Below are 111,308 nucleotides of genomic sequence, written 5' to 3' on the forward strand. Positions count from 1 at the left end.
CGGCCGCCAGGTTCGTGGAGCGCCGCGAGGAGCGCCGCGCCCGCGCCGCGGCCCGACAGTAGGCCGCCAGTAGGCCGCGCCGCCGGCAGCGAACCCGCCCCGCCAGTGAGCCCGCCGCCAGTGAGCCCGCCGTCAGTGAGCCCATGCCGCCCGTAGGTTCGCGCGGCCTGTCGTCCTGACATAGCAAGCACCCGGCGCCGCAGCCAGCCCCCCAGCGCCGGTGCTCCCCGTCTCGCTCCGGCGGGCCACCCCTCAACACCGGTGTCCCGTCCCGCCGTGGTGTGACGGGCGTGCATGTCCGGACCAGGTAGGCGGCGTCCCCTTCTGACGGCAATGTCTGTGCGCCTCTTGACCCGCAGATGGTCTTGGACATCCGAGGCATCGGGCAGGTTCCCGGTAACACCGGAACCCCTGGGGAGCAAGGGTGAAAATCATCGGGATCGCCGCCAGTCTCCACGCGGGGTCATTCATCACCAGATTGCTGGACGCGGCGGGCGGCGAGCTGCCGCCGGGCGTCGGCTTCGAGGTGTGGCGGGGACTGGGCGAGATCCCGGCGTACCGTCCCGGGCCGGTCCCGGCCCCGGCCAGAGAGCTGGTCACGCTGGTCGCGGGCGGCGACGCGATCCTGCTGACCGCGCCCGAGCACAGCCTGCTGCCGGTGGAGCTGACGTACGCGCTGGACTGGATGTCGGCGCGGGAGGGCCTGTCGGGCAAGCACGTGGCGGTGATGAGCGCGAGCGCGCGGGCCTGCGGGGCCATGTGGGCGCAGGCTGAGCTGTACAAGCAGCTCCTGGGCGCGGGCGCGGTCGTGATGGGGGCCGAGCTGGTGATCTCGCCCATCTGGCCACACTTCGGCGAGGACGGCCGCCTGGCCGCCCCCGACCTGCGCACCCAGGTGCGCAACGTGATCCGGCAGCTGTGCCCCGCCGAGGTGATGGAGCCCGCGCTCTCCCTCTGATCAGGGGGCTTCCGGGGTCACTCGGTGCCGGGGCTCAGCCGGTCGAGCTTGATGGCCAGGTCCATCACCTCGGACCGGAGGAAGTTGAACTCGTGCTCGATCTCCGACCGGATCACGGCGAACTCGACGGCGATCTCCGTACGCACGTCGCCCTCCTCGCCGTCCTCTTCGGCCCGGAACACGGCGGGCGCCGCGACCGCTCGCCTGACCCCCTCGACCTCGGTGCCGACCGCCGCGACCTCCTCCCCGAGCCCGACCCGGGCCTCGGCGAGATCGGCTCGCAGGGCGGCCATCTCCGCCTGCAGCTTCTTGGACCGGTCGATGACCTCGCGCAGGAGCTCCTCCTGCTCCCGTGACTCCCTGACCCGATCCGTGGTGGTTTCAAGATCCTCGACACGGAGTTTCAGGTCGAGAATCTCCGCCCGTATGTCCACGCACCCCTGCCTTTGCTCACCGTACGGTCTCGCGTCAACACATCGTCGCAGGCCGTCAAGGGCCGATGCGAACAGGAAGAAAGGACGGGGTGTGGTTCTTTCCACCAGGCCCACCGGCGACGAAAGCTCCATCCCTGTTCGGACCACCTGAAAGCGGGCCCGAGCGGGTGGAGAAATCTTCTACCCGCTACCGCCGGTCCTCGATCTCCCACAGATGGTCGATGACGTGCCAGGCGATGCGCCGCAGCGCGTAGCGGGGCGGCCAGCCGGTCGCCGGGGGCGGTTCCCAGGGGCGCGACAGGACCTCCGCGAGCTCCGCCCGCATCGCGTCCCGGTCCTCGGCCGACCTGTACGGCTTGTGCCGCACGCCGGCCTTCCTGGCGAAGGCGCGCTCGGCGTCCGTCACATGGTCGATGATCTTCGTACGGTCCCGGCCGCCGCCGCGCGGGCCCTTGCGCAACTCCTCCGGCGAGCCGGCGGCGACCTCGTCGAACAGCTCCCAGGCCGCGCGCAGCAGGGCGACCGAGCGCTCGGCCTCGGCGCCGGGCAGCGGCTCCAGATCGAGGTCCGGCACCTCGTACGGCACGCCGAAGTCGGTCGTCGACGTCCCCGGCACCCTGGCCACCACCTGGGGCTCGCCGGGCGCGAACGCCAGCCCGGCCCGCTCGGCGATCATGCGGTAGCGGGGCACGTAGTCGGCGAGCCGGTCGAGTGCCGCCTCCTCGTCCTTGCCGATCCGGCACCAGCCGGGCCAGTCGAGCGAGCAGGCGAACACCTTCTTGGGGCCGAGCTCCAGGTAGACGCGGGTCATGGGATCGAGCCTGCCACGCGTACCTGTCAGCGGCCGTCAGGTACGCGCTGCCTCCCTTGAGAAGGGAGGAGTGCGGAGGGGCCGCCGGACGGGACGGGGCGGCGCCGCACGAGCGGGCGTAGAGGTGGGGCGGCGCACGAGCCGCGCCAGAGGCGGGCAGCGCCGCACGAGCCGGTGGGTGCGGTGGGACGCCGCACGAGCCGGCGCGAGAAGCAGGGCGGCGCCGCACGAGCCAGCGGGTGGGCGGTGGGGCGCCGCGGGAGCCGGGGGCGAGCGGTGGGGTGGATAGGTCAGATGAGGTCGATCAGGTCCGCGACCGAGTCGACGACCAGCGAGGGGCGGTAGGGGAAGCGGTCGATCTCGTGGCGCTGGGTGACGCCCGTGAGCACGAGGATCGTGAACAGCCCGGCCTCCATGCCCGAGACGATGTCGGTGTCCATGCGGTCACCGATCATGGCCGTGGTCTCGCTGTGCGCCTCGATCTCGTTGAGCGCGCTGCGCATCATGCGCGGGTTGGGCTTGCCGACGAAGTACGGCTCGACCCCGGTGGCCTTGGTGATCATGGCGGCGACGGCGCCGCAGGCGGGCAGGGAGCCCTCGGTGGAGGGGCCGATCGGGTCGGGGTTGGTGGCGATGAAGCGGGCGCCGCCCTCGATGAGCCGGATCGCGCGGGTGATCTGCGTGAAGCTGTAGGTGCGGGTCTCGCCGAGCACCACGTAGTCGGGGTCGAGGTCGGTCAGCACGTAGCCGACCTCGTGCAGCGCCGTGGTCAGGCCGGCCTCGCCGATCACGTACGCCGAGCCGCCGGAGCGCTGGTCGTCCAGGAACTGGGCGGTGGCCAGGGCGGAGGTCCAGATGGACTCGGGCGGCACGGCGAGGCCCGCGCCCGCCAGGCGGACGGACAGATCGCGCTGGGTGTAGATCGAGTTGTTGGTCAGCACCCGGAACTTCCTGCCGGATTCGCTGAGCCGCTTGATGAATTCGTCCGCACCTGGGACCGGTCGTCCCTCGTGGACGAGGACGCCGTCCATGTCGGACAACCAGGAGTCGATCCGCTTACGCTGAGTCACGCGCCCCATCGTACCGAGCGCGCCTTATCGACTTCCCGCCCGGCACATGAACAATGTTCCTCATGTCGTTCACTGAATCCGCCCAGGACATGCGGGACGAGCTGGTCCGCCTCAGGCACTCGCTGCACACCACTCCAGAGCTGGGGCTCCACCTGCCGCGTACCCAGGAGAAGGTGCTCGCGGCGCTGGAGGGGCTGCCGCTGGAGATCAAGACGGGCACGGCGCTGAGCTCCGTCACCGCCGTGCTGCGGGGCGGCAGGCCGGGCCCCGCGGTGCTGCTGCGGGGCGACATGGACGCCCTGCCCGTGACCGAGAAGAACGATCTGCCCTACGTCTCCCAGCTCCCCGGCCAGATGCACGCCTGCGGCCACGACCTGCACACCGCCATGCTGGCGGGCGCCGCGCACCTGCTGAGCGCGCGGCGCGAGGAGCTGGCCGGCGATGTGATCTTCATGTTCCAGCCGGGCGAGGAGGGCCATCACGGCGCCAGGTACATGATCGACGAGGGGGTGCTGGACGCGGCCGGCGCGCGGCCGGTGGCGGCGTACGGCATGCACGTGGTGTCGGCGATGTTGCCTCCCGGGCTGTTCGCTTCCCGGCCGGGGCCGATCATGGCGGCGGCCGACACGTTCTGCGTGACGGTGAAGGGACGCGGCGGGCACGGTTCGAGCCCGCACCGCTCGCTGGACCCGATCCAGGCGGGCTGCGAGATGGTGACGGCGCTGCAGACGATGGTGACCAGGACGTTCGACGTGTTCGACCCGGTCGTGGTGACGGTGGGCAGCTTCCACGGCGGGTCGGCCGACAACGTGATCCCGGACGAGGCCAGGTTCGACGCGACGGTGCGGACCTTCAGCAAGGACAACCGGGTGCTGGTCAAGCGGCGGCTGGTGGAGGTCGTGCAGGGCATCGCGGCGGCGCACGGGCTGGAGGTGGAGCCGTCGTTCAACAACGGCTACCCGGTGACGGTCAACGACGGGAGCGAGGCGGAGTTCGTCGGCAGGACGGCCGACGAGCTGTTCGGGCCGGGGCGGTACTTCGTCTCGCCGCAGCCGGTGATGGGGTCGGAGGACTTCTCGTACGTGCTGGAGAACGTGCCGGGCGCGTTCGTGTTCCTGGGGGCCTGCCCGTCCGACCGGGATCCGTCCACGGCGCCGTACAACCACTCCCCCGAGGCGATCTTCGACGACGCGGTGCTGCCGGACGGGGCCGCGCTCTACGCGCAGCTCGCGCACGCGCGGCTGTCGGCCTGACATGCGCGCCTGGGTGGTCGGGCGGCCGGGCCCGATGGCGTCCGGGCCTGTCGAACTGACCGGCAGGCCGGTGCCGGAGCCGGGGCCCGGCGAGGTGCTGGTGAAGGTGGAGGCGTGCGGCGTGTGCCGTACGGACCTGCACCTGGCGGAGGGCGACCTGGCGCCGCGCCGCCCCCGCACCTCGCCCGGCCACCAGGTGGTCGGCCGGGTCGAGGGCACCGGCCAGCGGGTGGGCGTGGCGTGGCTGCGCTCCACCTGCGGCACGTGCCGGTACTGCCTGCGGGGCATGGAGAACCTGTGCCCCAGGTCGGCCTACACCGGGTGGGACGCGGACGGCGGGTACGCCGAGTACGTCGTCGCGCCCGCGGACTACGTCTATCCCCTGCCCGGCGACCGGCCGGCCGTGGAGCTGGCGCCGCTGCTGTGCGCCGGGATCATCGGCTACCGGGCGCTGTCCCGGTGCGAGCTGCCGCCGGGCGGGCGGCTGGGGATCTACGGGTTCGGCGCGTCCGCGCACCTGACGGCGCAGGCCGCGATCGCCCAGGGCGCCGTGGTGCACGTGGTCACCAGGTCGGCGGCGTCGCGGGAGCTGGCCCTGGAGCTCGGGGCCGCCAGCGCCACCGGCGAGGCGGCGGGCCGGCCGCCGGAGCCGCTGGACGCGGCCATCCTGTTCGCGCCGGTGGGCGAGCTGGTGCCGGCGGCGCTGGAGGCCCTCGACCGGGGAGGTACGCTCGCGGTGGCGGGCATCCACCTGACCGACATCCCGGTGCTGAACTACGAGCGGCACCTGTTCCAGGAGCGCACGCTGCGCAGCGTGACCGCCAACACCCGGGCCGACGGGCGGGCCTATCTGGAGCTGGCTCTGGCGCATCCGCCGCGCGTGACGACGGTGCCGTACCCGTTCGGGGAGGCCGACCGGGCGCTGGGCGATCTGGCGGCCGATCGGGTGAACGGGGCCGCCGTCCTGATCATGGACTGAACCGGCACTTGATGGAGATAAGCACCAGTCCATACACTCATGAAGGAAAGTTACATTAGCCTCACAACCTCTGGAGATTATTGACGTCGATCGGGCCCGATCGTAATGTCCGGTCAATCCCTAGAGACATCCCCCGGAGCGGCAAATGAAGCGACTGGCAGCGGTAGTGACGTTGCTGGGCCTTGCCACCGCGACTGCGGCGTGCAGCGGTGGTTCGACCAACACATCCGGCTCGGGCGGCGGTGGCGGCGGCGGGCTCTTCACCACGATCGACGTGACCAGGCCGGGCCTCGAAGCGACAGCGCCGGCCAATCCGTACAACCCCAAGGGCAACTCCTTCGTGGGTTACAACGCGATGAGGATCGGCTGGGTCAAGAACCACCTGACCGACCCCAACCAGGCTCTCCCCGGCATCGCGGCGAGCTGGGAGATCGCGCCCGACAATTCGTCGATCACGCTGAAGCTCCAGCCGAACGCCAAGTGGTCCGACGGCAAGCCGGTCACCGCCGAGGACGTCAAGATGTCCATCGGCATCGCCTACACACAAGGCAGCACCGCGTTCTCGATCACGCCCGGCGCGGCCGGCGCGGCGGCCGAGGTCACGGTCGTCGACCCGCAGACCCTCAAGATCACCCAGGACATGGCCAACCCCAGTCCGAAGTTCGCCCGCGGCGTGCTCGACACCAACGTCCTGCCCGCGCACGTGTGGGGCAGCGTGCTGCCTACCGACTTCTGGGACAAGCTCAAGACCGCCCGAGGCGACGGTGCCGACGCCGAGAAGGCGCGCGAGGAGATCACCGCCCTCGGTGAGAAGGTCATCGCCTTCGCGCCGCCGAAGGACGTCAGCGCCGGCCCGTTCGTGCTGGAGCGGGTCAACCCGTCCGAGGCGTTGCTGGTCAAGAACAAGAACTTCTACAACGCCGCGAACGTGGCCCCGGCGCAGGTGAAGTTCCTCAACTACACCGGCAACGAGCAGATCTGGAACTACCTCACGCAGGGCAAGCTCGACCAGGCCGGCTTCACCGCCACCCCGAGCGACGTGATGAACCGCATCAAGCAGGCCCCGGGCAACGAGGTCATCAAGGGTTACTCGCCGGTCGCCGTCGGCATGGCCTTCAACCAGAGCAAGAAGCCGTACGACAACGTCCACGTGCGCCGCGGCCTGGCCTACCTCATCGACCGCGACCAGGTCACCAAGGTCGCCTCGCCCGAGGGCGGCACGCCGGCCACCACGACCAGCGGCATCCACCAGAAGGCCGCGCAGGCCTGGATCCCGGAGACGGTGCCGCAGCTCGAGCCGTACAAGGCGGACGTGGCCAAGGCCGAGGCCGAGTTCGAGCAGGCCGGCCTGACCAAGAAGGACGGCAAGTGGACGCTGGCCGACGGCTCGGCGTGGAAGGTCTCCATGCACGCGCCGTCCGGGTTCACCGACTGGCTGTCGGCTCAGGAGAACATCAAGAGCCAGCTCGTCAAGGCCGGCGTCGACGCCGAGGTCGTCACGACCGCCGACTACCCGCTCTACCTGGAGGAGCTGGCGGCCGGCAAGTACGACGTCGGCTTCTGGCTGATGGCGCTCGGCCCCGCGCCGTACGACATCTTCCAGCGGCTCTACGGCGCCTCCAACGGCTGGACCAACGTCGGCAACAAGGTCTCGCACTCCGCGCCCGGCAAGAACAACAACTGGATGGGCGGCCCCGAGGAGATCGAGGTCGACGGCCAGAAGATCAACCCCGGTGAGCTGACCGCCAAGCTGAACACGGTCGGCGCCGAGGAGGCCAAGCCGATCATGGCCCAGCTCGCCAAGGCCGCCAACCAGGACCTCCCGGTCATCCAGCTCTGGGACTACGTCAACACCCTGTTCGTCAACAACAACCGGTTCACCGGCTGGCCGCACGACGAGGAGATCCTGCGCGGCGGTGGCAGCGTACTGATGTCGGGCGTGTGGATCCAGCAAGGTCTGATCAAGGCGAAGCAGTAGCCTATGACGCTCATCGCACGGCGACTCGCGGGCCACCTGGCCCGCGGGCTCGTCATGATCCTCGTAGTGGCGACGATCACCTTCTTCATCGTCAACAACATCCCGGGCGACCCCATGGCCGCCCGCTACGAGAAGCTGATCGAAGGAGGCATGTCGCCCGAGGCGGCGGCGCAGGCCGTGAAGGTGCTCTACGGGTTCCAGCCCGACGGCACGCTGTGGCAGCAATACACCGAGTACCTGTCCGGCCTGGTGCGCCTCGACCTCGGCGAGTCCGTCACCAGGGCAGGCACCCCCGTGGTGACCGTGCTGGGCGAGGCCGCCAAGTGGACCGTTCTACCGGTGCTGGCGGGCACGCTGCTCAGCTTCCTCGTCGGCGTCATCCTGGGCGTGTTCGCGGCCATCAAGCGCACCGGCAAGCTGGGCGACGCGCTGGCCGTCTCCGGCTCGCTGCTGCACGGCATCCCGCAGTACGTGCTGGCGATGCTGCTGGTGGTGATCTTCGCGACGCTGATCCCGATCCTGCCCGCCGACGGGTCGGTGGACATTCTCTACGAGCCGGGCTTCAACGCCGGCTACATCGGCTCGCTGATCGAGCACGCCATCCTGCCGGTCGTCACCTACGCGCTCTCGGCCTACGGCGGCTGGATCCTGGCCATGAAGTCCAGCGTGGTGACGGTGCTCGGCGACGACTTCATCCTCGCGGCCGAGCTGCGCGGCGTGAAGCGCTCGATCATCTTCCGCTACATCACACGCAACGCGATCCTGCCCCTGTTCACGCTGCTGGCCCTGTCGCTGGGCCTGCTGCTGGGCGGCGCGGTGTTCATCGAGAAGATCTTCAACTATCCCGGGCTCGGCTGGTTGCTCATCACCAGCGTCCAGGACCGTGACTTCGCGGTGATGAGCGGGGCCTTCCTGCTGATCACGGTCGCGACCATCCTGGCCAACATCGTGGCCGACCTGTTCTACACCGTGATCGACCCACGGGTCCGCAGCGGAGAGGAGTCGTCGTGAGCGCCACGCTCATCCCCGAGACCGGCTCGTCGACCGCCTCGGCCATGCGGCGCAACTTCTGGCGCGGCGTGTGGCGGGTCATGCGGCGCAAGCCCAGCCGTATGGCCGGGGTGGTCATCCTCGCCGGATTCATCCTCATGGCCGTGATCGGGCCGATGATCCTGCCCGAGCACCTGCCCACCAACCCGAACGCCCTCACACAGCCACCGAGCTGGGAGCACTGGTTCGGCACGGACCCGCAGGGGCGTGACGTGACCGCGCTGGTCATCAAGGGCTCCCGGTACGTGCTGCTGACCGCCGCGGTCACCGCGCTCATCACGGTCGTGGTCGGCACCGCGATCGGCCTGTACTCCGGCTTCAAGCGGGGCCGCTGGGACACTGTGCTCATGCGGCTCACCGACATGAAGCTCACCATCCCCGGCCTGCCGCTGCTGCTGGTGCTGGCGACGGTGTGGCAGTTCGGCAGCCCGCTCCAGATGGGCCTGGTGCTGGGACTGCTCGGCTGGGGCGGCGTGGCGCGGGCGGTGCGCTCGCAGACGCTGTCGCTGCGCGAGCGGGGCTTCATCGAGGCGGCGCGCGGGCTGGGGCTGTCCACGACGCACATCATCGGCAAGGAGCTGCTGCCGAGTATGGCGCCGTACATCGCGATGAACATGCTCATCTCGGTCACCGGGGCCGTTTACTCGCAAGTGGGACTGTTCTTCCTGGGCGTGCTGCCGTACGAGTCGGACAACTGGGGCGTCATGCTCAACCTGGCCGTCTTCCAGGCCGGCGCCATGATCACGCCGTACGCCCTCGGCTACCTGCTGGCCCCGCTGCTGGCGATCCTGCTGCTGACACTCGGCATCGTGCTCGTGGTGGATGCCATGGACGAGATCTTCAACCCCCGGCTGCGCGAGGAGTAGCACGTGGTTCAGCAAGCGCCGGGAGTGCGCATCGGCGGCCTGACGGTCGTCTACAAGACCCCCGCGGGCGAGCTGCCCGCCGTCCGCGACGTCAGCCTGACGCTGGAGCCCGGGTCGATCACCGGCATCGTCGGCGAGTCCGGCTCCGGCAAGTCCACGCTGGCGCTGTCGCTGCTCAACGCCGTCCAGCCGCCCGGCAGGATCGCGGCGGGCAGCGTCGAGATCGACGGGCTCGGCGACGTGGTGGGCCTGCGGGGCGAGCAGCTCCGCAAGGCCCGCGGCAAGCACATCGGGTACGTCTTCCAGGCCGCCCAGAACTCCCTCAACCCGCTCAAGACGGTCGGCAAGCAGCTCCTCGACCTGGGCCGCTCGCACGGCGTGGAGGACCTGCGCGGCCTGGTGCGCGAGGCCAGGGAGCTGCTGGGCAGGATGGGCCTGGACGGCGCCCGGGTGCTGGACTCGCACCAGCACGAGCTGTCCGGAGGCATGCGCCAGCGCGTCGGCATCATGCTGGCCCTGGTGCTCAACGCCCACCTGGTCGTGCTGGACGAGCCGACCACGGCGCTCGACATGATCACCCAGGCGAACATCCTGAAGATCGTCCGCGAGGTGCACGCGGAGCGCGGCCTGACGACGCTGGTCATCACGCACGACATCGGCGTGGTGGCCGAGGTGGCCGACCGGCTGGCCGTCATGTACGGCGGCCGCCTGGTCGAGCAGGGCCCCACCAGGGAGGTGCTGGGCGCGCCCCGGCACCCCTACACCCGGGGCCTGATCAAGGCCATCCCCCGGCTCGTCGGCGACATCGACGAGGCGCAGGCGCTGCCGGGCCGGCCGCCGACGCTGGCCACCGTGCCGGAACAGGGCTGCGTGTTCAGGGAGCGCTGCCCGCTGCGCATGGACGTGTGCGACACCGTGGACCCGGAGGCGGTGGCCGACGGCCCGAGGACGGTCGCCTGTCACGCCGTAACCGTGCCTGTGCCGGACCCGGGCACCATGGACAGGGAGCATGCATGATCACCGGTACCGGGGTCGTCAAGACCTTCAAGCAGCGGGGCAAGCTGCTCGGGGCCCGCGAGGTGCGGGCGCTGCGGGGCGTGGACTTCGCGATCCCCAAGGGCGGCGCGGCCTCGTTCATCGGCGAGTCCGGCTGCGGCAAGACGACGCTGGGGCGGATCATCGCGGGGCTGGAGTCGTACGACGAGGGGGATCTCGCCATCGACGGCGTCTCCGTGTCGGCGCTGAAGCCCAAGCAGCGCCAGCCGCACTTCCGCAAGATCCAGATGATCCATCAGGACCCGTACTCGGCCCTGAACCCGACCAGGACCATCCACCAGACGCTGCACGCGCCGCTGGCGCTGCGGGCCCGGCAGACCGGGCGGTCGCGGCAGTGGATCGACGAGCGGGCGGCCGAGGTGCTGTCGCTGGTGGGCCTGGACCCGGGCACGGTGCTGTCGCGCTACCCGCACCAGCTATCCGGCGGCATGCGGCAGCGCGTGGTCATCGCCCGCGCGCTGACCGTGGACCCGGAGATGCTGGTCGCCGACGAGGCGGTCTCGATGATCGACGTCTCGCTCCGGCTGGGCATCCTGGCGCTGCTGAAGGACCTGCGCGAGCGGCTGGGCGTGAGCGTGCTGTTCATCACGCACGACGTGGCCACGGCCCGCTACATCGGCGCCGACGGCGAGCTGTACGTCATCTACCGCGGCCAGGTCGTCGAGCGCGGCCCGGTGGACACGATCATCGCCGATCCCGTGCACCCGTACACGCAGTCGCTGCTGTCGGCGATCCCGGTGCTGCACGGGCTGGAGCTGCCGGGCGAGGAGCCCGTGGTGCCGCTGGAGTCGCTGGACGAGAGCCAGTCGGACGAGGGCTGCCTGTTCGCCCGCCGCTGCCCGTTCCGGGGCGAGCGGTGCGCGAGCGAGCGGCCGCTGCTGCAGGTCACCGAGGGTGTGCCGCAGGAGCACGCGTGCTTCTACCCTGAGCGGCGCAGCGTGATCGCCCGCCCGATGAGCGAGGTGTGATGTCCCCTGTCAAGGCGGCGGATCTTGCCGAGGCGGCCAGGATCGCCGAGGCCGCGCTGACGCTCGACGCCGGGGAGGCGGCCGTCCTGGTCGGGCACCTGTCGCGGCCCCCTGCCGGGCGGCGGTGGACGGCGCTGGCCGTGGACGGCGGCGTGGTGCTGGCCTCGATGTCGGAGCAGGACCCGGGCGTCGGGCATGTCGACCTGCTGGCCGTGCACCCCGGCGCCAGGGGCGAGGGGCGCGGCAGGACGCTGGTGCGCGCGGCCGAGGAGTGGCTGCGGGAGCAGGGGGCGCGCCAGGCCCGCTTCGCCGGGAACCCGCCGTGTTACGCCTGGCCGGGCATCGACGTGCGCTACACCGCCGCCGCCTGCCTGGCCGAGAGCCTCGGCTACGAGCGCTACCACGTGGCCTGGAACATGACGGCCGACCTGTCCGCGGACCTGTCCGTGGAGGACGAGCTGGCGCGGCTGGGGAGGGCGGGCGTCACCGTGCACGCCGCCGCCCCCGGGACGGGCGGGGATCGCGAGCGGGTGGCCGCGTTCGTCGAGGAGCACTGGAACGAGCGGTGGGCCTGGGAGGCGGTCACCGGCGCCGGGCTGCACTACGCCGAGCGTGACGGCGAGATCCTGGGCTTCGCCGCCTGGGGCGCGCGGCCCGCCTGGTTCGGCCCGATGGGCACCGCCCCCGGCGCGCGCGGCCTCGGCCTGGGCCGGGTGCTGCTCCGCAGGTGCCTGGCGGAGCAGCGGGCCGCGGGCCAGGACAGCGCCCAGATCGGGTGGGTGGGGCCGTTGCGGTTCTACTCGCGCGCGGTGGGCGCGCGAGCGGAGCGCGTCTTCTGGCTCTACCGGCGCGACCTGGCGTGATGGCCTCAGCGGTAGAGCAGCGATCCCTCGGGGCGGCCCGGTGGCGGGCACAGCTCGCGCGGGTCGGCGCCGGCCTCCAGGCACCTGGTCAGGGTGTCGGACCCCCACAGGTGGTCCATGAACAGCTCGGGCCCCTGCCAGCGCAGGTCCCCGGGGTAGAGGGCGCGGGCCACGTGCAGGATGGACAGGCCCGTCAGCACCGGCCTGAAGGCGTCGCGGTCGTGCACGTGGAGCTGCACCCCCCGGACGGGGACGCCGGCGTGCTTGTGGAACGTGGGCGTGAACCACACCTCCCTGAACCGCACCCCCGGCAGCCCGAGAGCGGCCAGGGCGGGCGCGAACCGCGCGTCGGCGTACGGGGCCCCGATCAGCTCGAACGGCCTGGTCGTGCCGCGCCCCTCGGAGAAGTTCGTGCCCTCGACGAGGCCGGTGCCCGGATAGACCAGCGCGGTGTCCGGGGTCGGCATGTTGACCGAGGGCATCACCCAGGGCAGCCCGGTCGCGGCGTACGTCATGTCGCGCCGCCAGCCCTCCATCGTGACGACCGTCAGGTCCACGCCGAGCCCGAAGAGCCCGGCCAGCTCCCCGGCTGTCCTGCCGTGCCGCAGCGGCAGCGGGAAGCGGCCCACGAAGCTGGCGAACGCCGGGTCGAGCGGCGGCCCCTCCTCGACGGTCCCGCCGAGGGGGTTGGGCCGGTCCAGGACCACGAAGCGCAGGCCGAGCCGGGCGGCCGACTCCATCAGGTCGTACATGGTCCAGACGTAGGTGTAGAAACGGGCGCCCACGTCGGCGATGTCGAAGACCAGCGTGTCCACGCCGGCGGCCGCCACCACGCGGTCCAGTTCCTCCCCGGAGAGCTGGTACGTGTCGTACACCGGCAGCCCGGTCCGCTCGTCCACGGTGTCGCCCTCGGCCCCCGCCGCCTGGGCGGTGCCGCGCATGCCGTGCTCGGGGCCGAACAGCGCGGTCAGCTTCACCCCCGCGGCCAGCAGGGCGTCGGCCGTGGGGGTCAGGTCGGGCAGGACTCCGGTGGGGTTGGTGATCAGGCCGAGGCGGGTGCCTCCCGCGAGGGCGGGGTCCGCGGCCAGCCGTTCTGCTCCGGTTCGTACGTGTGGCATGCAACCCATTGTCTGAAAGATATTTACAAGAGAGAAGTAGAGGGTGGAAATTAGCGACATGATTGATCCGCTGCCCGAGCTGTCCACCGAGCAGAGCGATCCCCGCTACAGCCAGATCGACCGGCTGCCGACCGAGCGGATCGCCCGCCTGATGAACCAGGCCGACGCCGCCGTGCCCGCCGCCGTGGCGGTGGCCATCCCGGCGATCTCGGCGGCCATCGACGCGATCGCCGACAGGATGGCCGCCGGAGGGCGGCTCTTCTACGTCGGCGCCGGCACGTCGGGACGCCTGGCCGTGCTCGACGCCAGCGAGTGCCCGCCCACGTTCGGCACCGATCCGTCGCTGGTGCAGGGCGTGATCGCGGGCGGGCCGGACGCGCTGACCCGGTCCGTCGAGGGTGCGGAGGACGACGCGGAGGCGGGCGCCGGCGCGCTGAGGGACCTGGAGGTGGGACCGCTCGACTCGGTGGTGGGCGTGTCCGCCAGCGGGCGTGCCCCTTTCGTGCTGGGCGCGCTGGCGGAGGCCGCGAGGCGCGGGGCACTCACGGTCGGCCTGTCGTGCAATGACGACGCGCCGCTGTCGGCCGCCGCGGAGCACGCGATCGAGGTGGTCGTGGGGCCCGAGGTGGTGACCGGCTCGACCCGGCTGAAGGCCGGCACGGCGCAGAAGCTCGTGCTGAACATGATCTCCACGATCTCGATGGTCAAGCTGGGCCGCACGTACGGGAACAAGATGATCGAGATGTCGGCCATGAACAGCAAGCTCGCCGGGCGGGCCATGCGCATGGTCGCGGACATCACCGGCGCCGACCGCGAGACCGCGGGAGCGGCGCTGGACGCGGCGGGAGGCCAGGCGAAGGTCGCGGTGCTGATGATCCGGCACGGCCTCGACGCCGACGGCGCCCGCGCGCTGCTGGAGTCGCACGGCGAGCGCCTGAGCGACGCGCTCAGCGGCTGACCGGCGCGCTGAGGAGCGGCTGAGCGGCTGAGCGGCGTGTTGAGGAGCGCTGAGCGGCTGAGCGGCGTGTTGAGGAGCACTGAGCGCCTGAGTGGCGTGTTCAAGGAGCCGGGAGCGGCTGAGCGGGCGGCCCACGGGGGTGAGGGGGACAATGAGCGACAGGCTGGAGGCGATCCTGGCGGACGCGGTGCCGCGCGTCTGCTCGGCCGCGGTCGCGCTGATCGCCGCGGACGGCTCCGTGGTGGCCTCGGCCGCCACCGGCGAGCTCGTACGGTACGCCGACGCCGGCGGGAGCCTGGCGCCGGAGCGCCCGCCCGCGGGCCCCGGCTCGATCTTCGACCTGGCCTCGGTCAGCAAGCTCTTCACCACGGTCGTGCTGCTCTCGCTGGCCGAGGAGGGGCTGCTGGGCCTCGACGAGCCCGTGACCGGCCGGATTCCCGGCGCCGATCCGCGGATCACGCCGCGCCGCCTGCTCACGCACACGGCCGGCCTGCCCCCGATCCGCCGGATCGACCGGGAACTGCCCGGCGCGGACGCCGCGGCGCGGATGGAGGCCATGGTGCGCACGCCGGTCACCCACCCCGTCGGCGGGCCGTACCTCTACAGCGACGTCGGCATGGTGATGGCGGGCCGCCTGGCCGAGCTGGCCGGCGGCGCGCCGCTGGACGCGCTGGTCCGCGCCCGCATCACGGACGTGCTCGGGCTGGCCGGCACGTGCTACCGGCCCGCCCGCGCGGACCGGATCGCGGCCACCGAGTGGAAGGCCGGGCGGCCGGGGCCCGGTTGCGTCCGGGGTGAGGTGCACGACGAGACCGCGTACGCGCTGGGCGGCGTGGCCGGGCACGCCGGGCTGTTCGCCCCCGCCGGGGACCTGCTGGCCTTCGGCGAGATGCTGCGGCGCGGCGGCGGCCCCGTGCTGCGCCCCGGCAGCGTGGCCGAGATGACGCGCGACCAGGGGGTGCACGGCGCGCCGTTCCGGCACGGGCTGGGCGTGCGCATCGGCGACCCCGGCATCGTGGGGCCGCTGGGCGAGGCCTACGGCCACGCGGGCTTCACCGGCACCTCCCTGGTGATCGACCCGGCCCGCCGCCTGACGGTGGTGCTGCTGACGAACGCCGTGCATCCCGTACGGGGCCGCGACGGCATCCGCGAGCTCCGTCACGCGGTGGCCGCGGAGGCGTCGCGCCTCGCGCCCTGAGCGCCGGTGACCGCCGCACCACGAGTGGCTCACGCGGGTGGTGCCGCCCGGACCCGCCTCGGCTGACGTAGCCTGCACCCATGTCCGTCCACTTGAACCACACCATCATGCCGGCCAGGGACAGGGACGCGACGGCCGACTTCCTCGTCGAGCTGCTCGGCCTGGACCCGGCGCCCGAGTACGGCCCGTTCCGGGTGGTCTCGCTCGGCAACGACGTGTCGATCGACGTCGTGCAGGCGGGCGACGAGCTGCCGTCGCAGCACTACGCGTTCCTGGTCAGCGAGGAGGAGTTCGACCAGATCTGGGGCCGGATCAAGGAGCGCGGGCTGACGTACTGGGCCGATCCGTTCCACCGCCAGGAGGGGCGGATCAACACCAACGACGGCGGGCGCGGCCTCTACTGGTCCGACCCCAACGGCCACAACCTGGAGATCATCACGGTGCCGTACGGCGGCGGTTAGGGCGCCAGCGCCTCCAGCGCCTCCTCGGCCCGGCGCATCGCCTCCTTGGCGTCGGACGCGGGTATCTCGCTGTCGAAGTTCAGGTCGTGGAAGACCTCCGTGACGCCGGCGGCGCCCAGGGCTTCGACGTCCCGCCTGATCTTGTCGTAGGTGCCGGTCAGCGGGCGGTCCTCGTCCCGCGCCCGCACCTGCGTGGAGCCGCGGCACACGAGCCGGAACGCGCCCGCGTCCCGCCCCGCCGCGTCCAGCTCCGCCTTGATCAGCCCGATCCGGGCGGTGATGGAGGCCAGGTCCTCCCTGCTGGAGCTGACCCAGCCGTCGGCCAGCCAGGCGGCCCGGCGCAGCGCCACGTCGGCCGTGCCGCCGAGCAGGATCGGCGGCGGGCCCGGCAGCGGCTTGGGGTCGACGTGGGCGGGCGGCACGCGGTAGAACTCGCCCTCGTGCTCCACCACGTCGTCGGTCCACGCCTTGCGCAGCACCTCGACAAACTCCTCGCCCCTGCGACCGCGCCGCGCCATGTCGACGCCGGTCGCCTCGAACTCCTCCGGCAGCCAGCCCAGCCCGATCCCGGCGGTGAGCCTGCCGCCCGAGAGCGTCTGCAGCGTGGCGAGCTGCTTGGCCAGCGGCACGGGCTGCACGTACGCGTTGATCACCGCGACGCCCAGCCGGATGCGGCTGGTCACGGCCGAGACGTGGGCGAGCGTGACGATCGGGTCGTGCACGGCGCGATAGGTGGGCCCCATCGGGTGCCCGACCGGGTACAGCAGCCGCTGGAACGTCCAGAGCTCGTGGTAGCCCAGCTCCTCGGCTCGTACGGCGACGCGGCGCAGGTTCTCGGGTGTGGCCCAGGGCCCTGACACGGGTACGGCGAAACCGACTCTCATGGGACCTAGTCTGTACGAGTGGGTCTTGAAGCTGAGCTGGCGGGTATCGCCACGGCGTACGGCGGCACGGGCAAGCCCGTGTTACATCCGACGCGCACGGACGTCGTGGTGTTACGCATGGGCGAGGTCGTCGTCAAGGCCCATTCGGCGCGCGACGACGCCGAGGCGCTGCGTCCGAGGCTGCGGGTCGCCGCGTCGGCCTCGGTGAGCGGCGTGATGCTGGCCCCGCTGGAGCGCGAGGTGCTGTCGGCGGGCGGGCGCGCGGTGACGGTGTGGCCGGCGGGCCGGCCGGTCTCGCACGACGATCCCGGCTCCGCGCCGTGGGAGGAGGGCGCCAGGCTGCTGGCGCGGCTGCACGCCGTCCCCCTCACGCTGCTGCCCCCGCTGCCGCCCGCCGGAGGGCCCGCCAGGGCCGCCAGGGCGGTGAGCCGGATGACCGGAGACGGGCCGGTGGAGCAGCTCGTCAGGCGGGCGTTCAAGGAGCTGCCCGAGCCGGCGCCGGTGCCCGGCCTGCTCACGCACGGCGACTGGCACCTGGGCCAGCTCGTGCACCGCGACCGGTGGCTGCTCATCGACGTCGACGACCTCGGCGTCGGCGATCCGGCGTGGGACCTGGCCAGACCCGCGGCCTGGTACGCGGCGGGGCTGCTCGAACCGGCCGTGTGGGAGCGGTTCCTGGGGGCGTACCTGGCCTCCGGCGGGCCCGCGCTCGGCCAGGGCGACGACCCGTGGGCGCGGCTCGACCTGCCCGCCCGCGCGCTGACCGTTCAGCTCGCCGCCGTGGCCGTGGTCAACGCCGACGGCGAGGGCCGGGAACTCGACGAGGTCGAGCACTCGTTAATCGAGTCGTGCAACAGAATCGTCCGAGCATGACGGGGGTTGCGCGCGGTAGGTTTCACCCTGAGACCTCGAAGTCAAGGAGAGCGACTTAGATGCAGTGCCCCAAGTGCCGCGGGAACATGCGGACCTATGAGCGCAACGGCGTCCACATCGAGCAGTGCGACAACTGCCGTGGGATCTTCCTCGACTACGGCGAGCTGGAGACGCTGACCCGGATGGAGTCGCAGTACCACGCGGCTCCCCCGCCTCCCCCCGCCTCCCCCCGCCGCCCCCGGCCCGGCCTGGGGCGCCCCTGCCCCGCACCACGGCGGCGGCCACTACGGCCACCACCGTCAGCGCAGCTGGGTGGGCATGCTGTTCTCGACCTGACGAGACCCGGCCCGCCGGGAGCTGACCTGGCGAGAGCTGGTTCGATGAAGGCCGCGCGCCGGCGCGGTGCGCGGCCTTTCCCTCGCGGTCACCCGGGGAAGTCGTCCGGGTCCACGGGCGCGGTGCGGGCGTTGCCGCCGCTGATCGAGTGCAGGGTGATCCGCCAGTCGTGCCAGAGGATCTGCGTGGCGGTGAACGTGGTCTTGAACTTCACCGTCTTCTCGAACCGCTCGAAGCTGCAGTCCCTGGTGAACGCCTTGGTCTTCCCGTCCCAGTCCGCGCCGTGGGTGAAGTAGATCTTGTAGTTGCCGTCCCGCACGCCTCTGATCTTGAACTTCGCCTTCTTCCGCACGTACACGCTGAGCACCTTGCTGCCGCCCTTGAGCACGGTGACCACGGCGTCGAGGCTGCCGCCGTTGTCGATCTCCAGCGAGCTGCGCCCGTTGAGCGTGCTCCTGCGGATGAACGTGCCGTTGCGCAGCCGCCTGGTCTGCCGCTCCCCCGCCTTCACCGACACGACGTCGGCCGGGTAGTCGCCCGCGCTCTGCAGCGCCTTGCCGGCCTGGTCGAGCGCGTTCAGCTTGTCGCCGAGGTCGGCGAGCACGGCGGAGGAGGTGCACAGGTCGCGCGCGCCGACCTTGCCGGACGTGGCGCCCAGCTCGGTGGCGACGTCGCGCAGGCTGGTCACGTACGTCTCGTGCTGACCGCGCACGGCCTCGGGCGGGGTGAGCGCCGACAGCGCGTCCGCGGCGCCGCTCAGCTCCTCCTCGGCGCGTCCCACCCGCTGGTCCAGGGCCTTGACGCCGCGCGCGCCCGCCAGCGCGGTGATCGCGTCGGCCATCGCCTTGTGCCGGCTCTCCAGCTCGCCCTTGTACGCCTCCGGCGTCAGCGCGGCCGGGGTCTGGCCGCCGCCGGTGCCTGCCTGGGGGACGATGCCGTTGCCGCCCGCGACACCCGTGACCTTGGGCTCGCCGCCGGTCGGGGACAGCGTCCCGGAGGAGCACGCGCCGAGGGAGGTGAGCGTCACCAGTGCGAGAAAGCTGGAGATCAACCGGGGTGTAGCCACCTGCCACACTATCGTCCGGTTGATCCCCAACCGTCAATTACGATTCGGTCAGTCCCTCCTCCCGATGCTGCCGCAGCCGGCGGGTGATCCCCAGCGTCTCCAGGAACGGCAGGTCGTGGCTGGCCACGATGAGCGCGCCCCGGTAGGCCGACAGCGCCTGCGCGAGCTGGCGGACGCTGGCCATGTCCAGGTTGTTGGTCGGCTCGTCGAGCAGGAGGAGCTGCGGCGGCGGCTCGGCCGACAGCAGCGCGGCGAGCGTCGCGCGGAAGCGCTCCCCGCCGGAGAGCGTGCCGACGGCCTGGTTGGCCCGTTCCCCGCGGAACAGGAAGCGGGCCAGCCCCGCGCGTACGTCGTTCACCGAGGCGGACGGCGCCAGGGCCCGCACGTTGTCCACCACGCTCAGCCGGTCGTCCAGCAGGTCGAGCCGCTGCGGCAGGTAGCGGACGGGCACCTGGGCGCCGTGCGCGATGATGCGCTTGAGCAGCGTGGTCTTGCCCGAGCCGTTGGGCCCGAGCAGCGCGATCCGTTCCGGCCCGCGCACGACCAGCGTCTCCAGCGCCACCGCGGAGGAGTCCGCGTCCACCCGGCTCGGCGGCTCCAGCGGGAGTGTGAGCACCGTGCGGCCGGCGGGCACCTCGGTGCCCGGGAGCTGGATGCGGATCTCCGCGTCGTCGCGCACGGCCTGCTCGGCCTCGGTGAGCCGCTCGCGGGCCTCCGCCAGCTTCTCCAGGTGGAGGGTCCGCTGCTTGCCGGCCGTCACCTGGGCCTTGCCCTTGAGCGTGTTCGCGACGATCTTCGGCACCTTCTTGTTCTCGAACGCCTTCCTGCCGGTACGCAGGCCGCGGTCGATCCTGGTCCTGGCCTCGATGAGCTCGCGCTGCTGCCGGCGCACCTCGCCCTCGGCGGTGCGCACCGAGCGCTCGGCCGCCTCCTGCTCGGCGGCGACCTGCTCCTCGTAGGCGCCGAGGTTGCCGCCGTACATGCGCACGGCCCCCTCGCGCAGCTCGGCGATCTGGTCCACCAGCTCCAGCAGCGCCCGGTCGTGGCTGACGACCAGGAGCACCCCCTGCCAGGCGGCGACGGCGGCGTAGAGCCGGCTCCGCGCGTCCAGGTCGAGGTTGTTGGTGGGCTCGTCGAGCAGCAGCGCGTCGGGCCGCTTCAGCAACTGGGCGGCCAGCGCGACCATGATGGTCTCGCCGCCGGACAGCGTGCCGACCGTGCGGTCGAGGCCGACGTGGCCGAGCCCGAGCCGGTCGAGCTCGGCCCGGGCGCGCTCCTCGACGTCCCAGTCGTCGCCGACGGCCGTGAAGTGCTCCTCGGCCACGTCGCCGCGCTCGATGGCGTGCAGCGCGGCCCGCGTCCGGCTGATCTCCAGCAGGTCCGACACGGTGCGCCAGGCGCCGAGCGGCACGTTCTGCGGCAGGTACCCGACCACGCCGGAGACGGACACGGACCCGGACCGCGGCGCCAGCTCATTCGCGATGATCTTGAGCAGGGTGGACTTGCCCGACCCGTTGACCCCGATGAGCCCGGTGCGTCCGGCGGGGAAGGCGGCGTCGAGCCGGTCGAGCACGGTGGTCCCGTCGGGCCAGGCGAAGGAGACGTGATCGACGACAATGGAATAAGGCATAAGGCGGCTCCCATCACAAAAATCGAAATTTCGTGACTTGGCGGGAAACACCGCATACACGCGCGACACACGGGAACTCGGAGTCGAAGTCCGCGGCAAGGGGCGAGGATGCCCTCGAGGTCCAGGTGATGCGCGCATGCCCATGACAGGGCCGAACGGCGCGGTGCCCGCGACCTCAGATCCTCACGTCAGCTGCCCCCACGGATCGGCGATAGAACGTCGGGAAGTTTACGCGAGCAACCGATCACGTGGCAAGGCGGCGGGCCCGGTGCGCCGCCACGTTCACCCTGTTGGCGCAGCCCGGCGAGCAGAACCGGCGCCGCCCGTTGCGGGAGGTGTCCACGTAGACGATCGCGCACCCCGGCCTGCCGCACCGTCCCAGCCGGTCGCCGCCGGCGAACGACAGGGCCATGGCGAGCCCGCCCGCGGTGGTGTCCCTCGACCTGGCCACGATGCCGGCGTCGACGGAGAAGAAGTGCAGGTGCGGCTCGCGGCCGTCGTGGGCGCTGACGTACGGCCTGGACGTGGTCAGGTCGAGCAGGTCGTTGACCAGCTTGATCTGCGTCTCCTGGTCCCGCTCCCCGAACACCGGCGCCAGCCTGGCCGCCCACGCCCGCAACTCCTCCGCCTGCCCGGCGGTCACGGTGGCGCGCACCATGCGGTGCTCGGTCAGCATCGCCTCGACCGCCCCGGGGCTGAAGTCGGTCGCGTTGACCAGTGCCGCCGCGAGGGCCGCCCCGTTGCCGCCGTAAGCGTTGAAATGCATAAGGCCATTACATCAGGTTGGAATCATGCACACCAGAGACCTGCACGACCCCCTCTCCATGACCGTCGTGTCCTCCCACCGCACCTCGGAGGGGGTGGTGTCGTACCTGAAGTGCTCCTGCGGCGTCTGGGAGGTGCGCACCGCGCGGCTGGTCGGCGTCGCCACGCCGGGCGCGCGTTCGAAGATGACCATCGACTGAGACGGTGCCGTCGTCCTAGAGTCGGGCCTACACCCCCAGGAGGTCAGGCATGTCCAGCATTCCCTCCCTGTTGCGCGACCGCATCGCGGCGACTCCCGACGCCGAGGCCTACCGTGTGCCCTCGGACGACGGATGGACCTCGTTGACCTGGCGGGAGGTGGGCGAGCGGGTACGCGGCCTGGCCCTGGCGCTGTCGGGCCTGGGCTCGGGGCCCGGCACCCGCGTGTCGATCCTGTGCTCCACCCGCCTCGAATGGATCGTCTGCGATCTGGCGGTGCTGGCGACGGGGGCGGCCACGACCACGATCTACCCGTCGAACACGGCCGCCGAGTCCGCCTTCGTCATCACCGACTCGGGCAGCACGATCGTCATCGCCGAGAACGACGAGCAGGTGACCAAGCTCAGGTCCGTCCAGAAGGAGCTCCCCGACGTCACCCACGTGATCGTCATCGACGGCTCGGCGAGCGACGACGGCTGGGTGATCACCCTCGACTCGCTGAGCGGCGGTGACGGCGACTACGACGCGATGGTGGACGCCATCGCCCAGGACGACCTGGCCACCCTGATCTACACCTCCGGCACCACCGGCCGCCCCAAGGGCGTCGAGCTGACCCACGACAACTGGCTCTACGCGGCCGGCGCGGTGCGCGAGATCGACCTGATCTCCCCGTCCGACCTGCACTTCCTGTGGCTGCCGCTGTCGCACTCGTTCGGCAAGCTGCTGGAGGTGGTGATGATCGACATCGGCGTGCCGACCGCGATCGACGGCCGCCTCGACAAGATCGCCGAGAACCTCGGCGTGGTGAAGCCGACCGTCATGGCCGCCGCGCCGCGCATCTTCGAGAAGATCCACAACACGGTCGTGGCGAACATGCAGCGCGAGGGCGGCCTCAAGCTGCGCATCTTCACCTGGGCACGCAGGACGGGCCGGCGGGTCGTCGGGGCCAGGCAGCGCGGCGCCGCGATTCCGGTGACCACCCGCGCCGAGTACGCCCTGGCCGACCGCCTGGTCTTCGCCAAGCTGCGCGAGCGGTTCGGCGGCCGGATCCGCTTCTTCATCTCCGGCGCGGCCCCGCTCAACCAGGAGGTCGCCGAGTTCTTCGACGCGGCGGGCCTGACGATCCTCGAAGGGTACGGGCTGACGGAGTCGTCGGCGGGCAGCTTCCTCAACCGGCCCGAGTCGGTGCGGTTCGGCACGGTCGGCCTGCCGTTCCCCGGCACCGAGGTGCGCATCGCCGACGACGGCGAGATCCTCATCGGCGGGCGCGGCATCATGCGCGGCTACCACGGCCTGCCCGCGGAGACGGCCGAGGCGCTGGAGGACGGCTGGCTGCGCACGGGCGACATCGGCGAGCTGGACGAGGCCGGCCGGCTGCGCATCACCGACCGCAAGAAGGAGCTGATCAAGACCTCGGGCGGCAAGTACGTCGCGCCCACGTACCTGGAGGGCCGGATCAAGGCGGCCTGCCCGTTCGTGTCGCACGTGTTCGTGCACGGCGACCGGCGCAACTACGTCACGGCGCTGGTCACGCTGGACATGGACGTGGTCAAGCCGTGGGCGCAGGCCGAGTCGCTGCCCGCCGAGCCCGAGGAGCTGCGCGAGCACCCGCGCATGCGCGCCGAGGTCGAAAAGGCGATCAAGCAGGTCAACGCGAGCGAGGCCGGCTACGCCACGGTCAAGAAGTTCGCGATCCTGGCCGAGGACTTCTCCGTGGAGACGGGCGAGCTGACGGCCAGCCTCAAGATCAAGCGCAAGGCGGTGGAGGAGCGGCACGGCGCGACGCTCGACTCCTTCTACGAGTGATCTCCCACCTGCCGGTGCGGCCGCGGCACTGCGACGCGCAGGCCATGATGCACGCGACCCGTTACTACGAGTACTTCGAGGACGCCTTCCTCGACTGGCTCGGCGCCAGGGGCGGCTACGAGCGGCTCCGCGAGGAGGGCGCGGACCTGGTGGTCAAGGTCAGCGGCTGCGAGCATCACGCGCCCGCGCGGCTCGGCGACGTGCTGGCGGTGGAGAGCGCGCCGGCCAGGATCGGCTCCACCTCGATCACGATGACGTTCACGATGCGGCGCGGGGAGGAGCTGGTGGCGGTCGGCACGGTCACGTACGTGTGCGTCCGCGACGGCCGCCCCTCCCCGCTGCCGGGGATGCTCGTTCAGAGCACCCGCTTGGCCCCCGGCAGCGACCGCACCAGGTAGGCCAGCGACCAGCACAGCGGCAGCGCGAGCACCAGCATGGCCGCGAACTTCACGATCGCGATCGTCTCCAGCCGGCGCAGCGCCCAGCCCAGCCCGACCAGCACGACCGGGTGGATGATGTAGACGGTGAAGGCGTGCTCGGCCAGGAAGCGGCCACGCGGCCCCTGCGTGTTGTGCCGCTCCCTGAAGTACACCGTGAAGCCGATGATCATGCTGACCGCGAAGGCGGACTCCCAGGCGGCCATCAGCGCCGCCGACAGCGCGCCCGTGGTGAGGAGCGCCGGCACCAGCAGCAAGGGGGTCGTCACACCTGCGGCGACGAAGCCCAGCCTCGCCGCCCGCGCGGGCAGCGTCTCGAACCAGCCGCGCCGGAAGGCGACGCAGCCGAGCACGAACATGGAGACGTACTGCGGCAGGAAGTACGGGGTCGGCAGCCCGATCACCGGCCACACGGTGGGGCTCGGCACCGGGATGCGCCACAGGAACGTGGCCACCGCCAGCCCCGCCGTGAACAGCACGATCCACTTCATGGCGAGCGGCGCGGGCCGCTGGTCGAGCGGGGCGCGCAGGGCCCGCCAGCCGGTGTAGGCCAGCACGAGGACGATCAGCACCTCGACGAACCACATGGGCCCCGGGTCCCACGTGCGCAGGTAGTACTCCCAGAACGGCGTGTCACCCCGGCCGAGCACCCCGCCGAGGTCGGCCAGCGGCCGCAGCAGCAGGATGTAGACCAGCAGCGGGATGCCCAGCCGCACCAGCCGGTCGCGCACGAACACGCGGGCGCCCTTGCGGTCGTGGGAGCCGGGGGTGAAGAAGCCGGACAGGAGGAAGAAGAACCCCATGAAGAACGCCTGGTTCGTGACGACCAGGATGTCGAGCGCGATCCCCGAGGGGTCCTGGGCGGGCTCGACGTAGTACCACAGGGGGATGTTGCCGTAGGTGACCGCGACGTGATGGGCGACGACGAGCACGGTCAGTAAGATCCGCAGGTTGTCGATCGCGTAGAGCCTGGTGCTGGTCTCCGTCTTCATGCTCGGCATGCCCTTTCCATCAGGTCGGCGAGTTCGGCGGCGTGCGCCTCGAGGTCGTGGCCCGGGTGGGTGATCCAGTAGGCGAACATGTGGTCGATGGCCGCCTGCTGGGTGACGGCCATGACGCGCAGGTCGAACTGCCGGAACTCCCCGGTCGACTGGCCCAGCCGGTAGATCAGCTCCAGCCCCTGGTAGAGCTCCTCGTTGGTGTGCATCCCGAAGCGGTGGTTGCCGTCTGCGGTCCGGAGATTGCTGAAGATCTCGCCCAGGGCCCTGACCTGGGTGCGGTGGCCGAGCATGTGCTCGGCGACGGCCATGATGTGCGTCCTGAGCAGCTCGGTCGCCGCCGTGATGCCGTCCATCCTGGCGAACACGTGCTCGGCGATGGCCCCGTACGTGTGCTCGACGACCTGCTCCATCAGCTCGTCCTTGCCGGCGAAGTGGTAGGAGATGACGCCCTTGCTGATGCCCGCGTGCGCGGCGATCCGCGCCAGCGACGCCTGGGCGAACCCCACCTCGGCGATGACCTCGATGGCGGACGCGATGATCTGCGCCCGCCTGGCCTCCTCGATGAACGAGCGCTCCTTCTGGCCGCTCTTCCCAATTTCTGACCGCATGGCCAAAATCTAGCACGCATGGACGCCGTGTTGGCCGGTCGGCCAGTTTTCAGGCCGGGCGGATCAGAAGGGGAGCCGTACCAGGCGCCGCCGCCGAGGTCCTCGGGCGGCACCGTGAGGCAGGATCAGCTCAGCCGCCCGTGGTAGACGGCCCTGGCCTGCTGGAGCAGCGACATGTGGTCGCCGAACTGGTACGGGCTGGCAAGGCGGCCGTGCTGCCTGATCAGGTTCTCCAGCCCGTCCAGCCACTCCAGGCACCAGCGCACGTCCTCCTGCCTGGCGACCTGCTTGCCGGCCACGTCCACGTACACGGGGCTGGTCAGGGCGTAGCCGGTGGCGGTGAGGGTGCGCGGGTGCGGGTCGCACAGGACCTCGGCCACCACGTACGTGGGCGCGTCCACGCGCAGCTCGGCCGTCACGGTGAGCCGGTCCTCGCCCCTGCCCCCGTGCGCGGCGCTGTGAACGGCACTGTGGACGGCGCTGTACCCGGCGTTGTGATCGGTGCTGTAACCAGCGCTGTAACCGGCGTTGTAACCGGCGTTGTAACCGGCATCGTGGCGGGCGTCGTGGCGGGCGTCGTGGCGGGCGTCGTGGCCGTTGCGGTGGCCGGCGTGGTCGTCGGCGGGCAGCCGCTCGGCTCCCGCCCGCACGCCCTCCGCGGTGCGGATGCGCACGGCGGTCACCTCGGGGCCGATGGCGGTGGCGGTGACGCTGATGCGCTCGCCCTCCCCCGCGTGGAGCACGTGGCCGGGGCCGTGGCCGTTCACCGACAGCTCCAGCCAGGGGCCGGTGGTGGCGAACGTGCGGCCCGCGCGTACGGCCGCCGCGAACGACCGGGCGGTCAGCTCGCCCTCGACGCGCGCGTAGACGCGGGCCCAGCCGGGCGGGTTCGACTGGTTGTCGGAGCGGGTGAAGGAGATCATCGCGTCCGTGCCCGCCGTCACGGCCAGCCGGTTGCCCGCGCCGAGCAGCCGCCGGTAGACCGACGCCGTGGCCGGGATCGAGGCGTGGGTGAGCACGTCGAGGCTGTCCACGAGGCCGAGCGCGGCGTCGGCGACCAGCTCGCGGGCGGCGCAGTTGCGCGGCACCGGCGAGACGATGCCCTTGGGCGGGTCGCCGTCGGCGATGGGCGTGCGGAAGGGGTGGCTGTAGCCGACGAGCGCGCCGAGGCCGCGCAGCTCGCGCAGGCCGTCGGCGTTGGGCGGCCAGTCGGAGTCGCCGTCGAAGCCGGTGTGGTAGCGGCCGGGGGCGGCGCGGGGCGCGAAGGCGTAGATGTGGCCGAGCAGGTCGTTGCGGTACTCCACGCCCATCCTGGCCACGTGCGTGGCGTCGGACCACGGCAGGTCCCGGTCCGTCCAGTGCTCCAGCGCCTCCCTGTCGTACACGCGCCTGCCGGAGACGTTGGCCGCCAGCAGGTTGAGCACGTGCAGGTCCTCGCCGTGCTGGGCGGCGGCCGCGTCGGCGGGCACGGCCACCAGGTCGCCCGCCCAGTTGAGGTGCACGTGCAGGTCGCCGCCGTACCAGCCGCGGGCGGCGGCGTCGTACAGGCGCGCGGGGGTCAGCTCGACCAGGTGCTCGCCGCCGGGGCGCGGGACCAGCCGGGTCCTGGCCTCGTCGTGCTCCATGCCCCGGGCCGCGGTGACGGTCAGCTGCATGCAGGGCACCTCGAGGCGGAGGTCGTCGCCGTGGAAGTACGGGCGGCCGTGGTAGTCGTAGCGGTGCGGGACGTCGGGCGGGAACCAGCCGCTGCCGTCGCCGGCCACGACGCTCCATCGGCAGGGCACGCCGGCCACCAGGCGCAGCGTGGCCGACGGGATGGGCCGCAGCAGGGTGTCCAGGCGGACGCGCACGCCGTCGGCGATGACCATGCTGTCCTCGTCAACCTCGACTAGCCAGGCGCCGCGCGCAGGCAGCAGGCGCTGCGTCTCGTCCACGCTGACCAGGCAGGGCGTGTCCCGCCTGGAGTCGATGAGCAGGGAGATCCGCTCCTCGCCGCGCCCGGTGAGCGGCACGGGCAGCGGCACGGGCAACGGTACGGCGGGGGGCGGCTCGTCCGCCGGGAGCGGCCCGGGCAGCGGCGCCGCGGTCGCGCCGTTGCCCGCCGCCCGCGCGCCGCCCGGCAGCGCCATGAACGGCTTGTCCCTGGCCCAGCGCCTGGCGTGCCGGTCCGCCGGGGGCGGCTCCGAGGGCAGCAGCACCGTGCGCGGCGCCCCTTCGAGCGCGATGTTGTCCGGCTCGATCCGCACGGCGACGAGGTGTCCCGGCAGCTCGCCGTCGAGGGTGTCGCGCAGCACGCGGTCGTAGTCGGGCTCGGCCAGCCGGGCGGCCACCTGGTCCCGCGGCTCGTCGGGATGGCTCTCGGCCACCGCTTCGAGGACGAGCTGCCAGAACCGGTCGAACAACGCGGGCGGCAGCACCCGGCGCCTGGCGAAGAACTTCACGTAATGGATCTCCGGTTCGCCCCAGGTGATCCCGTGCTCGCCCAGCAGACGCCCGTACTCCTCCAGCGCCTGCGTCACCCTGCCGGGCAGCATCGATTCCGCACCCATATGAGCCCTCCCCACTCGGTTGCGCGACATCGTGACATGCATCACGCAACCGCTCGGTTCGGCCGCCTCCCCGGAGAGGGGGTTTTCTCAACCCCGGAGGATGTATCTCCACCCGGGGAGTACCGATGCCGCTCCGGATCCGGGCCCGGCGGGGCTCAAACCCGGGTCAAAGCCGCTTGAACACGGACAGAATTTTTTCTGCCGCGAGGGCCGGCGTCAGCTCTCCCGACAGCACCTCGCGCTCGACCTCGCCGGTGACCGCCGCCACCTCCGGGTCGCCGCGCAGCTCCGCCAGGAGCCGGTCCTGGACGAGCGTCCACGTCCAGCGCACCTGCTGGCGGCGGCGCCTGGCCGGCAGGTCGATCGTGTCCTGGTGGGACAGCACGCGCCGCCACAGCTCGTCCAGCCCGGCGCCGCTGAGCCCGCTGCAGGTCAGCACGGGAGGCGGGGCGGTGTCGGAGCGGAGCAGGCGCAGCGCGCCCGACAGCTCGCGGGCGGCCTTCCTGGCCGGCAGTTCGTACTCGCCGTCGGCCTTGTTGACGGCGATGACGTCGGCGAGCTCCAGCACGCCCTTCTTGATCCCCTGGAGCTGGTCGCCGGTGCGGGCCAGGGTGAGCAGCAGGAACGTGTCCACCATGTCGGCCACCGCGGTCTCCGACTGCCCCACGCCCACGGTCTCCACCAGCACGACGTCGAAGCCGGCCGCCTCCACCACGACCATGGCCTCCCTGGTGGCCTTGGTGACGCCGCCGAGCGTGCCGGAGGTCGGCGAGGGGCGGATGAACGCGGCCGGGTCCGCCGCCAGCCTGGACATGCGGGTCTTGTCACCGAGGATGCTGCCACCCGTCCTGGTCGAGGACGGGTCCACGGCCAGCACGGCCACCCGGTGCCCCGCGGCCGTCAGCCGCGTGCCGAGCGCGTCGATGAACGTGGACTTCCCCACCCCGGGCACGCCCGAGATGCCGACCCTGCGGGCCCGTCCGGACAGCGGGGTGAGCTCGACCAGGAGCCGCTGCGCGAGCGCGTTGTGGTCGGGCCTGGTCGACTCGACCAGCGTGATCGCGCGGGCGATCCAGGTACGGGAGCTCGCCCGCACGCCCCGGGCGTAGTCCTCCAGCGAGTGCACCCCACTTACCCCTTTCTTCGCAGTTGATCAGCCTAACTTCTGACAAGTCTTGACTTTTGCCAGTAGGGTGCTCGATGTTCTTGTCTCAGCCGTCACAGGAGTCACTCCCCTCATGCCCAACGTCGAACCCCTGCGCGAGGGCGACCCGGCAGCGGTGGGGCCCTACCGGCTGGTCGGGCGGCTCGGCGCGGGCGGCCACGGTGTCGTCTACCTCGGCCAGGCACGCAACGGAACCCCGGTCGCCGTCAAGGTGCTGCGCGAGGGGCTGGCCGTGGGCGAACGCCTGGTCAAGGACATCGCCGCCGCACGCAACGTCGAGCCGTTCTGCCTCGCGCAGGTGCTCGACGCCTCGACCAGCGGCAGGCCGTACATCGTGTCCGAGTACGTGGACGGGCCCTCGCTGCAGCAGGCGGGCCGGCGCGGCGGGACGGAGCTGCAGCGGCTCGCCGTGGCGACCGCGACCGCGCTCGACGCGATCCACCAGGCGGGCGTCGTCCACGGCGACCTCACGCCGGCCAACGTCCTGCTCGGGCCCGACGGGGCGCGGGTGGTCGACTTCGGCATCGCGGCGGCGCTGAGCTCGGGCATGAAGGCGACCAGCAACATCGTGGGCACGCCCGCCTACATGGCGCCCGAGCAGCTCGCCGGGCGGCCCGTGGGGGCCGCGGCGGACGTGTTCTCGTGGGCGTCCGTGCTCGTGTTCGCGGCGACGGGCGTGCCGCCGTTCGGGGACGACTCGCTGCCCTCGGTGATCAACCGCATCCTGCGCGAGGAGCCGGTGCTCGGGCAGCTGGGACGGCCGCTGCGCGAGGTCGTGACGGCCTGCCTGGCCAAGGACCCGGCGGCCCGGCCGTCGATGCGCGACGTCCTGCTCCGCCTGACCGCCCCGTCCCGGCAGACCGCCACGCCGTACGCGGCCCCGGCCCCCGAGCCGTCCCGCCTCCCCGACCCGCCCGTGCCACCGGACCCGCGCGACGCCTGGCAGGACACCGTCGACCATCCCGCGGTCCGGCCCCAGGCCGCCGACCCGCGTGACCTCCCGCGCAGGCGCGGCCCCGCCCAGGCGCCCGACCAGACGCACCCGCACGGCCAGGGCCAGGCGCCTGAGCAGCCCCGCACGCGTGACCAGGCTCACGGGCGCGGCCCGGCCCGGCCCCACGACCGGGCACAGGCACCCGGCCAGGCCCAGCCCCACGACCAGGCGTACACGCGTGGCCCGGCCCCGGCGCACGACCAGGCGCGGGCGGACGGCTCGGCCCAGCAGCACGACGTGGAGCAGGCGCACGGCTCGGCTCACCACCACGGCGGGCGGCCCGAGCGTGGCCGCCCGCATGCCGGTCACGCGGCCGCCCACGAGGGGCCCGGCCCGGCGACCTCGCCGCTGCAGGCGCTGTTCGACCTCTCCTCGCCGGTCGGGCAGCCGCCCGCCGCCGGCGCGCCGGCCTCCCACCCGTCCCAGGCGCAGGAGCCGCCCGGCGGCGCGGCGGCGTCCCAGGCGGCGTCCCAGACCGCGTCCCAGGGCACGGCGTCCCAGGGCACGGCGTCCCAGGGCACGGCGTCCCAGGGCACGGCGTCCCAGGCCACGGCGTCGTCCGGAGCCCCGGGCGCCGCCGGCCGGAGGGTGCCGCTCGGCGCTCCGGTGGCGTTCGACGACCCGGCGACGGCACAGTATCCGCCCGCGGGGCCCGCGGGCGAGCCGCACGGGGACGAGCCGCACGGGGGCGGGGCGCCGGCGCCGCGGCCCAAGCGGCCCAGGGGGCGCCGGGTCAAGAAGGTGATCATCGCAGGTGTCTCCGCCGTGTCCGTGTGCGCGCTGGGCGCCGCCATCGTCTGGCTCACCCCCACCACCCCCACTCCCAAGACCAAGAACGTCGCCGTGGCCAGCGGCGCCCCCACCACGTCCGCCGCCACCTCCACCCCGGCCCCCAGGCGCACCCGTACGACCAGGCCGACCCCGCAGACGGACGGCACCCCCAGCACGGTCCCGACCGACGGCCAGGGCGTCTCCGGCACCCCGACGGCCACCGCGGACCGGCTCAGGGTGATGTACGTCCGCCCCGGCGGCACCCTGGCCGGCGAGTGCTGGGCGGGCGGCGAGGTGACGCTCCAGGCGCTGGTACGCCGCACGGGCGCCCCGGTGACGTTCACCTACACCTGGCTCATCGACGGCGCCGCCGCGGGCCGCTCGACGGCGACCATCACCGAGAACGGCCAGCGTTACCTGACTGCGCCGCGCACCCTCACCAGCACCGGCGGCACCCACACCGTCACGTTGCGCATCACCGCTCCCGTCACCGCCAAGCGGACGATCTCCGTCACGATGTGCGACGAGGGAGCGGCCTACTGACGTGACGGGCTGCGGAGCGGCGCTCTCACCGGCGGCCGCGAAGCTGCTCCAGCAGGTCCAGGGCGGCGTCCGCGATCACGGTCCCCGGAGGGAAGATCGCGGCGGCGCCCGCGGCCCGCAGCTCGTCGTGATCGCCGGGCGGGATGACGCCGCCCACCACGATCATGATGTCGGCGGCGTCCAGCTCGGCCAGGGCCGCGCGCAGGGCGGGCACCAGCGTGAGGTGCCCGGCGGCCAGCGACGAGACGCCCACGATGTGCACGTCGGCCTCGACCGCCTGCCTGGCGACCTCCTCGGGCGTCTGGAACAGCGGGCCGACGTCCACGTCGAACCCCAGGTCGGCGAAGGCGGTCGCGATCACCTTCTGGCCGCGGTCGTGACCGTCCTGCCCCATCTTGGCCACCAGGATGCGCGGACGGCGGCCCTCGGCCCGCTCGAAGTCGGCGCAGGCGGCGCGGACCCGTTCGATGTTGCCGGCTGATCCGGACTCGTCCCGGTACACGCCAGTGATCGTACGCACCTGCTCGGCGTGCCGGCCGAACACCCGTTCCAGCGCGTCGGAGATCTCCCCGACCGTGGCCTTGGCGCGGGCGGCGTCCACGGCCAGCTTGAGCAGGTTGTGCTCCAGGCCCGGGGCGGGATGGCCGGCGGCCTTGGTGAGCGCGTCGAGGGCGTGCCGCACGGCGTCGGGGTCGCGCTCGGCGCGCAGGCGGGCGAGCTTGTCGAGCTGCTGGGCGCGTACGGCGCTGTTGTCGACCTTGAGCACCTCGATGTCCTCGTCGGCGCTCGCGCGGTACTTGTTCACCCCGATCACCGGCTGGCGGCCGGAGTCGATGCGGGCCTGCGTGCGCGCGGCGGCCTCCTCGATGCGCAGCTTGGGCAGCCCCGCCTCGATGGCCCTGGCCATGCCGCCGGCCGCCTCGACCTCCTGGATGTGGTCCCAGGCGCGCTCGGCCAGGTCGTGGGTGAGCCGCTCGACGTAGTACGAGCCGCCCCACGGGTCGATCACCTGCGTGGTGCCCGACTCCTGCTGCAGGAGGAGCTGGGTGTTGCGGGCGATGCGCGCGGAGAAGTCGGTCGGCAGGGCGAGCGCCTCGTCCAGGGCGTTGGTGTGCAGCGACTGGGTGTGGCCCTGGGTCGCGGCCATGGCCTCGACGCAGGTGCGGGCGACGTTGTTGAACACGTCCTGCGCGGTCAGCGACCAGCCGGAGGTCTGGCTGTGCGTACGCAGGCTCAGCGACCTGGGGTTCCTGGCACCGAACCCGGAGACGAGCTTGGCCCACAGCAGCCGCGCGGCGCGGAGCTTGGCGACCTCCATGAAGAAGTTCATGCCGATGCACCAGAAGAACGACAGGCGCGGCGCGAACCGGTCGACGTCCATGCCGGCCGCGACCCCGGCCCGCAGGTATTCGACCCCGTCGGCGAGCGTGTAGGCCAGCTCCAGGTCGCAGGTCGCCCCGGCTTCCTGGATGTGGTAGCCGGAAATGCTGATGGAGTTGAACTTCGGCATCTTCTCGCTGGTGTACGCGAAGATGTCCGAGATGATGCGCATCGACGGCGCGGGCGGGTAGATGTAGGTGTTGCGGACCATGAACTCCTTGAGGATGTCGTTCTGGATGGTCCCGGCGAGCTGCTCCGGCGCGACACCCTGCTCCTCGGCCGCCACGATGTACAGCGCGAGGACCGGCAGCACCGCCCCGTTCATGGTCATGGACACCGACATGCGGTCGAGCGGGATGCCGTCGAAGAGCTGCCGCATGTCGTAGATCGAGTCGATCGCCACCCCCGCCATGCCCACGTCGCCGGCCACGCGCGGGTGATCGGAGTCGTAGCCCCGGTGCGTGGCCAGGTCGAACGCCACCGACAGGCCCTTCTGCCCGGCGGCCAGGTTGCGCCGGTAGAAGGCGTTGGAGTCCTCGGCCGTGGAGAATCCCGCGTACTGGCGGACGGTCCAGGGCTGGTTGACGTACATGGTGGGGTACGGGCCGCGCAGGTAGGGCGCGGCGCCGGGGTAGGTGCGCAGGAAGTCGAGGCCCCGCAGGTCGGCGGCGGTGTAGAGGGGCTTGACCGCGATGCCCTCCGGCGTCTGCCACGGCTCGCCCTGCGGCTGCGGGCCCTGCGCCGCCCGCTCCGGCAGGGGGTCCAGCGGGATGCCGGAGAAGTCCGGGATCATCGGGTCACCTCCAGGTCGTCGAACGTCTCGCGGAGCACGGCCAGCGCGTCGCAACCGGCGTGCAGGTTGCCGTCCACGCCCTCGTAGCGTCCCTTCCCCGCCAGCCAGACCTTTCTCGCGCCCGCCCTGCGCAGGGCCGCGGCCACGGCGGTGGCGTGCCGGGCGTACAGCTTGTCGCTGGAGCACAGGCAGGCGACGGTGGCGCCGCTGACGGCGAACGCGGTCGCGATCTGCTCGGGGTCCGTGCCGGGGCCGGCCGTCTCGGTGGCCAGGCCGCCCGCCTGGAACAGGTTCGCGGCGAACGTGGCCCTGGCCGTGTGGTCGGCGAGGGGGCCGATCGTGGCCAGGAACACCGTGGGGCGCTCGGGCCGCGCGTCGGCCAGGTCGCGCAGCCGCTCGAACGGCTCCGCGTACCGCACCTTCGGCAGCTCACCGCCGGATGACCCATCCGCCCCGGCCGTTTCGCCGGCCTGGGAGGGGCCGCCCTCGCGCCGGCGCACGGGCTTCTCCCCGACGTCGGGGTACTCGCTCACCCCCGTGATCGGGAGGCGGCGGTGGGCGATGTCGTCGTCGCGGCGGGCGCGCGTGGCGGCGATCCGCTCGGACACCGGCCCGGCGGCCGCCACGATCCCTCCGGCCGCCTCGATCTCCTGGAAGAAGGCCCACGCGGCCTCCGCGAGGTCGGCGGTGCGGCGCTCGACGTACCAGGAGCCGCCCGCCGGGTCGATCACCCGGCCGAGCCCCGACTCCTCCAGCAGCAGCGACTGCGTGTTGCGGGCGATGCGGCGGGAGAAGGCGTCCGGCAGCCCGAGGCACGCGTCGAACGGCTGCACGGTGACCGCCTCCGCCCCGCCCACCCCGGCGGCGAAGCAGGCGACGGTGGTGCGCAGCATGTTCACCCACGGGTCGCGGGAGGTCATCATGGCCGAGCTGGTGACGGCGTGCTGCCGCTGGCCCCCCGCCTCGGGAGCGCCGCAGACCTCGGCGACCCTGGCCCACAGGCGGCGCGCGGCCCGCAGCTTGGCGATGGTGGCGAACTGGTCGGCGGTGGCGGCGTACCGGAACTCGAGCTGTCCCAGCGCCTGCGCCACGGACAGCCCGCCGCCGGTCAGCGCCCGCAGCTCGGCGACGCCCCTGGCGATCGAGCAGGCCAGCTCCTCCGCGTCGCTGCCGCCCGCGTCGTGGTACGGCGTCGCGTCCACCGTGACGGCCCGCAACCCCGGATGGTCGGCGGCGCAGCGCAGCGCCAGCTCGACCCCGTCGGCCCCGAGCACCGCGGAGGCGCCCAGGTTGCCGCTCAGCACGCTCCCGCCCCCGGCGGAATCACCCCGTCCGCCCGGCACGGCCCCGCGGGCGGCGGGATCACCCGGCGCGGTCCCGCCGGCGGCGGGATCGCCAGGTGCGGCCCCGCGGGCGGCGGCCAGGCTGAACAGGGCCTCGGCCGCCTCGCGGGTCCGCTCCCCCGCCTGCAGCACGATCGGCGCCAGGTCGAGGTAGACGTCCTTCAGCACCGCGCCCAGTTCGCCCACCGGGATGGCGCCGTCGCCGACCACCAGCCACAGCGACGTGACCCCGTTCTCCAGGTCGGCCAGCACGGCCTCCGGGTCGGCCACCGCGTGCCGCTGCCGCACGTCCCAGCCCGCGACGGCACGGGCGCCACGCACGTAGGGGGCGGCGCCGGGCGAGCCGGGGTCGCCCGGCAGGTCGTCCGGGTCGTACAGCGGCGCGACCGTCACCCCGTCATAGGTCCGTCTCGACAGCGCCTCCTCGGGCGAGCCGGCCTCGACCCCGGACTTGCGCAGGACCTCCGCCGCCAGCGCGCGCCAGTCGTCTCGTGAGATGGACGCGAACCCCGCTGCCAGTTCCATGTTTCGGATAGTAGGCGGAACGGCCATGCGCCAGTAACCCCGGGGTCGCCCGCCATGATCCGGACGGGATCACCCCGTGAGCCGCCCGGGAGCCGGGTTCCTCAGCCGGCAGGCGCCTCCCAGGCCAGCCGCCAGGTGACCGGCCCCACGATCCCGTCGTCGGCCACGCCCTGCTCCTGCTGGAACCGTACGCACACGTCGCGCGACCCGGGCCCGTACGCCCCGTCCACGGCCAGCTCGAAGCCGCGCTCGCGCATCCGCCCCTGCCACGTGCGCACGTCCTGCCCCCGCATGACCGGCGGGTAGGTCAGCAGCCGCCCGGGGAACGGCGGCGCGCTCGGCTCCGGGGCGCCGTTGCCGCCGCCGGGACGGGGCGCCCCGCGCCTGACCCAGGCGTAGAGGGGGTCGCCGGGGCAGTCGGTGGCGTAGCCGTCACGGTGTCCCTTGATCTCCTTGCCGGCGCGGCCGTGGTCCCGTGCGTACTGGACGGCGTCGAGGATGCCGTGCAGGATCAGGTCGGGCGGCTGGACGAGACCCGAGTTGCCGACCAGCCCGAGCACGGCGTAGTGCCCCGCGTTGAGCCCGGGCCCGTTGGCGGCGGGCAGGTGGTACAGCCCGCGCCCCTCGAACACCTTCCGGTGGGGGCAGCACACGAACGAGTAGCCGATGTCGACCCAGCCGTTGCCGTCCATGTGGTAGCCCTGGATCGACCGCACCAGGGCGACGCACCGGCTGTGGTCGGAGACGATCGCCGGATCGACCCTGCCGCCCGTGTAGTGGACTTTCACTCCCTTGGTGGAGTCGAGCTGTGTGTAGTCGCCGCGCGGCGCACGCGCGTTCCAGTCACGCCGTAACACCAGGTCGATGGCCACAGTGATCTCCGAGTGTCGCTGCCGGGACCACCGAGCGTAACGCGGGGGACGCGGACCGGTCATGGAGATCCGGGATTTCGCTACGGTCTGATGACCCGCTGCTCCGTCACGATCGCGCTGATCAGATCGTGCGGGGTCACGTCGAACGCCGGGTTCGCCGCCGGCGTGCCCTCCGGGGCGACGCGCACCCCTCCGAAGGTGACGATCTCGCCGGCGCCGCGGTCCTCGATCTCGATGTGCTCGCCCGACGGGGTGCCCTGGTCGATGGTGGACTCGGGCGCGACGACCACGAACGGCACCCCGGCCCGCTCCGCCCCGAGCGCGAGCGCGTACGAGCCGATCTTGTTGGCGGTGTCGCCGTTGGCGGCGATGCGGTCGGCCCCGATGAGCACCGCGTCCACCCCGCCCTTGGCCAGCAGGTACGGCCCTGCGGAGTCGGCGATGAGCCGGTGCGGCGCGCCCATCCTGGCCAGCTCCCACGTCGTGAGCCTGGCGCCCTGGAGCAGCGGCCGGGTCTCCAGGGCGAGCACCTCGGCCAGGCGCCCGCGCTCGTGCAGGGTCTGGATGACGCCGAGGGCGGTGCCGCGTTCGACGGCGGCCAGGCCGCCGGTGTTGCACACGGTCATGATCCGCAGGCGGTCGCCTTCGAGCAGGTCCGCGCCGCGTTCGCCCATCGCCAGGCAGGCGGCGATGTCGTCGTCGCGCACCTTCAGCGCCGCCGCCAGCACCGCCTCGCGGCCCTTGCCGAGGTGGGCGGCGGCCCGATCGACGCCCCACGCGAGGTTGACGGCCGTGGGGCGGGCGGCGCGCAGCGCGGCGATCCGCTCGGCGTCGCCGTCGGCCAGCACGACGCCGAGCGCTCCCGCCACGCCGAGCGCGGGCGCGCCGCGCACGGCCAGCCGCCGGATGGCGTCGATGAGCTCGCCGACGGTGTGGATGCGCAGCATCACGAGCTTGTCGGGGAGCAGGGTCTGGTCCACGAGCTCGACGGCGCCGTCGACCCAGTCGATGGTCCTCACGGGCAAACGCTAACCCACCTCAGCGTTCGGCGAGGACGATGACCGAGTCCCGCCCGCCCAGCACGATGGGCTCGGACTTGTCGGGGTTCAGCACGATGCCGTAGTGGGGCGGGTCGTTGCGGGCCGTGGCGTTGCGGTAGCCGATCGCGGTCTCGCCCCTGCGCCGCGCCGACTCCACGACGGTGGCGAACGACACCCGCGTGCCGGTCTTGACGTAGTCGCCGGCGGGCCGGGGGTAGATCTCCGAGCCCTGCGAGTCGAAGAGGTAGGCGAACACGTCCGCGAGGTGGCGGTTCTCGGCGAGCTGGGCCAGGAGCAGGCCGATGACGGTGTCGCTGATCACGATGTCGTCGGCCTCGGTGACCTCGGCCAGGGCGCGGTTGTTCTCGTCGTGCATCTCGCTGACGATCGAGTAGTGCTCGCCGAGCGTGCTCTGCATGTCGCGCAGCTGCAGCAGCGTCATGAGGGTGCGCGTGTCGGCGTGGTGCGGGTCGAAGCGGTCGTCGGAGAGCACGATGACGTGCTGGAAGAGGCCGACGCCGAGCGACTCCAGGGCGAACCTGTCGGTGGTGTCGCAGTCCTTGACGTTCACGGTGAGGTTGCGCAGGCCCGCGAGGTTCGTGCCGGCCTTGGGGTGGTCGGCGGCGACCTCCAGGACGGAGCCGGGGGCCACGTAGCCGTCGAGGTAGCGGATGATCTGCTCGGCGCGGCCGTTCCAGTTGAGCAGGAGCGTGCGCTCGGGCTCGGTGAGCGCCTTGCCGGTGCTGACGATGGCGGCCTCGTCGATGGCCGGCTTGCCGGCGGCCAGGCGGACGTGGGAGTCGTCGTGGGCGATGACGACGATCTCGTCGTCGGCGTTGATGACGGTGTCGGCGGGCGGGTTCAGCACGACGCCGGACGGCCGGCGCAGGCCGATGGCGGAGGCGGTCTGGTAGGCCTGCAGCGCCTCCCCGTAGGTGACGCCGACAAGCTTCTTCGGGGTGCGCAGGTAGATCTCGCCGCCGTCGAAGTTCAGCAGGTCCATGCAGACGACGGACATGCCGGACTGGCGGGAGGACTGCACGATGAGCCGGGAGGCGGTGTCGTCGGAGTCGACCAGGTGCACGTCGGGGCCGCCGGCCAGGCGGGCGGCGGCGGCGTTGCGGCTGGAGGTGAGGCCGGCCACCACCGGCGGGTGGGCGCCGCGGCGCTTGGCCAGGGCGAGCAGGATCTTGATGACGTGGGCGTCGGGGTCGTCGCCCTCGGGCGAGAGCACGACGACGGAGCGGGCCGTCGCCAGGTTCATCAGCGCGAGGTCGCGCGGCTCGGTGGGGCGGCCGGTGCGGCAGACGACGCGGGTCCTGCCGAGGTCGCCGACGTGCTCGCGGATGGCCTCCTCCATCTCGAGCTTGTCACGTTCCGCGAGCACGGCGATCACGGACTTCTTCTGGCTGGCGTGCGCCTTGACCAGCTCGGCCACGATCGTGAACACCTGGTCCGACCAGCCGAGGATCACCGTGTGCCCGGACTCCGCGATCCGCGAGCGTCCCCTGCGCAGCCGGTCCACCTTCTGCTTGAGGCCGTTGGAGAGCAGGCCGACGAGCATGCTGACGATGAACAGGCCGCCGAGCGAGCAGACGAACATCACGGTCATGTACGCCAACGAGCCCTTGTCGCTGGCCACCTTGCCGGGGGTCAGGGCGTGCATGAGAGCGATCCAGAGCACCTCGCCCGCGTGACCCACGCCCTCGGGCTCGCCGGGCGCCAGCCACATCGTCAGCGCCGCGACGACCACGATCAGCCCGACCGACACCACAGCCAGCCAGCCGATCAGCGACGCCGTGCCCCTGGACATGGTGTTGTCGAACCAGTACCGCGCCCGCTCGCGGAACGTGATCTTCGACACTTCCCCGATACCTCCGAGTAAGGAGTGATTTGGCCCGAGGACACGGTACCGGGCGATCTTGGGTTCCGCATGGCGACAGGCGACCTCCCCCGTCGCCGCGAATCACGGCACTCCCCGATAAACCCGGAACATACCGACCCGCTCCGGCCTGGAGCGTACATGCGCGGGGCCCGGGCGACGCGCTCCCCCAGCCGGTACGCTGAGGACGAAACCCAGCGGATCCCCAGCCAAAACCCTTCGACATCCGGCCCAGAGACGGAGATCATAAACGGTATGTCTGTGATCAGGGAGGTGCCGTTCCCCAGCCCCGAGTCCTCTGAGCTCCCGATGAACATCTGGATCGACGACGCCGACTCGGCCATCGACGTCATCGACGCGCTGGCGCTGTCGCCGTTCGCGACGGGCGCGCAGCCGTGGTCGCGCCTGGCCAACCTGGAGCGCGTGCGCCCCGAGGCCACGCTCGCCCCCGCCGGCGGGCGCGTGCTGCGCACCGCGCGGGTCGAGGACGGCTCGGAGTCGCGGCTGATCAGCGGCGACGGCTGGACCCTGCGGAGCGTGCGCCACCGCAACCGCACCGCGACGGTCAGCGTGACGGCGGTCAACGAGGACCTGGCCAAGACCGTGCTGGCCGAGAGCATCGAGGGCGCCGAGGAGCCCGTGCCCGACGTCGACCACGTCGAGATGGGCTTCTGGTGGCGGGGCATGCACGGCGGCACCCGCTCGGAGAAGCCGATCACGGCGCAGCCCTGGGACGAGATCAGCGCCAACTACTCGGCCAAGGTCCGCCCGGCGCTCGACCGGCTCATGTCGATCACTCCGGCCGACGTCAACGGCCGCCTCATCCTCCTGCACGGGCAGCCGGGCACCGGCAAGACCACGCTGCTGCGGTCGCTGGCCAAGCAGTGGCACGAGTGGTGCCAGGTCGACTGCGTGCTCGACCCCGAGCGGCTGTTCAACGAGCCGGGCTACCTGATGGAGGTGGCGGTCGGCTACGACACCGACGACGAGGCGCAGCGCTGGCGCCTGCTGGTGCTGGAGGACTGCGACGAACTGATCAGCTCGGGCGCCAAGGCGCAGGCGGGGCAGGGGCTGTCGCGCCTGCTCAACCTGACCGACGGGCTGCTCGGGCAGGGCCGCGACGTCCTGGTGGCGATCACCACCAACGAGGACCTGGCCCGCCTCCACCCCGCCGTCGTCCGCCCCGGCCGCTGCCTGGCGCAGGTCGAGGTGGGGCCGCTGAGCAAGGAGGAGGCGACCGCCTGGCTGGGGTCCGCGGAGGGGGTCGGGCCCTCGGGGGCGACGCTGGCGCAGCTGTACGCGCTGCGCTCCGGCCGCGAGATCACCCCCGTGCTGGGCGACGAGTCCACGGGCCTGTACCTCTGACCCTCGTCCCCACCCGCGCGTTCGAGGAGTGGGGACGAGCACGTCAGCGGGCCCGCCAGGCCGTCACGTCAGGTACGTGTGCAGCCTGCGGGCCTCCCGGACGAAGTTGTTCGAGGCGCGGCGTTGCGCGATCTCGGCGACGCAGGCCACCGCCCCTCGCGCCGCCGCCCACCGCGCGGCCCGCAGGGCGAACGTGAGCCCCTGCGCGTGCCGGGTGTGCGGCCGCTCCCCCGGCCCCGGCAGGAACACGGCCAGGAACCCCGTCATGATCCGCCACACCTCCCGGTGAGCGCCGAGCGCCGCCGCGCTCTCCAGCGTCTCGAACACCGGGCCCGGCTTGAGATCCGTCCGGCGGACTAGCAGCGCGAGCTGCCGTCCCACCTCCTCGGCGGCGAGCTCGCCCCGGGCGGCCAGCTCCACGAGGGGCCTGGCCCGCTCCTCGGGGTCGGCGCACCAGGCCCGGTCGGCCACGAAGTACGCCTGCACGAGCGCGCCCGCCTCGCCCATCGGCCCGTCCGCCCGCGCGAGCGCCCACGCCTGGGCCGGTTCGGCGCGGGCCCGCAGCCACCGCTCGGTCAGGTGCGGCACGAGGTGCGCCGCGACGGCCTCCCGGTCGGACGGCATCAGGTACGGCCACCAGCGCAGGTACCCGTCGTGCTCCTTCAACCGGTGCTCCACGGCCCCGCCCAGCGGCTCCGCGGCGAGCGGCGGCCCGGCGACCGGCTCCCCACAGACCGGCTCCCCACAGACCGGCTGCCCACCGACCGGCGCCGGCTCCGCAACGCGCTCCTCACCCAGCAGCCGGTCACCGGTGGGCCCGTCGCCCGGCGGCGGGGTCAGGTGGAGGTGCGCCGTCAGCTCGTAGAGCACCGCTCCCGTCCCGGCCGGCTCGCGGTCCTCGCGGTAGACCCGCCTGTCGCCGCACCCGGGCGTGCCCGCGGGCGGGTAGTACCACCAGCCGATCTCCGCGACGGGCTCGGGCCGCTCGCCGCTCATCCAGCGTGCCACCGCCCGGCCCGCCGCCGAGGTGAGCCGCCCGGCCCGCGCCACCACCTCGGGCGCGGTCGCGCGCGGCAGCCGCAGCAGCGCCTGGCCCAGGTCCGCGGGCAGCGCCTCGACGCCCGCGCGCTCGTATCCCGCCAGCCGCTCCACCAGCACCGCGCCGTCCAGATGGCCCGTCGTCGAGGTGGGCTCGGCCAGCAGGTACGGCGGCAGCGTCCCCGCCTCGATCGCCTCGCACACCTCGGCCCAGCGCCGCAGCAGGAACAGGTGCGGCCCCGGCACGTCACCGGCTTCGGGCAGCCGCGACACCCCCGCCGCGAGCACCGAGCCGCCGGAGCCCTCGGCTGCCGCCGTCACCAGCCGCGCGATCTCCCACGCCCAGTGCCAGACCGCCTGCCACCGCCCCGCCGGCGGCGCCACGCCCGGCATCAGCCCCGCCAGCCGGACGGCCAGCCCGTCGCGATCGCTCCCGTACAGCCGCACGACCCCGGCCAGCCACAGCTCGGCGGCCTCCCACCGGCCCCCGTCCGGCAGCGCCTCCAGGTCCTCCGCCACCACCACAGGCCCGGGGAACGCGGCGGCGGACACCGCAGGCGGCAGCGGCACCGGCACGAACCCGCCGGACTCGCGCGGGTCCTCGGCGGCCTCCCCGCCGAACACCGAGGCCAGCGTCTCCCCCAGCTCCTGCGGCAGCACGGTGGCCGCCTCCCGGACGGCCCGCGCCCCGGCCTCGCCGAACCGCTTGGCGTGCTTGACCGCCAGCCGCACCGCCCGCCCCTGCACGTCGGCGGACTCGCAGGCGAACGCGTACCCCAGGGCGGGCGCCAGCGATTCCAGCTCGGCCGCCGGATCGCGGGCGACCTCGTCGAGCCAGGTGAGCCCGGCCGTCAGCAGCTTGCGCTCGCCGCGCGACAGCAGCGCCCGCACCGCCTCGGTCACCTCGTCCGGGTCGAGGTCCTCCAGCCGCCGCAGGTGCCTGAGCATCGGCTCGGCCACGGCGCCGGGCGCGACGGGCAGCAGCCGCAGGTAGTCGTGGCGCCGCTTGCTCACCTCGTCGTACGTGGGATCGAGCAGCTCGTGCAGCCGTACGAAGAAGCGCAGGTCGGCGGCCTGCCCGCCGCGCAGGAAGCGCCGCAGGCACCCGTCGAGCAGCACGTCGCGCCCGATCCGGCCCTCGCGCTGCAGCGTCCCGAGCGCGGCCAGCCAGCTTCTGGGGGCGGGCGGGTCGGCGCGCTCGTCGCGCAGCAGCCCGCCGACGCCCTCCGCCTCGAACAGCCGGGGCAGGAGGTGGTCGAGCAGCGGGTCCTCGCGCAGCTCGGCCGCGATGGGGGTGCCGGTTGCCCAGGCCACCACGAGCGGGTCGTGCCGGGGCGGGGTGGCTCCGCTGCGCCGCAGCATGGCCAGCACGAGCCCGGCCATGGGGTCCCGGGCGGCGCGCCGGCGCGGGGTGTCGCGGAGCCTGAGCGTGGCGCGGGCGGCGAAGTCGGCCTGCCAGGCGGCGGGGCGGGCCGAGAGCACGCGTTCGAGAACGGTGGCGGTGCGGCGGTCCCAGGACCAGCGGTCCTGGAGGTCGCGGCGGTTGAGCCAGGCGACGACGGCGGCGGCCCCGCCGATGGCCGCCGCACCCGCCACCCGCAGCGGAGCCCCCCAGCTCTCGCCGGAGCCGTGCGTCCGGGACCGGAACCACTGGGCGTCCCAGCGCCAGCGCTCGTCCTCGGCCACGGTGCGGCCCTCGCGTTCGGCGGCGCGCACGTACGCGCGCCAGGCGGCCTCGCCCTCCCGCGCGCGCGTGGCCTCGCGCTCGTGCCACCTGGCCGCGGCGCGCTCCTCCGCCACGGGGATGTGCGCGGGCAGGGCGGCGGCCACCTCACGGCGGGCATGCTCGTCGAGCGCCAGTACGCGGTCGGCCACCAGGTCGAGGTCCCCGGTGTCCAGCGCGGCCACCACCGACTCCCACACCGACTCCAACGCCGGCTCCCCCACCGGCGCGCCATCCGCCATCACCCGGCCCGCCGCCGCACCGGCCCGCGTCATACCGGCCACCGTGACGTCGCCCCCGCCGGCGGGTCTGTCCGCCGTCACGGGGTGGCCTCCACCGCCAGCCGGGCGGCGATCCTGGCCGAGAGCACGTGCTTGCACGGCCCGCGCGACCCCCGGTGGTCGAACCACCACGGGCACGTGCACGTCCCGTCGCCGACGTCCACCCGGCGCACGCCGCCGTCGGTGGTCACCTCGGCCCGGCCGTCGGGCAGCAGGCGGACGGCCCCGGCGTCGACGAGCTTCCTGGCCGAGGCCAGGCGCGGGTTGAGCGCGGCCACCTGGTCCTTGTCGTAGGGCAGCTCGCGGTGGAAGTGGGCGGCCTCGTGCAGGTCGTAGCCGACCCGGCCGGAGGTGCCGAGCTGGGTGAGCGCCGCGCGTACCCGCTCGACGGGCAGGCCGGAGCGGTCGGAGAGCAGCCCGAGCTCGACGGTGGGCTCGAAGTTGAGCAGCATCCCGACGACGTCGGCGTCGGCGCCTGCCTCGTCGGTGGCCAGGTCGTCGAGGACCTGGCCCTCGCCGGAGAAGCCGCGCGCCGGCTGGGGCGAGACGGCCAGCGTGTACCGCATGCCGGGCAGCTCCAGCTCCCACGCGCTCGCGGTGGACGAGCCGTCCGCCGGGCCGTAGACCCGCAGCGCCTTGGCGAACCTGAGCAGCGGCATCAGCGTCGCCACCCGCCCGGTGCCCGACAGGCACACGCCGCCGCGCGCCGCGGCCGAGGACAGCCGCAGGTCACGACCGGCGGGCACGGCCCAGACGGTGGAGCGGGCCCCCTTGGGCAGGGAGCGCAGGAACCGTACGGCCTGCGGCCCCGCCAGCTCGGCCCGCAGGTCCCACCCGGCGGCCATCACCTGCACCTCGGCGAACCCGCGCAGCCACCGCGACGGCAGCGGCACCTTCTTCTCCACCACCGCCCCGCCGAGCGTGGTGACGGTCAGCTCGTCGGCGCCGACGCCCACGTGCAATGGGTCCTTGCCGCCGACCCTGGCCAACGCCTCGCGCAGCGGCCCGTTGACGTCGACGTTGGTGGTGCCCCGGTCGAGCACGTCGCCGTCGAGGGCGAGCACGTCGAGCCGGGCGTAGACGCCGCCGCAGGCGGAGAACGACTCGAACCTGAGCCGCTCGCCGTCGCACGTCACGACCGGGTCGCGGGTCCATCCGGGCCGGGGCTGGTGGTAGCGGGTGAGCGCCACGTCGGCCACGGCCAGCAGCCCGGCGGCGGCCGGGGCGGCGTGGGTGAGCAGCCCGCTGAAGAACCTGGGGTGGGCCTGCGGGCCGGATAACGCCGTGCCACCGGAGGTCGAAAGACCGAGCCTCCCGTCGGCCAGCACGGAGGGCCCGGTGTAGGTGTATGCCTGTACCGCTGAAGTCATGCCCCGAACCATAGAGATGATCACCGACACAATTCGGGGCCGGTACGTAAACCTTCCGATGTGCGACATGGAGTGCGAAACCACAATGTGCCTGGTGCTCACCGTCGATCTGGCCCATGTCGCCTTCACCCGCTTCACGGTGCCCGCAGACGAAGGGCCCGCAGACGAAGGGCCCCCAGGCGAAGGCCCCCCAGGCGGAGGGCGCGCAGCCGAAGGGCGCGCCGGCGGGTGGCTCAGCGAGGAGCGGCCGATCGGCTTCCCCGCGACCCAGATCGTCCCGTCGTGGACCGCGCGCACCCCGCCGGGCACGTGGATCGAGATCGCGCTGCGGGCCAGGACCGCCTCCGGCGACCTCACCAAGTGGTACGTCATGGGCCGCTGGTCCGAGCGGGGCGGCCCGCGCACCTCGGTGCCGGGCCAGGGCGACGAGCACGGGGACGTGGCGGTGGACACGTTCGTGGCCAGGCGGCCGGTGACGGCCTACCAGGTGCGGGTGACCCGGCACGGCGGCGGCGCCCGGGTGACCGGGCTGGGCGTGATGGCCTCGGCGGTGCCGCGGCTGCCGCCCGCGCCGAGCGCGCCGGGCCCCGGCGGCGCCGTCGAGCTGGCGGTGCCGCGGCGTTCGCAGCACGCGCACGCCGGGCACCACGTGCGCTACGACGGCGGGGGCGTCAACTGGTGCAGCCCCGCCTCGGTCGCCATGGTGCTGGCCTACTGGGGCCGCGGGCCCGCGCCCGGCGAGCTGGCCTGGGTGGGGGACGGCGATCCGGCCCCCGCCGTGGACCACGCGGCGGCGGGCACGTACGACGAGAGCTACCAGGGCACCGGCAACTGGCCGTTCAACGTCGCGTACGCGGGGCGGTTCGGGCTGGCCGGGTTCGTGACGCGGTTGCGGTCGGCGGCGGAGCTGGAGCAGTTCGTCCGGGCCGGGATCCCGGTGATCACGTCGCAGTCGTTCAAGGTGCACGAGCTGCCCGGATCCTGCTACTCCACCAGCGGCCACATCCTGGTCGTCACCGGTTTCACCGCCGGGGGCGACATCGTGGTGAACGACCCGGCCGCGCCCCGCGACGCCGAGGTCCGGCGGGTCTACCCGCGGGCGGCGTTCGAGCACGTGTGGCTCAGGAGCTCGGGCAGCGGCGGCATCGCGTACGTGCTGCATCCCCCCGACGTTCCTCTTCCTCCTTGTACCAACGGCAATTGGTGAGTTGATGAGCATTCGACCGATCGACGTGGCCCATATCGACGGCGGCCCCCAGTGGGTGGAGGCGGTGGCCACGCCCTCCGGTGTCGAGGTCTGGTGGGACGAGCCGCGCCCGCACGAGGGCGGCAGGCGCTGCGTGGTGCGCCGCCTGCCGGACGGCTCCCGCGTCGACGCGCTCCCCGCGGGCTGGAACGCCCGCAACCGGCTCGTCGAGTACGGGGGCCGCTCCTGGCGCCCGCTGCCCGGCGGCGGGCTGGTCTTCACGAACTGGGCCGACCAGCGCCTGTACCGGCTGGACGGCGGCGATCCCGTGCCGCTCACCCCGGAGGGCCCGTCGCGGTACGGCGACCTGTACCTGCCGCCGGGCAGGGACGAGGTGTGGGCGGTCAGGGAGATCGCCGACGTCCGGGACCTGGTGGCGGTGCCGCTGGGCGGGGGCCCGGTCAGGGTCGTCGCCAGGGCCCAGCACTTCCTGATGAATCCCCGCGTCTCCCCCGACGGCCGGTGGGTGGCCTGGATCGGCTGGGACCACCCGAACATGCCGTGGGACGGCACCGAGCTGTGCGTGGCCCCGCTGTCCGGGGACGGCTCCGCCGGGCCGTACGAGGTGGTCGCGGGCGGCCCGGAAGAGTCGGTGTTCCAGGCCGAGTGGCGCGACGACACGAGCCTGTACGCGGTGACGGACCCGACCGGCTGGTGGAACGTGCATCTCGTCCCCCTGGACGGCTCCCCCGCCCGCAACCTCACCCCGATGGAGCTGGAGTTCGGTGCGGCCGCCTGGAAGCCGGGCCTGACCTGCCTCGCCGTGGCGAAGGACGGCCGCCTGGCCGTCGTCTACGGCACCGCCGACCACCGCCGCCTGGGCGTGCTGGACCCCGGCACCGGCGACCTGCGGGAGATCGGCGGCGCGGCCACGCACTGGTCGTCGACCGTGTCGGTCGCGGGCGGCAAGGTGGCGGCCGTGGGCGCGACGCCGTACACGCCGCTGGAGGTCACGCTGGTCCGCCTGGACGACGGCGCGCACGAGGTGGTGTCGCCGCGCAAGGCGCTGCCGGACCGCGACCTGCTGCCCACGCCCGAGGCGGTGACGATCGAGGGGGTGCACGCGCACCTGTACCCGCCGTCCGGGCTTCGGGGGCCGGGACCGTGGGTGATCTTCGCGCACGGCGGCCCCACCGGGAACCTGCCGGTCATGCTCGACCTGGAGATCGCCTACTTCACCAGCAGGGGCATCGGCGTGGCCGTGGTGAACTACGGCGGCTCCACCGGCTACGGCCGCGCCTACCGGGAGCGGCTGCGCCACCAGTGGGGCGTGGTGGACGTGCAGGACTGCGCCAGGGTGGCGCGCGGCCTGGTCGAGCTGGGCCGGGCCGACGCCGCCAAGCTGGCCGTCAGGGGCGGCAGCGCGGGCGGCTGGACCACGGTGGCGGCGCTGGTGCACAGCGACGTGTTCGCGGGCGGGGTGGCGCACTACGCGATCACCGACCCGGAGAGCTGGGCCGCCGAGACGCACGACTTCGAGTCGCGCTACCTGGACGGGCTGGTGGGCCCGCTGCCGGAAACGCGGCAGCGCTACACCGAGCGCTCCCCGCTGCTGAACGCCTTCCGCGCCTCCGGCCCCTGCCTCATGCTGCACGGCCTGGAGGACAAGATCGTGGACGTCTCCCAGGCCGAACGGTTCACCGCCGAACTGGACAAACATGGCAAAGAGTGGGCACTGCTCACCTTCCCCGGCGAGCAGCACGGCTGGCGCAGGGAGGAGACTATCGTCGCGACGCTGGAGGCCGAGCTGGCCTTCTACGGGCTGATCTTCGGCATGGAGACGCCCGAGGTGCCGCCGTTGACCTTGAAGGGGAGAGCGTGAAGAGCGTTGCCGAGATCTGCTCGGATCTGATCAGGTTCGACACCACGAACCCGGGCTCGGGCGAGCGTCCGGCCGCCGAGTACGTCGCCACGCTGCTGGCCGACGCGGGCCTGGAGCCGGTGGTGTTCGAGTCGGCGCCGAAGCGGACCACGGTCGTGGCCAGGATGGACGGCGACTCGCCCGACGCGCTGCTCGTGCACGGCCACCTCGACGTGGTGCCCGCCGACCCGGCCGAGTGGCGGATGCACCCGTTCTCCGGTGAGATCGAGGACGGCTGCGTGTACGGGCGGGGCGCGGTCGACATGAAGGGCTCGTGCGCGATGACGCTGGCCACCGTGCTCGGCATGCGGGCCCGGGGCGAGCGGCCGAAGCGGGACCTGGTGCTGGCGTTCCTCGCGGACGAGGAGGCCACCGGCGACTACGGCTCGCGGCACGCCGTGAGCGAGCACCGGGAGCTGTTCGACGGCGTGAGCGAGGCCATCAGCGAGTCGGGCGGGTTCAGCGTGGCCTCGCAGGAGCACCGGGTGTACCCGATCGCGGTCGGCGAGCGCGGCACCGCCTGGATGAAGCTGACCGCGCACGGCGTGGCCGGGCACGGGTCGCGTCCGGCCGTGGACAATCCCGTCGCGACGCTGGTGCACGCGTTGTCGCGGGTGGCCGCGTACGAGTGGCCGGTGCGGCTGACGCCGACGGTGGCGGCGCTCGTCCAGAGCCTGTCGGAGATCACGGGCCGGCCGATCGACCTGGACCGGCTGGACGCCGAGGCGACCCGGCTCGGGGCGCTGGGCAGCCTGTTCAGGAGCCAGATCCGCAACTCGGCGAACCCGACCATGCTCGACGCCGGCTACAAGGTCAACGTCGTGCCCTCGACGGCCTCCGCCCACGTGGACGGGCGGTTCATGCCGGGGTTGCAGGAGGAGTTCCTGGCGACGATCGACGAGCTGCTCGGGCCGAAGGTCACCCGCGAGTTCGTGAACCTGGAGGACGCGCCCGACGCGCCGTACCCGTCGGCGTTCTTCGACGAGCTGGCCGGGGCGCTGGTGGCCGAGGACGCGCTGGCCAGGCCGGTGCCGTACGTGATGGCCGGGGGCACGGACGCCAAGTCGTTCGCCAGGATCGGCATCAAGGGGTACGGGTTCGCGCCGCTGATGCTCCGGCCCGATCTGGACTACTTCGGGATGTTCCACGGGAAGGACGAGCGGGTGCCGGTGGAGGGCCTGGAGTTCGGCACCCGGGTGCTGACCCGCCTGTTCACCTAGCGGTCGGGGGCGCCCGCTGCCGGCGGTCGCCACACCGCCGCACGCGCAGGCACCGGGCCGACGTCCGTGGACGTCACGCCGTACGCGTGGGCGTCGGCATCACGCCGTGCGCGTGGCCGTCACGCCGTTGCACGGGTGGGCGGGCCGAACCACGTGGTGAGCGCGCCGGGCGCCTCGCCCGGCGCGCCCGCCCATGCGACGTACCCGTCGGGCCGCACCAGCAGCGCGCTCGCCCCGCCGAGGCCTGAGCCCGCCTCGGCCCAGGCGGGCCGCACCCGGTCGCGATGCCCGGCCAGCACGGCTTCGAGCCGGCCCCGGTCCGGCGCCGTGCCCTCGCCCGGATTCGCGAGCCCGATCAGCAGGCCGCGACCGTCCCGAAGCAGCTCGGCGATCCCGGCTGCCCCGGTCAGGTCCAGGTCCGGGACGAACCGCCCGGCCAGGGGTTCGGCCGCGCCGGGCGCGTAGTCGATCGCCGTGCCGTCCATCATGCCCGCGAAGTGCCGCCACGCCTCCGGCAGCGCGATCACCTCGGTCAGCACCTCGCGCAGCGCGTCCACCTGCGCCCCCGGGCGCATGAGCGCGACCTGCGCCCGCGCGTTCCGCAGCACCCTGGCCGCCACCGGGTGCCGCTCGGCGGTGTAGCCGTCGAGCAGGCTCTCGGGCGCGAGCCCCCGCGCCACCAGCCCCAGCCGCCAGCCCAGGTTGAACGCGTCCTGCATGCCGAGGTTGAGCCCCTGGCCGCCGATCGGCGAGTGCACGTGCGCCGCGTCCCCTGCCAGCAGCACCCGCCCCATCCTGTACGTCTCCACGTGCCGCGCGTTGTCGCCGTACCGGATCCCGGTCTCCAGCCGCTCGACCACCACGTGGAGCCCGGTCACCCGCCGCAGGCTCTCCTCCAGCTCGGCGGCGGTCATCGGCGCGTCCCGGTCGCCGGGTCCGCCGTCGAACTCGATGGTCGCGATCTCCCCCGGCACCAGCGACAGGTTCACCAGCCCGCCGGGCCCGCGCAGCGACGAGGTCACCAGGGACGGATCGGCCAGCTCGGCCACCGCCGTCCGCCCGGTCATGGTGGGCGGCGTGCCGTCGAACGCGAACCCCGCCCGCTTGCGCACCAGGCTGCGCCCGCCGTCGCAGCCCACGAGGTACGCCCCGCGTACGACCTGCCCGCCCGCGAGCGTGGCCGAGGCGGAGGACCCGTCCTGCGCCACGTCCGTCACCGCGCGTCCCTGCCGGATCCGCACCCCCATCGCGGCGGCTCGCTCGGCGAGGATGTCCTCCAGCCGGTCCTGCTTGAGCATGACGTACGCGGCGTCGCCCGCCGGGTCCAGCAGCGGCAGCCCGGCGAAGTGCCCCCTGATCTGCCCCTTGCGCAGGATCTCCAGCATCAGCGCGACCACGTCGGCCCCGGCAGGGTCCTGACGCTCCCGTGCCAGTCCGTCGAGCATCTCCCCCTGGGCCCGCTCGACCGGTTCGACCAGCCCGCGCAGGGCCAGCGACTGCACCGTGCGGGCGTTGAGCGAGCGCAGCCCGAGGCTGCGCGCCCTGCGGTCCGCACCGTCGGCCGCCTCCAGGACCAGCGGGTCCGCCCCGGCCAGCTTGAGCTCGCAGGCCAGCAGCAGCCCGACCGGCCCGCCACCGACGACGATCACGTCTTCCATCGCCAACCTCCTACTTACAGCGTAAGTGTACGCCGTAAGTAGAACACGTACACCGTAAGCTTTGTCAACGGCACCCCGGGGAGAAAGGACGTCGCACATGGCCCGACGCGAGCCGCTGAACAGGGAGAAGGTCCTCGACGCGGCCCTGGCGCTGGCCGACGAGGAGGGCTTGGAGGGCCTGTCGATGCGCCGCCTGGCCAAGGTGCTCGGCGTGGAGGCGATGTCGCTCTACAACCACGTCTCGAACAAGGCCGACCTGCTCGACGGCATCGCCGAGCGGGTGTTCGCCCAGGTGGAGCTGCCGGATCGGGAGCTGCCGTGGCAGGAGCAGATCCGGTCGGCGGCGCTGAACATGTACCGGGCCTTCCGCCGCCACCCGGTGGTGCCGCTGGCCCTGGTGACCGACCGCGCCAACCCGACGTCCGTGCCGGCCATGTCGCGAGTGGACGCCCTGGTGGGGGCCCTGTACGCGGGCGGGTTCGACGACGAGGGCGCCTGGCGGGCATTGGGGGCGGTGAACGCGCTGGTGTTCGGCTCGCTGCTGCTGTCCACGGGCGGGTTCACGAGCGATCCCCAGGCCCACGCGGGCGCGGAGAACGTCGGGGTCTACATCACCGAGATGAACCCCGTCGCGCTGCCGCACTTCAGCCGGCTGCTGCGCTGGACGCGGGGCGGCGGCGTGGACCCGGAGGCCGACTTCACCGAGGCCCTCGACACGCTGATCCGGGGCCTGGAAAGAGAGCGATCCCAATAGTGGAACAAAACATTCCGTTCTGATAGAGTGGAGTCACCGACACCGAAAGGGGCTCACTCATGAGCGACAGCGTCACCATCAGCGGCTGGGACGTTCTCGACGCCTCGCACGAGGCGCTGCGCCGGGCCGTGCGCGCGGTGCCCGCCGGCGGCTGGAGCCTGCCCACGCCGTGCGCCGGCTGGAGCGTCGCGCACGTCCTGCAGCACGCCGCGGGCGACCAGATCGGCTTCGCCGCCGCGCTCACCGGCGAGCCCGGCCCCTCCTTCGACCCGTTCGACCCCTCGGGCACGATCGACGGGGACCCGGGCGCGTTCCTCGAGGACGCGCTGGAGCGCTCGGCCAGGGCGTGGGCCGGGGTGGACCGGACGGCCGCCGAGGTGGCGACGCCGGTGCCGCCGCACAAGATGACGCCGGAGTCCGGCTCGGCGGCGTGCGCGCTCGACGCGGGCGTGCACGCCTGGGACATCGCGATGGCCTGCGGCGGGCCCTCGCCGCTCACGCCGGAGCTGGCCCGCCCCATGCTGGAGGTGGCCAGGCAGATCGTCGAGCCGCTGCGTGCCTGGGGCGCCTACGCCCCGGCGCTGGAGCCGCTGCCCGGCGACGACGACGTCGCCGCGCTGCTGCGTTACCTCGGCCGCGACCCCCGCTGGACCGCGGCCTCCTGACCCGTCAGGCGAACTTGCTCTTCGGCCGTTCCTGCAGCACGCCGTCCACGTACACGTCGAGCTTCTCGTCGTAGAACGCGATCAGCCCGGCGATCTTCGTGCTCTCCGGCAGCGGTGTCCGGTACGACCACGCCAGGTCCTTCTTGCCGTTGACCGACCAGTACTCGGCCGTACCCTTGTAGGGGCAGTGCGTGGCGGTGTCGCTGGGCTCCAGCAGGTCCAGCCGCACGTCGGTCTTCGGCAGGTAGTACCGGGCGGGCAGGCCGGTCTCGAAGAGGATGCGCGGGTTGCGGGAGTCGGCCACGGTCACGCCGTCCACCTCGATCCGCACGTGCCGCGAGCCGGCCAGGATGTCCACCCTGGTGTACGGGTCGCGGGCGTGGAAGAACACCTCCTCGTCCTCCTCGAACCAGGCGTCCATCGCATCCCACGCGAAGCGCACGTGCCCCCGGATCTGCTCCAGCGGCGACTCGGGGTAGGCCAGGGCCGCGTCAGCGGCCTCGGCGGTGCCCGAGGTGACGGTGTAGACCACCGCGTCGCCCCTGCTCGGGGAGTGCTTGGTGGCTCCGGTGGCCTTCAGCGCGGACTCGTCCACGTCGTCCAGCGGGAAGTAGTAGGTGGGATAGTACGGGACTTCCCACACCAGCAGGGCGGAGGTGGTGTCGGCCACCACCCGGCCGCCCAGATAGGTTCGCACGCGCTTGGCCGTGCGCTCGACACGCACCCGGCCGCGGTTCGTGGCATCCATGTTCGCGCCAACCCCGCCGGGCACGCTCCTATTCCACGGGTACGGGCTCAGCTCAGGCCGAAGGCGTTCAGGGTCGCCCAGGTCGTGAGCGTGCCGGCCGCCGCCCCTGCGACGACCTGGGCCCAGGTGTGATGCGTGAGACGTACTCTCGCCCAGCACACCAGCCCCACGACGGCGGCGCCCGCGATCGCGGTCGGCCACGCGGGCAGGACGTGGGTGAGCACCACGACCGTGCCGGCGGAGACGGCGGCGTGGAAGGAGATCTTCCAGCGCAACGTGATCGGCACGGTCACGCCCAGGGCGACCAGCATCGCGGTCACGGTGGCGACGAGCAACGTCGGCGCGCCCATCACCACCAGCAGCGCCAGCGCCACCAGCACGGCCGCCACGGCGGCGAGCAGCGGGCCGGTACGGCGGGCGCGGTCCACGATGTGGTGGGAGTCGAGCTTGCCCGAACGCACGCCCACCGCGATCACCGCCGCCGGCACGCCGCCGCAGAACGCCGACGCCACCAGCCCCCAGGCCGCCCCCGACCACCCCTGGGCCAGCAGGCCGACGAGCGGCGGCATGACGATCACCAGCACCTGCGGTGCCAGCACGTTCGTCACCCGTCTCGCCACCAGGTCGGCCGTCATGTCAGGAAAGATTACGCGATCATGGCACCCGCACCTCGCAACGGGGCCAGGTGGCCCGCGGCGGCAGCGGGTTTTCCGCCCCGGCCCGCGTCAGGGCCCGCAGTGGCAGCGGGTTCACCGCAGTGCCCCTCAGGGGCCCGTGGTGGCGGCAGGTTTCCGCTCCCGGCCCGTCAGGGGCCCGTGCGGCGGCGGTGGCGGGCCGGGCGGTCCGGGGTCGGGGACGGTTCCGGGCGCGCGGGCGTGTCGAGGCGGGGCTGCGGCGTGAAGAAGTCGCCGCGCGTGGCGGTGGCGTCCTCTCGCGCGAAGAATCCGTCGTGCTCGTCCTGGTCCGGCTGCCGGGAGAAGAAGTCCTCGTGCTCGGTGTCGTGCGCGTGCGCGGCGAAGAAGTCCCCGCCCCGCCTGGAGGCCTTGGCCCGCGAGCCCGGCCCCGCGTCCCGGGCGACAGGGTTCCGGGCGGCAGGGCCCCGATCGGCGGGATCCCGGTCGGAGGGGTCCCGGTCGGCGGGGGCCTCCGCGAGCCGCCGGGACGCCGTCAGGGCGGCCAGGGCCGTCGTGATGGGGACGGCCGCGATGAGCCCCAGCGTGCCGACGATGCTGCGGACGATCTCCTGCGCGATGACCGGCGTCGACATCACCTCGCCCAGGGGCTGCTCCCCGATGCTGAACAGCAGCAGCAACGGCAGCGACGCCCCCGCGTACGCCAGGATGATGGTGTTGATCACCGAGGCGATGTGCGCCCGCCCGATCCGGCTCGCGGCCCGGTAGAGCCTGGCGAAGCCGTACGACGGGTTGGCGTGGGCCAGCTCGGCCACCGTCACCGCCTGCGTGACCGTGACGTCGTCGAGTACTCCCAGCGCGCCGATGATGATGCTGGCCAGCAGCAGCCCCTGCGTGTCGATGGACAGGCTCATGTCCAGGGCCAGCGCGCTGTCGTCGGTGATCCCGTTGAGCCGGGCGAACCCCAGCGCCACGTACGACAGCCCCCCGGTCAGCGCCAGGCTGGCCAGCGTCCCCAGCACGGCCACGGACGTGGACAGCGAGAAGCCGTGCGTCAGGTAGAGCACCGCCAGCATGATCGCCGAGGCGCCCACGATGGCCACCAGCATGGGCGACCGTCCCTCGAGGATGCCGGGGATCACGAACGTCAGCAGCAGCACGAACGTGACCGCCAGCCCCACCAGCGCCGTCACCCCCCGCCACCGCCCGAAGGCGATCACCGCCAGCGCGAACGCCGCCCCGAACAGCCACAGCGGCAGGGCCCTGTCGTGATCGGAGATCTGGTACGCGCCGTCGGCCCCGCGCAGCAGGATCACCTCGTCGTCCACGGTGAAGTGCTGCGCGCCGGGGCCGCTGGGCAGGCGGAGCTCGACGTCCTGACCGGCGTCGGGCCCCTCACCGACTTTCACGACGGCGTTCCCGCAGGTGGCGGGGTCGGGCTGGGGCGAGCCCTCGACCGCGGCCGGGCAGGTCCTGAGCGTGACGCCGACGACCGTGCCGGTCAGCCGCTGCACGCCGGACTGCGCCGGGGCGGCCTCCTTCCCGCCGGCCGGCCAGAGCCACACCAGGGCGATCAGCGTGACGACGGCCAGCGGCACCAGGACGGCCAGGCCGGCCACCACCGTGCGCCGCGAGCTGGGGACGGCGGTGCCGTGCGCGTGGTTGGCGCCCATTGCGTGAAAGGTCCTCCTCGACGTGACGGACATGGGGCGTGACGAACTAGGACACGTGACGAACTAGGACAGTTGTACTGCACGCGGCCCCACCGGGTAGGCCAGATGCCATGACACGGCTGGTGGGCACCTCCGGGTGGCAGTACAAGGACTGGCGCGGGGTCCTGTATCCGGAGGGCGTGCCGCAGCGGCTCTGGCTGGAGACGTACGCGGCCGAGTTCGCCACCGTGGAGAGCAACAACGCCTTCTACCGGCTGCCGAGCCCGGAGTCGTTCGCCGCCTGGCGCGAGCGCACGCCGCCCGGCTTCGTGATGGCCGTGAAGGCCAGCAGGTTCCTCACCCACATCAAGCGGCTGGACGAGCCGGAGGAGCCGGTCGCGCGCCTGATGGGCGCCGCCGCCGGGCTGAAGGAGAAGCTGGGCCCGATCCTGCTGCAGCTCCCGCCGACGCTGAAGGCCGATCCGGCCAGGCTCGACCGGTGCCTGGGCTGCTTCCCCGCCGGGGTCCGGGTGGCCGTGGAGCCGCGCCACGACTCCTGGTGGACCGAGGAGGTGCGGCAGCTCCTGGCCGCCCGCGGGGCCGCCCTGTGCTGGGCCGACCGGCTGGGCCGGCCGCAGAGCCCGCTCTGGCGTACGGCCGGCTGGGGTTACGTGCGCCTGCACCAGGGCCGGTCCGGCTGGGAGTACGGCGAGAGCGCGCTGCGGACCTGGGCCGCCCGGGTGCGCGAGGCGGGCTGGGAGGACGCCTGGGTCTACTTCAACAACGACCCGGGAGGGGCGGCTGTGCGGAACGCGAGACGATTTGCCAGACTCGGCTAGTGCACACGCGGCTTTACCGGAACGGCGTCCTGGAGAAGGAAGGCTTCCCCGTCGAGGAGGTCTCCGACCACGTGGCGGACCCGGCGAACGCGGTCTGGTTCGACCTGTGCGCCCCGTCACCCGCCCAGCTCGCCGCGATCGGCGAGGAGCTGGGGCTGCACGAGCTGGCCGTCGAGGACGTGCTCACCGGCCACCAGCGGCCGAAGGTGGACGTCTACGACAACCACCTGTTCATCACGGTGTACGGGCTGCACCTGGAGGCGGGCCGGATCGTCCCCGTCGAGGTGAACGTCTTCGTCACCGCCAACGCCCTGGTCACCGTTCGGGAGAACGACCGCTTCGACATCGGCGGGGTGGTCAGGCGCTGGGACGCCGCCTCCCGCATGGCCCGCCACGGCGTCACGTTCCTGCTGCACGGGCTGCTCGACTACGTCGTGGACCAGCACTTCGACCTGGTGCAGGACCTCGACGGGCAGGTCGAGGCGATGGAGGAGGCGCTGTTCGTGCAGGGCGTCCGCGACAGCAGGGCGCTGCAGCACTCCATGTACGTGCTGCGCAGGGACACCACCAAGCTGCGCAGGATCACCTTCCCGATGCGCGAGGTGGTCGGCACCCTGCTCCGCCGTGACCAGGACCTCGTCGCCGACCCCGTCATGAAGCCGTACTTCGAGGACGTCCACGACCACGTCCTGCGTGTCATCGAGTGGGTGGAGTCCATCCGCGACATGCTCGCCAACGTCCGCGAGACCCGCCTGTCGCAGCAGGGCTTCCGGCTGAACGAGATCATGAAGCGGGTCACGAGCTGGGCCGCGATCATCGCCGTGCCCACCGCGATCACCGGCTTCTACGGCCAGAACGTGCCCTATCCGGGGTCGGGGACGCCCGCCGGCTTCTGGACGTCCTCGGTGCTGGTGGCGCTGGCCTCAGCGGGACTGTACGCGGTGTTCAAGAAGAAGGACTGGTTGTAGGGCCGCGAAGGCGGCGGGGCACGGCCGGCTCGTGACCTGCCAGGTGAGCGCGAGCGACAGTCGCACCTCGCCGGCGCCGGAGGCCGGGTAGAGGGGCAGGCAGCGCCCGCCCGAGATGACCGTCCTGCGGCCGATGGAGGTCGTCAGCAGCGACAGCTCCTCGTACGTGGCCGGCTCGGCCAGCCGCAGCAGCCACAGGTCCCCCGGCAGGCGCACCCGCTCGCCCTCCACCGCGTAGTAGTCGAGCACGCCCTCGTTGACCGACAGCACGGCCCGCATCGTGAACCGGGTGCCGTCCACGGTGAACAGCTCGGCGGAGGGGGCCCTGTAGATGCTGTGCACGTAGCCGAGGGCGAAGCCCCGGGTCACGGGGAGGCCGTTGACGGTGAGGCGCCCGGCACCGTCGCCGGTGCCGAGCGCCGCCACCGCCGCGAGCGTCAGGAGCAGGCGGATCAGCCCTTCTCCTTGTAGTAACGCGCGGCGCCCGGGTGCAGCGCGACCGGGGCCACCTGCTGGCCCATCGCCGGGTCGAGCTTCTGGGCCTCGGGGTGCACCTTCGCCAGCTCGGACTTCTTCTCGAACAGGGTCTTGGTGATGTCGTAGGCGAGCTGCTCGTTCATCGAGTCCGGCACCAGCAGCACGTTCGCGATGCCGACGGTCTGGAGCCGGCCGGACAGCTTGTAGGTGGCGGACATGTCCACGTTCAGCGCGACGTACTGCTGCCCGTACGTGGACTGCATCTTCGCCAGCACGTCGCTGGTGTCGAGCATCTTCATGTCCGGCTTGCTGGTGGCCAGGTCGGTGATGCCGGCCGTGGGCAGGCCGCCGACCCAGAAGAACGCGTCGATCGTGTCGTCCTTGACCGCCTGCACGGACTCGTTGATCGAGAGCTGCTGCTTGGTGATGTCGGTGTCGGGGTCGATGCCGGCCGCCTCCAGCATGCGCCTGGCGACGACCTGGGTGCCGGAGTTGGCGGGGCCGAGCGAGACGCGCTTGCCCTTCAGGTCGGCGACCTTGGTGGCCTCGACGCCGGGGGCGACCACGACGTGCGTGTAGTTGTCGTAGATGCGGGCGATGGCCTTGACGGGCTGCTTGGCGGTGAAGGTGTCCTTGCCGTTGACCGCGTCGGCGGCCGTGTCGGACTGGGAGAACCCGATGTGCGCCTTGCCCGAGGCCAGCAGCTTGATGTTCTCGACGGAGGCCGAGGTGACGGACGCGGTGGCCCGGGTGTTGGCGATGTTGGCCGAGAGCTGCTGGGCCAGGCCGCCGCCGTAGACGTAGTAGACGCCGGTCGTGCCGCCCGTGGCGATCGACAGCCGGTTGCCCGAGCCGCCGCCGGCGCCACCGCCGCCGCAGCCCGCCACCGCCAGGACCGTGGCGGCGACGATCGTGAGAATCCGCTTCACGCTGCTCTCCTTCTCCTGCTTCTGATGAGGTGCATGGCGGCGGCCACGGCCAGCACGGCCAGACCGGCGACGATGGGGACGGGTTCGAGGAACAGCAGCAGCACCGCGGCCACCGCCGCCAGCAGCCGCTCCGGCAGGCCGGCCAGCCCTCCGGTGGCCATGGCCAGCGCGGCCACCGCGACGGCCGAGACCGCGGTCATCAGCAGCACGGTGCCGATCGGCCCCTGCCCGAGCAGCGCCTGCCCGTTGGGCGTCAGCACGAAGGCGAACGGCACCAGGAACGCCGGCAACGTGTAACGCCAGGTCATCATCATGGTCTTGTACGTGTTGCCGCCGGTGATCGCGGCCGCCGCGACCGCCGACAGCGCCGTGGGCGGGCTGACCTCCGACAGCACCGCGTAGTAGAAGACGAACATGTACGCCTCGGGCCTGGTGACGCCGAGGTCGAAGAGCGCCGGCCCGATGATCACGGCCGCGATGATGAAGCTGGCCGTCACCGGCACGGCCAGGCCGAGCAGCAGCACCGCGATCGCCGCCATGGCCGTGGTGATGACGAGGTTGCCCGCGCCGATGTCCACGATGATGTCGGCCAGGTTCTGGCCGAGCCCGGTCAGCGTGATCGCGCCCACGATGATGCCCGCCGCCGCGCAGACCGCGGTCACCGGCAGCACCTCCAGCGCGCCCTTGGCCAGCGCCTGCCCGATCCGCCTGGGTCCCATCCGGTGCGCGGGGTCGAGGAACGACAGCAGGAACGCGACCGCCGTGGCGATCACCACGGACTGGAACGCCGACCGGTTCATCGCCATCAGCACGACGATGAGGATCAGCGAGCTGAAGTGGTAGCCGAAGCGCAGCAGCAGCCGCCCCACCCTGGGCGCGTCCACCTGCACGGCCTGGGTGCCGAAGCGGCGCGAGTCGATCTCGATGGCCAGGAAGATGCCGAGGTAGTACAGCAGGGTGGGGATCGTCGCGTACAGCAGCACCTGCAGGTAGCTGACGCCCAGGTACTCGGCGATGATGAACGCCGCCGCGCCGAGCGTGGGCGGCGACAGGATGGCGCCGATGCCGCCGGCCGCGAGGATGCCGCCCGCGGGCTCCTTGGGGTAGCCGGCCCGCCGCAGCACCGGCCAGGCCACGCTGCCCAGGCTGACCGTGGTGGCCACGCCCGAGCCCGACACGGTGCCGAGCAGGAAGCCGGCCGTGGTGACGGTGCGGCCGGGGGCGGCTCGGGACTTGCGGAAGGCGGCGAAGCTCAGGTCGATGAAGAACTTGCTGGCGCCCGAGTAGTCGAGCACCGCGCCGTAAATGGTGAACAGGATGATGTAACTGGCCGCCACCTGCATCGGAACGCCGAAGAAACCCTCGGTGCCGGTGTAGAGCTGCGACACGATTTGCCCGATATCAAACCCGATATGCCCGATGGTCCAATCAATGGGCAAATATGAGCCGTAGTAGGCATAAATCAGGAAAAGGATGCAGATGATGGCGAAGGCCCAGCCGACCGTGCGCCGTACCGCCTCCAGCAGCAGCACCGTCAGCACCACGCCCGCCACGATGTCCAGGTCCGTCAGCGCCGCGCCCGAGCCCCGGTCGCGGAACGCGTCGATGTCCAGCAGCGGGTAGAGCAGCACCGCCAGCGACGCCGCCGCGAGCGCCCAGTCGGCCGCGCTCGGCCACTCCGCCCGCGGCCCCTCCCCCGCGGGAGCGGGCTCCGGCCGCCGCAGGAGGCGCCGCGCGTACGGCGCCATCCCGGAGCGGTAACAGAGGAAGACCAGCGGCAGCGCCACCGCCAGGAAGGTCATCCGGTGCTCGATCGCCTCGACCGGCCGGAAGACCACCATCAGCGAGTACGCGGAAAGCAGCCCGCCGACGACCCACACGCCGAGTTTGAGCGGCCCGCCCAATTGCCGCGCCGGACGTTCCTGCTCGTGGGCGGAGACCAGCTCTGCCTCACGGTCGCTCAGCTCGGTCAAATGCGTCCTCCCCGACACGGCGTTGCAGGGACTTTACGAGCCGTTCAGGTGATCAGGGAAGCTCCGTTATGCATTTGATTTCCGCTTGTCAGGCGAACGGTCGCGATTGCGCGGCCAACTGCTCGATCGGCACCTCGCCCGCCTGGCTCCCGTCGCGCAGCCGCACCGCCGCCCGCCCGCTCGCCACCCCGCCGGCCACTTCGCGCGGGCCCACCACGAGCTGGTACGGCACCAGCCGGTGCGCCCTGATCCTGGCCCCGAGGCTGCTCCGGTCCGCGGGCACCAGCTCGGTCCGCAGCCCGGCCGCCACGCACCGGCGCAGCACCTCCTCCGCGCCGGCCAGCTCGGCGTCCGACAGCGGCAGCACCACCGCCTGCACGGGCGCCAGCCAAGCGGGGAAGGCACCGCCGTGCACCTCGATGAGGTGGGCGACCAGGCGCTCGAGGCCGCCGACCACGCTGCGGTGCACCATCACGGGCCGCTCGCCGCCCACGTAGCGCAGGTCGAAGCGCTCGGGCTGGAAGTAGTCGACCTGGACGGTCGACAGGGTCGACTCGCGGCCGGCCGGGTCGGCGATCTGGATGTCGATCTTCGGGCCGTAGAAGGCGCCCTCGCCGCGCTCCTCGTCGTACGCGCGGCCCCGCTCCTTCAGCACGTTCCGCAGCACCGACTCGGAGCGCGCCCACATGGCCGGGTCGTCCACGAACTTCTCGCCCTCGCCGCGCAGCGACAGCCGGTAACGCGCGGCCCGGATGCCGAGCCGCTCGTGCGCGGCCTCGATCAGGTCGAGCGCGGCCGACACCTCGGCGGCGGCCTGCTCGGGCGCGCAGAACACGTGCCCGTCGTTGAGCTGGATGGCCCGCACCCTGGTCAGCCCGCCCAGCACGCCCGACAGCTCCGCGCGGTACATGCCGCCCAGCTCGGCGATGCGCAGCGGCAGCTCGCGGTGGCTGCGCTGCCGGGAGCGGTAGATGATCGCGTGGTGCGGGCACAGGCTGGGCCGCAGCACGAACTCCTCCCCGCCCACCTCCATCGGCGGGAACATGTCCTCGGCGTAGTGCGCCCAGTGCCCCGATCGTTCGTACAGCTCGCGTTTGCCCAGCACCGGCGAGTTGACGTGCTGGTACCCGTTGCGGCGCTCCAGCTCGTGCACGTAGTCCTCGACGGCCTTGCGCACGGCGGCGCCGGCGGGCAGCCAGTAGGGCAGGCCGGCGCCGATGAGCGGATCGGTGCCGAAGATGCCCAGCTCACGGCCGAGCCTGCGATGGTCGTTCATGATCATCCTTTCCGTGGAAAGGGGCGAACGACCAGCAGTCCCGGGCGTCCGCCCGGGAAGCATGCAGTCAGCGCGCCGGGACGGTGTCCGGCGTCGTCGTGACGGAGGCGCGCTGCATGTGTACGACCATAGCACCGCCCGCCCGGGTGGCACCCGGGTAGATCGTCGGGCTGAAAATCGTCAAATGATATAAAAGCACCGTGGCCCAGATCACCGTGGACGTGCGCCATCTCCAGGCGTTCGCCGAGGTCGGCTACCAGGTGGCGGGCGGCGGGGGCGCGCACGGGGCGATGGCGGCGCTGCGCCGCGTGGTCCCGCTCGACGCCTACGAGTTCGTCGCGTACGACCCCGCCACCGGGCGGCACCACAGCGTGATCTCGGACGGCCACTCGCGCATCGATCAGGACGCGGCCGAGGAGTACGCCGGGCTGGCGGCCTACCGCAAGGCGATCTCCACCCGGGCGCCGGTCCCCATGCCGGAGCCCGACACCGAGCGGTACTTCCGCCGCCACCTCGCCCCCTACGGCTGGCGGGCCGGACTGACGGCGCCGCTGTTCCTGAGCGAGGGCCGTTACACGGGGCTGCTGCACCTGGCGTCCAGGCAGGCGTTCCCGCGGCTCACGGGCGCGCTGGTGGCGGCGGTCAGCCCGATGCTGGCGCACGTCACCGACCTGAGCAGGTGCGTGATCGACCCGGTGGGGCTGCCGCCCGACTTCCGCGCGGTCGCCTACGACCGGGTCGGCACGCGGCGCGAGGTGCCGGGGCACGAGGTCTCGGCCGCGCTGTGGGACGATCCGGCGATGGCCGCGTACGCGCGGGCGTTCATCGACTCGCGCGAGCTGAGCAGGCGCGGGCTCTGGCCGGGCGCTGGCGGGCGGTGGCACGAGGTGCGGCTGCTGCGGGCCGGCGTCGGCTTCCAGGGGACGCTGCAAGGGGCCGTGGCGGCCGAGCGGCGCTGCCACCTGCCGTACGACCTGACGGGGAGGGAGGTGGACGTGCTGACCCGGGTGGCGGCGGGTGACTCCAATCCGCAGATCGCGGCCGCGCTCGTGCTGAGCGTCCGCACCGTCACCACGCATCTGGAGCACATCTTCGCCAAACTGGGCTGCGACAGCCGCACCCGCCTCACCACCAAGGCCCTGGCCGAGGGTCTGTGCCGGCTCGATCTCTGACGGTTCTGGATCTCTGAGGATCTCAGCGGGCCTGGCTCACCACCAGTCCCAGTCGCCTCCCCAGGGGCCGCCCCACCAGCGCCTGCGGCGGCGGCAGCGGCGACGGCGCCAGCGGCGGCGCCCGCAGCCTCCACCTTCGTGGAAGCCCGATATTCCGGCCATGATTCCTCCTCCGCATCATCGCTCCCTCATTCACACGATAACCACGCAGATCGCCTTAAACTAGGACATATCCGTTGATTTCGCCGGGCCTTGACGGCGACTTCACCACGTAAAACCGGCGCCCCGCCAAGAGCGCCCGCGAGGCCGGCCCACCCCCTGCCCCGTCCGCTCACGAAAGTCGCGATAGAAATTTCCGGAAGGCGTGTCCTTCCGCGCTCGTCCCGTTCGTAGACATGGCGACGCGGCACTCCGGCCGCGCGAGACGACCACAGACGACCCCAGACGACAGGGAGACCGGCCATGAAGTACATGCTGCTGATCAACAGCCCCGCCACCGAGAGCGACGCCGAGATGGCCTCGTTCGAGGAGTGGGTGGCCTACGACAAGACCGTCAGGGAGTCGGGCGTGTACGTCGCGGGCGAGTCGCTCGCCGACCTCACCACCGCCACGACCGTCCGCGTGAACGCGTCGGGCGAGCGGGCCGTCACCGACGGGCCGTTCGCCGAGACGCGGGAGGTCCTCGGCGGCTTCTACGTCATCGACGTGCCCGACCTCGACGTCGCCCTCGACTGGGCGGCCCGCTGCCCGGGGGCGCGCGGCGGCGGCTCCGTCGTGGTCCGTCCGGTCGCCGAGTTCGACTGAGCCGCGACCGCGGGCGGGAAGGGACGATGATGACGGCGGTGGGATCCTCCGTCGAGGCGGTCTTCCGCGAGGAGCGGGGCCGGCTCCTCGCGGCCCTGGTGCGCCGCTTCGGCGACCTGGACCTGGCCGAGGAGGTCGCCTCGGAGGCCGTCGAGGCGGCACTCGTGCACTGGCCGGCCGGCGGCGTGCCGCCGAACCCGGGGGCCTGGCTGATGACCACCGCGCGCCGCCGGGCCGTCGACCGGCTGCGCCGCGACCGCGCGTACGCGGCCCGCCTGGCCATCCTCCAGGTGGAGGCGGAGCGGGCCGGTCCCGCGGCGCCCGCCGACACCGGCGGCGAGCTGCCGGACGAGCGGCTGCAGCTCTTCTTCACCTGCGCCCACCCCGCCCTGCCCGCCGAGGACCGGGTGGCGCTGACGCTGCGCTGCCTGGCCGGGCTGACCACGCAGGAGGTCGCGCGCGCCTTCCTCCTGCCGCCCGCCACCATGGCCAAGCGCATCGTGCGGGCCAAGAAGAAGATCCGCGAGGCCCGCATCCCGTTCCGCGTGCCGGGCGCGGACGAGCTGCCCGAGCGGCTGCCCGGCGTGCTCCAGGTGATCTACTCCGTCTTCACCGAGGGGTACGCCGCCAGCACCGGCCCCGACCTGCAGCGGCCGGACCTGGCGGAGGAGGCCATCCGGCTGGCGCGCATCCTGCGCCGGCTGCTGCCCGGGGAGCGGGAGGTCGCCGGCCTGCTCGGCCTGATGCTGCTCGTCCACGCCCGCCACGAGGCCAGGATCGGCGCCGACGGCGAGCTGGTCCTGCTCGACGACCAGGACCGCTCCCGATGGGACCGCACGATGATCGAGGAGGGGCAGGGCCTGGTGGTCGCCGCACTCACCGGCGGCCCGCCCGGCCTGTACGGTGTGCAGGCCGCCATCGCCGCCCTGCACGACGAGGCCGCCGACGTCGCCACCACCGACTGGCCGCAGATCGTGGCACTGTACGACGTGCTGCTCGCGCTCGCCCCGTCCCCGGTGATCGCGCTCAACCGGGCCGTGGCGGTGGCCATGCGCGACGGCGCCGAGGCCGGGCTGGCGCTGCTCGACGAGCTGGCCGGGGAGCCGCGGCTGCGCGGTTACCATCCGTACGCGGCGGCGCGCGGGGACCTGCTGCACAGGCTCGGCCGCCACCGTGCCGCCGCCGACGCCTACCGCCAGGCCCTCGGCTGGGCGGGGACGGAGCCCGAGCGCGCACACCTGCGGCGCCGGCTCCAGGCGTGCGAGGCCGGCTCAGGAGAGGGCGACGACTAGCCCCCTGATCTCGTATCCCCCGATGTCGTTGTTGAACGTCACCCTCGGGGCCGCCGCCATCGAGACCCCCTCCATGGCCAGGAGCCGGGTCAGGAAGACGTCGGTCTCGAGGATCGCGACGCCGGATCCCGGGCACTTGTGCGGGCCGTCGCCGAACGCCAGCGCCGCGGCCCCCGTGCCGTCGCCGACCGCCCGGCCCGGCCGCACCGCCAGCGGCTCGGCGCCCACGGCGGCGGGGTCGGTGTTGGCCGCGTCGACCAGCACCTCGACCAGCGCGCCCGCCGGCACCGTGACCGGCCCGCCGTCGCCGGGCAGCTCGATCGCGGCCGTCGTGCGCCGCCGCAGCCGGGACACCACCGGCTCCAGCCGCACGATCTCGTGCAGCACGGCCAGCCGCTCCGGCTCGTCCGCCTCCCGGTAGCGGGCCATCAGCGCGTCGTCGCCGAACAGGTGCCAGGCCGCCACGCAGATGAACTCCCGCGTGGTCACCATCCCGGCCGCCGCGAACGTCAGGCACTCGCCGAGGATCTCCGCCGCCGAGCACCCGTCGTCCAGCAGGTGCGAGATGAGGTCGTCGCGCGGCTCGCGGCGGTGGTCGCGGATCGCCGGGCGCACGTCGGCCAGGTAGACGCGCATCCAGTTGACGTTCTGCCTGATGGTCCAGTAGAGGCCTTGGAGGCTGGTCAGGCCGGGCCGGCCGTACTTCTCGGGGAAGAAGCGCTCCAGCCGCTCGCGGATCCCCGGCCTGCCGGAGGTGAGCCCGATGATCGCGCTCGCCACCTCGATCGCCATCCCGAAGCTCAGCTCGGAGAGCTGCGCCCGGCCCGCCGCCCGCAGCTTCGCCAGCTGCTTGTCGGCGACCTCCGCCATCAGCCCGCGATACCGCTCGTCCACGCGGCGGGGCGTGAAGAACCGCGCCGTCTGCCGCCGATCCTCCCGATGCTCGGGACCGTCGCGGTACAGCACCGGCCGCCGGACCCTGGCCGGCAGCTTCTCCACCGTCTCGACCCCCAGCCCGGCCTGGACGGTGGCCTCGCTGCGCAGCACGGCACGGGCCGCCGCGAGGCCGCTGACCTGCCAGGTGCCGTCGTCCGCCCGGTGGATCGGGCAGCTCCGGTGCCCCTGCGTGCCCGGCCGCTCGACCTTCCGAGCGTCGCCGCCGTCGCGACTCACGTCCCGTGTCTCCCGTCCGTAGCCGGCTCCCGCTGACCATGGTCCTTCGCGACCGGCCGCGGATCAAGACGGAGCGACGGCCAACCGCGGCTAACCGGCCATGCGGGCGGGCACCCGTTCCTGCAGCAGCTCGAACCAGACCGTCGTCGACCCGGCCTCCCTGATGAACCCCCAGCGGTGGCTGAGCGCCTCGATCAGCGGCAGGCCGCGGCCGCTCGTGGCCTGCGTGCTCGTCCGGCACACGCACGGCGGCTCCTGCGACCCGCCGTCCGCCACGAACACCCGCACCGCCGTCGCCGAGCTGGCCACGCTCACCGTGAACGAGCCCCCGGCGCCGGACCTGGTGTGCAGGATCGCGTTCGTGGCCAGCTCGCTGGTGAGCAGCGCCACGTCGTCGTGGAGCGGATGGTCGCGGCCGAGCGCCGCGGTGACGAGCTCTCTCGCCCTGGCCACCTGGGACGGCATCCCCGGCAACCGGATCACGAGATCACCGGTGCCGGCCTGATCATCCCCGTTCACGTGGTGCGAGTCCGCCGGTGCCACGGTGACCTCCCCCGAATCCGGTGCCGTTGTGAGACGCCTCGGGGGCCGCCCGGAGATTATCGCGAAAAGGTAGGAATGACCTTTCCCGAGGTCGCTTGCACGTCCCGGTTCACCGACCGAGTACGCTGCGATCGACGAGTCGTCTAGGCCCGTGGGGGAGCAGGAGGTCGTGTGAGCAGCCTGGAGGCCGTCTGGACGCAGCCGTACGAGCGGCCGGGGGCGGCGGTCGTGACCGGCGTCTTCGACATCCTGCACGTGGGCCACGTGCGCTACCTGGGCGCGGTGGCGGCGCGCGGGCTGCCGCTGATCGTGGGCGTCGAGGACGATCCGCGCGTGCGCGCGTGGAAGGGGCCGACTCGCCCGTTCAACCCATCGGCGGAGCGCGCCGAGGTGCTGGCCGCGCTCCGCTTCGTCACCGGCGTCTTCATCGTGACGGGCCCGCCCGAGGCGCACGGCCCCGAGGACTACATCGACCTCCTGGCCCCGATGCGCCCCTCCGCGCTCGCCCACACGGCGGGAGACCCGCACGCGGGCGCCCGCGCCGCGGCGGCGGCGATCCTGGGCGCCGACTGCTGGGAGATGGACGCCATCCCGGACCGCTCGACCACCCGCATCGTCAACGCGGCCGGCAAGGGCTGACCCACCCGCCCGGGAAGTTGCCCCAGCCCGCCGCGCCACTCGCGGCGAGGTAAAGGCAGGGGCGGGGTCAGTCGGCCTCGGCGCTGCCGTCCACGCGGAGCTTGCGGCGGGCGCGCTCGTAGAACGTGGTCCCCAGCCGCACCACCTTGGCGGCCCCCGGCCACGCCGTGACCGTGACAGTGTCGCCCGGGCACAGGTGCCCCATCACGGCCCCGTCGACCTCCACGGCCAGCCGCCCGCTGCTGGGCAGCACCTGGAGCGTCACCTCCTCGTCCGCCGGCAGCACCAGCGCCCGGTTGAAGGACGAGTGCGCGGCGGCGGGCACCACCAGCACCGCCTCCACGCGCGGCGACACGATCGGCCCGCCGGCGGAGAAGCTGTAGGCCGTGGACCCCGTGGAGGTGGCCACGATGACGGCGTCGGCGGAAAAACGGACGAAGGGGCTGCCCGACGGGGTGACGGACACCGCGGCCAGCCCCTCACCGGGGATGCGGACGAGCGCGATGTCGTTGAACGCCGTCACCTCCACCCCGCCCACCGAGCCGCGGATCGCCATGCGCGGCTCGATCGTGTACGCATGCTCGTCGATCGCCGACAGCGTGCCGGGCAATTCGTCCACGTCGATCTCCGCGAGGAACCCGAGCCGCCCCAGGTTCACCCCCAGGATGGGCGTCGGCCGCCCGGCCAGCAGCCGCATCGTGCGCAGCATCGTGCCGTCGCCGCCCAGCCCGACCAGCAGGTCGGCCCGCTCCACCAGCGTGGCGGCGTCCACCGGGACGGCGGTGCAGTCGATGCGGCCCACCTCCTCGGGCAGGCCGAGCACGGTGGCGCCCTTGTCGGCGGCCCACCGCAGGATCGTGTCTATCGCCTTCTTCGAGTCGCGCTGCGGATGCAGAACCAGCCCGACCGTCCCGACCATGCCCATGCCGCCACACTACGACCACCCGATCCGTGGCGACGCCAGAGGGCGCGGGTGGCGATAACGTCGTGCCCATGCGCCTTCACGTGGGATGCGCGATGTGGACACATGCGCGCTGGCAAGGACGGTATCTGCCCGGCCACCTCGACCCCGGTGACCGCCTGCGGGCCTACGCCACCTGGTGCGACGCGGTGGAGGGCAACACCACGTTCTACGCCACCCCGTCCAGGGCCACGGTCGAGTCGTGGGCGGCGCAGACCTCCGGCGACTTCCGCTTCGTGATCAAGCTGCCCAAGCCGATCACGCACGAGCGCCGCCTGGCGGGCGCGGAGGCCGAGCTGGCGGCGTTCCTGGAGGCGATGGAGCCGCTGGGGCCGCGGGTGCACGCCTTCTGGATCCAGTTGCCCGGCTCCTTCTCCCCCGCCGACCTCGGCACGCTGGCGGCGTTCCTGAGACGGCTCCCGCGGGAGCACCGTTACGCCGTGGAGGTCCGTCACCCCGCGTTCTTCACGGACGAGCGCTCGGAGCGCCTGCTGGAGCGCGTCCTGGCCCCCGCGGACGCCGAATGGGTGCCGTTCGACACCACGGTCATGTTCGCCGGCCCGCCCACCAGCGACGCCGAGCGCGACGCGTGGACGAAGAAGCCGCGCGTGCCGCGCCGCACGCGCGCGCTGACCGCCCGCCCCATCGTGCGCTACCTGGGACGCGACGCCGAGGAGCGCACGATCGAGGGCTGGCGGCCGTGGGTGGAGCAGGTCACCCGGTGGTTGCGCGAGGGGCGCGAGCCGACCGTGTTCGTGCACACCCCGGACAACGCCGACGCGCTGCGGCTGGCCCGCCGCTTCCACGACGAGGTACGCGCCGGCGTCCCGGAGCTGGACCCGCTGCCCGACCCGATGCCGGACGGCCCGGCGCCGGACGAGCCCCTGACCCTGTTCTAGCGGTTCCAGCGGGGTTTCAACGGACGAGACAGGGCCGCTTCGGGTCGAAGACCCAGCCCTCCACGAGGAACTGCATGGCCACGGAGTCGTCGCGGGCGCCGAGGCCGTGGCGCAGGTAGAGCTCGTGGGCCGCGGCCAGGGCGTCCCGGTCGAGCTCGACGCCGAGGCCGGGCGTGTCGGGCACGTCGATCGCGCCGCCGGTGATCCGGAACGGCTTCGTGGTGAGCGCCTGGCCGTCCTGCCAGATCCAGTGCGTGTCCAGCGCCGTGATCTCGCCCGGCGCGGCGGCCCCGACGTGCGTGAACATGGCCAGCGAGATGTCGAAGTGGTTGTTGGAGTGCGAGCCCCACGTCAGCCCGAAGTCGTGGCAGAGCTGGGCGACGCGGACCGACCCCGCCATGGTCCAGAAGTGCGGGTCGGCGAGGGGGATGTCCACCGCGTCGGAGCGGATGGCGTGGGCCATCTCCCGCCAGTCGGTGGCGATCATGTTGGTGGCCGTCGGCAGGCCGGTGGCGCGCCGGAACTCGGCCATCGTCTCCCGCCCCGAGAAGCGCCCCTCGGCGCCGCACGGGTCCTCGGCGTAGGCGAGCACGCCGCCGAGACCGCGGCACAGCCGCACGGCCTCGGACAGCAGCCAGCCGCCGTTGGGGTCGAGCGTCACGCGCGCTTCGGGGAAGCGGGCGGCCAGCGCCTTGACCGCCTCGACCTCCTCCTCGCCGGGCAGCACGCCGCCCTTGAGCTTGAAGTCGGCGAAGCCGTAGCGCTCCTGCGCGGCCTCGGCCAGCGCGACGACGGCGTCGGGCGTGAGGGCCTCGCGGCGGCGCAGCCGGGACCAGGCGTCGTCGCCGCCGTCGTCCACCAGGTACGGCAGGTCGGTCCTGCCGGGGTCGCCGACGTAGAACAGGTAGCCCAGCATCGGCACCCGGTCGCGCTGCCGCCCCTCGCCCAGCAGGTCGGCCACGGGCAGGCCTAGGTACTGGCCGTGCAGGTCGAGCAGGGACGACTCCAGGCCGGTGACGGCGTGCACGGTGGTCCGCAGGTCGAAGGTCTGCAGGCCGCGCCCGCCGGCGTCCCTGGCGGCGAACCGCTCGGCCACCGACCGCAGCAGCGAGCGGTAGCGGGCCACGGGCTGACGGATCAGCAGCTCGCCGGCCTCCTCGACGGTCCGCCTGATGGCCTCGCCGCCGGGCACCTCGCCGAGCCCGGTGCGCCCGTCGGAGTCGGTGACGATGACGACGTTGCGGGTGAAGAACGGGCCGTGGGCGCCGCTGAGGTTGAGCAGCATGCTGTCGTACCCGGCGACCGGGACGACTTCCACGCGCTGGATCGTGGGAGACAAGGAAGCCCCCTAGCTGATCTTGTTGATGAGGGCGGTCAGCTCGGCGAGCTCGCCGTCCTTCAGGTCCGACAGGGGCGGGCGCACCGGGCCGGCCGGGCGGCCGACGGCGGCCAGCCCCGCCTTGATGATCGAGACAGCGTAGCCCTTGGTGCGGTCGCGGATGTCCAGGTACGGCAGCACGAACTCGCGGATGCGCCGGTAGACGGCCTCGCGGTCCTGGGCGCGGACGTCGGCGTAGAAGTCGAGCGCGTACTGCGGCACGAAGTTGAAGATCGCCGAGGAGTACGTGCTCATGCCGAGCTGCAGCAGCGGCAGCGCGAACGTCTCGGCGGTGGGCAGGCCGCCGATGTAGGCCAGGCGGTCGCCGACGGAGGCGTAGATGCGGGTGAGGTTCTCGATGTTGCCGACGCCGTCCTTGAACCCGATCAGCGTCTCGTTCCGCTCGACCAGGGCCGCCACGGAGCGGTCGTTCAGCACGGCGTTGGCCCGGCTGTAGACGATCACGCCGAGGCCGCTGGCGCGGCAGACGGCGGAGACGTGCTCGACCAGGCCCTCCTGGCCGGCCTCCGTGAGGTAGGGGGGCATGAGGAGGATGCCGTCGGCGCCGGCGGCCTCGGCCGCCTTGGCCTGGGCGACGGCGCTGGCGGTGCCGCCGGTGGCGGGGGCCATGACCGGGACCTTGCCGTTCACCTCGCTCACCGCGACGCGGACCACCCGGTCGATCTCCTCGGCGGTCAGCGAGAAGCCCTCGCCGGTGCCTCCCGCCGCGAACAGGCCGGCCACCGGGTACGAGCTCAACCACGCCAGGTGGTCACGGTAGCCCGCCTCGTCGAACTCCAGGTCCTGGGTGAAATGGGTGACGGGGAACGACAACAGACCGCTCTTGAGCTGTGTGGCGAGCTCCTGCGGGGAGTAATGGGGCATGGCGGACGCTCCTCGCTTCACTTGCGGCCGTGGGATTCTCCCGCACCGCCGGTAAGAACTGACGCCGACAGGCTAAGGAGGTGGGGCGATACTTGTCCAAGTGCGATTATGTATCCGGCGATACCCATAGAGCATCACGAGCCTCCAGGTCGGGTAGCAGCTCCAGGACGCGGGCGAGCGCGGGGTTGGTGGACTCGCGGCTCCAGATGACGTGCAGCTCGACCGGCTCGCCGGTGCCCCCGTCGCCGTCCAGCGGGTCGCCGCCGCCGCGTACGAGATCGCAGAAGGCGATGCCGTCCACCCCGAGCGAGCGCGCGCTCGCGGGCGCCAGGGCCACGCCCCGGCCGGCCGCGACGAGCAGCACGGCGGTGAGGATCTGGTGGACCTGCTGCTCGATCCTGGGGTGGGCGTTGGTGAGGAAGCGCACGGTCAGCTCGTGGAAGTAGCGCGACTGGACCGGGTTGTAGCTGATCACCGGCAGGCCGTCGAAGTCGTCGGGGGCCAGCGGCCGGCCCAGGTCGGCGAGCGGGTGGCCGAGCGGCACGGCGGCGCACAGCGGCTCGCGGAAGACGACCCGGGAGTCGAGCGTGTCGATGTCGAAGGGCGGGCGGGCCAGGCCCAGGTCGAGCTCGCCGCGCAGCAGGCCGTCCACCTGCCCGGCGGTCACCCGCTCGTGCAGGATGACGTCGATCTCCGGGAGCTGCTCCGACAGCCGCCGCAGCAGCGCGCCGAGCATGCTGATGGCCGAGACGGCGGTGAACCCCAGCCGTACGGTGCCCGCCGCGCCGCTGGCGATCCGGCGCGCCCGGTCGCCCGCGGTGTCGACGAGCGACAGCATGCGGCGGGCGTCCTCCAGGAAGCCGCGCCCGGCGTCGGTGAGCACCACGCGCCGGTTGTCACGTTCCAGCAGGGTCACCCCGATCACCCGCTCCAGCTTCTGGATGTGCCTGCTCAGCGGGGGCTGGGTCATGCGCAGCCGATCAGCCGCACGGCCGAAGTGGAGCTCCTCGGCGACCGCTACGAAAGCCCGGATCTGATCGAGTGTTAGCATGATGCACGAAGAGTATCACTTGATACCGAATTGAGCCTGGACAGGCATCGAGGCTGGTCCATAGTCTCCGGAGACTACAGAGCGGAAACCGTGCCGTAACCTTACGCAACCTCCCTCTCCGCTTCACAAAGATCCACGGGCGGCTCCCGCCCACATGAAGGAGAAGTCAATGCCGACATCTCGGACAGCCCCCCGCCGCATCCTCCTGGGTGTCGTCGGCGCCGCCGCCGCGGTCGCGCTGACCGCCTGTGGTGGTGTCAAGACGACCTCCTCCGGTGGCGGGGACGGCGACTATCCCACGGGCAACATCGAGTTCAGCGTGGGCGCCTCCGCGGGCGGCTCGACCGACCTCATCACCCGCGCGCTCGCCCAGGGCATCGGCAAGGAGCTCGGCGTCTCCACCCCCGTGCTGAACAAGCCCGGCGCGAACGGCGCGCTGAACGCCAAGGAACTGCAGTCGGCCAAGCCCGACGGCTACAAGATCGCCGTGCAGAACGCCTCGCTCTTCACGATCACGCCGCTCACGGTGTCGGCCGCCGAGGCCACGAAGATCGACTCGTTCGACGTCATCACCGGCATCTCCCGTGACGACTACGTCATGGCGACCAGCGCCCAGTCCGGCTTCAAGTCGATCGACGACCTGAAGAAGGCCGGCAAGACGATCAGGTACGGCACCACCGGCGTCGGCACCGGCGCCCAGCTCGCCTCCGCGCTGACCTTCAAGTCGGCCGGCGTCGAGGCGACGGCCGTGCCCTTCGACGGCGGCGCCCCCAACCTGACCGCCCTGCTGGGCAACCAGGTGGACGTGTCCACCATGCAGATCGGCGAGGCCATCGAGAACATCAAGGGCGGCAAGCTCGTCCCGCTCGCCGTCTTCTCGCAGGAGCGCATCCCGTACCTGCCCGACGTGAAGACGGCCAAGGAGCAGGGTTACGACGTCCTGGTGACGCAGTACCGCTTCCTGACCGCGCCCAAGGGCACGCCGGAGAACGTCAAGACCAAGCTGCTCGACGCGGCCAAGAAGACGTTCGCCACGCCGGAGTACAAGAAGTTCAACGAGGAGAACTCGCTCACCCCGATGGAGGTCTCCCCGCAGGAGGTCCTCACCTCGTTGCAGAACGACTCCACCACGTTCAAGGCGCAGCTCGACAAGTTCGGCATCAACCTCGCCGGTTGATGACGGGGACGGCGGCCGGGCGCACACCGGCCGCCGCCGTCGACTGGCACAAAGGAGTGTGCATATCCATGTCCGACCCCACGAAGCCGCCCGGCGCGGAGCCTGAACAGGCCGCCGTCGCGATGGACCTGCAGGAGGAGGCCGACCGGCTCCAGGCAGAGCTGGAGGAGGCCAGGCCGCCGCACGCGGGCCCGATCTCGCAGATCGCGGCCGCGCTGGTGGCGCTCGCCGTCGGCGTCTTCGGTGCGGTCGGCTCGTACGCGCTCGGGCTCGGCCGGCTCACCCAGCCCGGCCCCGGCCTGTGGCCGTTCGCCATCAGCGTCGTCATCATCGTGCTGTCGGCGGTGCTCGTCGTCACGGGCCGCGGCCTGCAGGACACCGAGCGGTTCTCCCGCTCCAGCCTGCTGACCGCGGTGGGCCTGGTGACGCTCGTCGGGCTCGCCGCGCTGCTGCCGGTGATCGGCTTCGAGGTCCCCTCGCTGCTGCTGATGTTCATCTGGCTGCGCTGGCTGGGCAAGGAGTCGTGGCGCTCCTCCATCGTGATCAGCATCGGCGCCGTAGCCGTGTTCTACGTGCTCTTCGTGCTGCTGCTGCAGATCCCGCTCCCCCGCCTCATCTGAGAAAGTCACATGGACATCTCCCCGATCCTCGACGGTTTCGGCGTCGTCCTGGAGCCGACCAACCTGCTCTACTGCCTCATCGGCGTCATCATCGGCATGCTCATCGGCGTGCTGCCCGGCCTCGGGCCCGGCGCGACGATCGCCATCCTGCTGCCGATCACGTACGGCATCGGGCCCGTGTCGGCGATCATCATGCTGGCGGGCATCTTCTACGGCGCCCAGTACGGCGGCACGATCACCTCGGTCCTGCTCCGCCTGCCCGGCGAGGCGTCCTCCGTGGTCACCGTCTTCGACGGCTTCGCCCTGGCCAAGCAGGGCAAGGCGGGCACGGCCCTGGGCATCGCGGCCATCGGCTCCTTCGTCGGCGGCACGGTCTCGATCATCGGCCTGACACTCGTCGCCCCGGTCGTGGCCGGGTTCGCGCTCGACTTCGGGCCGCCCGAGTACGCCGCCCTGGGCATCCTCGGCGTGCTGCTGATCTCCTCGATCGGCAACGGCAACAAGCTCAAGGCCATCATCGCCGCCTGCGTCGGCCTGCTGATCGCGACCGTGGGCCGCGACACGTTCACCGGCGCCGAGCGCTTCACCTTCGGCAGCCTGAACCTGGCCGAGGGCATCGACTTCATCCCGATCGCCATGGGTCTGTTCGGCCTCAGCGAGATCCTCTACAACCTGGAGGAGCGGCACAACAAGGTGCACTCGCCGGCCAAGGTCGGCAACGTGTGGCCGTCGCGCAAGGACCTCGGGCAGGCCAGTGGCGCGATCGGGCGCGGCTCGCTCATCGGGTTCGTGCTGGGCGTGCTGCCCGGCGGTGGCGCGGTGCTGTCGTCGCTGGCCGCGTACGCGCTGGAGAAGCGGCGCGCCAAGCAGCCCGAGCGCTTCGGCCAGGGCGCGGTCGAGGGCGTGGCCGCGCCGGAGACCGCCAACAACGCCGCCGCCACCTCCTCGTTCATCCCGCTGCTGACGCTCGGCATCCCGGCGAACGCGACGATGGCGCTGATGTTCGGCGCGCTGCTCATCCAGGGCATCCAGCCGGGGCCGCAGCTCGTCACCGAGCACCCCGACGTGTTCTGGGGCGTCATCAACTCCATGTACATCGGCAACATCCTGCTGCTGATCATGAGCATCCCGATGGTGGGCGTGTTCGTGCGCATCCTGCGGGTGCGGCCGGCCATCATGGCCCCGATCACGGTGCTGATCACGCTGCTCGGCGCGTACACGGTGCGCAACCAGGTCTACGACATCTTCCTGGTGATCGTGTTCGGCGTGCTGGGGTATCTGATGAAGAAGTTCGGCTTCGAGCCGGGGCCGCTGGTGCTGGCGTTCGTGCTGGGCTCGATGATCGAGAGCTCCGCGCGGCAGGGGCTGCTCATCTACGGCGGCGACCCGACCGGCTTCCTCACCCGGCCCATCTCGGGGACGATCTTCGCCGTGATCCTGGTGGTGGCGGCCTGGCCACTGATCCGCAAGGCGATACGCCGCAAGACATCCGATGATCGTGTTGAGGAGAAGATCAAATGACCATCCTCGTCGGTTACCTGCCCACACCCGAGGGCGAGGCCGCCGTCGACGCGGGCCTGCGTGAGGGCAAGCTGCGCGGGGAGCGCGTGATCATCGTGAACTCCCCGCGCCGCGGCGCCCCCATCGACGAGCACAAGATCGACGACGCCGCCGGCGCCGAGCTGCTGCGCCGGGCCCGGGAGGCGGGGGTGGACGCCGAGCTGCGCCAGCCGCTGCACGACGACGACCTGCCCGAGACCTTCGAGGCGCTGGCCAGGGAGACCGGCGCGACGCTCGTCGTGATCGGGCTGCGGCACCGGTCGCTGGTGGGCAAGTTCATCATGGGCAGCGAGGCGCAGCGCATCCTCATGGAGTCCACCGTGCCCGTGCTGACGGTGAAGGCGGCGCGATGAGCGTTCGCGAGGCCGGCCGGATCAGCCGGGTCGTCGTCACCCCCGTCGCCTTCCGCGACCCGCCCCTGCTCAACGTCGTGGGCGTGCACCAGCCGTACGTGCTGCGGACCATCGTCCAGGTGCACACCGACGAGGGGCTGGTGGGCCTCGGCGAGACGTACGCCGACCAGGCGCACGTGGAGCGGCTGGAGGCGGTCGCCGCCGCCCTGCCCGGCGCGGACGTCTTCGACCTGCACGCCCTGCGCCGGATCGTGACCGAGACGCTCGGCGCCTCCACGGCGGGCGCGGGCGCGAGCTTCGGCGGCATGCTGGAGGTCTCCAGCGCCGTGGACACCGTGGTGTCGCCCTTCGAGGTGGCGCTGCTGGACCTGCAGGGCAGGGCGCTCGGCCGGCCGGTGAGCGACCTGCTCGGCGGCGCCGTACGCGACCGCGTGCCGTACTCGGCGTACCTGTTCTACAAGTGGGCCGGTCACCCTGGCCACGACGAGGACACCTGGGGCGAGGGGCGCACGCCCGAGCAGATGGTCGCCCAGGCGCGGCGGATGATCTCCGAGTACGGCTTCACCGCCGTCAAGCTCAAGGGCGGCGTGTACGAGCCGCGCCACGAGTTCGAGACCGTCGAGGCCCTGGCGGCGGCCTTCCCCGGCCACGCCCTGCGCATCGACCCGAACGGCGCCTGGACCGTCGAGACCTCGATCAAGGCGGCCGACCGGCTCTCCGGCGTGCTGGAGTACCTGGAGGACCCGACGCCGGGCATCCCCGGGATGGCCGAGGTCTCCAAGCACACCGACCTCCCCCTCGCCACGAACATGTGCGTGATCTCCTTCGATCACCTCAAGCCGGCGGTCGCCGCGGACGCCGTGCAGGTCGTGCTCTCCGACCACCACCTGTGGGGCGGCCTGCGCCGCTCGGCGCTGCTGGGGGGCATCTGCGAGACGTTCGGCATCGGGTTGTCGATGCACTCCAACTCGCACCTCGGGGTCAGCCTGGCCGCCATGACCCACCTGGCCGCCGCCACCCCGAACCTCACCTACGCCTGCGACACCCACTACCCGTGGAAGACGGAGGAGGTCGTCAAGCCGGGGGTGCTGGAGTTCCGCGAGGGCGCCATCGCCGTGCCCACGGGGCCTGGGCTCGGCGTCGAGCTGGACGAGGACGCGCTGGCCGCCCTGCACGAGCAGTACGTCCGGTGCGGGCAGCGGGGCCGCGAGGACACGGCGTACATGCGCTCGATCGTCCCGGACTTCACCCCCAACACCGCCCGCTGGTAACGGGTCAGGGCGCCTGCAGCCTGGCCCGCGAGTTGGACAGGTGCAGGCGCATGGCCGCCCGCGCCGCCGCGGCGTCCTGGCCGGCGATGGCGCGGTAGACGTTCTCGTGCTCCAGTGTCACCCGCGTGAAGTGGGTGGCGTCGGAGACCGTGTAGACGTGCTCCAGCCGCGTCCGGGGCAGCATGATCATCATGGGCCCGAGCGACGTGAGCAGATCGGCGTAGAACCGGTTGTTCGCGGCGAGCGCGATCTTGAGGTGGAACTCGAAGTCGGCCTCGACCGCGCTGCTCGGCTGCTCCCCGATCCGCCCGAGATCGACCAGGGCCCGTTCGATCGCCTTGAGCTGCAGATCCGTACGCCGCTCGGCCGCCAGCCCCGCCGCCTCCGTCTCGACCCCGATGCGGAAGTCGATCATGTCGAGGACGTCGCGGTGGGTCCGCACCTGCGACGCCTCCACGGAGAACGCCGTGGAGGCGGGCAGCGCCAGCACGAACGACCCGCGCCCCTGGAAGGTCTCGACGAGCCCGGCGGCCTGCAGCCGCGAGACGGCCTCGCGCACCACCGTACGGCTGACCCCGAACTCCTGGATCAGCGACGACTCGGTGGGCAGCTTCTGCCCCGGCTGGATCTCGCCCGCCAGGATGCGGGCCTTGAGCCGCTCGACGAGCTCGTGCGCGAGCCCGCGACCGGTGTCGCGGTCGAGTCGGTGATCGGGCGGCACGGCGGACAATCTACCGGCCGTCCGCGTGGAACTCGACCTCGTCCAGCCGCCAGTCCCGGGCCCGCCCGGAGAGGGTGAGGCCGAGCCCGGGCCGGTCCGGCACGGTCATCCGGCCGCCCGCGATCTCCAGCCGCTCCTCGAACAGGGGCGAGAGCCACTCGATGTGCTCGACCCAGGAGTCGCGCGGGTAGGCCGCGGCCAGGTGCACGTGGATCTCCATCACGAAGTGCGGCGCGACCTGGAGGTGCGCGTGGTCGGCCAGCGCCGCGACCTTGAGGTAGGGGGTGATGCCGCCGACGCGGGGCACGTCGGGCTGCAGGAAGTCCACCGCCCGCAGGTCCACGAGGCGGACCAGATCGGGGATCCCGGCGAGCATCTCGCCGGTGGCGATGGGGGTGTCGAGCGCGGCGGCGAGCTGGGCGTGCCCCTCGGCGTCGTAGGCGTCCAGCGGCTCCTCGATCCACACCAGCCCCAGGTCCTCCACCGCCCGCCCGAACCGCAGCGCGCTCGCCCGGTCCCACTGCTGGTTGGCGTCCACCATCAGCGGCACCCCGTCCCCGAGGTGCTCCCGCACGGCCGCCAGGCGCCGCAGGTCCTCCCGCATGTCCGGCTGGCCCACCTTGATCTTGATGCCGCCGATGCCGTCGGCCAGCGACCGCGTGGCCTTCTCCCGCACCTCCTCGATCGGAGCCTGGAGGTAACCGCCGGAGGTGTTGTAGACCCGCACCGAGTCGCGGTAGGCGCCCAGCAGCTTGGCCAGCGGCAGCCCCGCCCGCTTCGCCTTCAGGTCCCACAGCGCCACGTCGATCGCGGCCAGCGCCTGCGTGGCCACCCCGGACCGGCCCACCGAGGCGCCCGCCCACAACAACCGGTCGTAGATCCGCCCGATGCCGGACGGGTCCTCGCCCAGCAGGAGCTCGCCGACCTCCTTGGCGTGCGCGAACTGCGCCGGCGTGCCCGCCCTGGTCGTGTAGGAGAACCCCAGCCCGGCCAGGCCGTCCTCCGTGGCGATCTCGCAGGTCAGGACGTCGATCCGGGCCAGGGGGCGCTGCCGCCCCGTGGCCACCTTGGCGTCGCTGACCGGCCGGGCGAGCGGCACGGCGTAGCGGCCGAACCGTACCGACGCGATGCGCACGGCTCAGGCCTTCCCGAACTCGACGGAGTCCACCGTCCACTTGCGGCACTGCTCGCTGAGCGTGAACCCGAGCCCGGGCCGGTCCGGCACGATCATGCGGCCGTCACGCGTCTCGAGCCGCTCGTTGAACAGCGGGTTGAGCCACTCGAAGTGCTCCACCCAGGGCTCGCGCGGGTAGGCGGCGGCCAGGTGGAGGTGGATCTCCATGGCGAAGTGCGGCGCGAGTTGCAGCCCCGCGTGGTCGGCGAGCGTGGCCAGGCGCAGGAACGGGGTGATGCCGCCGACGCGCGGGGCGTCGGGCTGGATGATGTCGGCGGCGCGGGCCTCGATGAGGCGGACGTGCTCGGCGACGCTGGAGAGCATCTCGCCGGTGGCGATGGGGGTGTCGAGCGCGGCGGCGAGCTGGGCGTGCCCCTCGGCGTCGTAGGCGTCCAGCGGCTCCTCGATCCACACCAGCCCCAGGTCCTCCACCGCCCGCCCGAACCGCAGCGCGCTCGCCCGGTCCCACTGCTGGTTGGCGTCCACCATCAGCGGCACCCCGTCCCCGAGGTGCTCCCGCACGGCCGCCAGGCGCCGCAGGTCCTCCCGCATGTCCGGCTGGCCCACCTTGATCTTGATGCCGCCGATGCCGTCGGCCAGCGACTGCGTCGCCCGCGCCTTGACCTCCTCGATCGGCGCGTGCAGGAACCCGCCGGAGGTGTTGTACGTCCTGACGGAGTCGCGGTAGGCGCCCAGCAGCTTGGCCAGCGGCAGCCCCGCCCGCTTCGCCTTCAGGTCCCACAGCGCCACGTCGATCGCGGCCAGCGCCTGCGTGGCCACCCCCGACCGGCCGACCGACGCGCCCGCCCACAGCAGCGACTCGTACACCTTGCCGATGTCGGACGGGTCCTGCCCGAGCAGGTTCTCGCCGACCTCCTTGGCGTGCGCGAACTGGGCGGGGCCGCCGGCCCGCTTGGAGTAGCTGAAGCCGGTGCCGCTGTGGCCGTCCTCGGTCGAGATCTCGGCGAAGAGGAAGACGATCTCGGTCATCGGCTTCTGCCGCCCGGTCAGCACTTTCGCGTCACTGATGGGGACGTCGAGCGGGAGCGTGACGGACGACAGGGCGACGTGGCGGATGCGGTCCATGGAGGGTCCTCGGCGTGGTCGGCGGCAGATTCATCTGTCATCGTATGACTCCATAAGTCGTATGACAACTCTTGGCGACGCCTCCGATCCGCGCCCGGCCCCGAGCGTCACGCGGGGGCCACGCCGTCGTACTCCACCACCAGGTGTCGCGGCCCCCGCAGGACGGCGCTCGGCCGGTAGGGCGGCGGGTCGGCGACCAGCCGCGGGTTGTCCAGCCTGCGGACCAGCTCGTTCAGCACGATCTGCGCTTCCATCCTGGCCAGCGGGGCGCCGAAGCAGTAGTGCACGCCGCCGCCGAAGCCGAGGTGCTCGTTGCGCGGCCGGTGGAGGTCGAACTCGTCCGGATGCGCCACGTGGCCGGGATCGCGGCTGCCCGCCGCCATGGCCAGCACGACGGGCGCCCCCGCCGGGATCGTGGTGCCCGCGATCGTGATGTCGTCCAGGGCCACCCGGGAGGACACGAACTGCACGGGCGGCTCGTACCGCAGCAGCTCCTCGACGGCGGGGATGATCAGGTCGGGCTCGTCGCGCAGCCGTTCCAGCAGCTCGGGGCGGCGCAGGAAGGTGAGCATGCCGTTGGCGATGAGGTTGATCGTGGTCTCGTGGCCGGCGATCAGCAGCAGCACCGACGTGGCCACCACCTCGTCCTGCGTCATGCCGCCCTCGGGGCCGCGGTAGGTCATGAGCCCCGACAGCATGTCGTCCTGCGGCTCCCGGCCGCGCGTCTCGGCGAGCCCGGCGAGATACCGCGACAGCTCCGTGGCCGCCGCCCGGCGCGCCCGCTCGCGTTCCGCGCGGTCCTCCTCCCCCGGCCCGAGCGTCTCGACGACCTCGTCCGCCAGCGCGTGGAAGCGCGGCTCGTCCTCCTCCGGCACGCCGAGCAGCGCGCAGATCACCGCCACCGGCAGCGGGTAGGCCACCTCGTCCACGAGGTCGGCCCGGTTCCTGCCGGCCAGGGCGTCGATCAGGGAGGTGGTGAGGGCGAGCATCTTCGGGCGCAGCCGCTCGACCGTCCCCGGCGAGTGCGGCGGGCCGAAGTGCCGCATGGCCAGGCGGCGCAGCCGGTCGTGCTCCGGCGGGTCGAGGCCGATGAAGGACGGGTGGAGGTCCGGCTCGTGGGGCGCGGCGCTGTCGAGGTTGCGCCGGTCGGAGCTGATGCGCGGGTCGTGCAGCAGGGCGACGATCTCCCGGTAGGTGCTGACCAGGTACGTGCCGTCGTCCTGCAACGCCACGGGGCTCTCGCGGAGCGCGCCGAAGAACCGGTACGGGTCGGCGCGGGCGGCAGGGTCGAGGATCTGCTTCAGGACGTTCATGCTCTTCTCCTGCTGTCAGCGTGGGTGCACCAGGGAGGCACGGCGCTCCGCCGGGTCGTGACCGGTCACCACGACCGTCGCCCCCGCGGTGGCGACCAGCCGCTCGGGGACCCGCGCGGGCACCGGCTCCCCGTCCGCACCGCCGCCGACGTGGCGGAAGTCCGGCGGGAACGGGGCCGCCCGCTCGATCCGGCGCTGGTAGAACTCCAGCCACATGGCCTGGTCGAAGGTGACCGCCGCGGTGATGCGGCCCTGGTAGCCGTAGACGGCGACGAACCGCCGCTGCTCCGGCGAGCCCTGGGTGAAGACGACCTGGTCGGCGAACGTGGGCACCCCGACCGACTTGATGTTCACGCCGAACTGGCTGGACCAGAAGACCGGCACCGACAGGTGCGGCCAGCGGTGCGCCTGGTCGCTCACCATGTTGTGCGCGGCGACCTCGGCCTGGGCGACCGCGTTGCCCCAGTGTTCGAGGCTCATGAACTGGTAGTCGTACAGCGGGTGCGGAAAGCGGGCGATGTCGCCGGCCACGAAGACGTCGTCGGTGACCAGGCCGTTGATGTCCACGACCCGGCAGCCCGCGTCGCACGTCACCCCCCACGCCCCGGCGGCCAGCCCGGAGTCCCGCAGCCACTCGACGTTGCGCACGGAGCCGAGCGCCACCACGGCCACGTCCGCCTCGACCGTGCTGCCGTCCGACAGCCGGGCCCCGCGCAGCCGCCCGTTCCCGTCCGATTCCAGCGCCGTGACGGTCGTGCCGCAGCGCAGGTCCACGCCGTGGTCGCGGTGGAGCTGGGCGGCCACGTCGCCGATGACGCCGCCCATGGCGTTGTAGAGCGGGGCGGGGCCGCGCTCGACGACGGTCACCGGCAGGTCCAGCTCCCGGCAGACGGAGGCGATCTCGCTGCCGGTGAATCCGGCGCCCAGGATCAGCACGCGGCGCGGACCGGCGGCCAGCGCCTGCCGCAGGTCTGCGGCGTCCCGCGCGTCGCGCAGCGTGTGCACGCCGTCGAGCGCGCCCTCGGCCGCGTCCGGCCAGGGGCGGGCACGGGTGCCGGTGGCCAGCAGGACGCGGTCGAAGCCGATCTCCCTGCCGTCCGCCAGCCGTACGCGCTTGCCGGCCACGTCCAGCCCGGTCGCCGGCGTGCCGAACAGCAGCTCGGCCTCCACCTCGCGCAGGCGGGGCAGCAGGGTGTGCTCGGGCGGGACCTGGCCGGTGAGGACCTGCTTGGACAGGGGCGGCCGGTCGTACGGCTCGCGCGTCTCGTCGCCGATCATGGTCAGCGACCCGGCGAAACCCTCCCGCCTGAGCACCTCGGCCGCCCGCGCCCCGGCCAGCGAGGCGCCCACGATCACGATCCTGCCGTCCTTCCCCGCCGCGCCGGACGCCGGAGGCGGCGGCTCGGCCTCCCGCTGCCCCGGCGGCGGCATGGGCAGCGCCGTCCTGTCGAGGTGGATGGCCTGGACGGGGCAGGCCGCCGCCGCCCTGAGCACGTGCTCGCGCTGCTCGCCGGCGGGCTGCAGGTCGTACAGGAGCGCCTCGTCGTGCATGGTGAAGACGTCCGGCGCGAGGAACACGCACTGCCCGTAACCCTGGCAGCGCGTCAGATCGACGACGACTCGCACAAGCCACTCCCCCGGTTGACCGCGACGGCTGCCGGTGGGGAGCGCCCCGCCCCTCCTCGCCGGAGGCGGGCCCGGCTCCCCGAGCCCTTCCCCCTCGTCGCGGGCCGTAGCCCGCCCGCTCCATTCCTTTCCCTTGCCCTTGCCGAGGCCGGGACTGTCACGCGCGACGGGCGGGCGGCGCGCTCAGGTCTCGATGATGTCGGCCTGGGCCAGGACGCGCAGGTGCTCGAGCAGTTCCTCGGCGCTGCCGGTGAGCGGCTGGACGCAGACGTGGTCGGCGCCCGCGTCGAGATGCGCGCGCGTCCGCTGGATGATCGTCTCCGGATCGCCCCACGCCACGATGGCGTCGACCAGCGCGTCGCTGCCGCCGTCGGCCAGGTCCTCGTCCTCCCAGCCCAGCTCGCGCAGGTTGTTGGCGTAGTTCGGCAGCGCCAGGTAGCGCGAGGTGAACTGGCGGGCGATGCGCCGCGCCCGGTCCGGATCGGTCTCCAGCAGGACGGTCTGCTCCGGCGCCAGCAGCGGCTCGGGGCCGAGCGCGGCCCGCGCGCGGGCGGTGTGCTCCGGGGGCACGAAGTAGGGATGCGCCCCGCTCGCCCGCTGGGCCGCCAGCTCCAGCATCCTGGGGCGCAGCGCGGCCAGCACCCGGGGCGCGGGCTCCGGCAGCGGGCCGGCGTACTCGGTGGCGTCCATGGCGTCGAGGTAGTGGCGCATGGCCGACACCGGCTTGCGGTAGTCGTGCCCGCGCACCGACACCACGGGCGCGTGGCTGACGCCGAGGCCGAGCACGAAGCGGCTCTCGTACGCCTCCGCGAGCGCGTTGGCGCCGTTGGCGGCGGCGATGGGGTCGCGCGCCCAGATGCTGGCGATGCCGGTCGCCACCGTGAGGCTGCTCGTGGCGCCCAGCAGGATCGCCGCGTGGGTCAGCGACTCCTTGCCGTTCGGCGTCTCGCCGATCCACAGCGTCCTGAAACCCAGGTTCTCGATCTCCGCGGCGGCCTCCCGCTCGACCGAGGCCGGCTCCCTGCTGAGGGTGGCGTTCCAGACCCCCACGCGCCCCATGCGCCGCTTCAGCGCCTCGATCTCGCTCGTCTCCGGCATCGCGCTCCACCACCTCGTCGGACCGGGCTTGCAAGATCCACGATAAACAGCCCATGGTCGAGGCAGGTTAATGACGTGCCGTGCTCCCGGCCATCCCGGTCATGGGGCCTGCGCCGGGATCACGCCGGCGTCGGCGAGGACGGCCAGGAACAATCCCAGGCACAGCAGCGCCACGGGCCACACCTTCTGGGAGAGCGCGAGGACGATGCCGGCGAGGAGCGCCACGATGGCCAGGATGTCGAGGGCGTGCATGGTGAGGTCTCTGCCCGCCCGTACGGATCTCAGGCCCCGCGAACGCCGGCGCGCCTGGTTGAACCGGACGCCGACGGTGATCGTTTGAGGTGGCATGAGATGGAGTTCGATCGTCGTCATGGTGCTGGTGCCGGTGCTCGCGGGCTGCGGGGGCGCGGAGGCACGGCAGGCCGGCCCGGCCGCCCCGAGCCCTGAACGGCTCGGCCGGCCCTCCGCCCCGCCTCCGAGCGAGCCGGCCACCGTGCCTTCTACCGTGCCTCCTGCCGCGCCTTCTACCGTGCCCACCACCGCCGCACTCGCTGCCGGGGTGACAGCGGCCGCCGACGGGCGTCCGGTGGCCATGTGGCTGCACGTGGGCGGCCTGGCGGCTTCCGGCCTCGTCGCCGTACGCCCTCCCTCGCTGGTCGTCTACGCCGACGGGCGGGCCATCGCCGACGCCACCCACGAGCTGCGCCTGCCACCCGCGGAGGTCGAAACCCTGGTGAAGGAGCTGGGCCGGGAGCTGGCCGGGCAACCCGCCACCGCGTCACCCCGGCCCGGCACGCCCACGGTGTACGACGCGCCGGCCACGGTCCTGGGCGTCGACAGCGGGGGCGGGATGCGCGAGGTGCACGTACCGCATCTGGACATGACCCGGGACGCCTACGCCCCCGCGCTCGCCGGCGCCGACGACCGGCTCAGCCGCCTGGCCGACCTCGCCGCCGCGAAGGGCCGCCCCTACACCAACACCCGGGTGAGGCTGTCCGCCCAGCGGCTGAACGCCCCCGGCATCGACGCCGACCCGTGGCCGCGGGGCCTGCCCGCGCCGCCCCGGAAGGAGACCGAGGACTACAAGGGCGACAAGGCGCGGAAGATCGCCCGGCTGGTGCCTGCCGACGGGGGCCGGCACGTCTACCGCACCCCGTCCGGCGAGCACATCGCGCTGTCGTGGCGGTACCTGCTCCCCCACGAGTAGCACGGCGCAGGTCAGGGCGCGGTGGCCCGGTCGAGCAGTTCGAGCAGGTGGTGGTACGGCTTGCCGGTGGCCCGCGTCATGCCCAGCTCGCAGGTGCGGTTGACCGAGGCGTGCGCGGCGAACTCCCCGGCCCGTACGGCGGCGGCCTCGGCGCGGGTGGCGGAGGCGGTCAGCTCGGGGTGGAGCAGGCCGCGGTCGCCGGCGAACGCGCAGCACTGCCAGTCCTGCGGGACCGTCGCCTCCTCGGCGACCGCCTGCGCGATCCGGTTGATGGCGGCGTCCAGGCCCAGGCGGGTGGAGGAGCAGGTGGGATGCAGGGCCAGGGACGGCAGGCGGCGCTTGACGGCCAGGCGGGGCAGGAGGTGCTCGGCGGTGTAGGCGACCGCGTCCGTCACCTCCAGGCCGAGGTGGGCGAAGCCCTCGGTGCAGGAGGCGGCGTCGCTGATCACCGGGATGCGGCCGCCGTCCGTCGCTTCGAGCAGCGCGTCGCGGACGCGGCCGGCCATGACCTCGTGGCCGGCGGAGTAGCCCTTGGACGACCAGGGCGTGCCGCAGCACAGCCCGGCGATGCCCTCCGGCACGTGCAACCGCACGCCCGCGCGCCGCGCCAGCCGGGCGAACGCGATCATCACGCCGGGCCCGCCGTCGGCGGGGGCGAACATGGTGTTCAGGCAGGACGGGAGGTAGACCGCGTCGGCCTCGGGGTTCGGCAGCGGGCGGCGGCGCGACCCGCCGCGCGGCAGGTCGCGGCTCCACTGGGGGACGGCTTCCGCGGCGGCGAGGGCGCGGGCGGCGCGGCTGCCGGCCTCGGGCAGCGCGGGCGGGGTGGCGGCGGCGGTGTCCAGGGCGAGGTTCATCGCCCGGGTGACGCCGTCCCAGTGCCTGGCGGCGCTCTTCCAGCCCTGCCGCGCGGCGCGGCCGTGGCGTTCGGCGCGCAGGCGCTTGGTCAGGTCGCCGGTGTTGATGCCGACGGGGCAGGCGGTGGCGCACATGCCGTCCACGGCGCAGGTGTCCACGGCGTCGTAGCCGTACTCGGCCTCCAGCTCGCGGGCGAGGTCATGGTCGCCGGCGGAAACGGCGGCGGCCAGCTCGCGGCGCAGCACGATGCGCTGGCGCGGGGTGGTGGTCAGGTCGCGGCTGGGGCAGACGGGCTCGCAGTAGCCGCACTCCACGCACCGGTCCACCTCGGGCTCGACGGCGACCACGTGCTTGAGGTCGCGCAGGTGGGCGTCGTCGCGGTCGGTGAGCACGACGCCCGGGTTGAGCGTGCCGTCCGGGTCGCACAGGCGCTTGATCTCGCGCATCACCTCGTACAGCTCGTCGCCGTACTGGCGGCGCACGAACGGGGCCATGACGCGCCCGGTGCCGTGCTCGGCCTTGAGCGTGCCGCCCCTGGACAGGACGGCCTCGACCATGTCCTCGGTGAAGGCGGCGTAGCGGTCGAGCTCGGTGTCGAAGCGCTCGTTGAGCATGAAGTGCAGGTTGCCGTCCTTGGCGTGGCCGAAGATGACGCTGCGCTCGTACCGGTGCCGGGCGAACAGGCCGGTCAGCTCGTCGCAGAGCTCGGCCAGGGCGGGCACCGGGACGGCGACGTCTTCGAGCAGGGCCGTGGTGCCGCTGGGGCGGGCGCCGGCGACCGAGGCGTACAGGCCCTTGCGGATGTGCCACAGCGCCGCCCGGCCGCCCGCGTCCCTGCTCAGCGAGGCGGGGACGGCCAGCTCCAGCTCCGGCAGCAGCTCCCCGGCCGCGCGCTCGCGCCCGGCCAGGAGGTCTTCCTCGGACTCCTGCCACTCGACCAGGAGGGCGGCGTGCTCGGCGACGGCGAGCGAGCGCAGCATCTCGCCGGCCTCGGCGTCGGTCCTGGCCACGCGCAGCGACTCGGCGTCCAGCAGCTCGACGGCGGCGGGGGCGGCCTCGACGAGGTGGGGCACGGCGGCCATCGCCGCGTGCAGGGTGGGGAAGACGAGCAGGCCGGTGGCGGCCAGCCGGTGCGCGGGCACCGTGCGGAAGACTGCCTCCGCGACGAAGCCGAGCGTGCCCTCGCTGCCGATGACGAGGTGGGCGAGGATCTGCGCGGGCGTGTCGTGGTCGAGCAGGCTGTTCAGCCCGTAACCCATGGTGTTCTTGAGCGAGAACTGGGCCCGGATGCGGCGCACCGAGTCCGGATTTTTCCGGACTCGGTCGCGCAGTCGCTCCAAGCCTGCCGCCAGTTCCGGTTCGAACGCCCGCAGGCGCTCGTCCGCGTCCGGTGCGCCGGTGTCGATGACGGTGCCGCTGGGCAGCACGATCGTCATCGACTCCAGGGTCTGGTACGTGTTGGCGTGCGTGCCGCAGGTCATGCCGCTGGAGTTGTTGGCGACGACGCCGCCGATCGTGCACGCCGACTCGCTGGCCGGGTCGGGGCCGAGCTTGCGGCCGTACGGGGCGAGGCGGGCGTTGACCTGCCGCAGCACCGCGCCGGGCTGGACCCGCACCCGGTCCCCGCCGTCCAGCACCTCGATGGCGCGGAAGTGCCGCCGGGTGTCCACGAGCAGGTGCTCGCTGACGGCCTGCCCGCTCAGGCTGGTGCCGCCCGAGCGGAACGTCAGGGGCAGCCCCGTCCGCAGCAGCGCCGCCACCTGCTCCGCGCTCTCCGGCACCAGCACGGCCTGCGGCGTGAGCAGGTAGTGCGAGGCGTCGTGAGCCAGGCCGAGCCGGTCGCTCGCCCGCGCCCTGGCGATCCCGGGGACGGCGGCCTCGACTGCGGCCAGGACTGCGGGATCGGGTGCGGTCAGGCTCATGCTTTCTCCGTGTTCCAACGAGGTGTTCAGCGGCGCGCGTCATGACGGCGCCCGCAGGCGGCTTCAGCGGGGGGCGATGACCTGCTGGCGCTGGCTGCCGAGGCCCTCGATACCCAACTCCATCACGTCGCCCGGCTGGAGCCAGATCTGGGGGTCGTGGCCCATGCCGACGCCGGGCGGGGTGCCGGTGTTGATGAGGTCGCCGGGCTCCAGGACCATGAACTGGCTCAGGTGGTGCACGATGACGTACGGGTCGAAGATCATCGTCTTGGTGGTGCCGGTCTGGCGGCGCACGCCGTTGACGTCCAGCCACATGCCGAGGTTCCTCACGTCGGCGATCTCGTCGGGGGTGACCAGCCACGGCCCGGCCGGGTTGAACGTCTCTGCGGACTTGCCCTTGCTCCACTGGCCGCCGCGCTCCATCTGGAAGGCGCGCTCGCTGACGTCGTTGACCACGCAGTAGCCCGCGATCGCGTCCTTCGCCTCCTCCACCGAGACGAGGTAGGAGGTGCGGCGGCCGATGACGATGCCCAGCTCCACCTCCCAGTCGGTCTTGGTGGAGCCGCGCGGGATCCGCACGTCGTCGTACGGGCCGACGAGCGTGTTCGGCGACTTGGTGAACAGGATCGGCTCGTCCGGCACGGCCTGGCCGGTCTCGGCGGCGTGGTCGCTGTAGTTGAGGCCGATGCACAGGATCTGGTGCGGCCGGGCGATCGGCGCGCCGATCCGCTCGCCGGCGAACTCCCGCACGTCACCGCGCGCGACCCGATCGGCGAGCAGGGCCGGGCCGCCGGCGGCGAAGAAGCGCTCGTCGAAGTCCGGGGTGACGTCGCAGACGTCGATGTAGTGAGTGTCGTCGATGCGGACGACGGGCTTCTCGGCGCCGGGCGCGCCGATGCGCATGAGGTACATGGGGGTCTCTCTCAGCAGGGGTTCCAGTAGGGCGTGGGCAGGCCGCGTACGCCCACCCTGGCGGTGAACAGGCGGCCGTCGTCGGGGCCCGGGTCGCTCAGGCCGATGGTGGCCGTGGTGATGACGAGGACGTCGAGGTCGGGGCCGGCGAAGGCGGCGCTGGAGGTGTGCGGGGCGCCGGTCTCGACGACGTCGAGCAGCTCTCCGGCGGGAGTGCGGCACTCGACGCGGCCGAGCCCCCAGTTGGCGATCCACAGGTTGCCGCCGGCGTCGGCGCACATCCCGTCGGGCGAGCCGTCGGTGATGGTGAACGCCTCCCGCCGCGGCCCGGCCCTGCCGCTGTCCGGGTCGTAGTCGCGGACCCAGATCGTGCCGGGGATGGTGTCGACGCTGTAGAGCCGGCCGTCGGCCCAGGCCAGGCCGTTGGAGAGCACCAGGTCGGTGTCGAGATGCGTCAGCCCGGTCTTGTCGAGGCGGGCCAGCACCTCCTGACCGTGGCGGCCGTCCTGGGCCAGGCTGCCGATCAGGAACCGCCCGGCCGGATCGACGGCGCCGTCGTTCAGCCGGCTGCGCACGCCCTCGGGCAGCACCCTGGCCAGCTCCGTACGGCTCCCGCCGGCGTCGGCCCTGATCAGCGTGGCCTGCCCGGCCACGATCAGCTCGCCGCCGGCCGCCACGGCCACGGCGCCCACGGTGCCGTCGAAGACGTGCCGGCCGCTGACCGTGACGCTGCCGGTCTCCGCGTCGAGGCGCCCCTCGTACACGGTGCCCGCGACGATGTCGACCCACAGCAGGCGCTGCCGGCCGGCGTCCCACACCGGGCCTTCGCCCAGCTCGTAGACGTCGGCCGAGGCCGGGACGGCGGTGAACGTCACGGAAGGTCCTCTCCTGAGGCGATGGCGCGGATGGCGGGCACGTCGTCGACGAGCTTGCGCAGCGGCGTGCGGTAGGCCAGGCCGCTGACGCTGATCGCGCCGCTGGGCACGGTGGGCGAGGTCAGGTAGGCGGCGACGGCCACGCAGTTGACCCCGGGCTCGTTCTCCTGGTCGTCGGTGGCGTAGCCCTGCTCGCGGATGCGGACGAGCTCGGCGTGCAGCTCCTCGGCGGTGCCGATCGACTGCTCGGTCGGCCGTTCCAGCGTGCGGCCGTCCGCCCAGGCGCGGACCGCGTCCTCGGTCCTGAGCGCGTCGGCGAGGAGCACCTTGCCGACAGCCGTGCAGTGGGCCGGGTTGCGGCCGCCCACCACCGAGCTGAGCCGCACCGCCCCGGCGGCCGGGTCGAGCTTGGACCGGTAGACGACCGAGGGCCCGTCGAGCACGGCGTAGTGAGCCGTCTCGCCGTAACGCTCGCACAGCGCCCTGAGCACCGGCATGACGCGGACGTGGTCGGGCCGCGCCTCGTGGTGCGCGAAGGCCATCCGCAGGAACTCGTCGCCCAGCACGTAGCGGCCGTGGCCGTGCTGGGCGGCGAGGCCGGCGCGGCGCAGCGCGGCCAGCGCGCGGTGCACCGTCGGCTTCGGGCTCGCCACCGCCCGCGCCATCTCCTCCAGCCCGATGCCGTCGGGATGGCGCGCCAGCTCGGCCAGCACCGCCAGCACGCGGTCGGAGCCGACGAGCTTGTCCGCGGAGTTTTGCTCGGACATGTTCCGAACCCTAGACCATCGTTCCGGTAAACGAAAGTTAACGCTCACGCTGGCCGGCGAGCATCAGGGGACGGTGACCACGATCTTGCCGACCTGCGCGTTCGACTCCAGGTAGCGGTGCGCCCCGGCAATCTCGTCCAGCTCGAAGGTGCGGTCCACGACGGGCCTGAAGGCCCCGGAGCGCAGCCCGGACGCCACGAACGCCGCCGCGCGGCGCAGCCGCTCGGGCCTGGTCGTCGTCTCCAGCATCGTGTACGTCCGCATGGCCACCGCCGGCATGCCGAGCTCGATCCCCGGATAGGGCGTCGGCTGCCCGCTCAGCGCCCCGTACACCAGCAGCATGCCGCCGTCCGCGACCGCCCGGGTCAGGTCCCGCACGCCGGGGCCCGCGACCGCGTCGAGGACGAGCTCGGCGCCCCGGCCGCCGGTGGCCGCCAGCACCCGCTCCGCCACGTCCTCCTCCTGCTCGGTGACGATCACCTCGGCCGCGCCCTCCTTCAGCAGCGCCTCCTTCTTGGCGGCGGTGCGGGTCAGGGCGATCGGCGTGGCGCCGAGGCGGTCGGCGACGTGGATGGCGGCCAGCCCCACGCTGCTGGAGGCCGCGTTCAGCACGACCGTGTCGCCGGGCCGCATCCCGCCGGTCTCCATCAGCGCGCCGTAGGCCGTCACGTACGACATCCACACGGCGGCGCCCTCGACCGCGCCGATCCCTTCCGGGCGGCGCAGCACCGCCGCGGCGGGCACGATCATCCGCTCGCCGTACACGCCGTAGTCGTTCATCGAGAACGTCTGCACCGTGCTGACCGGCTGCCCCGGCCGCACCCCGGTCACCCCCGCGCCGACCGCCTCCACGACGCCGGCCGCCTCCGTGCCCAGCGTGGCGGGGAAGCGCTTCACCGGCTCGATGTACCGGCCGGAGCGGAACAGCGTCTCCGACCGGTTCAGCCCGATCGCCTCCACCCGGATCCGCACCTCGCCGGGCCCCGGATCGGCTACCTCGACGTCCTCGATCCGCATCACCTCGGGCCCGCCGAGCTCGCGGAACACCACTGTCCTGGCCATCACTCAGTCCTTCCGTCACAGGGAACGCGGGGTCCACTGCAGCACGGAAGTTCGATGGCTGTCAAACTTTGATGTCTGTCGTACTACGACATGCCTTCAGACCGGGCGCTTGGCCCCCGACTCGCCGTCGGCCAGCACCATGGCGCTCTGCGGCGTGCGGACCACGTTCGCGTCGGTGCACGGGTCCGACGCGCCGTCCGCCCGCGCCGGGGAGGCGCCCAGCGCCAGCACGGCGACCAGCGCGGCGGTCGCGGCGGCGGCACGACGGGTCCGGGTACGGAACTGCATGGGTCCTCCACTCGACCGGCGATCAGGGCGGTGCTGCTCACCAGCATCGAGCCCACACCCCCGCCCGTCCACCCCGAATCCTCCCTTTTCTGCTAGTTGCACGCCGCGCCTGGTCCCGTATCGTCCCCACCAACGATCCTGATCACGTGAGAGGTGACCGGCATGTCCGTCGCTGCGATACGACACGTCTTCCAGGTGGTGGACTCGTTCGACGTCGACGAGTTCGTGAAGTTGTTGTCCGAGGACGCCACGCTCGTGTTCGCCAACGCCGAGCCGGCGGTCGGCCGCGAGGCCATCGCCGCCGGGCTCCGGACGTTCTTCGCCACGATCGGCGGGCTGCGGCACCGCATCGTCAGGACCTGGCAGACCGGTGACGACAGCATCGCCGAGACCGAGGTCACCTACCGGCGGCTCGACGGCAAGGACGTCAGCGTCCCGGCCGTGTCGATCTGGCGCACCGGCTCCGACGGCCTGATCTCCGACTACCGCATCTTCGTCGACCTCGCCCCGGTCTACGCGGCGTAGCCCGCGAGGAGCCGGCAGCCCTGACCGTCGGCTGCGGCCGCCTCGTCCATGGAGCCGGCCCGATCCCCCACCTGCCCGTCCACCCGACCTGTGTCACCGCGATCGGCGAGCGACTCGGCACCGGCATCGCCATCCCGCCCCGGGCGCAACCCGCCTTCCCGGAACGCCACGCCGCCCTCCCACGCTGGAGTCCTCACGCGAGGACTTGAAAGTCCCCGCACAAGGACTTTAGAGCCGGCCTGGCCATCACCCGCTACGCCGTCCGCCGCGGACGCGCTGGTCGCCGCCGAGCCGGACGAGCTGGCCGGCCGGGTCGCCCCCGTGCTCCAGCGCTACCTCACCGGCCGGGCGCCCGCCGGGTCGCGGCCGGCTCGCCCGGTGCCACCTGGCACATATCCGGCCTGACGGCGCCGCCCCGGATCACAGCGATCGTCGCCGTCCCTAGAATCTGACCGGTAGCGGGCGGACGGAGGCAGGGACGTGCTGGAGACCGGTGTGCGGGCGGCGGCGGAGGGCGACATGCCGGCCGTGCGAGGCGTGGCCCGGCGCTTCGGCCTGCTGGGCGGCTGGGGCCCCGGCCTCCCCGATCTCCCCGACTTCCTCGACGCCGAGCGTCTCTTCGGGACGCTGCTGATCGCGCCTGCCCAGCCCGGGGACGAGGGCGGGCAGGCGCGGGGATTCGGCGGGACCCTGCGCAGGGGCGGGCTCACCCACCTGGGCGACCTCTTCGTCCTGCCCGCCCACCAGTCGTCGGGGCTCGGCCGGGCCCTGCTGGCGGGGCTGCTGGCCGGGGACGGCCCCAAGGCGACCTTCGCCTCGTCCGACCATCGCGCGCTGGCCCTGTACGTGCGGCACGGGCTGCGTCCGTGGTGCCCGCTGCTCTACCTGACCGGGCCGGCGACGGCCCTGCCCGGCCCGCCGGTACGCGTGACGTCTCCTGACGAGGTCGCGGCCCTGGACGCCGCCGTCGCGGGCGGCGACCGCGGGCGAACCCTCGCCTGGTACGCGGCCCTGCCCGGGGTCACCGCGTACGCGGCGGGCGAAGGATACGCCTTCGTCCGCGCCACCGCCGATCAGGCGCTGGTCGGCCCAGCGGGTGGAGCCGCACCGCGGGACTGCGTGAACGCCGTCCTCGGCGCCCTGGCCGTCACCGCGACGCCGGGCACGGCGAAGATCGCCGTACCGGGCACGCATCCTCTCGTGCCGGTGCTGCTCGCGGCCGGCTGGCGGATCCGCGACCTGGACACCCTCATGGCCGACGACGCCGCCCTCGCCCTGATCCACCCCGACCGCTACGTCCCCCATCCGGACCTCGGCTGAGGAACGCCGGAGCCCTCGCGGTCAGGTGTCCTCGGCCAGGAGGCGCAGGCTCTCGCGGGCCCAGTCGGCGCGGGCCTGCGCGACGGCGATCTGGCCGGCGAAGACGTGCGCCTTCAGCCTGGCGATCCGGTCGTGCTCGGCCGGCGGCCGGTTCTTCAGCCGTTCCTTGAGCAGGTCGGTCTCCTTGGCCAGCAGCGCCTCGCTGTGGGCGCGCCATTCGGCGATCAGCTTCTCCTGCTCGGCGATGTACGTCCGCAGCACGGCCGCGGCCTGCTCCGGATCGACCATGTCGAAGAAGAGCGCCTGCAGGAAGAACGCGTCCCGCACCGGCGGCGCGGCGTGGCCGGTGCCCACCCAGGCGCGCAGCTCCTCCAGCCCCCGCTCGGTGATCGAGTAGACCATCCGCCTCAGCTTCGTGCCGCGGATCTCCTGCTGCCCCTCGATCAGGCCGGCCTGCTCCATCTGCCGCAGCGTCGGATAGATCTGGCTGTGCGGCGCGGACCACACCCAGCGCGGGGCGGCCTCGAAGAAGCGGGTCAGCTCGTACCCGTTCATCGGGCGCGCCTCCAGGACGCCGAGCAGCGCGTGCTGAAGCGACATGCCCCTCAGCATAGGGAGGGCCACAGAACCCCTAGAACATGTATCGAGATACATGTATGGTCCTGCCTGATCGACAAGGAGGTCGTGGTGTGAAGGCAGAGCTGGCGGACGCGGGCCGGGTGCTCGCGGCGGCCGGGCTGGTCACCGCGTTCGGGCACGTGTCGGCGCGGCTACCGGGCGATCGGCTGCTCATGACGCCGCCCGTGCCGCTGGGCACGCTCGGCCCCGACGCCCCGTACGCGGAGATCCCGCTGGACGCCGCCGGCCTGCCCGAAGGCGCGCCACGCGAGGCGTGGATCCACGTCGAGATCGCCGGGGCGCGCCCCGGCGTGGGCGCGATCTGCCGGGCGCAGCCGCCCACCGCCACCGCGCTGGCCTCGGCCGGGGTGCCGATCCTGCCGCTGCACGGGCAGGGCGCGTTCCTCGGCCCGGAGGTGCCCGTCCTCGACGACGCCGTGCTGGTACGCGACCGCGCCCGCGGCAGGGCGCTGGCCGAGCGCCTGGGCGACGCCCCCGCCCTCGTCATGCGGGGCAACGGCGCGGTGACCGTCGGCGCGAGCGTCGGCGAGGCCGTCGCCCTGATGTGGGTGCTGGAGGCCAGCGCCCGCATGAACGCCACCGCCGCGGCCTCGGGCACCCCCGTCCCCCTCACGCCCGCCGAGCAGGACGCGTGGCGGGCCGTGCGATCCGAACTGTCCGGCCGCATCTGGTCCCATCTCCGGGAGTCGTCATGATCGAGTTGACCGACATCGCCTACGTCCGCTCCGGCGCCGCCGACCTGGACACCGCCGTGCGCTTCGCCGTGGACATCGTCGGCATGGAGCTGACCACCCAGGAGGACGGCGTCGCCTACCTGCGCGCCGACCAGCGCCACCACTGCCTGGCCCTGGTCGAGGGCGAGTCCGGGGTGATCAGCTCCGGGTTCCTGGTCCGCGACGAGGACGCGCTGGCCGCCGCCGAGACCGAGCTGGAGAAGGCCGGCATCGCCGTCGCCCGGGGCGACGCCGGCGCCGCCCGCTCCCGCCGCGTCCGCGACTTCATCGCCTTCGACGACCCCTTCGGCAACCGCATCGACCTGGCGATCGACCAGGTCACGCTGACCGCGCCCGTGCACGGCGGCCGCGCGGCCGGCATCACCGAGTTCGGCCACCTGTGCCTGGACGCCCCCGACGTGCGCGAGGCGTACCGCTTCTGGAACGGCCACTTCAACGCCCGCGTCTCCGACTGGATCGGCGACTGGGCCTGCCTCATGCGCATCGACCCGGTCCACCACAAGCTGGCCGTCTTCCAGGGCAGCCGGCCGGGCCTGTGCCACATCAACTTCCAGGTCGCCTCGCTCGACGACGTCATGCGCAACTGGCACTTCCTGGAGGCCAGCGGCGTCGAGATCGAGATGGGACCCGGCCGCCACCCGCAGTCCACGGCCGTCTTCGTCTACTTCAAGGGCCCGGAGGGCATCACGTACGAGTACTCCTGGGGCGTGCGGCTCATCACCGACGAGGACGCCTGGCGGCCCCGCTACTTCGACCCGGCCGAGCCGGGCTCCATCGACATGTGGCAGGGCCCGACCCGCCGCGTGCACACCCAGCCCCAGATCCGCCGGCCGCTCGGGCAGAGCTGACCCATGACCGACTGGACCATCGAGCGCACCGCCGAGGTGCTGCTGGAGGCGGAGCGCGACCGCGCGGACCGCGGCCCCAACACCGCCGAGTGGCCCGGCCTGGACCTGGCCACCGCCTACCGCGCGCAGCAGGCGGTGCCGCCGCGGCGCGGCTCGCCGGTGACCGTACGCTTCGCCGGCCTCGGCGGGCTGACCGTGGCGGGGGTGTGACATGCCGCTGGTCGAGGTGACGCTGTCAGAAGGGCGCGATCCTGCCGCGATCCGGGCGCTCATCCACGAGGTGCACGCCGCCGTGGAGCGCTCGCTCGGCGCCCCCGCGCAGAGCATCCGGGTGATCGTACGCGAGGTGCCGCGCACCCACTGGGCGGCAGGCGACGAGACGCTCGCCGAACGAGACTCCCGAGGAGGCTGACATGGAATTCTTCGGACACGTGATCGACGGCGCGGAGGTGAAGTCCGCGAGCGGCGAGACGTTCGCCGACGTCGACCCCTACACCCGCGAGCCCTGGGCGGAGGTGGCGCTCGGCGGCGCCGGCGAGGTGGACCGGGCCGTGACGGCGGCCCGCCGGGCCTTCGACGAAGGCCCCTGGCCGCGGATGAGCCGCACCGAACGCGGCCGGCTGCTGCACCGCCTGGCCGACCTCATCGCCGCCGACACGGACAAGCTGGCCCTGGCCGACACCCGCGACATGGGCAAGCCGATCGCCCAGAGCCGCGGCAAGGACGTGCCCCGCTCCGCCGACAACTTCCGCTTCTTCGCCGACCACGCCCGGCTGACGCCCGCCGAGGCCCTGCCCATGGACTCCGGCCACCACGCCTACACCCGCTACGACCCCGTGGGCGTGGCCGCCGCCATCGCGCCGTGGAACTTCCCGCTCATGCTGGAGACCTGGAAGATCGCGCCCGCGCTGGCCTGGGGCAACACGGTCGTGCTCAAGCCCGCCGAGGACACCCCCGCCTCGGCCACCATCCTCGCCCGGCTCGCGCTGGAGGCGGGCCTGCCGCCCGGCGTGCTGAACGTCGTGCACGGCTACGGCCCGGACTCCGCCGGCCAGGCGCTCACCGAGCACCCCGGCATCGACCGCATCACCTTCACCGGAGAGTCCGCGACGGGGCGGGTCATCTCGGCCGCCGCCGCCCGGAACCTGGTGCCGGTCAGCCTGGAGCTCGGCGGCAAGGGCGCCAACGCCGTCTTCGCCGACGCCGACCTGGACAACGCGGTGAGCTGGTCCCTTCGCGCGATCTTCACCAACGCCGGCCAGGTCTGCCTGGCGGGCTCCCGCCTGTACGTGCAGCGGCCGGTCTTCGAGGAGTTCCTGGCCCGCTTCACGGCCGGCGCCGAGGCCATGCGCCTGGGCGACCCCAAGCAGGAGAGCACCGAGATCGGCCCGCTGGCCTCCGAGACCCACTACCGCAAGGTCCGCGGCTACGTCGAGACCATCGCCGGCGAGGGCGGCACCGTGCACTCGGGCGGGCTCGGCGACGGCTGGTTCGTCCGGCCCACCATCGTCACCGGCATGCCCGCCACCGGCCGCCACCAGCGCGAGGAGATCTTCGGCCCGGTGGTCACGGTCACCCCGTTCGACACCGAGGACGAGGTCGTGGCGCTCATGAACGGCACCCGCTACGGGCTCAACGCCATGCTGTTCACCGAGAACCTGTCGCGCGCCCACCGCGTCTCGGCCCGCCTGCGCGCCGGCACGGTCTGGGTGAACTGCTTCTTCATCCGCGACCTGCGCGCTCCCTTCGGCGGCGTCGGCGACTCGGGCGTCGGCCGCGAGGGCGGCACCTTCAGCCGCGAGTTCTTCACCGAGCCCAAGGCCGTCGTCATGCAGATCAGCTGACCGTCGAAACTCCTCACCAGCACGGCGCCTCCGGTCTCACCTCGTGAGCGAGGCGCCGTTCAGCTCTCCGCTCCCCCGGCCCGGGGCCCCTGCCGCACCTTGGCGTAGTGGCGGGCGGCCCGGGCGCGGTTGCCGCAGCCGGGTGAGCACCACTCGCGCCGCGGGCTCTCGCGGACGAAGTACAACACGCAGCCGGGGCCGTGGCAGGCGCGCAGCTCGTGGCGGAGCGGCCCGGCGAACAGGGCGACGGCGTCCTCGGCCAGCCACCCGAGCGCCGCCGTGACGGGCCGGCCCGCGGTGCGCACCGCCATGTGCGGCTCGGGGTCCGTGCGCAGCTCGCGCCACCGCGGGGCCTGGCTCGCATGGCGGTTCAGGGTCGCGACCACGGCCGGATCGGGTTCGCGGCCGTCCACGATCGCGGCGGCGAGCGAGCGGATGACGTCCCTGAGCTCCCTGGCGGCCTGCAGGTCGCCGTCGGTCACGCCGTCGAGGTCGGCGTCCGCGAGCGTGACCGCCAGGCGCGGGCGCATGTCACGCAGCCACGCCGCCAGGTGCCCGGCGTTCTGCAGCCCCTCCTTGGGACGGCCTCTGGCCGCGTACGAGGTGTTGCCGAGTTCGATCGGCGGCGGTTCGCCCAGGAGCGGGGCGCCGCCACCCGCAAGATGTGCCACTTCCACTTTTCTAACGCTACCTCCGAGTTGACACCGCTAGAAACGGCTGCCAGCATTCTAATGGCAAGCAGGTCTACAGTCCGTTAGAAACGGAGCTGCAGCCTCGTCCTTTCCCGTCCAGCTTGGAGTACTTCGCATGAGCACACCGGCCTTCCAGACCGGGCACGTCGCCCTGAACGTGACCGACCTGGCACGTTCCACCTCCTTCTACGGCACGGTCTTCGGCTTCGAGGTGATGGCCGAGCGGACCGACGGCGACCGCAGGTTCGCCCTCCTCGGCCGCGACGGCACCCTGGTGGTGGCGTTGTGGCAGCAGAGCGGCGGCACGTTCGTCACCGATCGCCCCGGCTTGCACCACCTGTCGTTCCAGGTGCCCGACATCGAGGCGGTCCGCCGCTCCGAGGCCGTCCTGAAGGACCTCGGGGTGGAGTTCGCCTACGACGGGATCGTGCCGCACGGGGAGGGCGCGGCCTCCGGCGGCGTCTTCTTCACCGACCCGGACGGCATCCGCCTGGAGATCTACGCGCCCACCGGCGCCGACCTCGCACCGGCGCCCGTCCAGGGCGCTCCGACGTGCGGCTTCTTCTAACAGAGCCGCCGGCGCCCGGGCCGTACGCCGCGGCCCGGGCCGGCAACGGAAGGGATCATCCATGCTTCACCAAGGCGAACGCGCGGTGCAGCGCCGCGCCGGAGTGACGGCCGACGGCTGGGGATCGGCCGGCGTGGGCGCGGCCGTCCCCCCGGTGGCCGCGGAGTTCCTCAGCCTGCAGCGCCTGGTGGTGATCGCGGCCGCCGACGACGCCGGCTCCCCATGGGCCGGTGCGCTCACCGGCCCGCCCGGGTTCATCACCGCGCCCGATGACCGTACCGTCGTCGCCGACGGGCTGCCCGGAGCCGGCGATCCGCTCGCCGGCGCGTTCGACGCGGGGCGGGACATCGGCATCCTCGCGATCGAGCCGTCCAGCCGCAGGCGCATGCGGGTCAACGGCCGTGCCCGCCGCGACGGTGGCCGGCTCGTGGTCCGCACCGAACAGGTGTACTCCAACTGCCCGAAGTACATCCAGACCCGCACCCACGCCGACGCCGCGCCTCCGGCGGGCAGGACGGCACGCGTCACCGGCGAGCTGACCGCCGAGCAGCGGCGGTGGATCGCCGGGGCCGACACGTTCTTCATCGCCACCCGGGTGGCGGGGCTGGGGGCCGACGCGTCGCACCGCGGCGGCAACCCCGGATTCGTCACGGTGTCCGGCGCTCGCCGCCTGACGTGGCCCGACTACCTCGGCAACTCGATGTACATGACGCTGGGCAACCTCGAGCTCGAACCGCGCTGCGGGCTGCTCTTCCTGGACTGGGAGAACGGGCACACGCTGCACCTGACCGGCCGGGCCCGCGTCGACTGGGATCCGGCCCGAGCCGCCGCCGTGCCAGGCGCGCAGCGCCTGATCGACTTCGACGTCGAACGAGTCGTCCAGGTCACCGGCGGCCTCCCCCAGCGCTGGTCCTTCGGCAAGTACTCGCGGTTCAACCCCGCCTGACCCCTCCCCGGACGAAAGGAAGCCATGCGCGTCCGTGTCGACATGACCCTGTGCGAGACCCATGCCCAGTGCGTGTTCGCCGCTCCGGCGGTGTTCGCCCTCAACGACGATGACGAGCTGGTGTACGACGCCACGCCCGATGACGCGCTGCGGCCCGCGATCGAGCAGGCCGTGCGGGCCTGCCCGGTGGGGGCCATCTCCCTGGACGGGGGTTGAGCGATGCGCCGCATCGCCATCGCCGGCGCCGGCCTGGCCGGGCTGACCGCCGCGCAGGAACTGCGCCGCCTCGGATACGACGGCGAGATCAGCATGGTCGGCGCCGAGCGCCACCTGCCCTACCGCAGGCCGCCCCTGTCCAAGGAGTTCCTGCTCGATCACGATGCCGACGTCGGGCTGCCCGGCACCGGCGAACTCGGCGCGACCTGGTTGCTGGGCCACGCGGCCACCGGCCTGGACCTGCCCGGCCGCCGGCTGCACCGCGGCGCCCTGGAGCCCGTCACGTTCGACGGTCTGGTCATCGCCACCGGAGCGCGGGCCAGAACGCTGCCGGGCACCGGTGGCCTGCCCGGCGTGGTCACGCTGCGCGGCCTCGACGACGCCCGGGCGCTGCGTGCCGCGCTCGGCGCCCGTCCCCGCGTGGTGATCGCCGGCGCCGGGTTCATCGGCTCGGAGCTCGCCGCCACCCTGCGCGGCCTGGACCTGCGGGTCACCCTGGTGGATCCCGGCCGGGTGCCGCTGCGCCGGCCGCTGGGTGAGCGCCTCGGCGCCGTCATCGCTGACCTGCACCGGGCCCACGGCGTCGACCTGCGGCTCGGCCGCCGCGTGGTCACCGCCGCCGGCGCCGGCCGGGTGGAGCGCGTGCACCTCGACGACGGCACGGTGCTCCCGGCGGGCCTGCTCGTCGTGGCTCTCGGCGCCGAACCGGAGACCGGCTGGCTGCGCGGCACCGGGCTGCGCCTGGACGACGGTGTCGTCGTCGACCGCCACGGGCTGGCCGCGCCGGGGGTGGCGGCGGCCGGAGACGTCGCCCGCCGGCCGTCCGGCCTGCTCGGCGGACAGCTCGTGCGGGTGGAGCATTACAGTGACGCCGCCGGGCAGGGCGCGCACGCGGCCCGGTCGCTGCTCGGCGCCGCCGCCCCGGCCGGCCCGGTGCCGTCGTTCTGGTGCGACCTGTACGGCCACCGGCTGCGCTCTGTCGGGGTGACCGGCACCGGCTGCCGGCCGCGGCTGATCCACCTCGAACCGGATGGCCGGTTCCTCGCCGAGTACCACCGCGACGGACGCGTCGTCGGCGCGGTGACGGCCGGCTTCGTACGCCACCTGGCCACCTATCGCCACCTGCTGGCCGGCGAGTACGCATGACCAGCCGCACCGCCGGAGCCGCCGCGGGTACTGCTCCAGCAGGCTGCGGACGGATATGCGAAAGGGTGTCACCCTGATGAGTGACACCCTGATCGACCAGCGAAAACCTGGTCGGGACGACAGGATTTGAACCTGCGACCCCTTGACCCCCAGTCAAGTGCGCTACCAAGCTGCGCTACGTCCCGGCTGTGTCGGCCGCCCCTCTTGGGGGCGAGACGTCATAACCTTAGCGCACATCGGACGTGCACGCGTACACGGAGAGCGGGAGCGGAGGCTGCCAGGTGGGGCGCAAGCCGACCATTGATCGCCAGGAGCTGGCACGGCGGGTGGCGGAGGGGATGAGCGTGCAGGATCTGGCCGCTCACTTCGGCGTCAGCGAGTCAGGGGTGCTGCAGGCCAAGCGGGCCGCCGGGCTGGCCAAGCCGATGCTGGACCACAGCGCCGCGCTCCCGTGGAAGCTGGCCCGCGCGCACGCCCAGTCGGGGCCGGCCACGAACCTGCGGAACCTGTCGGCCGCGGCCCAGGGCAAGCCGCCGGCGGCGGAGCGGCTGAACACGGCGCTGCGGTGGGCGCAGCGGCTCGTCGAGGCCGGGCTCGACGTGCGCTACGACGCCGCCGAGGGCTTCACCGAGGTGCCCGCCGCCCCTCAGGGCTCGCACGTCGCATCCGTGCTTGCCGCGGCCAGGAAGGCGCTCGACGCCCGCTGAGAAAGGCGTTTCGACCTGCCGTTCGAGGGCAGTCGCTGGTCTCGACACAGAGACCGGAGGCGAACATCATGACCACCTGGGCTTGGGTGGCCGTCGTCGTGGTCGCGGTGGTGGCGCTCGCCGCAGTCGGCTATTTCGTGCTGCAGCAGCAGAAGCGCCGCACCCATCTCCGCGAACGCTTCGGCCCCGAGTACGAACGCATAGTCGCCGAGCACGACAACCGCCGCGAGGCGGAGCAGGAGCTGCTCGACCGCGAGCAGCGGCATGCGGAGCTCGACATCCGCCCTCTGACGCAGGAGTCGCGCGACACCTACGCCAACCGGTGGACCGAGGTGCAGGAACGTTTCGTGGACGCGCCCGGGTTCGCGGTGACCGAGGCAGACCAGCTGGTCACCGCGGTCATGGCGGAGCGGGGTTACCCCACGGAGGACTTCGAGCAGCGGGTGTCCGATCTGTCGGTGGGGCACGCCGCGACACTCGACCACTACAGGACGGCTCACGAGATCAGCGGGCGCGCGGCCAGGAAGGAGGCCTCCACCGAGGACCTCCGGCAGGCCATGGTGCACTACCGCGCGCTGTTCGAGGAGCTGCTGCATGAAACCACCCGAGGACGGTGAACGATATGAGCAGCGACGAGCTGAAGGTCCCGTCGCAGCAGCAGCGCAACGACGTGCCGGACAACGACAACGACAACGACCGCGACAACGATCACGACAGGGACAGGGACGCGCTGAGGAACGACCCCGTCGACGGCGACGAGCTCGCCCGCAGCGAGGCCAGGACCGAGAACCTTCCCCGGCACAACGACGAGGAGGACGACGGCACGGGCCGCGGCCCGCGCCTCGACGACGAGCACGCGGCGGCCGTCCCGGGCGCCGCCACTCCCGCCGCCGCCGTTCCGGGAGCCCCTGTTCCCGGCGCCGTTCCGGCAGTCCCTGTTCCCGGCGCCGCCGTCCCCGACGACGAGGCCCCCTACCGGGACCCGTACGCCAGGACCGACGGCGACATGCTGGCCGAGCCCGACCCGGCCCACGCCACCCAGGGCTCCCACGCCGCCCCCGACGACATCGTGCTGTTCGACCAGGACCCCGCCGAGGTGCAGGCCCGCTGGCGCGACCTGCAGTCCTCCTTCGTGGACGACCCCGGCCAGGCCGTGCAGCGGGCCGACGGTCTGGTCGGCGAGGTGGTGGACTCCCTGACCAGCACCCTGACCAACCGGACCAACGCCCTGCGCGACCGCTGGAAGGAGACCGGGAGCAGCGCCGACACCGAGCAACTGCGCCTGGCCCTGCGCGACTACAGGACGGTCCTGGAACGCCTGCTGGCGCTGTCCAGCAAGTCACCGGCACAGCCGGCACAGTCAGCGCAGTCAGCGCAGCCGGCGCAGACCTCGCAGCCTGATCCGTTCCAGAGTCAGGGAATGAGGTGACATGACATGCTCGCGGTCATCGCAGCGATCATCTTCGGGCTGGGCTTCCTGCTCGACCTGGTAGGCGCGACGATTCCCGGCGGGTTCTCCGGCATGACGTTCGTCCTGCTGGGGCTGACCCTGCTGGCCCTGCACCAGGCAGGCGTCGGCACGGCCAGCATCCGCACGGGTTACAGCAACTGGCGCGGCGGCCGAGCCCGCCGATAGATGAACCGACAAGGATCGCCGGGCGGCCGTGCCGCCCGGCGATCTGCTGCTCGGAGGGTCAGCCCTTGCCGGGGAACCTCATGATCACCGTGCTGCCGCCGCTGCCGACGCGCAGGGTCAGATCCGAGGAGAGCAGCCGCGCGACCCACAGCCCCATGCCGCCCACGGCGCCCGGCATGGGCCCCGGCTTCCAGGCGCCCTCGTCGTGCACCTCGACGATCAGATCCCCGCTGATCACCCAGGTACGCATGCGGGCGTCCGCGGCCCCGTGGGTGACGGCGTTGGTCGCCACCTCGTTGACGGCGATGACGAAGTCGCCGATGACCTCTTCCGGCATGCCGACGGCACGAGCTTCTTCCTCGGCGAACTGCCGGACCTCTGGCAGGTCCGGCAGCCGGAACAGCAGCGACTTCACGGGCGCGCCGGGTGGCGGGCTCGTGTAGCCCGACTGAGGCTCGACGTCCTCGTTCACCCGGCGACCGCCTTCGTCAGCCGACCAGCTCGGTGCGAAGCTGGTCGAGAACTTTGCGGAGAATGCGCGAAACATGCATCTGGGAGATTCCGAACTCGGCCGCGATCTCGGCCTGCGTCATGTTGCCGAAGAAGCGCAGCAGCAGGATGTGCTTCTCGCGGGAGGGCAGCGCGTCGATGAGCGGTTTGACGGCTTCCCTGTCGACCATGTTGCTCAGCGTGTCGTCGTCCTCGGGGATGACGTCGCCGAGCGAGGCGGCGTCGTCGTCGGTGCCCAGCGGCGCGTCGAGCGACAGAGTGCTGTAGGCGGCGGAGGCGTCGAGCGTGAGCAGGACGTCCTCCTCGCTGATGTTCATCTTGGTGGCCAGCTCGGCCACGGTCGGGGACCGGCCGAGGTCCTGGCTGAGGTCGGCCACGAGCCGGTTGAGCTCGGAGCGGCGCTCCTGGTAGAGCCGGGGCACCCGGATGGCCCAGGTACGGTCGCGGAAGTGACGCTTGACCTCGCCGGTCATCGTCACGACCGCATACCCCCGAAACGCGTGCCCGAGGGTGGGGTCGAAGCCGTTGACGGCCTTCATCAGGCCAACATACGCGGCCTGGAGGAGATCTTCCAAAGGTTCGCCGCGGTAGCGGTAGCGCCGGGCGATCTCCATGGCGAGCGGCCGGTGCATCTCGACGATGCGCTCGCGCAGACGCTCCCTGTGGCTGTCGGGCGTCTCTTCCCTGACCATCTCGGCCAGAAGTTCTTCCGCGGTCATCTCCTCGAGGATGTATTCCTGCACAGCCATCGCTGCTCCTCATATGGGTCGCAGGCGGCCTGCCGCACAAGGAAAAAGCCCATGCAGAGGCACGCCTCGCTCTACTCTCGAGACCGAAGCCCTCTGCTGGACTTCGGCTCCAGTATCCCCCATGTGGCGGGAAGTATTCCTCGATCGCGTGGTGACAGTAGGGTTGCCCCGTGACAATGCCGGAGAACGGCGAGGAGCCAGTGGCGGCCCTCAGCCTGACGTCGTCGACCGTGGACGAGATCACCGTGGTCAGGGTCGATGGCGTGCTCGACGCCACGACACGGGCCCAGTTCGCCGACTACCTGACGATGGCGGGCTCGGACCTGATCCTGGACCTGGCCGGGGTGACGTTCATGGATTCGCGCGCCCTCGGGCTGATCGTGCACCACTGGCAGACCAGTCTGGCGGCGGGCGCCAAGTTCGCGCTGATCGGGGTCGAGTACTCCAAGTCCAAGGTGATGTGGATCACTGGCCTGGCTCAGCGTCTGCCGCTCTACGACACGCTGGAGGACGCGCTGGCCGCCATCAAGTGAACGGCCGGCCGCCTCAGCGCCGCGCCGATTTGCGCTGGTGCTCGTCGACCAGCAGCCTGGCCAGGTCGGCCACCTTGACCTGGTGGTGCTGGGAGATCCTGCGCAGCTCCTCGAAGGCGGCCTCGGCGGTGCATCCGCTGGTCTGCATGATGATGCCCTTGGCCTGGTCGATCACGGAGCGGCCGGCCAGGGCCTCCTGGAGCTGCGCGTGATCGGTGCGCACCTCCTCGAAGTCCGACATGTTGGCTATGGCCACCCCGACCTGCTCGCTCAGCATGTCGGCCAGCGAGCCCGCTCCCTGGGGGGAGAAGGCGCCTGGCCGTACGGAGTACAGGCCCACGACGAGCAGGGCGGGCGGTGCCTCGATGGGGACGACGAGCACCGAGCGCACGCCCCAGCGGGTGGCCAGCGCGTCGTAGCGGGGCCAGCGGGTCTCCTTGAGCACGTCCGGCACCGTGGCACGGCCGCCGCTCTGCCTGGCCTCGATGGAGGGGCCCTCCCCGAGCTCGCGCTCGCCCTCGACGAGCATGATGAGCTCGCTGTGGGAGCCGGAGACGATGACCCGGTGGTCGCGCCAGTGCTCGGCGGAGGCGCCCGAGCAGTTGGGGACGCCGTTGGCCAGGGCTGTGGTCAGGCCGCGCAGCACGCTTTCCGTCGAGGTGTCCTCCCCCAGCCGGCCCAGGGCGGCGAGGTCTCGGGCGAGCACGGGGGTGATCATCGCGGTCGATTCCATAGCAACAAGCTTCTACCCCTTATGGCTAGCATTATCCCGAGTGGCGTAGCGTCAGACCATGACCATGCCGGACCTCGAACACGCGCTTGACGCGCTGGCCGGGCGCGTCTCCTCGTTGCGTGAGGCGAGGACCGCCTACCCCGCCGACCTGGCGCCCACCCTGGATGCCGCGCTGGCCGAGCTCGACACCGCCGCCGAACTGCTGGCCGAGGCCCGCGAAGAGCTGCGCAAGGCTCCCAAGCGGGCCGGCGGCCGCAAGGACGGCGGCCAGCGGGAGCTGAAGCTGCTGCGCCAGGTCCTGCGGGCCTTCCCGGTGCCCGTCATCGTGCTCGACGGTGGCGGCGTGGTGCGGCGGATCAACCCCGAGACCTCCCGCGTGCTGGGCAGCCCCGACGGCTACCTGGTGGGGCGCTCGTTCCCGCTGCTGGTGGACGTGTCGCGGCGGGCGGCGTTCCGCTCGCACCTGACGTCGGTGCTGCAGACCGGGCAGCCGGCGGCGTTCGAGACGCGGCTGGCGCACCAGGGGCGCACGCACACCGTGCAGCTCGCGCTGACCAGGCTGACGATGCCGGGCGAGCCTCAGCAGATGGTGGCGGCGGTGGCGCTGCCGACCGAGGTGCAGCTCCCCGAGCCGGGCGCGCTCCGGCCCGAGCAGAGCGACGGCGCGCTGCTGCTGGCCGCGGCCAGGCGGCAGGACCTGCTGACGCGCATGGGCAGGCTGCTGCTCGACGAGGAGGCGCTGCTGCGCCCTGTCGCGCTGCAGCGGGCCTCGCGGCTGCTGGCGGCCGAATGGGCCGACTGGGTGATCGCCGACATGGTCCGCGACGGCGCGCCGCGCCGCTCGGTCGTCATGGCGCCGAAGAACCACCCGCTGGGCGAGCTCGTCCGGCAGATCGAGTCCGCCGACCCGTCGGCCGGCCAGCTCGTGCTGCAGGTGCTGGAGCGCGGCTCCGGCATGGTGCTGGAGATGGTGGACGACGACACGCTGCTCGGCTTCTGCGCCGACGGGCCGCTGCTGACCGCGATGGGCGCCGGCTCGGTGCTGTGCGTGCCGATCGGCCGCGCCGACGGGGTCCTGACGCTGGTGCGGGCGCACGACAGGCCGCCGTTCGCGCTGGCGGACCTGGCCGTCATGCAGGAGGTCGGGTTGCAGATCGGGCTGGCCGTGCGCGCCCAGAGCAGCTTCCAGAGCCGCTCGCGGGCCGCGGACGCCCTGTCGGCCAGCGTCGCCCCGCGCAACCTGCCCGACGTGCCCGGTTACGAGGCGGCGGCCGTCTACCACCCCGGCTCGTCGGTGGGCGCCGAGTTCTACGACGTGTTCCCCGTCTCGGGTGGCTGGGGCTTCGCGCTGGGCGGGGCCGCGGGCAAGGGCGAGGAGGCGGCCTCGGTCAGCGCCATGGTGCGCGGCGGGCTGCGCGTGCTCAGCGTCTGGGAAACCGATCCCGACCTGGTGATGCGCAAGGTCAACCAGGCCCTGGTGACGCAGGGCACGGGCATGTTCGTGATGGCCGTGGCCGGGTTCGTGAAGGGGCGGCAGATCCGGCTGTCGTCCGCCGGCCACCATCCGGCCGTGACGCTGCAGCCGGACGGCGGCGTGCGCTTCGCGGCGGGCGGCGGCGTGCCGCTGGGCATCTCGCCCGAGGCCGAGACCGGGGTGCAGACCCTGACGATCTCCCCGGGGGAGACGCTGTTGCTCTACTCGGAGGGGCTGATCTCCTCCAGGAACGAGCACGGCGAGCCGTACGGAGAGGAGCGGCTGGCCGACGTGCTCAGCCGGTGCGCGGGCCAGGCGCCGTCCACCGTGGTCAAGGCGGTGGAGGCGGACCGGCACGCGTTCTCCGGCGGCCAGGTCTGGGACGAGATCGTGGTCTTCGCGCTCCGAGGTGTCTGATCTGCGGGGGTTTGCGATCGACGGAAATCTGGGTATGGTCGGAGAAGTAGAACGACGTGCCTAAGACGCAGGCACACCTTCAAGGCTTTCCACGCTGAGGTGTGCCATGAATATCGCGATCGTCGCTTCCGCAAACGGTAACCAGCGCCACCGGATCATGTCCGTAGCACGCGAGCTGGGGCGCGAGCATCACGTCACCATCTACTCCCGCCGTGACAACGCCGATGGCAAGCCCAAGACGAGGGTGGCCCCGGGTGTCACGCTGGAGCACATCGACGTGGGGCCGGCCAAGGAGCTCGCGGGTGACGACGTGGTGCCCTACCTCAACGAGGTCGGCAACCAGTTGATGCAGCGGTGGAGCCACGAGCGCCCCGACGTGATCCACGCGCACTCGTGGACCGGCGGGCTGGTCGCCGTGGCGGGCGCCAAGGGGCTGGGAGTTCCGGTCACGCAGACGTTCCACACGGTCGACACCACGCACATGGAGCTGGAGCGGGCGCTCGGCCGCCGGGCCGACGCGGTCATCGCGGGCTCGGGCGACGAGGAGTCGGCGCTGATCAGGCTGGGCGTGCCGCGCGGCAACATCGCCGTGGTGCCGTACGGCGTGGACACCGAGCGCTTCCAGCGCCGGGGCGCGGTCGCCACGCGCGGCAGCCGCAAGCGCCTCCTGCACGTGGGGCCGCTCTCGATCGACCGCGGCGCGCACACCATCGTGCGGGCGCTGCCGGGCCTCGGGGACGTCGAGCTGGTCATCGCCGGCGGGCCCGAGCCGGAGGACCTCGACCAGGACCGGGACGCGCGCCGCCTGCGCGCGCTGGCGGAGCAGCTCGGCGTGTCCGACCGGGTGACGCTGCTCGGCCAGGTGAAGCGGGCCGCCGTGCCGAAGCTGATGCGCAGCGCGGACGCCGTGGTGTCGGTGCCGCGCGAGGCCGTGACGGGCATCGTGGCGCTGGAGGCGATGGCCTGCGGCGTGCCGGTGATCGCCTCGGCCGTGGGCGCGCACCTCGACTCCATCATCGACGGCGTCACCGGCCTGCTGGTGCCGCCGGACCGGCCCGCCCGCACCGCGCGGCTGGCCCGCGAGCTGCTCTACGACCCGACCCTGCGCACCGCGCTGGGCTACGCGGGCGCCGACCGGGCGCGCTCGCGTTACTCCTGGGAGCGGGTGAGCCAGGAGCTCGTACGCGTCTACGAGGCGGCCTGCGCCTGACCCCTTCGACACTCCGGCAGGTGGCGGTGGCCACCTGCCGGCGCCATTTCCAGACCATCCCCCGTGTGCGATCGTGCGCGCATGGACCTCCAAGACGCGCACGCGCTGGCCCACGCCCTCCAGAAGCTCTTCCACGACGCCCACAGAGTCATCGACGAGTCGCAGCCGACCTCCGAGCTGGCGGCCAGGGTGACGGAGCACCTGTCCTGCGCGCTGAAGGACCTGGTGTGCGTCACGCAGTCCTTCCAGAACTGGGAGCACGCCAGCCTCCAGCGCGGCGTGGACGCCTACCTGGAGACCAGGGGCGAGCCCGCCTGGTACGGCGTGTCGGGGCAGGGCCGGGCGCACAGCGACACGATCGACATCCTGACCATGTCCAGGCGCGGCTTCGAACACTTCGAGATCGGCGCGGTCGACTACGCCACCACCGCGATCGGCCCGGACCAGACGATCGACGTCGTGACGTTCGGCCTGGTCGAGACCGTCGCACCGGACGGCACGCCCATCGTGCTCGGCCTGCGCGGGCCGGCCGAGATGTTCGGCAGGGAGGGCTGCAGGGTCGAGGTCATCGCCGCGTCGCGGACGAGCGCCACCGCCGCGCGGGAGGAGATCGAGCGGCTGATGCGCCGGCACGACGTGATGCGCGGCCAGATCCTCACGTTCGGCGTCTCGGAGCACCGGGGCAACAGCCTGGTGGCGTTCCTGCCTCGCCCGGCGCTCGGGCCCGACGAGGTGATCCTGCCCGAGGGCGTCCTGGAGACGGTCGAGCGGCACGTGGCGGGCATCGGCCGGCACGCGCAGGCGCTGCTCGCCCGCGGCCAGCATCTCAAGCGCGGCCTGCTGCTGCACGGCCCGCCCGGCACCGGCAAGACCCACACGGTGCGCTACCTGATGGGCCGCATGCCGGGCGTGACGGTGGTGGTCATGGCCGGCACGGCCCTGCGCGCCATCTCCGACGCCGCGGCCCTGGCCAGACGCCTGCAGCCGGCGATCGTGGTGGTCGAGGACGTCGACCTG

At 72.7% G+C, this 111,308-nt stretch carries 108 protein-coding genes and 1 tRNA gene (2 of these 109 only partly in view); 56 read left to right on the forward strand and 53 right to left on the reverse strand.

The window, feature by feature from the left end:
* Together ACBJ32_RS10010 and ACBJ32_RS10015 are read left to right on the forward strand one after the other, a co-directional pair.
* A protein-coding gene (locus ACBJ32_RS10010) for an acyl-ACP desaturase (protein ID WP_375126484.1) crosses the window boundary here: on the forward strand, positions 1-62 show its end. The gene continues 868 nt to the left of window position 1, outside the view; the window shows 62 of its 930 coding nt (coding positions 869-930); the start codon falls outside the window, past its left edge; the stop codon is at positions 60-62.
* Positions 63-424: 362 nt separating this feature from the next.
* Complete coding sequence (locus tag ACBJ32_RS10015; protein WP_375126485.1) at positions 425-958, forward strand: NADPH-dependent FMN reductase; 534 nt, start codon at positions 425-427, stop codon at positions 956-958.
* A 17-nt stretch (positions 959-975) separates the two neighbouring features.
* On the opposite strand, the gene ACBJ32_RS10020 is transcribed toward ACBJ32_RS10015, so the two are convergent.
* From ACBJ32_RS10020 to ACBJ32_RS10030, 3 genes are all read right to left on the reverse strand, one after another.
* Positions 976-1,392, reverse strand: coding sequence for a hypothetical protein (locus ACBJ32_RS10020; RefSeq protein ID WP_375126486.1), 417 nt, complete (start codon positions 1,390-1,392; stop codon positions 976-978).
* 187 nt (positions 1,393-1,579) lie between these two features.
* Positions 1,580-2,203 carry a hypothetical protein gene (locus ACBJ32_RS10025; protein WP_375126487.1) on the reverse strand — a complete coding sequence of 208 codons (624 nt, stop codon included), beginning with the start codon at positions 2,201-2,203 and terminating at the stop codon, positions 1,580-1,582.
* Between the two features lie 290 nt (positions 2,204-2,493).
* Positions 2,494-3,282, reverse strand: a complete 789-nt coding sequence (locus ACBJ32_RS10030; RefSeq protein WP_357866435.1) for an HAD-IIA family hydrolase — start codon at positions 3,280-3,282, stop codon at positions 2,494-2,496.
* 53 nt (positions 3,283-3,335) lie between these two features.
* On the opposite strand from ACBJ32_RS10030, the gene ACBJ32_RS10035 reads away from it, so the two are divergent.
* From ACBJ32_RS10035 to ACBJ32_RS10070, 8 genes are all read left to right on the forward strand, one after another.
* Positions 3,336-4,526, forward strand: coding sequence for a M20 family metallopeptidase (locus tag ACBJ32_RS10035; RefSeq protein WP_375126488.1), 1,191 nt, complete (start codon positions 3,336-3,338; stop codon positions 4,524-4,526).
* Between the two features lies 1 nt (position 4,527).
* Positions 4,528-5,505, forward strand: coding sequence for a zinc-dependent alcohol dehydrogenase family protein (locus tag ACBJ32_RS10040; RefSeq protein WP_375126489.1), 978 nt, complete (start codon positions 4,528-4,530; stop codon positions 5,503-5,505).
* Positions 5,506-5,650: 145 nt separating this feature from the next.
* Positions 5,651-7,483, forward strand: a complete 1,833-nt coding sequence (locus tag ACBJ32_RS10045; protein WP_375126490.1) for an ABC transporter substrate-binding protein — start codon at positions 5,651-5,653, stop codon at positions 7,481-7,483.
* A 3-nt stretch (positions 7,484-7,486) separates the two neighbouring features.
* The gene (locus tag ACBJ32_RS10050; protein ID WP_375126491.1) at positions 7,487-8,494 is read left to right on the forward strand and encodes an ABC transporter permease; all 1,008 of its coding nucleotides are present in this window, start codon (positions 7,487-7,489) and stop codon (positions 8,492-8,494) included.
* The gene (locus ACBJ32_RS10055; protein ID WP_375126492.1) at positions 8,491-9,399 is read left to right on the forward strand and encodes an ABC transporter permease; all 909 of its coding nucleotides are present in this window, start codon (positions 8,491-8,493) and stop codon (positions 9,397-9,399) included. Before ACBJ32_RS10050 ends, ACBJ32_RS10055 begins: the two co-directional genes overlap by 4 nt.
* Before the next feature lie 3 nt (positions 9,400-9,402).
* The gene (locus tag ACBJ32_RS10060; RefSeq protein ID WP_357866423.1) at positions 9,403-10,416 is read left to right on the forward strand and encodes an ABC transporter ATP-binding protein; all 1,014 of its coding nucleotides are present in this window, start codon (positions 9,403-9,405) and stop codon (positions 10,414-10,416) included.
* Positions 10,413-11,423, forward strand: a complete 1,011-nt coding sequence (locus ACBJ32_RS10065) for an ABC transporter ATP-binding protein (protein WP_375126493.1) — start codon at positions 10,413-10,415, stop codon at positions 11,421-11,423. The genes ACBJ32_RS10060 and ACBJ32_RS10065 overlap by 4 nt, the downstream gene beginning before the upstream one ends.
* Positions 11,423-12,286, forward strand: coding sequence for a GNAT family N-acetyltransferase (locus tag ACBJ32_RS10070; RefSeq protein WP_375126494.1), 864 nt, complete (start codon positions 11,423-11,425; stop codon positions 12,284-12,286). Before ACBJ32_RS10065 ends, ACBJ32_RS10070 begins: the two co-directional genes overlap by 1 nt.
* Before the next feature lie 5 nt (positions 12,287-12,291).
* Here the strand turns inward: ACBJ32_RS10070 and ACBJ32_RS10075 are convergent, their stop codons facing one another.
* Complete coding sequence (locus ACBJ32_RS10075; protein WP_375126495.1) at positions 12,292-13,404, reverse strand: exo-beta-N-acetylmuramidase NamZ domain-containing protein; 1,113 nt, start codon at positions 13,402-13,404, stop codon at positions 12,292-12,294.
* A 58-nt stretch (positions 13,405-13,462) separates the two neighbouring features.
* On the opposite strand from ACBJ32_RS10075, the gene murQ reads away from it, so the two are divergent.
* The 3 genes from murQ (at position 13,463) to ACBJ32_RS10090 (ending at position 16,021) form a co-directional block, all read left to right on the forward strand.
* Positions 13,463-14,362, forward strand: coding sequence for an N-acetylmuramic acid 6-phosphate etherase (murQ, locus tag ACBJ32_RS10080; RefSeq protein ID WP_375126496.1), 900 nt, complete (start codon positions 13,463-13,465; stop codon positions 14,360-14,362).
* A gap of 151 nt (positions 14,363-14,513) precedes the next feature.
* Entirely contained in the window at positions 14,514-15,560 is a 1,047-nt protein-coding gene (locus ACBJ32_RS10085) for a serine hydrolase domain-containing protein (protein ID WP_375126497.1), read from the forward strand.
* Between the two features lie 80 nt (positions 15,561-15,640).
* Positions 15,641-16,021: a VOC family protein gene (locus ACBJ32_RS10090; RefSeq protein WP_357866411.1), complete on the forward strand. Its 381-nt coding sequence runs from the start codon at positions 15,641-15,643 to the stop codon at positions 16,019-16,021.
* Here the strand turns inward: ACBJ32_RS10090 and ACBJ32_RS10095 are convergent.
* Positions 16,018-16,905: a TIGR03619 family F420-dependent LLM class oxidoreductase gene (locus tag ACBJ32_RS10095; protein ID WP_375126498.1), complete on the reverse strand. Its 888-nt coding sequence runs from the start codon at positions 16,903-16,905 to the stop codon at positions 16,018-16,020. The genes ACBJ32_RS10090 and ACBJ32_RS10095 overlap by 4 nt on opposite strands.
* A gap of 18 nt (positions 16,906-16,923) precedes the next feature.
* Between ACBJ32_RS10095 and ACBJ32_RS10100 the strand changes: the two genes are divergently transcribed.
* Positions 16,924-17,778 carry a phosphotransferase family protein gene (locus ACBJ32_RS10100; protein WP_375126499.1) on the forward strand — a complete coding sequence of 285 codons (855 nt, stop codon included), beginning with the start codon at positions 16,924-16,926 and terminating at the stop codon, positions 17,776-17,778.
* A 424-nt stretch (positions 17,779-18,202) separates the two neighbouring features.
* Here ACBJ32_RS10100 and ACBJ32_RS10105 read toward each other — a convergent pair whose 3' ends face one another.
* The 3 genes from ACBJ32_RS10105 to ACBJ32_RS10115 all read right to left on the reverse strand — a co-directional run bounded on the left by ACBJ32_RS10105 (position 18,203) and on the right by ACBJ32_RS10115 (position 21,576).
* Positions 18,203-19,180, reverse strand: a complete 978-nt coding sequence (locus ACBJ32_RS10105) for a hypothetical protein (protein ID WP_375126500.1) — start codon at positions 19,178-19,180, stop codon at positions 18,203-18,205.
* 37 nt (positions 19,181-19,217) lie between these two features.
* Positions 19,218-20,810 (reverse strand): ABC-F family ATP-binding cassette domain-containing protein, encoded by a 1,593-nt coding sequence (locus tag ACBJ32_RS10110; protein ID WP_375126501.1) that lies wholly within the window; start codon positions 20,808-20,810, stop codon positions 19,218-19,220.
* Positions 20,811-21,054: 244 nt separating this feature from the next.
* Entirely contained in the window at positions 21,055-21,576 is a 522-nt protein-coding gene (locus ACBJ32_RS10115) for a CGNR zinc finger domain-containing protein (protein ID WP_375126502.1), read from the reverse strand.
* Positions 21,577-21,601: 25 nt separating this feature from the next.
* On the opposite strand from ACBJ32_RS10115, the gene ACBJ32_RS10120 reads away from it, so the two are divergent.
* The 3 genes from ACBJ32_RS10120 to ACBJ32_RS10130 are packed head-to-tail and all read left to right on the forward strand — an operon-like array spanning position 21,602 to position 23,977.
* Positions 21,602-21,775 (forward strand): hypothetical protein, encoded by a 174-nt coding sequence (locus tag ACBJ32_RS10120; RefSeq protein WP_357866400.1) that lies wholly within the window; start codon positions 21,602-21,604, stop codon positions 21,773-21,775.
* 49 nt (positions 21,776-21,824) lie between these two features.
* Positions 21,825-23,579, forward strand: coding sequence for an AMP-dependent synthetase/ligase (locus ACBJ32_RS10125; RefSeq protein WP_375126503.1), 1,755 nt, complete (start codon positions 21,825-21,827; stop codon positions 23,577-23,579).
* A complete protein-coding gene (locus tag ACBJ32_RS10130) occupies positions 23,576-23,977 on the forward strand; it encodes a thioesterase family protein (RefSeq protein ID WP_357866398.1) in 402 nt (133 codons plus the stop codon). The genes ACBJ32_RS10125 and ACBJ32_RS10130 overlap by 4 nt, the downstream gene beginning before the upstream one ends.
* On the opposite strand, the gene ACBJ32_RS10135 is transcribed toward ACBJ32_RS10130, so the two are convergent.
* The 4 genes from ACBJ32_RS10135 to meaB form a co-directional block, all read right to left on the reverse strand.
* A complete protein-coding gene (locus ACBJ32_RS10135) occupies positions 23,935-25,017 on the reverse strand; it encodes an acyltransferase (RefSeq protein ID WP_375126504.1) in 1,083 nt (360 codons plus the stop codon). The genes ACBJ32_RS10130 and ACBJ32_RS10135 overlap by 43 nt on opposite strands.
* Entirely contained in the window at positions 25,005-25,625 is a 621-nt protein-coding gene (locus tag ACBJ32_RS10140; RefSeq protein WP_375126505.1) for a TetR/AcrR family transcriptional regulator, read from the reverse strand. Before ACBJ32_RS10140 ends, ACBJ32_RS10135 begins: the two co-directional genes overlap by 13 nt.
* A 125-nt stretch (positions 25,626-25,750) precedes the next feature.
* Positions 25,751-28,174, reverse strand: coding sequence for a CehA/McbA family metallohydrolase (locus ACBJ32_RS10145; RefSeq protein WP_375126506.1), 2,424 nt, complete (start codon positions 28,172-28,174; stop codon positions 25,751-25,753).
* Between the two features lie 166 nt (positions 28,175-28,340).
* Positions 28,341-29,300 carry a methylmalonyl Co-A mutase-associated GTPase MeaB gene (gene meaB, locus ACBJ32_RS10150; protein WP_375126507.1) on the reverse strand — a complete coding sequence of 320 codons (960 nt, stop codon included), beginning with the start codon at positions 29,298-29,300 and terminating at the stop codon, positions 28,341-28,343.
* Positions 29,301-29,412: 112 nt separating this feature from the next.
* Here meaB and ACBJ32_RS10155 point away from each other — a divergent pair, with 112 nt between their 5' ends.
* On the forward strand, positions 29,413-31,647 hold the full coding sequence (locus tag ACBJ32_RS10155; RefSeq protein WP_375126508.1) for a protein kinase: 2,235 nt from the start codon (positions 29,413-29,415) through the stop codon (positions 31,645-31,647).
* Between the two features lie 25 nt (positions 31,648-31,672).
* Here the strand turns inward: ACBJ32_RS10155 and scpA are convergent, their stop codons facing one another.
* The 5 genes from scpA to ACBJ32_RS10180 form a co-directional block, all read right to left on the reverse strand.
* Positions 31,673-33,820 carry a methylmalonyl-CoA mutase gene (scpA, locus tag ACBJ32_RS10160; RefSeq protein ID WP_375126509.1) on the reverse strand — a complete coding sequence of 716 codons (2,148 nt, stop codon included), beginning with the start codon at positions 33,818-33,820 and terminating at the stop codon, positions 31,673-31,675.
* Positions 33,817-35,688: a methylmalonyl-CoA mutase family protein gene (locus ACBJ32_RS10165; RefSeq protein WP_375126510.1), complete on the reverse strand. Its 1,872-nt coding sequence runs from the start codon at positions 35,686-35,688 to the stop codon at positions 33,817-33,819. The genes scpA and ACBJ32_RS10165 overlap by 4 nt, the downstream gene beginning before the upstream one ends.
* A gap of 101 nt (positions 35,689-35,789) precedes the next feature.
* The gene (locus ACBJ32_RS10170) at positions 35,790-36,560 is read right to left on the reverse strand and encodes an N-acetylmuramoyl-L-alanine amidase (protein WP_375126511.1); all 771 of its coding nucleotides are present in this window, start codon (positions 36,558-36,560) and stop codon (positions 35,790-35,792) included.
* Between the two features lie 80 nt (positions 36,561-36,640).
* Positions 36,641-37,579: an S-methyl-5-thioribose-1-phosphate isomerase gene (gene mtnA, locus ACBJ32_RS10175; RefSeq protein WP_375126512.1), complete on the reverse strand. Its 939-nt coding sequence runs from the start codon at positions 37,577-37,579 to the stop codon at positions 36,641-36,643.
* 19 nt (positions 37,580-37,598) lie between these two features.
* On the reverse strand, positions 37,599-39,464 hold the full coding sequence (locus tag ACBJ32_RS10180) for a potassium transporter TrkA (protein WP_375126513.1): 1,866 nt from the start codon (positions 39,462-39,464) through the stop codon (positions 37,599-37,601).
* Positions 39,465-39,737: 273 nt separating this feature from the next.
* Here ACBJ32_RS10180 and ACBJ32_RS10185 point away from each other — a divergent pair, with 273 nt between their 5' ends.
* Positions 39,738-40,847 (forward strand): DUF5925 domain-containing protein, encoded by a 1,110-nt coding sequence (locus ACBJ32_RS10185; RefSeq protein WP_375126514.1) that lies wholly within the window; start codon positions 39,738-39,740, stop codon positions 40,845-40,847.
* A 63-nt stretch (positions 40,848-40,910) separates the two neighbouring features.
* Here the strand turns inward: ACBJ32_RS10185 and ACBJ32_RS10190 are convergent, their stop codons facing one another.
* Together ACBJ32_RS10190 and ACBJ32_RS10195 are read right to left on the reverse strand one after the other, a co-directional pair.
* A complete protein-coding gene (locus ACBJ32_RS10190; RefSeq protein ID WP_375126515.1) occupies positions 40,911-43,931 on the reverse strand; it encodes a DUF6493 family protein in 3,021 nt (1,006 codons plus the stop codon).
* Positions 43,928-45,259 (reverse strand): SWIM zinc finger family protein, encoded by a 1,332-nt coding sequence (locus ACBJ32_RS10195; protein ID WP_375126516.1) that lies wholly within the window; start codon positions 45,257-45,259, stop codon positions 43,928-43,930. Before ACBJ32_RS10195 ends, ACBJ32_RS10190 begins: the two co-directional genes overlap by 4 nt.
* Positions 45,260-45,344: 85 nt before the next feature.
* Between ACBJ32_RS10195 and ACBJ32_RS10200 the strand changes: the two genes are divergently transcribed.
* From ACBJ32_RS10200 to ACBJ32_RS10210, 3 genes are read left to right on the forward strand one after another with little or no spacing between them, the layout of a single operon-like run.
* On the forward strand, positions 45,345-46,466 hold the full coding sequence (locus ACBJ32_RS10200; protein WP_375126946.1) for a C39 family peptidase: 1,122 nt from the start codon (positions 45,345-45,347) through the stop codon (positions 46,464-46,466).
* 4 nt (positions 46,467-46,470) lie between these two features.
* A complete protein-coding gene (locus tag ACBJ32_RS10205) occupies positions 46,471-48,327 on the forward strand; it encodes a prolyl oligopeptidase family serine peptidase (RefSeq protein WP_375126517.1) in 1,857 nt (618 codons plus the stop codon).
* Positions 48,324-49,586 (forward strand): M20/M25/M40 family metallo-hydrolase, encoded by a 1,263-nt coding sequence (locus tag ACBJ32_RS10210; protein ID WP_357866374.1) that lies wholly within the window; start codon positions 48,324-48,326, stop codon positions 49,584-49,586. The genes ACBJ32_RS10205 and ACBJ32_RS10210 overlap by 4 nt, the downstream gene beginning before the upstream one ends.
* 119 nt (positions 49,587-49,705) lie before the next feature.
* Here ACBJ32_RS10210 and ACBJ32_RS10215 read toward each other — a convergent pair whose 3' ends face one another.
* Positions 49,706-51,244, reverse strand: a complete 1,539-nt coding sequence (locus tag ACBJ32_RS10215; protein WP_375126518.1) for an FAD-dependent monooxygenase — start codon at positions 51,242-51,244, stop codon at positions 49,706-49,708.
* Positions 51,245-51,341: 97 nt separating this feature from the next.
* Here ACBJ32_RS10215 and ACBJ32_RS10220 point away from each other — a divergent pair, with 97 nt between their 5' ends.
* Both ACBJ32_RS10220 and ACBJ32_RS10225 read left to right on the forward strand, forming a co-directional pair.
* Positions 51,342-51,998 carry a TetR/AcrR family transcriptional regulator C-terminal domain-containing protein gene (locus ACBJ32_RS10220; RefSeq protein WP_375126519.1) on the forward strand — a complete coding sequence of 219 codons (657 nt, stop codon included), beginning with the start codon at positions 51,342-51,344 and terminating at the stop codon, positions 51,996-51,998.
* A 59-nt stretch (positions 51,999-52,057) separates the two neighbouring features.
* Positions 52,058-52,663: a TIGR03086 family metal-binding protein gene (locus tag ACBJ32_RS10225; protein ID WP_357866372.1), complete on the forward strand. Its 606-nt coding sequence runs from the start codon at positions 52,058-52,060 to the stop codon at positions 52,661-52,663.
* 4 nt (positions 52,664-52,667) lie between these two features.
* Here the strand turns inward: ACBJ32_RS10225 and ACBJ32_RS10230 are convergent, their stop codons facing one another.
* The 3 genes from ACBJ32_RS10230 to ACBJ32_RS10240 form a co-directional block, all read right to left on the reverse strand.
* Positions 52,668-53,411: a DUF427 domain-containing protein gene (locus ACBJ32_RS10230; protein WP_375126520.1), complete on the reverse strand. Its 744-nt coding sequence runs from the start codon at positions 53,409-53,411 to the stop codon at positions 52,668-52,670.
* Positions 53,412-53,458: 47 nt separating this feature from the next.
* A complete protein-coding gene (locus tag ACBJ32_RS10235) occupies positions 53,459-54,046 on the reverse strand; it encodes a hypothetical protein (RefSeq protein ID WP_375126521.1) in 588 nt (195 codons plus the stop codon).
* 170 nt (positions 54,047-54,216) lie between these two features.
* A complete protein-coding gene (locus tag ACBJ32_RS10240; RefSeq protein ID WP_375126522.1) occupies positions 54,217-55,716 on the reverse strand; it encodes a YibE/F family protein in 1,500 nt (499 codons plus the stop codon).
* Between the two features lie 110 nt (positions 55,717-55,826).
* Between ACBJ32_RS10240 and ACBJ32_RS10245 the strand changes: the two genes are divergently transcribed.
* Both ACBJ32_RS10245 and ACBJ32_RS10250 read left to right on the forward strand, forming a co-directional pair.
* Complete coding sequence (locus tag ACBJ32_RS10245; protein ID WP_375126523.1) at positions 55,827-56,534, forward strand: DUF72 domain-containing protein; 708 nt, start codon at positions 55,827-55,829, stop codon at positions 56,532-56,534.
* On the forward strand, positions 56,534-57,502 hold the full coding sequence (locus tag ACBJ32_RS10250; RefSeq protein WP_375126524.1) for a magnesium transporter CorA family protein: 969 nt from the start codon (positions 56,534-56,536) through the stop codon (positions 57,500-57,502). The genes ACBJ32_RS10245 and ACBJ32_RS10250 overlap by 1 nt, the downstream gene beginning before the upstream one ends.
* On the opposite strand, the gene ACBJ32_RS10255 is transcribed toward ACBJ32_RS10250, so the two are convergent.
* The 4 genes from ACBJ32_RS10255 to thrS form a co-directional block, all read right to left on the reverse strand.
* Positions 57,458-57,928, reverse strand: a complete 471-nt coding sequence (locus ACBJ32_RS10255; protein ID WP_375126525.1) for a hypothetical protein — start codon at positions 57,926-57,928, stop codon at positions 57,458-57,460. The two genes, ACBJ32_RS10250 and ACBJ32_RS10255, sit on opposite strands and share 45 nt — an antisense overlap.
* A gap of 26 nt (positions 57,929-57,954) precedes the next feature.
* The gene (locus ACBJ32_RS10260; RefSeq protein WP_357866360.1) at positions 57,955-58,908 is read right to left on the reverse strand and encodes a TAXI family TRAP transporter solute-binding subunit; all 954 of its coding nucleotides are present in this window, start codon (positions 58,906-58,908) and stop codon (positions 57,955-57,957) included.
* Positions 58,905-60,881 carry a TRAP transporter permease gene (locus ACBJ32_RS10265; protein ID WP_375126526.1) on the reverse strand — a complete coding sequence of 659 codons (1,977 nt, stop codon included), beginning with the start codon at positions 60,879-60,881 and terminating at the stop codon, positions 58,905-58,907. The genes ACBJ32_RS10260 and ACBJ32_RS10265 overlap by 4 nt, the downstream gene beginning before the upstream one ends.
* 88 nt (positions 60,882-60,969) lie before the next feature.
* Positions 60,970-62,220, reverse strand: coding sequence for a threonine--tRNA ligase (gene thrS, locus ACBJ32_RS10270; protein ID WP_375126527.1), 1,251 nt, complete (start codon positions 62,218-62,220; stop codon positions 60,970-60,972).
* A gap of 137 nt (positions 62,221-62,357) precedes the next feature.
* Between thrS and ACBJ32_RS10275 the strand changes: the two genes are divergently transcribed.
* The 3 genes from ACBJ32_RS10275 to ACBJ32_RS10285 all read left to right on the forward strand — a co-directional run bounded on the left by ACBJ32_RS10275 (position 62,358) and on the right by ACBJ32_RS10285 (position 65,425).
* The gene (locus tag ACBJ32_RS10275; RefSeq protein WP_357866357.1) at positions 62,358-63,329 is read left to right on the forward strand and encodes a LuxR C-terminal-related transcriptional regulator; all 972 of its coding nucleotides are present in this window, start codon (positions 62,358-62,360) and stop codon (positions 63,327-63,329) included.
* Between the two features lie 462 nt (positions 63,330-63,791).
* Complete coding sequence (locus ACBJ32_RS10280) at positions 63,792-64,133, forward strand: YciI family protein (RefSeq protein ID WP_375126528.1); 342 nt, start codon at positions 63,792-63,794, stop codon at positions 64,131-64,133.
* Positions 64,134-64,162: 29 nt separating this feature from the next.
* The gene (locus ACBJ32_RS10285) at positions 64,163-65,425 is read left to right on the forward strand and encodes an RNA polymerase sigma factor (protein ID WP_375126947.1); all 1,263 of its coding nucleotides are present in this window, start codon (positions 64,163-64,165) and stop codon (positions 65,423-65,425) included.
* Here the strand turns inward: ACBJ32_RS10285 and ACBJ32_RS10290 are convergent.
* The gene (locus ACBJ32_RS10290; protein WP_375126529.1) at positions 65,405-66,598 is read right to left on the reverse strand and encodes a cytochrome P450; all 1,194 of its coding nucleotides are present in this window, start codon (positions 66,596-66,598) and stop codon (positions 65,405-65,407) included. The two genes, ACBJ32_RS10285 and ACBJ32_RS10290, sit on opposite strands and share 21 nt — an antisense overlap.
* 90 nt (positions 66,599-66,688) lie before the next feature.
* Positions 66,689-67,141 (reverse strand): ATP-binding protein, encoded by a 453-nt coding sequence (locus ACBJ32_RS10295; RefSeq protein ID WP_375126530.1) that lies wholly within the window; start codon positions 67,139-67,141, stop codon positions 66,689-66,691.
* Between the two features lie 171 nt (positions 67,142-67,312).
* Between ACBJ32_RS10295 and ACBJ32_RS10300 the strand changes: the two genes are divergently transcribed.
* On the forward strand, positions 67,313-67,780 hold the full coding sequence (locus tag ACBJ32_RS10300; protein WP_375126531.1) for an adenylyltransferase/cytidyltransferase family protein: 468 nt from the start codon (positions 67,313-67,315) through the stop codon (positions 67,778-67,780).
* Between the two features lie 67 nt (positions 67,781-67,847).
* On the opposite strand, the gene ACBJ32_RS10305 is transcribed toward ACBJ32_RS10300, so the two are convergent.
* Positions 67,848-68,705 carry an NAD(+)/NADH kinase gene (locus tag ACBJ32_RS10305; RefSeq protein WP_357866345.1) on the reverse strand — a complete coding sequence of 286 codons (858 nt, stop codon included), beginning with the start codon at positions 68,703-68,705 and terminating at the stop codon, positions 67,848-67,850.
* A gap of 68 nt (positions 68,706-68,773) precedes the next feature.
* On the opposite strand from ACBJ32_RS10305, the gene ACBJ32_RS10310 reads away from it, so the two are divergent.
* Positions 68,774-69,640, forward strand: a complete 867-nt coding sequence (locus ACBJ32_RS10310; protein WP_375126532.1) for a DUF72 domain-containing protein — start codon at positions 68,774-68,776, stop codon at positions 69,638-69,640.
* A gap of 16 nt (positions 69,641-69,656) precedes the next feature.
* Here the strand turns inward: ACBJ32_RS10310 and ACBJ32_RS10315 are convergent, their stop codons facing one another.
* The 3 genes from ACBJ32_RS10315 to ACBJ32_RS10325 all read right to left on the reverse strand — a co-directional run bounded on the left by ACBJ32_RS10315 (position 69,657) and on the right by ACBJ32_RS10325 (position 72,954).
* Positions 69,657-70,958 (reverse strand): enolase C-terminal domain-like protein, encoded by a 1,302-nt coding sequence (locus ACBJ32_RS10315; RefSeq protein WP_375126533.1) that lies wholly within the window; start codon positions 70,956-70,958, stop codon positions 69,657-69,659.
* Between the two features lie 30 nt (positions 70,959-70,988).
* Positions 70,989-71,903 (reverse strand): 5-dehydro-4-deoxyglucarate dehydratase, encoded by a 915-nt coding sequence (gene kdgD, locus ACBJ32_RS10320; RefSeq protein ID WP_357866340.1) that lies wholly within the window; start codon positions 71,901-71,903, stop codon positions 70,989-70,991.
* A 106-nt stretch (positions 71,904-72,009) separates the two neighbouring features.
* Positions 72,010-72,954, reverse strand: a complete 945-nt coding sequence (locus tag ACBJ32_RS10325) for a LysR substrate-binding domain-containing protein (protein WP_375126534.1) — start codon at positions 72,952-72,954, stop codon at positions 72,010-72,012.
* Positions 72,955-73,123: 169 nt separating this feature from the next.
* On the opposite strand from ACBJ32_RS10325, the gene ACBJ32_RS10330 reads away from it, so the two are divergent.
* From ACBJ32_RS10330 to ACBJ32_RS10350, 5 genes are all read left to right on the forward strand, one after another.
* On the forward strand, positions 73,124-74,131 hold the full coding sequence (locus tag ACBJ32_RS10330) for a tripartite tricarboxylate transporter substrate binding protein (protein WP_357866336.1): 1,008 nt from the start codon (positions 73,124-73,126) through the stop codon (positions 74,129-74,131).
* Positions 74,132-74,199: 68 nt separating this feature from the next.
* Positions 74,200-74,751, forward strand: a complete 552-nt coding sequence (locus ACBJ32_RS10335; RefSeq protein WP_375126535.1) for a tripartite tricarboxylate transporter TctB family protein — start codon at positions 74,200-74,202, stop codon at positions 74,749-74,751.
* Positions 74,752-74,760: 9 nt separating this feature from the next.
* Positions 74,761-76,272, forward strand: coding sequence for a tripartite tricarboxylate transporter permease (locus ACBJ32_RS10340; protein ID WP_357866334.1), 1,512 nt, complete (start codon positions 74,761-74,763; stop codon positions 76,270-76,272).
* Complete coding sequence (locus ACBJ32_RS10345; RefSeq protein WP_375126536.1) at positions 76,269-76,664, forward strand: universal stress protein; 396 nt, start codon at positions 76,269-76,271, stop codon at positions 76,662-76,664. Before ACBJ32_RS10340 ends, ACBJ32_RS10345 begins: the two co-directional genes overlap by 4 nt.
* On the forward strand, positions 76,661-77,935 hold the full coding sequence (locus tag ACBJ32_RS10350; protein WP_375126537.1) for a glucarate dehydratase family protein: 1,275 nt from the start codon (positions 76,661-76,663) through the stop codon (positions 77,933-77,935). The genes ACBJ32_RS10345 and ACBJ32_RS10350 overlap by 4 nt, the downstream gene beginning before the upstream one ends.
* Before the next feature lie 4 nt (positions 77,936-77,939).
* Here the strand turns inward: ACBJ32_RS10350 and ACBJ32_RS10355 are convergent, their stop codons facing one another.
* The 7 genes from ACBJ32_RS10355 to ACBJ32_RS10385 form a co-directional block, all read right to left on the reverse strand.
* A complete protein-coding gene (locus ACBJ32_RS10355; RefSeq protein WP_357866330.1) occupies positions 77,940-78,656 on the reverse strand; it encodes a FadR/GntR family transcriptional regulator in 717 nt (238 codons plus the stop codon).
* 10 nt (positions 78,657-78,666) lie between these two features.
* The gene (locus ACBJ32_RS10360) at positions 78,667-79,791 is read right to left on the reverse strand and encodes a mandelate racemase/muconate lactonizing enzyme family protein (protein WP_375126538.1); all 1,125 of its coding nucleotides are present in this window, start codon (positions 79,789-79,791) and stop codon (positions 78,667-78,669) included.
* 3 nt (positions 79,792-79,794) lie between these two features.
* Positions 79,795-80,916 (reverse strand): mandelate racemase/muconate lactonizing enzyme family protein, encoded by a 1,122-nt coding sequence (locus ACBJ32_RS10365; protein WP_375126539.1) that lies wholly within the window; start codon positions 80,914-80,916, stop codon positions 79,795-79,797.
* Positions 80,917-81,023: 107 nt separating this feature from the next.
* Positions 81,024-82,229 carry a cytochrome P450 gene (locus ACBJ32_RS10370; protein WP_375126540.1) on the reverse strand — a complete coding sequence of 402 codons (1,206 nt, stop codon included), beginning with the start codon at positions 82,227-82,229 and terminating at the stop codon, positions 81,024-81,026.
* A gap of 15 nt (positions 82,230-82,244) precedes the next feature.
* The gene (locus ACBJ32_RS10375; protein ID WP_375126541.1) at positions 82,245-83,855 is read right to left on the reverse strand and encodes an FAD-dependent oxidoreductase; all 1,611 of its coding nucleotides are present in this window, start codon (positions 83,853-83,855) and stop codon (positions 82,245-82,247) included.
* Positions 83,856-84,038: 183 nt separating this feature from the next.
* Positions 84,039-84,953, reverse strand: a complete 915-nt coding sequence (locus tag ACBJ32_RS10380) for an LLM class F420-dependent oxidoreductase (RefSeq protein ID WP_375126542.1) — start codon at positions 84,951-84,953, stop codon at positions 84,039-84,041.
* A 99-nt stretch (positions 84,954-85,052) separates the two neighbouring features.
* Entirely contained in the window at positions 85,053-85,301 is a 249-nt protein-coding gene (locus tag ACBJ32_RS10385; RefSeq protein ID WP_375126543.1) for a hypothetical protein, read from the reverse strand.
* Between ACBJ32_RS10385 and ACBJ32_RS10390 the strand changes: the two genes are divergently transcribed.
* Positions 85,300-86,160, forward strand: a complete 861-nt coding sequence (locus ACBJ32_RS10390; protein ID WP_375126544.1) for a hypothetical protein — start codon at positions 85,300-85,302, stop codon at positions 86,158-86,160. The two genes, ACBJ32_RS10385 and ACBJ32_RS10390, sit on opposite strands and share 2 nt — an antisense overlap.
* An 11-nt stretch (positions 86,161-86,171) precedes the next feature.
* Here the strand turns inward: ACBJ32_RS10390 and ACBJ32_RS10395 are convergent, their stop codons facing one another.
* The 6 genes from ACBJ32_RS10395 to ACBJ32_RS10420 form a co-directional block, all read right to left on the reverse strand.
* A complete protein-coding gene (locus tag ACBJ32_RS10395) occupies positions 86,172-88,940 on the reverse strand; it encodes an FAD-binding and (Fe-S)-binding domain-containing protein (protein ID WP_375126545.1) in 2,769 nt (922 codons plus the stop codon).
* 63 nt (positions 88,941-89,003) lie between these two features.
* Positions 89,004-89,852, reverse strand: a complete 849-nt coding sequence (locus tag ACBJ32_RS10400) for a fumarylacetoacetate hydrolase family protein (protein WP_375126546.1) — start codon at positions 89,850-89,852, stop codon at positions 89,004-89,006.
* An 11-nt stretch (positions 89,853-89,863) separates the two neighbouring features.
* Complete coding sequence (locus tag ACBJ32_RS10405) at positions 89,864-90,727, reverse strand: SMP-30/gluconolactonase/LRE family protein (protein ID WP_375126547.1); 864 nt, start codon at positions 90,725-90,727, stop codon at positions 89,864-89,866.
* The gene (locus ACBJ32_RS10410) at positions 90,724-91,494 is read right to left on the reverse strand and encodes an IclR family transcriptional regulator (protein ID WP_357866309.1); all 771 of its coding nucleotides are present in this window, start codon (positions 91,492-91,494) and stop codon (positions 90,724-90,726) included. The genes ACBJ32_RS10405 and ACBJ32_RS10410 overlap by 4 nt, the downstream gene beginning before the upstream one ends.
* A gap of 63 nt (positions 91,495-91,557) precedes the next feature.
* A complete protein-coding gene (locus ACBJ32_RS10415; protein ID WP_375126548.1) occupies positions 91,558-92,556 on the reverse strand; it encodes a zinc-dependent alcohol dehydrogenase family protein in 999 nt (332 codons plus the stop codon).
* A gap of 96 nt (positions 92,557-92,652) precedes the next feature.
* Positions 92,653-92,844, reverse strand: a complete 192-nt coding sequence (locus ACBJ32_RS10420) for a hypothetical protein (RefSeq protein WP_357866306.1) — start codon at positions 92,842-92,844, stop codon at positions 92,653-92,655.
* Positions 92,845-93,006: 162 nt separating this feature from the next.
* Between ACBJ32_RS10420 and ACBJ32_RS10425 the strand changes: the two genes are divergently transcribed.
* Positions 93,007-93,369: a nuclear transport factor 2 family protein gene (locus ACBJ32_RS10425; protein WP_375126549.1), complete on the forward strand. Its 363-nt coding sequence runs from the start codon at positions 93,007-93,009 to the stop codon at positions 93,367-93,369.
* Here ACBJ32_RS10425 and ACBJ32_RS10430 read toward each other — a convergent pair.
* Positions 93,357-93,566 (reverse strand): hypothetical protein, encoded by a 210-nt coding sequence (locus tag ACBJ32_RS10430; protein WP_375126550.1) that lies wholly within the window; start codon positions 93,564-93,566, stop codon positions 93,357-93,359. The two genes, ACBJ32_RS10425 and ACBJ32_RS10430, sit on opposite strands and share 13 nt — an antisense overlap.
* Before the next feature lie 283 nt (positions 93,567-93,849).
* On the opposite strand from ACBJ32_RS10430, the gene ACBJ32_RS10435 reads away from it, so the two are divergent.
* Positions 93,850-94,689 carry a GNAT family N-acetyltransferase gene (locus tag ACBJ32_RS10435; RefSeq protein WP_375126551.1) on the forward strand — a complete coding sequence of 280 codons (840 nt, stop codon included), beginning with the start codon at positions 93,850-93,852 and terminating at the stop codon, positions 94,687-94,689.
* 21 nt (positions 94,690-94,710) lie between these two features.
* On the opposite strand, the gene ACBJ32_RS10440 is transcribed toward ACBJ32_RS10435, so the two are convergent.
* Positions 94,711-95,289, reverse strand: a complete 579-nt coding sequence (locus ACBJ32_RS10440) for a helix-turn-helix transcriptional regulator (RefSeq protein WP_357866299.1) — start codon at positions 95,287-95,289, stop codon at positions 94,711-94,713.
* A gap of 89 nt (positions 95,290-95,378) precedes the next feature.
* Between ACBJ32_RS10440 and ACBJ32_RS10445 the strand changes: the two genes are divergently transcribed.
* The 5 genes from ACBJ32_RS10445 to ACBJ32_RS10465 are packed head-to-tail and all read left to right on the forward strand — an operon-like array spanning position 95,379 to position 98,754.
* The gene (locus ACBJ32_RS10445; protein ID WP_375126552.1) at positions 95,379-96,023 is read left to right on the forward strand and encodes a class II aldolase/adducin family protein; all 645 of its coding nucleotides are present in this window, start codon (positions 95,379-95,381) and stop codon (positions 96,021-96,023) included.
* Positions 96,020-96,910 carry a VOC family protein gene (locus ACBJ32_RS10450; protein ID WP_375126553.1) on the forward strand — a complete coding sequence of 297 codons (891 nt, stop codon included), beginning with the start codon at positions 96,020-96,022 and terminating at the stop codon, positions 96,908-96,910. Before ACBJ32_RS10445 ends, ACBJ32_RS10450 begins: the two co-directional genes overlap by 4 nt.
* Positions 96,911-96,913: 3 nt before the next feature.
* Positions 96,914-97,120 carry a hypothetical protein gene (locus ACBJ32_RS10455; RefSeq protein WP_375126554.1) on the forward strand — a complete coding sequence of 69 codons (207 nt, stop codon included), beginning with the start codon at positions 96,914-96,916 and terminating at the stop codon, positions 97,118-97,120.
* Between the two features lies 1 nt (position 97,121).
* Positions 97,122-97,322: a tautomerase family protein gene (locus ACBJ32_RS10460; protein WP_357866292.1), complete on the forward strand. Its 201-nt coding sequence runs from the start codon at positions 97,122-97,124 to the stop codon at positions 97,320-97,322.
* 1 nt (position 97,323) lies between these two features.
* Complete coding sequence (locus ACBJ32_RS10465; protein ID WP_375126555.1) at positions 97,324-98,754, forward strand: aldehyde dehydrogenase; 1,431 nt, start codon at positions 97,324-97,326, stop codon at positions 98,752-98,754.
* Positions 98,755-98,813: 59 nt separating this feature from the next.
* On the opposite strand, the gene ACBJ32_RS10470 is transcribed toward ACBJ32_RS10465, so the two are convergent.
* Positions 98,814-99,425 (reverse strand): CGNR zinc finger domain-containing protein, encoded by a 612-nt coding sequence (locus ACBJ32_RS10470; protein ID WP_375126556.1) that lies wholly within the window; start codon positions 99,423-99,425, stop codon positions 98,814-98,816.
* Positions 99,426-99,561: 136 nt separating this feature from the next.
* On the opposite strand from ACBJ32_RS10470, the gene ACBJ32_RS10475 reads away from it, so the two are divergent.
* The 4 genes from ACBJ32_RS10475 to ACBJ32_RS10490 all read left to right on the forward strand — a co-directional run bounded on the left by ACBJ32_RS10475 (position 99,562) and on the right by ACBJ32_RS10490 (position 102,322).
* Positions 99,562-100,014 carry a VOC family protein gene (locus ACBJ32_RS10475; protein ID WP_375126557.1) on the forward strand — a complete coding sequence of 151 codons (453 nt, stop codon included), beginning with the start codon at positions 99,562-99,564 and terminating at the stop codon, positions 100,012-100,014.
* Between the two features lie 61 nt (positions 100,015-100,075).
* The gene (locus ACBJ32_RS10480) at positions 100,076-100,960 is read left to right on the forward strand and encodes a pyridoxamine 5'-phosphate oxidase family protein (protein ID WP_375126558.1); all 885 of its coding nucleotides are present in this window, start codon (positions 100,076-100,078) and stop codon (positions 100,958-100,960) included.
* 24 nt (positions 100,961-100,984) lie between these two features.
* Positions 100,985-101,176, forward strand: coding sequence for a ferredoxin (locus ACBJ32_RS10485; RefSeq protein WP_357866285.1), 192 nt, complete (start codon positions 100,985-100,987; stop codon positions 101,174-101,176).
* 3 nt (positions 101,177-101,179) lie between these two features.
* Positions 101,180-102,322 (forward strand): NAD(P)/FAD-dependent oxidoreductase, encoded by a 1,143-nt coding sequence (locus ACBJ32_RS10490; RefSeq protein ID WP_375126559.1) that lies wholly within the window; start codon positions 101,180-101,182, stop codon positions 102,320-102,322.
* 108 nt (positions 102,323-102,430) lie between these two features.
* Here the strand turns inward: ACBJ32_RS10490 and ACBJ32_RS10495 are convergent.
* Positions 102,431-102,507, reverse strand: a tRNA-Pro gene (locus tag ACBJ32_RS10495).
* A 96-nt stretch (positions 102,508-102,603) separates the two neighbouring features.
* Between ACBJ32_RS10495 and ACBJ32_RS10500 the strand changes: the two genes are divergently transcribed.
* The 4 genes from ACBJ32_RS10500 to ACBJ32_RS10515 all read left to right on the forward strand — a co-directional run bounded on the left by ACBJ32_RS10500 (position 102,604) and on the right by ACBJ32_RS10515 (position 104,665).
* Positions 102,604-103,029, forward strand: coding sequence for a helix-turn-helix domain-containing protein (locus ACBJ32_RS10500; protein ID WP_357866282.1), 426 nt, complete (start codon positions 102,604-102,606; stop codon positions 103,027-103,029).
* A gap of 68 nt (positions 103,030-103,097) precedes the next feature.
* Complete coding sequence (locus tag ACBJ32_RS10505; RefSeq protein ID WP_357866280.1) at positions 103,098-103,646, forward strand: hypothetical protein; 549 nt, start codon at positions 103,098-103,100, stop codon at positions 103,644-103,646.
* Between the two features lie 5 nt (positions 103,647-103,651).
* Complete coding sequence (locus tag ACBJ32_RS10510; protein WP_375126560.1) at positions 103,652-104,458, forward strand: hypothetical protein; 807 nt, start codon at positions 103,652-103,654, stop codon at positions 104,456-104,458.
* Positions 104,459-104,464: 6 nt separating this feature from the next.
* Positions 104,465-104,665, forward strand: coding sequence for a hypothetical protein (locus tag ACBJ32_RS10515; RefSeq protein WP_357866276.1), 201 nt, complete (start codon positions 104,465-104,467; stop codon positions 104,663-104,665).
* Positions 104,666-104,723: 58 nt separating this feature from the next.
* Here the strand turns inward: ACBJ32_RS10515 and ACBJ32_RS10520 are convergent, their stop codons facing one another.
* Both ACBJ32_RS10520 and ACBJ32_RS10525 read right to left on the reverse strand, forming a co-directional pair.
* Entirely contained in the window at positions 104,724-105,137 is a 414-nt protein-coding gene (locus ACBJ32_RS10520; protein WP_375126561.1) for an ATP-binding protein, read from the reverse strand.
* A 16-nt stretch (positions 105,138-105,153) separates the two neighbouring features.
* Complete coding sequence (locus ACBJ32_RS10525) at positions 105,154-105,924, reverse strand: SigB/SigF/SigG family RNA polymerase sigma factor (RefSeq protein ID WP_357866273.1); 771 nt, start codon at positions 105,922-105,924, stop codon at positions 105,154-105,156.
* A gap of 176 nt (positions 105,925-106,100) precedes the next feature.
* Between ACBJ32_RS10525 and ACBJ32_RS10530 the strand changes: the two genes are divergently transcribed.
* The gene (locus ACBJ32_RS10530; protein ID WP_357867066.1) at positions 106,101-106,457 is read left to right on the forward strand and encodes an STAS domain-containing protein; all 357 of its coding nucleotides are present in this window, start codon (positions 106,101-106,103) and stop codon (positions 106,455-106,457) included.
* Positions 106,458-106,470: 13 nt separating this feature from the next.
* On the opposite strand, the gene ACBJ32_RS10535 is transcribed toward ACBJ32_RS10530, so the two are convergent.
* Positions 106,471-107,190 (reverse strand): ANTAR domain-containing protein, encoded by a 720-nt coding sequence (locus ACBJ32_RS10535; RefSeq protein WP_375126562.1) that lies wholly within the window; start codon positions 107,188-107,190, stop codon positions 106,471-106,473.
* A 58-nt stretch (positions 107,191-107,248) separates the two neighbouring features.
* Between ACBJ32_RS10535 and ACBJ32_RS10540 the strand changes: the two genes are divergently transcribed.
* The 3 genes from ACBJ32_RS10540 to ACBJ32_RS10550 form a co-directional block, all read left to right on the forward strand.
* The gene (locus tag ACBJ32_RS10540; RefSeq protein WP_375126563.1) at positions 107,249-109,081 is read left to right on the forward strand and encodes a SpoIIE family protein phosphatase; all 1,833 of its coding nucleotides are present in this window, start codon (positions 107,249-107,251) and stop codon (positions 109,079-109,081) included.
* 157 nt (positions 109,082-109,238) lie between these two features.
* Positions 109,239-110,291: a glycosyltransferase gene (locus tag ACBJ32_RS10545; protein ID WP_375126564.1), complete on the forward strand. Its 1,053-nt coding sequence runs from the start codon at positions 109,239-109,241 to the stop codon at positions 110,289-110,291.
* A gap of 81 nt (positions 110,292-110,372) precedes the next feature.
* A protein-coding gene (locus tag ACBJ32_RS10550; protein ID WP_375126565.1) for an AAA family ATPase crosses the window boundary here: on the forward strand, positions 110,373-111,308 show its 5' portion. Its footprint extends 507 nt past the window's final position; the window shows 936 of its 1,443 coding nt (coding positions 1-936); it begins with the start codon at positions 110,373-110,375; its stop codon lies off the right edge, out of view.

Source organism: Nonomuraea sp. GTA35, assembly GCF_041950525.1.
Taxonomy (GTDB): domain Bacteria; phylum Actinomycetota; class Actinomycetes; order Streptosporangiales; family Streptosporangiaceae; genus Nonomuraea.

Bases quoted from the DNA above. Each gene is read 5' to 3' on its own strand.
- ACBJ32_RS10235 (WP_375126521.1), bottom strand. From the start codon at position 54,046: ATGACGGCCGACCTGGTGGCGAGACGGGTGACGAACGTGCTGGCACCG.
- ACBJ32_RS10345 (WP_375126536.1), top strand. From the start codon at position 76,269: ATGACCATCCTCGTCGGTTACCTGCCCACACCCGAGGGCGAGGCCGCC.
- ACBJ32_RS10325 (WP_375126534.1), bottom strand. From the start codon at position 72,954: ATGCTAACACTCGATCAGATCCGGGCTTTCGTAGCGGTCGCCGAGGAG.
- ACBJ32_RS10395 (WP_375126545.1), bottom strand. From the start codon at position 88,940: ATGAGCCTGACCGCACCCGATCCCGCAGTCCTGGCCGCAGTCGAGGCC.
- ACBJ32_RS10490 (WP_375126559.1), top strand. From the start codon at position 101,180: ATGCGCCGCATCGCCATCGCCGGCGCCGGCCTGGCCGGGCTGACCGCC.
- ACBJ32_RS10420 (WP_357866306.1), bottom strand. From the start codon at position 92,844: ATGCAGTTCCGTACCCGGACCCGTCGTGCCGCCGCCGCGACCGCCGCG.
- ACBJ32_RS10330 (WP_357866336.1), top strand. From the start codon at position 73,124: ATGCCGACATCTCGGACAGCCCCCCGCCGCATCCTCCTGGGTGTCGTC.
- ACBJ32_RS10240 (WP_375126522.1), bottom strand. From the start codon at position 55,716: ATGGGCGCCAACCACGCGCACGGCACCGCCGTCCCCAGCTCGCGGCGC.
- ACBJ32_RS10215 (WP_375126518.1), bottom strand. From the start codon at position 51,244: ATGGAAGACGTGATCGTCGTCGGTGGCGGGCCGGTCGGGCTGCTGCTG.
- thrS (WP_375126527.1), bottom strand. From the start codon at position 62,220: ATGCTTCCCGGGCGGACGCCCGGGACTGCTGGTCGTTCGCCCCTTTCC.
- ACBJ32_RS10370 (WP_375126540.1), bottom strand. From the start codon at position 82,229: ATGAACGTCCTGAAGCAGATCCTCGACCCTGCCGCCCGCGCCGACCCG.
- ACBJ32_RS10415 (WP_375126548.1), bottom strand. From the start codon at position 92,556: ATGGCCAGGACAGTGGTGTTCCGCGAGCTCGGCGGGCCCGAGGTGATG.
- ACBJ32_RS10120 (WP_357866400.1), top strand. From the start codon at position 21,602: ATGCACACCAGAGACCTGCACGACCCCCTCTCCATGACCGTCGTGTCC.
- ACBJ32_RS10165 (WP_375126510.1), bottom strand. From the start codon at position 35,688: ATGGAACTGGCAGCGGGGTTCGCGTCCATCTCACGAGACGACTGGCGC.
- ACBJ32_RS10335 (WP_375126535.1), top strand. From the start codon at position 74,200: ATGTCCGACCCCACGAAGCCGCCCGGCGCGGAGCCTGAACAGGCCGCC.
- ACBJ32_RS10305 (WP_357866345.1), bottom strand. From the start codon at position 68,705: ATGGGCATGGTCGGGACGGTCGGGCTGGTTCTGCATCCGCAGCGCGAC.
- ACBJ32_RS10350 (WP_375126537.1), top strand. From the start codon at position 76,661: ATGAGCGTTCGCGAGGCCGGCCGGATCAGCCGGGTCGTCGTCACCCCC.
- ACBJ32_RS10410 (WP_357866309.1), bottom strand. From the start codon at position 91,494: ATGTCCGAGCAAAACTCCGCGGACAAGCTCGTCGGCTCCGACCGCGTG.
- ACBJ32_RS10515 (WP_357866276.1), top strand. From the start codon at position 104,465: ATGCTCGCGGTCATCGCAGCGATCATCTTCGGGCTGGGCTTCCTGCTC.
- ACBJ32_RS10525 (WP_357866273.1), bottom strand. From the start codon at position 105,924: ATGGCTGTGCAGGAATACATCCTCGAGGAGATGACCGCGGAAGAACTT.
- ACBJ32_RS10280 (WP_375126528.1), top strand. From the start codon at position 63,792: ATGAAGTACATGCTGCTGATCAACAGCCCCGCCACCGAGAGCGACGCC.
- ACBJ32_RS10310 (WP_375126532.1), top strand. From the start codon at position 68,774: ATGCGCCTTCACGTGGGATGCGCGATGTGGACACATGCGCGCTGGCAA.
- ACBJ32_RS10070 (WP_375126494.1), top strand. From the start codon at position 11,423: ATGTCCCCTGTCAAGGCGGCGGATCTTGCCGAGGCGGCCAGGATCGCC.
- ACBJ32_RS10455 (WP_375126554.1), top strand. From the start codon at position 96,914: ATGACCGACTGGACCATCGAGCGCACCGCCGAGGTGCTGCTGGAGGCG.
- ACBJ32_RS10085 (WP_375126497.1), top strand. From the start codon at position 14,514: ATGAGCGACAGGCTGGAGGCGATCCTGGCGGACGCGGTGCCGCGCGTC.
- ACBJ32_RS10135 (WP_375126504.1), bottom strand. From the start codon at position 25,017: ATGCCGAGCATGAAGACGGAGACCAGCACCAGGCTCTACGCGATCGAC.
- murQ (WP_375126496.1), top strand. From the start codon at position 13,463: ATGATTGATCCGCTGCCCGAGCTGTCCACCGAGCAGAGCGATCCCCGC.
- ACBJ32_RS10075 (WP_375126495.1), bottom strand. From the start codon at position 13,404: ATGCCACACGTACGAACCGGAGCAGAACGGCTGGCCGCGGACCCCGCC.
- ACBJ32_RS10095 (WP_375126498.1), bottom strand. From the start codon at position 16,905: ATGAGAGTCGGTTTCGCCGTACCCGTGTCAGGGCCCTGGGCCACACCC.
- kdgD (WP_357866340.1), bottom strand. From the start codon at position 71,903: ATGCCCCATTACTCCCCGCAGGAGCTCGCCACACAGCTCAAGAGCGGT.
- ACBJ32_RS10390 (WP_375126544.1), top strand. From the start codon at position 85,300: ATGAGATGGAGTTCGATCGTCGTCATGGTGCTGGTGCCGGTGCTCGCG.
- ACBJ32_RS10480 (WP_375126558.1), top strand. From the start codon at position 100,076: ATGCTTCACCAAGGCGAACGCGCGGTGCAGCGCCGCGCCGGAGTGACG.
- ACBJ32_RS10440 (WP_357866299.1), bottom strand. From the start codon at position 95,289: ATGTCGCTTCAGCACGCGCTGCTCGGCGTCCTGGAGGCGCGCCCGATG.
- ACBJ32_RS10510 (WP_375126560.1), top strand. From the start codon at position 103,652: ATGAGCAGCGACGAGCTGAAGGTCCCGTCGCAGCAGCAGCGCAACGAC.
- ACBJ32_RS10425 (WP_375126549.1), top strand. From the start codon at position 93,007: ATGTCCGTCGCTGCGATACGACACGTCTTCCAGGTGGTGGACTCGTTC.
- ACBJ32_RS10090 (WP_357866411.1), top strand. From the start codon at position 15,641: ATGTCCGTCCACTTGAACCACACCATCATGCCGGCCAGGGACAGGGAC.
- ACBJ32_RS10050 (WP_375126491.1), top strand. From the start codon at position 7,487: ATGACGCTCATCGCACGGCGACTCGCGGGCCACCTGGCCCGCGGGCTC.
- ACBJ32_RS10465 (WP_375126555.1), top strand. From the start codon at position 97,324: ATGGAATTCTTCGGACACGTGATCGACGGCGCGGAGGTGAAGTCCGCG.
- ACBJ32_RS10145 (WP_375126506.1), bottom strand. From the start codon at position 28,174: ATGGGTGCGGAATCGATGCTGCCCGGCAGGGTGACGCAGGCGCTGGAG.
- ACBJ32_RS10110 (WP_375126501.1), bottom strand. From the start codon at position 20,810: ATGCCTTATTCCATTGTCGTCGATCACGTCTCCTTCGCCTGGCCCGAC.
- ACBJ32_RS10530 (WP_357867066.1), top strand. From the start codon at position 106,101: ATGCCGGAGAACGGCGAGGAGCCAGTGGCGGCCCTCAGCCTGACGTCG.
- ACBJ32_RS10245 (WP_375126523.1), top strand. From the start codon at position 55,827: ATGACACGGCTGGTGGGCACCTCCGGGTGGCAGTACAAGGACTGGCGC.
- ACBJ32_RS10155 (WP_375126508.1), top strand. From the start codon at position 29,413: ATGCCCAACGTCGAACCCCTGCGCGAGGGCGACCCGGCAGCGGTGGGG.
- ACBJ32_RS10025 (WP_375126487.1), bottom strand. From the start codon at position 2,203: ATGACCCGCGTCTACCTGGAGCTCGGCCCCAAGAAGGTGTTCGCCTGC.
- ACBJ32_RS10200 (WP_375126946.1), top strand. From the start codon at position 45,345: ATGTGCCTGGTGCTCACCGTCGATCTGGCCCATGTCGCCTTCACCCGC.
- ACBJ32_RS10535 (WP_375126562.1), bottom strand. From the start codon at position 107,190: ATGGAATCGACCGCGATGATCACCCCCGTGCTCGCCCGAGACCTCGCC.
- ACBJ32_RS10340 (WP_357866334.1), top strand. From the start codon at position 74,761: ATGGACATCTCCCCGATCCTCGACGGTTTCGGCGTCGTCCTGGAGCCG.
- ACBJ32_RS10450 (WP_375126553.1), top strand. From the start codon at position 96,020: ATGATCGAGTTGACCGACATCGCCTACGTCCGCTCCGGCGCCGCCGAC.
- ACBJ32_RS10195 (WP_375126516.1), bottom strand. From the start codon at position 45,259: ATGACTTCAGCGGTACAGGCATACACCTACACCGGGCCCTCCGTGCTG.
- ACBJ32_RS10380 (WP_375126542.1), bottom strand. From the start codon at position 84,953: ATGCCGGAGACGAGCGAGATCGAGGCGCTGAAGCGGCGCATGGGGCGC.
- ACBJ32_RS10115 (WP_375126502.1), bottom strand. From the start codon at position 21,576: ATGCATTTCAACGCTTACGGCGGCAACGGGGCGGCCCTCGCGGCGGCA.
- ACBJ32_RS10045 (WP_375126490.1), top strand. From the start codon at position 5,651: ATGAAGCGACTGGCAGCGGTAGTGACGTTGCTGGGCCTTGCCACCGCG.
- ACBJ32_RS10285 (WP_375126947.1), top strand. From the start codon at position 64,163: ATGACGGCGGTGGGATCCTCCGTCGAGGCGGTCTTCCGCGAGGAGCGG.
- ACBJ32_RS10030 (WP_357866435.1), bottom strand. From the start codon at position 3,282: ATGGGGCGCGTGACTCAGCGTAAGCGGATCGACTCCTGGTTGTCCGAC.
- ACBJ32_RS10385 (WP_375126543.1), bottom strand. From the start codon at position 85,301: ATGCCACCTCAAACGATCACCGTCGGCGTCCGGTTCAACCAGGCGCGC.
- ACBJ32_RS10040 (WP_375126489.1), top strand. From the start codon at position 4,528: ATGCGCGCCTGGGTGGTCGGGCGGCCGGGCCCGATGGCGTCCGGGCCT.
- ACBJ32_RS10035 (WP_375126488.1), top strand. From the start codon at position 3,336: ATGTCGTTCACTGAATCCGCCCAGGACATGCGGGACGAGCTGGTCCGC.
- ACBJ32_RS10065 (WP_375126493.1), top strand. From the start codon at position 10,413: ATGATCACCGGTACCGGGGTCGTCAAGACCTTCAAGCAGCGGGGCAAG.
- ACBJ32_RS10125 (WP_375126503.1), top strand. From the start codon at position 21,825: ATGTCCAGCATTCCCTCCCTGTTGCGCGACCGCATCGCGGCGACTCCC.
- ACBJ32_RS10220 (WP_375126519.1), top strand. From the start codon at position 51,342: ATGGCCCGACGCGAGCCGCTGAACAGGGAGAAGGTCCTCGACGCGGCC.
- ACBJ32_RS10540 (WP_375126563.1), top strand. From the start codon at position 107,249: ATGACCATGCCGGACCTCGAACACGCGCTTGACGCGCTGGCCGGGCGC.
- ACBJ32_RS10225 (WP_357866372.1), top strand. From the start codon at position 52,058: ATGAGCGACAGCGTCACCATCAGCGGCTGGGACGTTCTCGACGCCTCG.
- ACBJ32_RS10140 (WP_375126505.1), bottom strand. From the start codon at position 25,625: ATGCGGTCAGAAATTGGGAAGAGCGGCCAGAAGGAGCGCTCGTTCATC.
- ACBJ32_RS10185 (WP_375126514.1), top strand. From the start codon at position 39,738: ATGTCTGTGATCAGGGAGGTGCCGTTCCCCAGCCCCGAGTCCTCTGAG.
- ACBJ32_RS10205 (WP_375126517.1), top strand. From the start codon at position 46,471: ATGAGCATTCGACCGATCGACGTGGCCCATATCGACGGCGGCCCCCAG.
- ACBJ32_RS10485 (WP_357866285.1), top strand. From the start codon at position 100,985: ATGCGCGTCCGTGTCGACATGACCCTGTGCGAGACCCATGCCCAGTGC.
- ACBJ32_RS10365 (WP_375126539.1), bottom strand. From the start codon at position 80,916: ATGGACCGCATCCGCCACGTCGCCCTGTCGTCCGTCACGCTCCCGCTC.
- ACBJ32_RS10545 (WP_375126564.1), top strand. From the start codon at position 109,239: ATGTCCGTAGCACGCGAGCTGGGGCGCGAGCATCACGTCACCATCTAC.
- ACBJ32_RS10230 (WP_375126520.1), bottom strand. From the start codon at position 53,411: ATGGATGCCACGAACCGCGGCCGGGTGCGTGTCGAGCGCACGGCCAAG.
- ACBJ32_RS10460 (WP_357866292.1), top strand. From the start codon at position 97,122: ATGCCGCTGGTCGAGGTGACGCTGTCAGAAGGGCGCGATCCTGCCGCG.
- ACBJ32_RS10475 (WP_375126557.1), top strand. From the start codon at position 99,562: ATGAGCACACCGGCCTTCCAGACCGGGCACGTCGCCCTGAACGTGACC.
- ACBJ32_RS10400 (WP_375126546.1), bottom strand. From the start codon at position 89,852: ATGTACCTCATGCGCATCGGCGCGCCCGGCGCCGAGAAGCCCGTCGTC.
- scpA (WP_375126509.1), bottom strand. From the start codon at position 33,820: ATGATCCCGGACTTCTCCGGCATCCCGCTGGACCCCCTGCCGGAGCGG.
- ACBJ32_RS10505 (WP_357866280.1), top strand. From the start codon at position 103,098: ATGACCACCTGGGCTTGGGTGGCCGTCGTCGTGGTCGCGGTGGTGGCG.